This is a genomic window from Fusobacteria bacterium ZRK30 (assembly GCA_024628785.1).
Lineage (GTDB): Bacteria > Fusobacteriota > Fusobacteriia > Fusobacteriales > Fusobacteriaceae > Psychrilyobacter.
The window spans coordinates 1,730,146-1,845,488 of sequence record CP102405.1; the positions used below are offsets into that span (position 1 = coordinate 1,730,146).

Here is a 115,343-nt window from a genome sequence, read left to right on the forward strand (position 1 = left end):
GAGAAGGAGGAAGTGATATTTTCAGAAGAAACACTAAATGAAAAGGGAATAAAATGTATAAAAGTAAATAGAGGCGGGAAAACAACTCTTCACGGACCGGGGCAGTTGATCTGCTACCCTGTTTTAAATTTGGAAAAATTTGGAAAAGATCTACATAAATACTTACGAAATTTAGAAAAGGTAGTAATTAATATTTTAAAAGAGTTAGATATTGACAGTGGCAGAAAGAATAAATACACAGGGGTCTGGATAGGGGAAGAAAAAATTTGTGCCATGGGTATCCATGTAAAAAAATGGATAACAACCCACGGAATTGCCCTAAACAATGATATTGATCTAAATCTATTTGATTCAATAATTCCTTGTGGGATAAAGGAAGCCGGTGTAACTTCTATTAAAAATTTGAATATAGAAGTAGAAATGAGTGTTTTAAAAGAAAAATTTATAGAAAATTTTATAAAAGTTTTCTATCCTTAAGGAAATAGAGTCTTATAAAAGTATAGATTTAAAATGACATTTAAAAAATTTTATGAGCAAAATATAAAGAACAATTTAGTTTTTATTAAATAAACATCTAATAGGAGGGGGAAATGAATAAACCTGAATGGATTAGTAAAAAATTTTATAAAGATAATGAAATTGAAAAACTTTTAGATAAAAATTTATTAAATTCTGTCTGTGAAGCAGCTAACTGCCCCAACAAATGGGAGTGTTTTAGGAAAAAAACAGCAACATTTATGATTTTAGGAAATAAGTGCACCAGAGGCTGCAGATTTTGTGCTGTAGATAAAGATATTGGAGGAGAGAACCTAAATTCAAATGAACCCATAAAAATAGCAGAAGTAGTAAAGAAGATAGGATTAAAACATGTTGTAATAACTTCTGTGACCAGAGATGATTTAAAAGATCAAGGGGCCGCACATTTTAAGAAAACTATAGAGGAGATAAGGAAAATATCAGATGCTACTATCGAGGTTTTAATCCCTGATTTTAATGGAAAAAAAGAACTAATAGATATAGTTATAGATGCTAAACCAGATGTAATCAATCACAACATAGAAACAGTAGAAAATCTCCATAAAAAGATAAAGCCCATAGGAAGCTATGAAACTTCAATAGAACTCCTTAACTATGTTAAGGAAAGGGATAAAAACATAATAACCAAAAGCGGCATAATGTTAGGGTTTGGAGAGACTATAGATGAATTAGCTGATTCTGTAGAGGATTTAAAGGATATAAGTTGTGACATACTGACAATAGGGCAGTATCTGCGCCCCAGTGAGAAACATATAAAAGTTTCTGAGTATATAACAGATGAAAAATTTATTATGTATAAGAGACTGGCTTTAAAAATCGGTATACCAGTTGTTGAAAGCGGAAGATTTATAAGGAGCTCTTATAATGCCATAGATAGTATAAAAAAATTAATGAATAAGATCAAGGGGGAGTTATGATTTTTGAAAACCACAATCCTTTAGAAGGAAAAGTATTCCAAATATTAGATAAAACCGGAAAAGTAGTAAATGAAAAATATTATAAGGATATAGATAAAGATATGCTCTTGAAAATGTACAGGTGTATGGTTTTATCTAGAATCCAGGATGAATGGGCACTGAAGTTCCAGAGACAGGGGAGAATGTTAACTTTTGCTCCTACACTGGGTCAGGAAGGTTTACAGGTGGCATCTATGGCAGCGTGCAGAGAGGACGATTGGTTAGTTCCTGCTTTTAGAAGTAATGCTGCCTGGTTATATAAGGGATTACCTATGAAAAATATCTTCTTATACTGGTGTGGAAATGAAATGGGAAGCAAAATTCCGGACCATATAAATATGCTGCCTATTGTAGTGCCAATCGGGACTCAGTTTAATCATGCAACTGGAGTTGGAATGTCATTTAGATATACTAAAGAGGATAAAGTAGTAGTAACTTATATAGGAGACGGTGGGACTTCCGAAGGGGAATTTTACGAAGGAATAAATTTTGCAGGAGTAATGAATGCTCCGGTAATATTCATTATCCAGAATAACCAGTTTGCCATAAGTACCAGCGTAAAGTCCCAGACAAAAGCAAAAACCTTGGCTCAAAAAGGAATTGCAGCAGGAATTCCATCTATAAAAGTTGACGGAAATGACATCTTTGCAATGTATTTTGCTACAAAAGAAGCTGTAGAGAATGCAAGATCAGGAAATGGACCAAGTCTGATTGAAGCAGTAACCTACAGGCAGGGCCCCCATACAACGGCAGATGATCCCACTATCTATAGAAGTGAGGAAGAGCATCTAGAGGGGATGTCTAAAGATCCTATTATCAGAACTAAAAACTTTTTGATAGAAAAAGGTATTTTGACTGAAAAAGACGAGGAAAAAATCAGAGAGGAATGTAAAAAAACAGTGTTTGAAGAGTTTGAAAAGGCTGATCAGGAAAATATAACTCCACTGGAAGATATTTTTAAATATACCTATAAAGAGATGACAGAAAATTTAAAGGAACAATATGAGGAAGCTAAAAAACTGGAAGGGGGGAAAAATTAATGGGGGCTTTAAATAATATAGAGGCATTGAATCAGGCTTTGGATCAAATGATGGAAAAAGATGAAAAAATAGTTATCTATGGGGAAGATGCAGGTTTTGAAGGAGGAGTATTCAGGGCAACAAAAGGTCTACAGGCCAAGTATGGAAAGGACAGATGTTTCGACTCCCCTCTGACAGAGGCAGCCATAATAGGAACAGGAATAGGAATGGCAATAAACGGGATGAAACCGGTTTTAGAAATACAGTTTCAAGGGTTTCTATTCCCCGGATTAAACCAACTGTTGGTCCATGGAGCCAGATTTAGGAATAGAAGCAGGGGGAGGTTTACAGTACCAATGGTTGTAAGGATGCCATATGGAGGTGGAATAAGAGCTCTGGAACATCATTCTGAAAGTATAGAAGCAATCTTAGCTCATACACCGGGGTTAAAAGTTGTGATACCATCAAATCCCTATGATACAAAGGGATTGATGATCTCGGCAATTAAAGATCCTGATCCGGTTGTTTTTTTGGAACCAAAGAGGATATATAGAGCTTTTAAACAGGAAGTTCCGGAAGAACTCTATGAAGTTCCTATTGGGAAAGCAAGAATTTTAAAAGAGGGAAATGATATTACTGTAGTCGGATGGGGAGCAATGATCCCGGAGATACAATCAGCAGTAAAGGATTTAGAAGAAGAGGGGATAAGTGTAGAGTTGATTGATTTAAGAACTATTTCCCCAATTGATAAAGAAGCAATAGAAAACTCTGTGAAGAAAACAGGACGATTTTTAGTTGTTCATGAAGCGGTAAAATCATTTGGTGTAGGAGCAGAATTAATTTCAATAGTAAATGAAAAAGCTTTTTTACACTTAGAGTGTCCTCCTACCAGATTAACGGGATATGATATTACAATACCATTGGCAAAGGGAGAGGGATACTTTATGATTAATCCGGAAAAAATTAAATCAAAGGTAAAAGAACTTATAAATTATTAAAAAGGAACGTGACGTTCCATCCAGATGAGTATAATCTAGGGAATATAAACTTTATTTTATTTGAATAATTTTATATCTCCTAGATATTAAAAAGGAAAAAGAGGGGGAGACAATGTTTGAGTTTAAATTTGCTGATATTGGAGAAGGAATCCACCAGGGAAAAGTAATAGATTGTTTTTTTAAGATTGGAGATGCGGTAGAAGAGGGAGACAGTTTATTTTTAGTAGAAACAGACAAAGTAAATGCTGAAATACCTTCACCTGCTAATGGTATAATTACGGCTATTAATTTTGAGGTAAATGATATTATCAATGTAGGTGATGTAGTCGTTGTCATCGATGACAATAATTCTGCTAATCTTATTGAAACGGTAATAGAAGAAAAAAAAGAAGAAGCAGAGGAAGAAAAAGGAGCAAGTGTCGTAGGTGAGGTGACTGTTTCTAATGAATTAATTCCAAGTTTTTCTACAAAAGAAAAAAAAGAGAAGATAATCCGGAAAAAATCTTTAGCAACCCCAGTAGCTAGAAGGATGGCTAAAGATTTAAAGATAGATATAAATGAAGTTAGAGGCAGCGGTTTAAATGGAAGAGTAATGAAAGATGATATCCAAAATTTCCATAACTTAAACAATAAGACAGAAGAGGTTAAAGCAGAAATAACAAAATCAATAGCTTCAGAAAGTTGTGATAATATAAGGGAAGAGATGTCAGAAGTAAGAAAAGCGATCTTTAAAGCTACCAGTATTTCAAAGAAAGAAATACCCCATACTACTCTATTTGATGATATAGACTTAGAAAAATTAGTAAAATTAAAGGAAGAATTATCAGAGGAGACAGGGATTAAATTAACCTATATGCCATTTATAATGAAGGCAGTTTATTTAGGGATAAAGAAATATCCTATATTTAATTCCACGATAGATGGAGAAGAAATAGTTTATAAAAAACAAGTAAATTTAGGAGTAGCAGTGGATACTGACTATGGGCTGGTAGTTCCTGTGTTAAAAGATTTATCCACTTTAAGTATTATTGAAATAAGTGAAAAATTAAAAGATTTAGGTGATAGAGCTAAAAATAAAAAATTATCCATGAAAGATATAACAGGGGGGACATTCACTGTGAGTAATTTTGGAAAATTTGCTAGAGCAGGTACTCCTATAATTAAACATCCGGAAGTGGCTATACTAGGGGTAGGAAGAATTAATAAACAGGCTGTAATAGTCGATTCAGAAATTCAGATAAGATCAATCCTACCAATATCTCTGTCGGTAGATCACCGAATAATAGATGGAGCAGATGGGGGAAGATTCTCTGAAGAAATTAGGTCTTATCTGGAAAATCCAAAGTTATTATTACTTAGTTAGGAGGGAAAATATGTATGACTTAATTGTTCTTGGGGGAGGTCCTGGAGGCTATGTGGCCAGTATAAAAGCAAGTCAGCTGGGAATGAAAGTAGCTATAATAGAAAAAAATAGATACGGAGGAGTTTGTTTAAATGTGGGGTGTATTCCTACTAAAACTATGTTAAAATCATCGAGACTATTTAGTGACATGTTAGAAGCTGAAAAATTTGGAATAGATATAGATGGAAGTTTTAATATAAACTGGGAAAATGTTATAAAAAGAAAAGACAGAGTGGTAAATAAGCTTGTTACAGGAGTAGAGTTCCTACTAAAAAAAAATAAAATAGATATGTTTAATGGAGTGGGAGAGGTCATTGATAAAAATACAGTAGAAGTTAATGGTGAAAAACTAAGATGTAAAAATTTACTTATATGTACAGGATCAAATGCCAGGATCCCTGAAATAGAAGGAACAAAAGAAGCGATAGAAAAAGGTTATCTAATGACAAGTACAGAAATTTTAAGCATTGAAGAGATCCCTGAAAGATTAACAATAATAGGAGGAGGTGTAATAGGAATAGAGTTTGCAATACTCTTTGCGACCTTAGGGACAAAGGTTACCATAATTCAAAGAAGTGGAAGAATTCTCGATCCTCTGGACAAAGACGTAATTCAAGAGATTACAGAGGTTTTGAAGGAAAAAAATGTAGAAATAATCTATAATGCAAATACAAATTATATAGGAAGTAATTATATTAAGTATACTGATGGTGAAAAAATGGTGAAATTAGAAGGTGATAAAGTTTTAGTTTGTATAGGAAGATCACCTAATTTAAAGGGAGTAAAAAATTTAAATTTAAAGATAGAAAGAGGTGCTATTAAAACAAATAATAGGATGGAAACTAGCATAGGTGGAGTTTATGCTGCTGGGGATGTCAATGGAACCATGCAGTTAGCACATGTTGCTTCTCATGAAGGAGTTGTAGCAGTGGAAAATATCTTTGGAGAGGATCAAAAAATAGACTATAAAAAAGCCCCTTATTGTATCTATACATTTCCAGAAGTAGCAGGGGTAGGCCTCACTGAAAGGGAGGCTAAAGAACAATATCCAAATGAAATTAAAATTTCTAAATTCCCTCTATCTGTTAATGGAAAAGCATTAGCTGAAGGGGAGGCTAGGGGCTTTGTAAAAATAATAGCTACTAAAAAATATGATGAAGTAATAGGAGTTCATATTGTTGCAAGCCATGCAACTGATATGATTAGTGAGATAGTTACGACTATGGAATTAGAAGGAACTGCCAAGGAGATAACACGGGCTATCCACCCTCATCCAACTATGTCTGAGGCTGTTGTAGAATCTGCCATGGGAATAGTGGATAAAGCAATTCATATTTAGTTTAAAATTATAAAATGTGTATAACTCATGGGTATGTCCCAAAATAAATATTTGAAAGATCATTAAAAATAAGGGCTTTTAAGCCCTTATTTTTTTAATTTATATCGTTTCATCCTTGGTAATATCTATCCAAACTCCCTCAGTTATCTCGGATAAATATTCTACATCTATCTTTACAGCAGAATTAGGAGAACCTCCTGCCGGATATACCGTGGTAAATTCCTTCAAAGATATATCCAAATATATCTCTAATTTTTTAGGAAGACCAAAGGGGCAGACTCCTCCTATAGGATGACCTGTGACCTTCTCGACTTTTTCACACTTAACAAATTTAGGTTTTTGTTTAAAATAATCTTTGAACTTTCTATTGTCAGTTTTGGCACGGCCCTTAGTCAAAATTAAAATTTCCTTTTCTTTCAATTCAAATGCCAGAGTCTTAGCTATCATATCCGGTTCTACTCCCAGTGCTTTTGCTGCTTTTTCTACAGTAGAAGTATTTTCATTGGTTTCAATAATCTTTAAAGGAAAGTTATTATCTTTAAAATACTGTTTTACACTCTGAACACTCATGATTCCCCCCCTAATTTAATATTAGTTTTCTTTATTTCTCTCTTCTGACTCAAAATCATGTTTAAGCCATTTCATAAAATTATTATTATGCAATATATAAGTTTTTTTAGGATTTTCTTTTAAATATTTACTTTCTTCTGCCTTTGGAACATCTTTTTCATATTGAGAATACATTTCTTCTAATTTTTTTAATAATCCTTTAGATACTCTCATTATCTTCCCCTCCAAATATTTTAATCCTAATACTCTTTATACTACAATCTTGAAAGAAAATCAATTTTTCCTTACTGAAGGGTAACAATTACCTATAATTTTATAAAAAATCCCAAAGGAATAAAAGTTTTATGAACATTTATATAAACAAAAAACCAAGGGTATTTCCCTTGGTTTTTTATTCAATATTTTTTAAATCCGAGCTTCCCACTCTTCCCTCAATACACCATAGCTTACAGAATCGTAATATTTGTTATCCAGAATACGGGCATTTCTATAAGTTGCTTCCTTTTTCATCCCTAATTTTTCTGATAATTTCATCATCCGTTCATTTCCTGACCAAGTTGTAAGACCAAGTCTTACAATCTGAGGATTTTCATTAAACAACTCCGTTATCCATATCTTTAATGCATCATAACCTATTCCTTTCCCCCAATAGTTCTCATTAAAGATAAGAATCCCAAATTCCATCCATAGTGTTTCTTTAGATTTCCAATAAGAGTTAAGTGCCCCAATCAGTTCATCGTTATCTGCATCGACAATCATTTTTCCTGATTTTACATCTTCTTCTCCGTTTAAAAATTTCTTCCTGTAATTTTCAACCTCTTCATTTAAATCTTTTAATGTTAACTTCTCAAAATACGGGCCATTATACTTATGGAACTCCCTCTCTGGCCTGTTTAATTCTAAGTAACTTTCTAAATCTTTTATCTCTAATTTTCTCAATTTAATATTTGTTCTCATGGAACCTCCTAAAAAAATTCACTAATTTCTTAACATACATTAACCTCTTCAATAGATTGATTTACTCCTCCAAAATATATGTTCATAATTATCCCCCTAATTTTTTTGATTCCTTTAATACTATACCATAATTTTTTATTTTGTCCATATATAAGTCCAAACTGATATATACTCAGTAATTGACATTCTAAAAATTTTTCCTCTATGGAATATGTATTATAAATATTTTTAAATATTTAGTCGACAGTGTCATCAAACTTGGTACCTACTAGATCTGCACCAGTTAAATTTACACCACTTAAGTTTGCACCACTTAAATCCGCATCTCTTAGATTAACATTCCTTAAATCAGCATTCCTTAAATTTGCATCTCTTAAATCAGCACTCCTTAAATTTGCATTACTTAAGTCAGAATTACTCAAGTTAGCAAGAACTAATTTTGCACAAGTTAAATTAGTCCCGGTTAAATTAGTATTGCTTAAATCAGCATCAGTTAAATTTACACCATATAAATTTGCACCACGTAAAATATTAGCACTTAATTTAGCACAGCATAAATTTGCATTACGTAAATTTGTATAACTCAGATCAGTATTATTAAAATCAACACCACATAAATTTGCATAGCTTAAATCAGCATATATAAAATGAGTATCAGCTAAATCGATATCACGTAGATCAGCACAAGTTAAGTTCACATTAGTTAAATTTGCATTACGTAAATCAGCATTACGTAAATTAGCATAACTTAAATCAAGATCCCTTAAATTCACATAACTTAAATCGGCATTACGTAAATTCGCTTTCCTTAAATCACCACTTAAATCCTCAGATTGTAACATAAAAACCTCCTTTTTAAATTTCTGTAACCATTAAAAATCTACTGATTATATCTAAAAAATTTTTAATGAGTTTTCAAGTCGGGCATATTTTCCTCTATGGAATTCTTTTTAAATCTATTTCTTATATAATTTTTTTCCATAAACTGCTTCCTCTTTATTTTTTTCATAAAATTAAGAATTAGTATACCATTTTTATTGAAACGTTGAAAGTCTAAATTTTAAAACTTAATGAGTTTAATTAATTTAATCAAAAAAATAAAAAAACAGAATTAAAAAACATTCTGTTTTTTTATAAATTAATACTTCTTTAGATTAAATTCTACCCCTTACTCCTCTCGCATAACTTACTCTATTCTTTTTACATAATGGACAAATCTTCTTATATGGAACTCCATTAGAATCTAATTCCATTTTAAATTCTCTTTTACATTATCAAACATAATATTTTTTCCTTTACCATAATTTCACATCTACAAATAAAAACTACAAAGTATCAGGTATTATTTTTTACAATTTGTTTCTTTTCTAAATTGTTTATTTTTTTCTCTAAATTTTCTAAAATATAAATTAATTCATTAACTCCTTCTTGATCTTTATATTTTTTTAAAATTTGATATTTCAAACGATTAATTAAATCAATATCCACCATCCACCACCTTTTTAATTTTTTATAACTTATTTTTTAGTTGATTAATTTCATTTTTGCTTTTTAAACTTAAAATTATGCAAATAAAAAAGAGGCTATATTATTTTTTAAAATAGCACCTCTCTAAAAAAGTTTGGCAACTGGCTGTCATATCTATAGACTTAGACCCTTTAGTTTTGCGTCATAGGATTTCCCCTACTTTGCCTTTTTCAGAATTATTTTTTCTTAATTATAGTTATATTATCATAACAGTTTATTTTTTTCAACTACACTATACTTAAAACAAATTTAAAATCAATTAAAAAGAAGTGTTAAAAGTAAGGAAATAACCCCTCCAAATACAGAATTTGTATGATTGATCTATTTTTTATTTAGTAATATAAGTGCTTTTGCTCTCAAAAATATCAGTTGATTATTTTTCAATTACTTTTCCATCCTTAAAGGTTGTTTTGAATTCAATCTCGCCGTTTTTATCATATATAATTTGAATCCCATTTCGCTTCCCATTTTTAAAATTAACATCTACTAAAACTTTCCCATCTTTATAGTAACCAGTCCACTCTCCTGTATATGGCGTTTTTTTATTTTTTTCATATGCTATACCATCCTTATACTCTAAGACAACCTTATCTTTAATTAATTCCAATTTTTTCCTATAATCGTTAACATTAAAAGTAAAATTTTGGACTTTAGAGTACTTTCCATAGATAATAACTTTGATTTCTCCATTACTTTTTTTTATAAAATTTTTAATTTTTTTTGCATCATAACTTTTATATTGTGGAAAATCAAAAGCATACATAGAATTTAATCTCATATTTAAAATTTCATTATTTGAATTTTTCATTTTAACGGTAATGTCTTTCATATTGGATTTAACCCTTCTAGAATACCCATATTCATAAGTATTAAAAGATACAAAGTTTGTCCCGACTTTTAGAAACCCTTCTAATTTAGAACCCCTTGTTACAGCATTGGAAAAAGTCCCATTTTCTATACTTGTTACTATTGCGACAGCTCCAGTTTTGTCACCAAATTCATCCACTTGATTAACTGATCTCCATTCTGAGCCAAACATGGCACTGTATAATAAAAACATTGTTAATATAATTTTTTTCATTTCCCCACCTCTTTTTTTAATTTTTTTTCTATAGATTTATTCTGATGGTATTTTTCAATGAAGCAAAAGATTAGATATTACATCTATTTGTAAAGGGTAATATAAAATTGACCCTTTTGAGATAAAAAAGGCAGCTAATTATTGACCCACCCTAATATTACTCTGTACAATCTTTTTAAAGAGATGTACAGGAGGTTTGAGGTGGCAATTCATATGGATACATATAAAAAAATTAGACGACTTCATCTAGTTGAAGGGGTTTCTATTAGAAAAATTTCTAGAGATCTTCATATTTCTAGAAACACTGTTAGAAAGTATATTAATGGAGATACAATTCCTGGAGAAAAAAAGTTTTCTTCTCGAGGAAAACAAGTTATGACTAGAGAAGTCTTAGACTTTATTGAAGCTTGTATTTTTGAAGACAACGAGCATACTCATTCAAAACAGAGGCACACTGCTAATAGGGTTTGGGTTAGACTCAAAGAAGAGGTTGGGTTTCTTGGTTCATATTCTTCTGTTAAGGTTGCATTTAGAGAATTAAAAGGTAAAACAAAAGAGGTTTTTCTACCACTTACCTTTAATCCTGCGGAAGCTATGCAAATTGATTTTGGTTCAGCGCATATCTTTCTCAATGATGAAAAGCAGGAAATAAAATATTTTTGTGCTCGGTTAGCATATAGCGCTCATATCTTTACTAAGGCCTACTTCGCAGAAAGAGAAGAATGTTTTTTAGATGGGATCATCTCTGCTTTTGAATATTTTGGTGGTATTCCTAGAGAAGTTCTCTTTGATAATGCCAGAGTTGCTGTATCAGAAGGCTATGGAAAACATGTAACTAAAATAACTAAAGGGTATGAACTCTCGTTGCTCATTATGCTTTTAAACCTAAATTTTGCAATGTTAGAAGTGGAAATGAAAAAGGTTTGGTTGAAAATTTAGTAGGACTTATCAGAAGAAATACTATGGTTCCTATCCCTAGAGTTAAAAGTTTGAATGAGTTAAATATCAAAATAAAAAAGGCTTGTGATAACTACTTAGAAAATCATAAAGTTGGCGGTGAAAGCTTAAGTGTTAAACAAAAATTCCAGATTGAAGCTAATAACCTTTTAGAGCTTCCTAGCCATTCACTAGATATTTCTAAAAGAGACTATAAAAGAGTCACTAAGTTTTCAACTGTAACTTTTGAAACTAATAAATATTCATTACCCTGTGAATTAGTAGGAACTGAGGTGATTTTAAAAACTGGTCATTCAGAAATACAATTTCTTCATAAAGGTAAAGTTGTTGCAATTCACCAGAGAATATTTAAAAAAAATAAGCATAGTTATCAATTAATTCACTATCTTAAAGCTTTAGAAAGAAAACCGCGAGCTGTATTTAATGCTGATCCAGTTATACAAAATATTCCTAAAGCAATTTTTGAAATGTATCACTCTAAAGGAGATTCAAAACTCTTTTTAGAATATCTAAGAGAAGAAGTCGGTCTTCCTAAAATCAACGACCAAATAGAAGTTCAAAGAAATAATTTAGGTAAATATGATAACTTAATTTCCCAAGAGGTGATCCAATGAGTGTAATTAGTGAAAAAATTAAACTTTTTTCCAAAGCTTTAAAACTATCTAGCTTCAAAGACTATCATGAGGTTCAGCGCCAAGCAATAAATTCAAAACAAGGATATGAAGAATTTCTGCTTACACTATTAGAAAAGGAAGTATTAACTAGACAAGACAATAAACTTTTCAGGTTAAAGCGCGGAGCTAAATTTCCCTTTGAAAAAACGCTAGAAGAGTTTGAAGTTAAACGTCTTAGCTATTTAAAACCTTCAGTAGTAGGCGAACTCTCCAGCTGTGAGTTTATCAAAAAAAAAAGAAAATATAATAATGATAGGGAACCCAGGAACTGGAAAGACACATCTTTCTATAGCTCTAGGACTTAAAGCTTGCAACTGTGGACATAAGGTGTACTTTACTACAGCTGCTAACTTATCAAATAAATTAGTTGAAGCGCAAGAAAATAGTAATTTAGGGAGATTCTTAAGGCAATTAGCAAGATTAGATCTACTCATAATAGATGAGCTTTCCTACCTCTCCTTTAACAAACATCAATCAGAACTCCTATTTCAAGTGATTTCAGAAAGAAGTGAGAGGGGAAGTATTATAATTTCTACTAATTTAGCATTTTCAGAGTGGGAAGAATTCTTCCCTGATACAATGTTAACAACAGCTTTAATAGATCGCGTAACATTTAGAGGACATATTTTAAACATGAATGGTGACTCTTACAGGGTCTCTGCGAAATAGGCAGGGTGGGTCACTTTTTAATTACCCTTAGGTGGGTCAAAAATTAACTGCCACATGGGTCAATTCTTGATTGACATTTACATCTATTATCAAATTTTCTTTTATTTCCTTTTTTTTATAAAAAAGTAACGTGACGTTGCATCCATTTAAACATGATCAAAGTTTAAATGTAGTAATTCATCTAACATTTTTATATTTTCTCTATAATAAAAAAAGGGGAGGTTTAATCCTCTTCTCAAAACCTTAAATTCAAATAATTTTGTTTTGTGATAAATAAAAAAATCAGGTATTTATACCTGATTTTTTCTGTCTAAATATTATTACTTTGAAGATACCATAGAACCTAACGCTTTTCCGCCTAGGATATGAAAGTGCAGGTGAAACACTTCCTGCCCTCCATGGGTATTGCAATTTGTGATTACTCTGTATCCATCCTCTGCGATCTTTAAATCTCTGGTAATTTCCTTTATAGCCTTATACATCTCCATTAGATATTCACAGTCTATCGTTTCAATATCATTTAATGTAGGTATCTCTTTTTTAGGAACTACCAAAACATGAACCGGTGCCTGGGGATTGATATCATTAAAAGCAATCACCTTCTCAGTTTCATATACTATGGATGCCGGAATTTCTCTGTTAATTATTTTTGTAAATAATGTACTCATAAACTCTACCTCCTAAAATATAAATTTTATCTATCCCTCTAATTGATCTATTCTTTTTTGGTGTCTTCCACCTTCAAATTCAGTAGTTAAGAAAACATCTACCATTTCTAAAGCTAAGATATCTCCTACCATTCTTGCTCCCATAGATAATACGTTAGCATCATTATGTTCACGAGTCAGTCTAGCCATTGTTGTGTTTGTGCATAGCGCAGCTCTTACACCTTTTACTTTATTTGCAGCAATAGAAATCCCTATTCCAGTTCCGCAGATTACAATTCCTTTATCAGCTTTTTTTTCAACTACTGCTTCTCCTACTAATCTTCCATATTTAGGGTAATCCACAGAATCTGTAGAGTTACATCCTAGATCTAAAACTTCATGTCCTTTTTCCGTTAAAAAATTAATAACTTTTCCCTTTAATTCAAATCCACCGTGATCGCTGCCAATAGCTATTTTCATTTCTAATACCTTCCTCTTATATTTATTTATAATTATAAAAAATTATCGTCTTATTATATTCTATATGCTTTATTTTTTCTAGGTTTGATTTTATTATTTTTAATTTAAAATTTATATCATTTAATTATCGGACTTTTGTTTGCGAACCATAAAACTATCACAATTAATTAATAAACTGGACATATTTAAATACTGCTATATATAGCTTATCTCTTCTACATTTTCTAAATGATCTATATTAGAAAAATTTTCCATCTTAAATTCACCGTCATTATAACTGATAGTTGTCACACTGGTATTTTGAGGTACCGGGTCTATCCAGAACTTATCCAAACCATGGCCTAATACATAGCCGAATATAACCTTCAATATCATCCCATGGCTGACTACCATGATATCTCCTGCTTTATTTTCCTCTACTAATTTTTCCAGACCTTCTATAGCTCTTTTTTCAACCTCTACAAAAGATTCTCCGGAAAAATCACTGGGGTCATATTTTACAGCATCGGTCCACAAATTCATAAAAGCTTCCGGATGTTTCTCTTTAAATTTTTCTTTTTCCAGACCTTCTACATCTCCAAATCCCATCTCCATAATCTCACAAAGCTCCAGGATCTTTATATCTTTTTCTCCCTTTAAGATTCTGGCAGTGTGAAGTGCTCTCCCCTGGGGACTTGTATATATTTTATTAAAATCAACATATCTCAGTTTTTCGTAGAGAAGTTCTGTCTGCTCCACTCCCTCTTCGGTCAATGGCGAATTAAGATGCCCCTGTAATTTTTTTATAACGTTCCACTCGGTCTGTCCATGTCTAACAAAATGTATTTTTAACATACTTACTCCCTTTTCTATAAATTAATTTCTTATATTATATAAGTTTTTTTTTATTTTGTCACTCTATCTAAAAAAAGCAACGTGACGCTGCATCCAGACAAGCACAATTTAGGTTTTATAGTCTTTTATTTATTCCGTAAATTTTATCTGAAAATCCTGTATTTACTATGATAAACTAATGGTCCTATCACCTTTCTGATATAATTTTCTGGATAATAAAAAATCTTATACTTAAGTAAAAATTACTATGCTGATAAAATTAATTTATAATTCCTTGATATAATAATAAAAATAGAATTTTTTTATAACTTCTCCCCACATTTTGGACAATATTTAAAACTTTTATCTATTCCGGTACCACACTTTGGACAACTGATTTTTTCATAGATAATATCCTCTATATCGTCATATTCTACTTTAGAACTCTCAATTATTTTATTGATTTTTTCTTCTTTGACTTTATATAAACTTCCACAAGACAAACAGTTTATAAAAAATACTTTATCCCAATGATATACAGGAATAAAAAACAAATCAAAACTTTTACTCTGTTGAATTAAAACCGCTTTTCCTTCCATACATCCTGTGCATTTAAACTTTACTTCTTTAAGTATTTTTCTTTTTTGTCCAATTCCAAAAACTCCTATAAAAAACATCTTTCCTCCAACTCATCTATAATTTCCTCTATTATAACTTAAATTATAACGACTTACAAAAATTACCACAGATCCTGCTCTCAGGATTCAAATAAAAATTACCACTTGTACATCTTATCCTTGGCAATGAAGCAGTCCCGAACATATTATAGGTTACAGACAAGAGGGCTTCTGCATATACACATCCTTCTCTCACACACTCATAGTGCTTTTCCAGCTCTATCCTCTCCTCTTCCCTGGGTATCCTAAGCTCTGCCATCTATCTCCTCCTCAATCTGTTATTTATTTATAAAAGTTTTGCACTTTAAAAGCAGTTCTAAAAAAAAGACCCAATATATATTGGGTCTTTTCTGACTCTATATCAACTTCTAATTAACCTAATATTTCGTATCCTTCTTCAGTTAATTTTGCTACAATTTTATCAGTATGTCCCTTATCAAAAGTTTCCAGTGTAAGTTTTACTTCCTGCTCACCAATTGCAAGGGAATTTTTATACATTGTTTGATTTAAAGTTAAGATATTAGCCTTTAATTCAGCTATTAATCCTAATAATTTAGTCATCTCTCCGGCTTTATCCACTAATTTTACCTTTAATGTATATCTTCTGTTTTCACCGATTAAGGCTTTGTTAATGATTCTTTCCATAAGGTTAACATCTAAGTTTCCACCAGATATTACAGATACTATATTTTTACCTTTAAGATCTAAGTCACTGTTTAAAAGTGCTGCTACCGATACTGCTCCTGCTCCCTCTGCTACTATCTTACCCTTTTCTAATAATAATAATACAGCTTTAGCTATCTCAGTTTCTGTAACAGTTACGAATTCATCTACATTCTCCTTGATGATCTCATAAGTTAACTCTCCAGCTCTTCTTACAGCAATTCCATCAGCTATTGTAGCTTTTGAATCGATTGTATAAACTTCACCTTTTTCAATTGCACTCTTCATACAAGGTGCATGAGCTGCTTCTACACCAATTACTTTTACACTTGGCTTGATTGCTTTTATAGCAGTAGAGATTCCAGCTAAGATTCCTCCTCCACCAATTGGTACAAGAACTGCATCTACATCTTCTAATTGATCCAAGATCTCCAATCCTATAGTTCCCTGTCCTGCAATTACAAACTTATCGTCGAATGGATGTAAGAATGTAGCTCCAGTTTCTTTTTGGATCTCACAAGCTTTTGCATAGGCATCGTCATATACAGAACCGTGTAACACTACCTCTGCACCAAAGTTTTTAGTTGCTGCTACTTTTGCTAGTGGTGCGATCTCCGGCATCACTATAGTTGATTTTATTCCTAATTTAGTTGCACTAAGTGCTACCCCTTGAGCATGATTTCCAGCTGAAGATGCAATTACACCAGCTGCCTTTTCTGCCTCACTTAGGTTGCTTATCTTATTAAAAGCTCCTCTAATCTTAAATGATCCCGTTAACTGAAGGTTTTCTGTCTTTAAATAAACATTTCCACCTGTTATCTTACTTAACTCTTTACACTCTAATAAACAAGTGTCCTTTATAACCGGTTTTAAAACTTTTTGTGCCATTTGAATATCTTCTAATCTTACTTTATGCATAATTAAATCCCCCGAATAATTTTTTAGTATTAAACTCCTTAAAACTATTATATAACTAAAGGTTAAAAAAATGCAACATTTTTCGTTAAAAAATATCATTTATTTATACTCTTTTATGTCAATACTCTGTTTATTTGTTCTATTTCTATTACAAAATCACCGTTTTCCAATATCTCTTCCTCTAATAATTTATTTTTTATTTTATTATAAATATCCTCTCCCAGGATGTTTTTTAAGGTTTCACCATAGGTAACTATAAAGGGTTTAAAGTCATCTTCAAGGAAACCATTTGGATTTTCCCTTCTGAAAATCGGACTCATAGCAAAGTCTATATTTATACAGGATTTTGTATAAAAATTCTCTATAGTGAAATTATTAGTAAAATCATCAGGCAGTGTAAAGTAGAGAGTATTTGTCTCTTCATCCAGGATTATCTCCAGTGGCCATATACTGCATATGAGTGGTTTATTATCTATAATTTCTTTGGGACTCATATTTTTATCCAGACAAATCGAGTGCAGTGAGCACAGAGTCTGACCATTTTTAGGAGTATATGCACAGGCACACAGGTCTACCTCATTGCCTAAATACTTAGAAGGAACCAGCACATCCTCCTCTAAAATCATATCTTCTATCTCATCACTATCATTCCCCAGCTCCTCCAATATATCCAGAGTCTTGGTAAGTTTATTGTAACTCTCTTTATTCTCCAATATAAAATGTCTAATTTTTTTATTGAATATTGCCGGGGCATCACCGCAGCAGTGTTCAACACAATTAAAACAATCAAAATTAGTTAAATTTGCAAACATTGCATAGTCTATAACGGCATTATATTCCTTTCCCTTCAGTGTAACTTTTGTTTCTATGGTATCTATTCCGCTAAAATACCTTCTGATCCTCTCTTCAATCTCCTCGCTGACTGTATCTAATCCACCCTTTGGATGGTCCGTAAATAAAAAATACTTCATTGTTTTTCTCCTTCTATGGTTCTCGTTTATTATATAAAAAATTTAAATTTTTTATTGCTGATTATACCTTTCCTGTCCACTGGACCAAGTCCCGTGTTTTTTCAAAACTTTCGCCATTCAAAAAATCTTTTGGATTTTTTAAGTTTCCACATATAGCCGGGTGATTGTGCTCTATTATCTGGGATTTCTCAATATACTTTTTATATTTCCCGGCTTTAGCCCCCCAGAGTAAAAATATAATATTATTATTTTTTTTCTCTATAAACCCTATAAGTTTTTCTGTAAAATTACCCCATAATTTAATATGACTCCCGGAATTTCCTATCTCCACAGTCAGTGCAGTATTTAAGAGAAGTACCCCTTGGGATTCCCAGGACTTAAATAATTCATTGGGGGGCAGAATATCAAAAGTTTTATCGCTAATTTCCTTTCTTAGCCTATCTACTGTAGGGATCTCCCCCATATAAGTTTTATAAATTAATTTCACCATATTTTTTAATGAGGTATTTACCCCCTTGTCCATCCATGAGTCCTTCTCCACTTCAAATGCCAGACCTGTAGCGACTCCTTTCTGTGGATATGGATCCATGGCCAAAAGCACTACTTTTACCCTGTTTAGATCATCTCTAAACACTTTAAATATATCTTTTTTGGCAGGAGTATAGTTGCTGATTGTTTCCATTATCTTCTCTATTTCCTGGATTATCTCTAAAGTAAAAAATTCATGATAGCTATCATGAATTTTATTATCCTCTAAAAATTTATTTTTGTCTAAATTCAATTTTCCCTCCTAAATTTTTTTAGCTTTAAATTCAAATTTTTCTCCATTTTTTATCAAATATTTTTTTATAAATTCTCCCTGAATCTCTGGATAGGTAAGATTTGAAGGGATTTCTTCCACCAGAATTTTATCCTCCATCTCAAAATTAGGCAGATCACCAAATTTATTTATTGCAGCCATAAAAACACTTCCATAATTCAAGTCTCCATCTCTTTCTACACTATAATCACATAGATAGGTCAGCTCAAAACTGGTTGCACCGCTTTCTTCATACAACTCCCTCTTAGCTGCCATCTCTGCTGTTTCACCTTTTTCTATGTGTCCCCCAGGCAGCTCCAGGGTGTCTCTCTCTTCATGTTTAACTAAAACTAATTTTCCTTCGTACAGGGGAATAATTACCGAATATTTTTTCTTATCCACAGCATTTTGATTATAAAATTTTATCTCCATAAAAGCCTCCCTTATCTCTAAATTACATTTTTTAAAATATGCTTAGATCCAATTCTTTGGACAGATCTTCCAATATACCGTCTCCACCTATGGAGTTACCTTTTTTATCCAAAGCCGGACCATATATTCCTATCCCCATCTTATTCGGAAGAACAGACATTATTCCTCCTCCTACTCCACTTTTAGATGGTATTCCTACTTTTAAAGCAAACTCTCCTGATCCATCATACATTCCACAGGTCATCATCAACGACTTTACAACCTTAGCCTCATAATCAGATATTATTTTTTCCCCAGTAGACAGCCTTCCGTTTCTAGCCAAAAACATCCCAACCATAGCAAGATCCATTGTAGTTACTTCTATAGAACACTGTTTAAAGTATACATCCAGACTCTCTTCTACAGAAGATTCTATTACACCCTGATCCTTCATAAAGTAAGCCATAGCCCTGTTTTTATTTCCAGTCCTGTTTTCTCCTGAATATATCTCCTCATTGTATGTCAATGTATCGTTTTCAGTTACCAGTTTGAAAAAATCCAACAGTCTCTCAAACTTCTCTTCCTTATTCTCTCCCTTTATCATAGATGAAACTGCTATAGCTCCGGCATTTATCATTGGATTGTAAGGTTTTTTTATAATAGCTGTTTCCAGTCTGATCATAGAATTAAAAGCATCTCCTGTAGGCTCAGTGCCCACTTTTGAAAATACATAATCTACACCATTATCCAACATAGCCAGCATAAGGGCTATGGGTTTAGATACACTTTGAATAGTAAATTTTTTATCATAATCACCATAAAAATACCTATTTCCATCCATATCTAATAAGCATATCCCCAAATCCTCTTTTTCTGCTTTATCCAGTCCAGGTATATAGTTTGCTACATTCCCAAATTTTGTTTTAATTTTATTTTTTTTTACTATTTTATCTAAAAGAATTTCCATCTCTCTCCCCCATATATTATGTTCATTTTAAAAAAAATAAATATCAAAAATGACAATTATTTTTTTATTTTGTTTACCTAAAGTTTACCACATCATCCATTAAAATAAAAGCTAATACAACTTTATTCATAGATGTTTTAGAGGTAATAATCTTTATAAAAATTAAAGTACTTTTTTTGCTCCTAAAAAAAATTAACTTTAATAAGTTGATAAAAGTTTTTAGTGATTTATATAAAATATCAGATTTTATAGGAATAAAAACACTGAACTTGATTTTCATATCAAAATATTGTATAATATTGTGCTTGAGTTTTTTTTTATTTTGTATAAAAAACTATAGTTAAAAAATAAATTACAGATAGTAAAAGGAGAAATAAAATCATGAAAACTTTACCAAATTGTCCAAAATGCAATTCAGAATATACATATGAAGATGGAAACCTTATGGTCTGTCCTGAATGTTCATACGAGTGGAACCCAGAGATCGAAGCTGAAGAAAATGCAGAAAAGGTGTACAAAGATAGCAATGGAAATATCTTAGTAGACGGAGATACAGTTAGCGTAATCAAAGATCTTAAAGTAAAAGGAAGTTCCCTTGTAGTAAAAAAAGGAACTAAAGTTAGAAACATAAGATTAGTAGATGCAGATCATGACATCAAATGTAAAATTGATGGAATTGGGTCTATGGAATTAAAAACTGAATTTGTAAAAAAAATATAGATTCTTAATCTCCCTAATTAATTAGACTTGTTATCTAATTAATTAGGGAGATTTTTTATTTGTATAAAAAAGGAAATACAAATTTAAGGTGTAGATTATAATTAGAGTGAAAATTTAAAAAAATTAACCAGGGGTGATTATTATGTCTAAACATTATCATGAAAAATTTATAGCTTATATAAAACATCTGCTTGAAATTGAAAAACATTCTATGGAGAATATCTCTAAGAAAACAGGGATCCCTATGGATGATCTAAAAAAATTCCATGAAGAGGATGATATTGCCAACAAATTTGAATATGAAAAATTAATTGAAGCATTTGACCCGGATAAAAAAGATGAGAAAAATAAAACTGAGGAAAGTAAATAGAAAGCAATAAAATATTAAAAAAAAAATCTCCCATGTGGAGATTTTTTTTATCTCGAGGAATTATATCTGTCTGGATGCAACGTCACGTTGCTTTTTTATTTTTTTATTGGTATTATTATCTTAAAAGCTGAACTACCGCAATATTCTTAAGCCTTTAAAATCATCATTAAGTATTTTAAGAAAAATTTAAAAGATAATTTAAAGAAGCTTGACATTTATAAGAATTTACCGGGAAACATCAGTTAAACATCGATGTTAGAGGAGGTAAAATGAAAATAATGCACCTGGGTGATCTCCACATAGGAAAAAAAGTCAACGGATATTCTATGATTGAAAATCAAAGGAATATTTTTGAACAAATATATAGTGCAATTTCAAAACATAGAGTAGAAACTGTTTTAATTGCAGGGGATATCTACGACAGATCTGTCCCTTCAGAAGAATCTATCCAACTATTGGACGATTTTTTGTCCCACCTGATCAATACATTAAAGGTCCGTGTAATCGCCATAAGCGGTAATCACGACAGTCCTGCAAGACTAGATTTTTCAAGGGGTATCCTGGCTAAACAGGGTCTTCATATCCTTGGAGAATATAAAAAACTGGTCAATAAAATAAGTGTAGATAATTTTGATTTCTATTTGATGCCCTTTGTTACTCCCGCTGCCATAAGGAAAAAGTTTGAAACAGTTATAAAGGAGAGGGATCTGACAATCTCTACCTATGATGATACTATGAAATTTATTGCAGGTGAAGCCTCTAAAAATTTAGATAGTAGCAGAGTTAACATAGCTCTCTATCACGGATTTGTTATCGGCAGTGGAGATGATGAAAAAGAGATAGAGAGGGAAGATTCTGTAAAGATATTAGCCATAGGAGGGAAAGAATCTGTTGCTGAAAGATATTTCTTAGACTTTGATTATACAGCCCTGGGTCACCTCCACGGCAACCGGAAGGTTAAAAGTGAAAGGGTAAGATATGCCGGCTCTCCTATCAAATACTCTTTTTCTGAAAAAAATCAAAAAAAATCACTGACTGTTATAGAGATCGACAAAAATAAATTTGATCTGGAACAAATTGAGATAAAGGATAGATATCCCATGATCGAATTAAAGGGTACTTTCGATGAAATTATGGAAACTGATATAGATCGAGATGCATATTTGAAGATAACTCTCACTGAAAGTGTCTTGGATGCCATGAATAAGCTGAGGAGCAGATATTCTCAGATAATGGAACTTGGAATAGAGATCTCAACTATTGATCCCATGGATAAAGATCACTCCTCCAAAGAGATCCATAAGATCCCGGCTGACCAGCTTTTTGAAGATTTGGGCCACAGTGTAGGAATCGAAATAGATGATGAGGAGATGAAACAATTAAGAGATGTCATCAATGAAATCAAGGAGGTGGCTCATTAATGAGACCTATAAGACTTAAGATGATGGGGATCGGTCCCTATGCCGGTGAGGTTGATCTTGACTTTTCAAAACTCAATGAGGAGGGGTTATTTCTTATCACCGGAGCTACAGGAGCAGGGAAAACATCTATATTTGACGGGATTACCTATGCCCTGTTCGGAAAAGCTAATTTCGATGATAATGAGAAAAAAAACGGTATAATCTGTGACTATATCGACGACAAGGAAAAATCTAAAGCCTATGTAGAATATACATTTGATCTGGATGGTGTCGAATACCGTGTGAAAAGAACTCCTGCATATGAATATATCAATAGGAACGGGAAATTTTCAAAAAAAAGCGAAAGTGTGGAGATTGAATTTAAAGACGAAATCAAAACCAATAAAACACAGGTAGATAAATTTATCGAGGAAGATATTATAAAGCTTGACTATAAACAATTTAAAAAGATAATCATGCTGGCCCAGGGGTCCTTCAGTGAATTTATCAAATCCAATTCCAACCAAAAATCAGAGATACTGAAACAGATCTTCAATACCGATATCTATGAAAAGATCAGTTACAGACTAAAAGACAGGTCGGATAATATCAGGAAAAATATCTATAAAAGTAAGGGAGATCTCTTTGCTGCCTTGAGAACTTTGGAGATAGAAGATGAAGTATGGAAAATTCTCTTAAAAAATGAAGTTTTGGAATATGAGAAACTTACCAGTATAATAAGCTCAAATAAGTTTTCCTTGGAATCTCTTATAAAAGAAAAGAAAGCTGAAAAATCAAAATTAGATATTGTAGGTCTTACCAAGGAAATTGAGGAGTCTAAAATTATCAATGAGGGAATAAAGAAATTAAATTCAGCTGAGAATTCCCTTTTACTCCTTCAGCAGCAGGATAAAGATATTGAGTTTAAAAAAAATCAAATAAAGAGAAACCAAGATGCTATGAAGATAAAGGGGGAGTGTGAAATACTTTTAGATTCTAAAAGAAATCTGGAATCTAAAAAATCAAAGTATTCAGAAGGCAGAAATACCCTTGAAAAACTGGAGGTAAACTCTAAAATAAATATTGATAATTACGATGGATTAAAAGATGAGTTGGAGGAGAAATCCAAATTTATAAGTAAGATGAGTATTTTAGAGGGAGATCTAAAAGTTTTTATTTCCAATGAGAAAGAGGTAATTAATTTAAATAAAGAGATAAAAAAGTTAACCAGAAGACTCCGGGATACCAAAAGGAGTATTAAACATTTAAATTTTCAAAAACATCACCTTGAACACATTGAGTCCACCCTGAAAAAAGAGCTGGAGAGGAGTAAAGAAATTAATGACAATAAGGGAGTATTAGAAAAAAAACAGCTTATTTTAACTCCTATCCTGTCTAAGGCAAATGATATTTCTTTCCTTGAAGACAGGATAAAATCATTAAAAACAGATGAAAACAGACTGTTAGAGATAACTAAAGCAAAATTGAAAATTTATACTGATCTCCATAATATATGGGTTCAAAATGAAGCTTATAACCTGTCAAAGGAGTTAGAAACAGGAAAGCCTTGTATGGTATGTGGTTCTACGACCCACCCGAACCTTCCTAAAAAACCCGCAGATTGTCCTACCAAAAGAGAATTGGATAAAAATAAAAACGAGTATGAAGTTTCCAAAGAAAGGTTAAATCTTTGTGAAGGTAATCTCCTCACATTGAAAGATCAATTAAAATCTGAAAACGCTAAATTATTAGAATTAATTACTCCTAATAATCTTCCAGGTGATAAAATCAGTCTGTTAAATTTAAAGGTAGAATACCAAGATAAAATATCTGATCTTAACATCCAGTTAGAGACTTTGCCTACACAGGCTGACCTGGATAAAGCTATTCTAGATAAAAATGAAAATAATGATAAAATCATCCAAGCCATTGCAAAGGAAAGTAAAATCACGACCGATTTAGAAGTTTCAACTTCTCAAATAGAAGGTTTTACCCATGGCAATTTGGAGATACAAAAAAAATTCCAAGAAAATAAACTGAATATTGAAAAGTTTGAAAAAGTTTTAGAATCTGCACAGAATAGATGTAGGGAACTTCAAACGACTATTAAAGATCTTGAAACTTTAAAAGAGGAGATTAAAACTCAAGGTATTCAGTTAAAAGCTGTTGAAGACGACATTAACAAGTTAACTAAAACTATTAAAACTCAAGAACATAGATGGAATGAAACTCTGATAAAAAATAATTTTAAAGATTTAGATGAGTATCAGTCTATACTCACTATCCTTGTAGACCCCCTGAATGAGGAGATCAAAACTTATCGTGAGGAGGTCATCAAACAAAAAACTATAATCTCTGAATCTGAAAAATTTAAAAAAGCAGATTCGATAAATTTGGAGAAGTTAAATGAAAAAAGCAAGTTATTAACTCAGGAGATTGAGGAGATAGACAGGTTTATAAATAAAAAACAGACTAAACTGAACAGCTTTACCAATCCTGAAAAAAAACTAGATGAGAGTAGAAAGGTATTGGAAGAGAAAGAGAAACAGTATAAAATTTTTAATAAACTCTATGAGATATCAGTGGGTAAATATGGAGAAAAAAGAAATAATATAACTTTTCAAAACTATGTTTTAGCAGTTTATTTCCAAGATGTCTTAGACAGAGCTAACGACAGGCTCAGCCTAATGACAAACAATCAATACCATATGAGGCTGGATACTGCTAAAAAAGGAAATGCCGGCTCAGGATTAGAGGTAAATGTCTTCGATTCCCATACAGGAAAGGAAAGGAGCATTAAAACTCTCTCCGGAGGTGAAACTTTTAAAGCATCTATGGCTTTAGCTCTGGGATTATCCGATGTAGTACAGGCTCAAAATGGGGGGATAAAGCTCGATTCAGTCTTTATAGATGAAGGTTTTGGTACACTAGATGAGGAGTCCCTCTCTGTAGCTATGGATATTTTAATGGAATTAAAAACGAGTGGTCGAACTGTGGGAATCATATCCCACGTCAATGAATTAAAGCAGACAATAACCAGCCAGATCAAAGTAGAAAAAACTATTAGGGGAAGTAAGGCAGAGGTTATCTACTAAAAAACAAAATTTAAAAGCTTGTTTCCTACGGGTCTCAAGCTTTTTTTATTTTCATTCCCTCAAAAAAATTAAATAAAACATCCATACTTCTGAAACTAAAATATCCTATTTGAAATTTATTTTTTATTCAGAAAAAATTAAGCAGGATAAAACAAGTCTTTTCTCTAAATTATAATAAAGACTTTGTTTTCAGGGGAGGATGATTATGAAAAAAATATATAAGATTATTCTACTATCTCTAGGTACAATTGTATTTCTTTTGATGATAGGTACAAACCTTATTTTAAAAGGAGTAGTCACTTCATATTTAGAAAGTAGTCTAAACAGAAGAGTAACTATTAGCAGTCTCTGGTTAAACCCTTTCACAGGTACTCTTTTTTCCCGTAATGTGACTATATGGAACGGGGAAGAGCAACCACTGCTGTCTCTCAAATCCATAGAGATAAATACCGATCCTCTTAAACTTTTTAGAAGAAAACTCTCTATAAGTGAGGTCCGCCTCATTGAACCTGCTTTAAACCTTATTAGTTTAGAAGATAACTCAAAAGATAATACTGAAACTTCTCCAAAAATAAAAGAGTCGGCTTCTACGGCCTCTTCACAAGGCTTTTTAAGAGAGGTAGAAGTTCACAATATTGCAATAGAAAACCTGACTTTTATCAGGCCAGATGGGATATTAAAATCAATGAATACAATAACCCTTAAGGTTCCTGAATCTACCTATGAAAACAATGACTTGGACCTGTCTGCTAATCTAAATATCTTAGGCAGCGGACTCGTTGATATAAAAATTAAAGTTAATACAAAAACCGGTCTGTTAAACACCTCGTTGGTCTCCCAGGGATTTCACTTAAATAACACCTTTTCTTCCAAGGAAAAAGGTGACCTTAGTTTATCTGGGAATATTAAAGGTAATATCTTTATTCAAGGTAACTACCTGAAAAAAATATTTCAGGCAGGAGGAAATATAATCGGTTCAAATATCCTTGTTGAAGATGAAAAGGGCGAACAGGTTCTAAACTCTGAACATATCTTTGTCGACCTGGAAAGTCTGACCATTCCCGAGATATCCTTAAACCTAAAAAAAGTAGAAATAAAAAACACCCAAAGCAGCTTATCTATTTTTCAAAAAGAAAAAAAGGGGTCTACCCCTGAGAAAAAACAGGAAATCAGTCCAAAATCTGCAGGGATGAAAAGTCCCCTACTAAAAGATATAAGGATAGATGAGTTTATCATTAAAAGATCTTCCCTTTCTTACAGAGATCTTATATTTACAGACATCGATTTAGATCTCAAGGATCTGAGAAATGTTCCTCAGAATAAGTCATCTGCTGCACTTTCCTTTACCCTTAACAACACCATAAATTTTTCATCTCAGTCCCTTGTTGAGGTCTTGGATTATTCCATGGGATTTGATCCCCTTAAATCTCTTATTTTTAAAGGAAACTTTACATTGGATACCCCATCTTTGGCACTTCCTGATTCTATTCAAAAGAATCTCCCATATGAGGCTGAGATCAAAAATGTTAATCTCAAAGGAAATTATTCCTATAACTATCCCAATATCACATTAAAGTCAGATATATTTACCGAAGATCTAAAACTCATAGGAAAGAAGACCCAGCTTCATAATATTCTGCTTAAATCTCTTTCCGGTAAGGTCTCTTCGGCGTATAATTTAGATGATAACTCCTACTCCCTCTCCGGTCCACTAGATCTAAAAATACTTAATATCAAAGATAAAAAAGGTCAGAATTTTTTTAATGGAGATCTCGCAGTTGCAGTGAGTAGTTTGAATAAGAAAAAAATTATTTTAGACTCAGTGAAGTTTAGCAGCTTTTTTTTAGATTTAAATACAAAAATATCTCCTGAAGATTCTAAAAGTTCTCCTGCAGAAGAAGCTACCTCCCAAGGTGATAAGTCACTTTCTAAAGAAGAGGAAATTGAAGTTGTGATAGACAGTCTTAAGTTGAGAAAGGGTCGGATAGTTACAGGGGATCTCTCCTTTGAAAATGTCTATCTCAATGGAAATAATATATCCAATAAAAAAATTAATTCAAATTTTGTAGTTGATATACTTATAAATAGTTCCGCTTCCTTAAAGGGAGACTTGAATATAAAGTTAGACGATATAGATATGTTGTCAGATCTCAAGGCAAAGGGGAATATATCTATTTCAAATTTAGACCTTAAGATATTGACCCCTTATATCGAAATGCTTCCTTATAAGTTGAATGGAATTATCAATTATTCATCTTTTTTAGATTATTCAAAGGATAGTATGAGTTCCAAGGGAAGTTTTTCTGCCTCTGATCTCTACATAAAAAAATCTGATTCTATGGAAATGTTTATAGAAAATATTCGTTCTAAGATGGATTTCAGATTAAAAAAAGAGGAAGTCACTCTTTTAAAAAGCAATTTCTCTTTTTTGAATCTAAATGGAAAAATAAAAGATGAAACTAAGTTTAAAATATCTAAAGGTGATATAGGTGTGAAGGAGCTATCTCCTAAAACAATAAAATTTGGCTCCATCTCCCTGACCTCACCCATGATAGACCTAAGAGAACCTCCTAAAGAGTCCGGTGATATAAAAGTGTCTTCAAAAATTCCCGATGAACAAAAGGAGAAAAAACCTCTTCCTGTAATATCAGCTTCAAAAATTAAAATTAAAAATGGAAAAGTTACCTACAGGGGACTGAAAAAAACATCGGTTTATGACAATATAGGAATCTCAGCTGTAAACTTTACCACTGAAAAAAATAAAAGATTTTCTATAGATGCAGGTTTTTCCATTATAGGAATAGAAAAAATACAGCTCAACGGAAATCTTACCCTGAAGGAAGATTGGGATTTTTCACCTAAGACACTTACCTTTAGCGGAGTTTTCAATGTTACTAAGTTAAAAATACCTGATTTTAACAATTACCTCAGAAAAAGCCTTCCCAACGAGTTTGACGGGGGACTTCTGTCGTCCAAAGGAAAGGTTAATGTGAAAGCCGGTCAATTAGATTCAGAGCATGATATAACCATCTCAAAGGTGGTATTGGGAAAATCTACCGGTTATTCCAAGGAAATTCCTCTAGGATCTATAATAAAAGTTCTTATTGATAAATATGGAAATATCAATCTCACCCTTCCTATAACCGGTGACCTTACAAATCCAAAGTTAGGTATAACCACAATTGTTTCCAGTAGTCTTATGAGTGGTCTGGTAAAAGCAGCCAGATCTCCTCAGACTATAATTTCCAAGATCCTCCCCTTGGAAAATAACGAGATCAAGACCATTTACTTTCAATACCTTTCAAATGAATTGAGTAAATTAGAGAGAGACAAACTGAGTGAAATTGTAAATATACTTACAGAAAATCCAAACTCTAAGGTTACCTTTACCCTCTATACCAATAATAATATAGAAAAGAATCTTATAGCCACCAAATCCATCACCGGTATCCTCTCAGGCCAGAGAATAGGTTCAAAAATGACCTTAGAAGATCTCATGGAGGAGAGAAAACAATATATCCTGAACTTCTTTACAAATAGGGTTTCTTCCAAAAGAATCGAAATAAAAATCTCTAAAGACAGTCGGTCACTTCCCCAGGCTAAGGTGGATTTTAAGGAGTAAAAATTATAATTTTATTTTAAAAGAGCAAGTCGACAGATTAAATCGACTTGCTCTTTTTTATTATCCTATGATATTTTTAATTCTGCTGCTCCCTCTTCAACTATTACTGTGTCTCTTCCTTCTCTTCTTATTTCATCCCAGACAGCAAATTCTCCTTGAATTCCAATCTTATTCGGATTAAAGTCCCACTCATCTTCTCTGTTTTCCTTCATTCTTAATTTATAATCTTTCAGACAGGCAATCGCCGGTTTATGCATGATTAAAATTCCTACTATGTTTATCCATGCCATTATTCCTATTCCGATATCTCCAAAGGTCCAAGCCATTCCTCCTGCTGCTACAGAACCTGAAAATGTAAACCCAAGATATACTAATTTTGAAACAAACCTGATTTTTTTCCCTTTTTCACTGCCCTTAGTTAGATAAACTAATGCTGTATCTCCATTCCAGAAAAACGCTAATAGTGTAGTAAAGGCAAAGAATACAATAGCTATGGCAACTATATATGCACCATACCCAATACCGATATCTAAAGCTGTAGATGTATTAGCTGCTCCTACTGTTCCCATACTCATACTAGAGGTTGCACCCTTTCCTGCATAAATTACCTTACCGGTAACTCCATCAAAAACCTTATATGCTCCTGTAATGATAATCATCAAGGCTGTAGCTGTACATACAAATATCGAATCGATGTAGATAGAAAATGCCTGTATCAATCCCTGCTTTGCAGGATGCGATGTGTCCGCTGCTGCTGCTGAAGCTGGTCCGGTCCCCTGGCCTGCTTCATTTGAATAAATACCTCTTTTTACACCCCAAGATATTGCTGCACCGGCAATCCCTGCAAAAGCCTCTTCTTTTCCAAATGCAGATTTAACTATTAAAGTCAGTGATGGGATGATATCCCCAGCATTGAGTGCCAACACTATCACTGCAATGATGATATATATTACTGCCATAAATGGAACCACTATCCCGGCAAACTTCGCTAACCTCTTAGCTCCACCAAAAACAATGACACTTAAAAATCCTACAATAATTAATCCTGTCACCCACTCTGGAACTCCTACTGCTGTTTTTAAACTTCCTGCGATTACATTTGATTGAGTAGACGGCATACATATAAGCATAGCCAGCACTGTAGATAAGGCAAATAAATTTCCATACCAGGTCTTCCCGCCTAATAATCCTTTTTTAAAGTAATAAGCAGGTCCTCCTCTGTATCCACCTTCAAATTTTTCTTTATATAATTGTCCCAATGTAGATTCCACATATGATGATGCAGCGCCTAATAATGAGATTACCCATAACCAAAATATAGACCCGGGTCCTCCCAATGCTATGGCTGTAGCTACTCCTGCAATGTTTCCAGTTCCTACCCTTCCAGAAACCGACATACACATGGCTTCAAATCCGCTTATTGAATCCTCTGATTTCTCTCCCTCCTTAACATCTTTTCCCAATAATAGCCTTATCATCTCTTTAATCATCATAAATTGAACACCGCTTGTTTTTAGTGTAAAGAATAGTCCTGCACCTAAACAAAGATATACAAGTACCGGTGACCAAACAATACTATTTAACCCATTAATTATAACTTCCATTGAAACCTCCAAAGTAATTTTGTTAAGAAATATAAATTCTTAATTTTTTTATTTACTAATAGAAGTTTAGCTTCACTTTCTACTTAATGTCAAACCTAAAACAGAACAAGCTATCTCGTTTCAGTTCATTCGTAACGAGTTAGATCCCTTTGATTGTGATTTTTTTGTCAAAAAATAATTTTTTTTAACAAAAGAAGGTTAAGACTAATGTTTAAGTACAGAAATACTAAAATTATATAACTGATGAGTGATAAAAATAGAACTACGGGAACTTAAATATTTAAAATCTAAACTATTAATTTTATTTATTTTATTTTGATCTAATCATCAATAGATCTCTAAGTTTATTATAATTCCTGTTGTAGCCACCAATTACTATATTGATCTCTACAGTTATATTTAATTTAGCCTAATATAGGATATTTTTACCACTTTTTTTATTTCTATTAAAATTATACAATAAAATGGTATTAAATTGTGAAATGATCTATTTTATTTTACTTCGGTTTTAGCCTTTTTATAAGTTTTCTTTAATTAAGTGAAAGAGGTAACAATTCATTTAGATTTTAATTTTTTTTATTTTCATACTTTTCTAATCTTTTTCTAATGTGATTATAATAAAGGCTAACCAATTTCTAATTTTAAAAGTGTTTGTTCACTTTTACTGTTACATTTGTGCTTTTTTCAACACAATAAAAAACCTCCAAATTAATGTAATTATAGGTTACACTAATTTAAAGGTTTATATACAATATGAGACAGCCTCTCTTATATATATCTACTATTTACAATAGCAGCCTCCTTAGATATTAGACATTCTCAGCTTTATACCTTGTTTTTTTCAACTTTTTCTAAAATTATTCTCCTTTTAAATGCTCCCCGTTTTCTATCTTTTTCTATCCTGGCTTTTTCAATTTTATCCTCACTAAAACCATAATAATCTCCTAAGGCCCTTAAAACTTCCAATATATCTGCCATCTCTTCTATAGATGGAGTTTCATAAAATTCTTCTACCTCCTCATTAATCTTAGCTCTCAAAGCTTCTAAGTATTCTTTATCACCTGCAATATGGCAATGATATTTTTCACCATTTTCTTCAATTATCTCAGGTATCTTATCCCTAATTAATTTATTATATATTTTCATTTTAAACCTCCTAATGTTTAATACCCTTTTATAGTTCTATCCACTATCTTCTGACCCCGTCTACTATATTTTCAAAAACTACTATATTCTTTTCTATGATCTTTCTTGAAACTGTATTGGCAGTATTACACGTAATCAAAATTCTGTTTGCCCCTTCTTTTCTCAAAAGATTAAAACATAAGTGCAATATATTTTAAGATACAGTATCATATATATAATTTATCTATTTTATAGTTTTATTCAAAAAAAATAAATATTTAATTGACTATCCTTGTTGTATAATATATACTATATATGTTACATACAAGTAAGATAAATTACATAAATAAATTTGTACTTGAATTGTTTTTTTAATTAGTGTATATATTTTTATAATTTATGGAGGTGTAAAATGATTAACAAACAAAAAAGCGAGATGACTACAGAAGAAAAGGATAATAAAATAATTTTTAATATATTATTTCTAACTGGCCTTCTCATAATAGCAGGCTTTATTTATAGTATCGTCAATAAACCACAACCAGCAAAAGCGGGTATAAAAAGTGTATTTGAAAAAAATTATCAGGTAAAAATAACTTAATTTAGATCTATCCAAAATGTCTTTTAAAGAGGAATAATTTCTTTGAAATCACTCCTCTTTATTTTAATAATTTTACACTCTTCAACATACTTTACGCACTATATTCCCCTCTGTTGTAAGGGTTTTATCTATATCAAATACTACTATCTTATACATAAAACACTCCTTTCTTACTCCTAAATATTAATCTAAAGTATATCGTATTTTTTAGTTTTTTTCTTTTCATTAGTGAATGAGATTTAAATTTTCATTATAATTCAACAACTTTTATTTATAAATGAAAAAGCCGTTTCTGATATCCACAGCTTTTTCTATACATTTCCTCTAACCAGAGAAAAAGAGAGTAAATGTATCCCTCCATATTTTTTTAAGCTCCATATTTTTCCAACTAATAAAAATAGTTTTTAGGAGATAAAAAATAAGAGTATTTTTTCCACGCTGGTTAGATTAATATTATATTTCTAAAGACATGCTAAAATCATATTTACATTCCACACTGGTTAAATTTAATATAAGAATTTTTAAAATTATATTCTGTTTCCTATATAAAATTAACAATATAACTCTCTTTTTCGCCATTTTTTACCTCTCTGGTGTCTATATAGATATCTTCACTATCTTCACCAATACCATATTCCGACGTATAAATAACGCTTTTTTTATTGAATACCCTTTTATTACCACATATTTCATAATCTTTATTTAAAAAATATTTTGTTCCATTTCTATTTTTTAATGTTATATCATTTTCTTTTATCTTCTTATAATCTAAATATACAGAATTTTTACCGGTTAAACCTCCTAATTTATCTATAACTTCTCCCGACAAATCTTCAGTCAGTTCTACGATCTTACATTCATTTATATCCACAAAATCTTCACTTCTTCCTATGGATTTTAGACTATAGATGTTTTCCCTTATAACTTTTAGTGTCTCATCATCTGTTTTAACATGAATTATTAAATTTACATCGTGTAAAATTTCATAATATCTGACTGATGTTGTCAAAGAATTATATTTTGAAATTTCCCTTGTATAGTTATTATATTCAAATGTTTTTACCCTTTCATTGATCCTCTTTTCTTTATTTCTAACCTCTTTCTCCCTCAAAACTACATTTTTGTACCTCAATGATTTTTTTCCCAAATTTTTTTTCTTATCTGTCAGAGATTTTTTCCTGACTTTAAATATTCTTTTTAATCTCTCTATTCTGGTCTTTTTAAAATTTAAAATTTTATCGTTTAAATTTTTTAAGTTTCTATACTCCTCCAACAAATCAGAGTTTTTTACCTCTATGGTAATCCCTTTTCTAAAACTATTTCCCATACTTTTTTTAGCTACTGCCACCTTATCAAAGGCAGTGGAGATAAGGTTATTGTTTTTCATCTTTACTAAAATGCCCCGGTCATCCATGACAGAGTTTAAAAAACAATAATCTGTGTATGGCTGTTTTATAAGGGATGAATAAGTACCTTGAATAGATAGATCCATAGGGTGATACTCTTTAAAGTTACAGGCATTATGCAGGGCACCTATCACTGTTGAAAAAGGAGGAAGTGGGTAGGTCATCTTATTGGTTATAGTCTCCTCCTTCTTATAGTGTGCCTTATTTTGAGTTAATACTAATCTCAGAGCTTTCATAATTACACTCCATAGTATTGATCGACTTCATCTTTTAAATTATCAAAGAACTTAGCTACACTTACAGGTTCTAATTCTTTGACTATATCAGTCTCATTATCTATACCATCTCCCTCTAAAAGTCCTACCCTGTATCCTCTGGCTATCCTGTCCTTTAAATCATTCGTTATCTTTAATTTCCCATCTTTTACTCTCACAACATTTTCAAATTGATGGGTCATCCTATCCGATAATCCTCCTACAACAAATATAGGTTCAGCATTATCTAAATTTCCTTTTACAATTAAATTAAGGTTTTCAACAGTTTTTAACATTGAGTTAACTCTCTGTGCTTTCTCCTCTCTGCTGGCTTCTATATCAAAATTTTCATCTTTTCCAATCATGGAAAGATCAAATGTAATAGAATAGATCTTTAAGGATTTATCATATTCATAGTTATACGGCATAAGCCCTGTTTTTTTAGCAGCTTCCTTATCCTGAAGCTTTATATTATTTGCTTTACCATATGTTCTGGCCAGATGAAGGTTATTGTGAAATCTTGCTTCATTTACAAAGGGTTCACAGGCAACAGCATCTGTCAGATAAAATGAACTTTTCCTTACATATGTAAGTTTTTTATCTCCTACAGATGTATTCATATACCCTCCCTCCAACGCCCTGCAGTTACTTACATTTAATTCTTCACTTACTTCTTTTTGAGTAGCTCCGTCTACAGTTACTTGCAAATCATCGTACATTCCACTCTGTACCATCAATGAATTTTTTAAACTTTCCCTGCTTCTGGCAGCATAGGTGTTTCCATTTCTAAAAACTTTTTGTATGGAGGATATATTTCCCATTCCCTCTCCATAGTTTGACGTTATATTAGCAACTACCGTCAACGTTAATGCTTTTTTCATTATTTCTCCTCCCCTTTAAAAGTTTTTTTCTCTCCCAATGTATTTATAAATGTATATGCCAGATTTTTATTGTTTTCAAAATTTTCAAAGAGATCTACAGCAACTCCTATACTGACCTGTGTATAAGCAGAAAGATGTAATAATATTTCGCATACTCTGTTATAATCTTTCAATGTAATAGCACTTATCAGTCTTTGCTCATACGCTCTTATCTTACTTGGATTATTTCTCAATGCTTTCCTTATCTGCATAGCAGATCCATAAGCGATCTTTTGTTTATCGGTCATATTTCCTCCCCTGTAGATCAATTCATTTATCTTTACTAGATGTGATATGAAGTACCCTTTATTTCTCTCCTTCAATAAGATATCTAACAAATCATCCAGTTTTATCTCATTTAAAATACTGTCAGTTACAATTTTTTCTAGTTTTATAAATTCATTTTTTACCTTACAGGGTTTTCTTAGAACATCTAATTGTTTTTTATCTATCTGATTAAATATCTTTCGAGCTTTTTCTCTGACATAGATGGTCTCAAAATAATCTTTCTCCCTCACTTTATAGATGATCTCTACATCATAATCTATAAAGTTAAAGCTATCCCTGTTAAATAAATTATTTCTAATACTTTTTTGTGGCTGGTCATGGCACTCCCAGCTATTGGTTTTTATAAGTTGATCCAGGTTAAAATTATTATTTATAAAGAAGGCTTCCCTTGTTTTAGAAAAAGCAAAGGGGATAAAATCAAATATTCTATCATCTGAATACAAAAAAGTAGATGTATCTCTCATATAAGCTATAGATCTTCCTTTTTTAGGCATATCGATAGAATATCCCCTGATCCTACAGGAATTGAGGTCTTCTTTCAAAAGATTATTTTCATTACAGAAATTATAATATAAACTCCTCCCCCCTCTAAAAGTCTCAGTTATTAACCGCAGTCTGTTCCTGTCTATAATCTTTAGTATCTCCAAACTATTTTTACCATTATATTTAATTTCTTTAAAAGTTTTTAACATTATAGTATTGCTAGATATATTTTTAGATAATTTTTCATTGACTGCCTTTACCCTTTCATCCTCCCTTTCATCATTCCAAGGGGTATCCAATAGATCCTCAACTTTTTTATGATGCATTGATTCTCTAAAATATTTTTCTGCAAAGAGCAGGTATTTTTCATCTGTTATCTCTTTAATATTAAATTCCAAATAATCATCTGTCTGATTATAGTGAATATCATAATTCCTTAAATATTTACTTACTCCTACAATGGCTGCACTCCAACGCCAATCTGACGGGTACACCCGGGTATCAAATTCTCCCTCTGTAATTTCCTTCATGTTCCCCCCTACTCTATAAGTTCCAACATTCCAAAGCCAGCTGATGACCTGCTTCCAAATCCCGATTTGTATAAATAATTTAATATTTTTTTATCTGCCTTCATATAGAAGTTCCCTAGAGTTACAGGAAATTTAGAACTGTAAAAACTCACTACAGTACGTTTTGTTTTTATAGGTACTATCTCGAATTCTTCCAATGATGATTTAGAAAATTTATCCTTTAAATTATACAGAGTATTTTTCTTTAAAATTTCCAGTCCTTTTTTATCAAAATCATGGTACCAGCTATTTTTCCCTTCTCTGACCTCCCTGATTACTATAGGTGATAACGTCCTAAATACAGCCTCATCTCTTACAACTTCCTTTTCCTGTCTCTTATGAATCCTCTCCACTACAAATGAATTTTCATCCATAGAAATTTTTTTCCCCTTACTGCCTATCAAGGCATTTAAAAAATGAAGGGCTTCCATCATATTTTCAACAGATAAAAATATTTTTATATAATTATTTTTTAGATACACCCTGTCTTTTTCTATTTTTTCAACTGGGAGATATACAGAAAAAGTAAAATTTCTCCTCTCTGGATCATCATATATAGCCCTCTTTATATCTCTATTATATTCTTCCAGTGATCCTTTAAAAAATGAGAGTATTTTCCTTCTATAATCTGTAGAAATCACTTTTTTTTCTAGTTTACACCTTATTTCAAACCTCATAGTGCCCCCTCTATAATTGAATAAAAAAACTTAATTTTTAAAATTGATATCTCTTATAAAGTAAAAAAAAGAACCTCAGGTTCTTTACTTTTTAATAGATATTCTTCCCACAAATAACCACGATTAATCAATAATTTAAAGGATCATTATAATCAATAAATTATTTTTTTTGTACACCTTCTTTCCTTTCAAACTTAGTGTACTTCAAAAAAATAGATTAATCAATAGTATCTTTGAAAAAACTTAATTTTTTCACAAGTTTAATTAAAATTTAGCTATTTTAACCTAAAATAATAACTAATTTGTATAGTTGGACTACTTTTTAGATTTACAGGCCTAATCTCAGGATACAATAACAAAAGAAATATTGAGAGGTATTTTTGAAACGTTTCCTGAGAAGAAAAAAAGTCTACTGGAGAAACAAATAATCTCTCAGTAGACATTTAAAGTCCATAAATATAAGCTCAATTACAGCAATTGTTGTTGTTTTAAAGTTTTTACTCCATATTGGTTAGATTAATAATTTGTCTGTATCTGGCTGAATCACTGGTCTTTGATTTAAATTCCATACTGGTTAGATTAAATTTATCATTAAATCTGATTTTAGACTTGATTTTAATATGTTTACATTCCACATTGATTAGATTAATAATTGTCATTTTAATGAAAATAATACATTTACATTCCATTTTGATTAGATTAATACAGATTAGCATAAACAAAACACCCTTTTCAAGGGTCTGTTTACACTTTATTTCTGCTAAGCTGATAATAAATTTATCTGTGGTAATATTCTAAAAGAAAACAATTTAAATTCCACTTTGATTAGATTAATATTTAGACGAATCTGTATTCTATTGAAATAAAAGGGATTTACATTCCACACTGATTAAATTAATATCTAAGTATCCATTCTCTCACGGTATCATTTCCTTTAGATTCCATATTGGTTAGATTACCAGCCGGTAGAGTTATTTACCAATTTAGATTCCACTCTAGTTAGATTAATATGAAATTTGTTTTTTGTCAATAGAGTATACTCTATTGAACCTTATCTGTCGACCCTGAAAAAATAAAATTTTATTGTAATATTTTTTTCTCTTTAAAATTCATTTCATAAAATTTAACTCTGTAGTCTGGAATGTCGTTCTGAATAAATCTTACGTTGTCAAATTAAATGCAACACTTTTCAATTTCACCCCAAAATACTTCTTTTGGGGTTTTCCAATTTAAACACTTCCTTGGTCTATTATTAATTTTGTTTACCGCTTTATAAAATTCACATCTCTTTATCTTACTAAAAATAGTCCCTTTAGGGAAAGTTCTCCTTAATAAATCGTTTGTATTCTCATTTGTTCCTCTCTCCCATGAGTGATAAGGGTTAGCAAAATAAGCTTTAATACCTAATGCTTCCTCTAATTCTTTAAATTTAGAGAATTCTTTCCCGTTATCCGATGTAAATGTTTTTATGTATTCTTTAGGTATATATTTAAAATTCTCTATTGTTGCCTCATTAAAAGTATCTGATTTTCTATTAATCATTAGCTCCGCTACAAGATATCTTGATTTCCTATCAACATAAGTCATCATAGCACCTTTTTTCCTGCGCCAACGATAGTATCGCTTTCAAAATGACCAATCTCACTTCTATCATTCGCTTCTTCAGACCTTTCTTCTATCATCTTTTTATTAGGGATTTTACCCCTTGTTTCTTTCAATCCTCTAGGCTTTTGTTTGCCTTTTCTAGTTAAAAGGTATTTAGCACTCTCCGTAAGAAAATCAAGATATATTGCTCTATAAATTGTTTTAAATGAAATAGAATATTGGTTGTCTAATTTAGCTCTTCCTGATATTTGTTCTGGACTCCAACCTGATTCTAACTTTTCTTGAATATCTACCAAAAGGATCGAATCTCTTAATTTGTGCTTTCTTCCACAAAGTTGTTTTCTTTTTTTGTATAAAAACTGGGCTTTATTAGGAGTGTACTCACCATCAACTGAATTTCTATTAATTTCTCTATAAATACTAACTCTATTTTTCTTTAATTTAGCTGCAATAAAACTAATTGATTTTTTTTGCGCTAAAAATTTAAATATACTTTCTCTTTCTTCAATGGTAAAATGTTTATGATTCATAAATACTCCTTTAATGTTTGGTCGCACTTACATTATACCAAGGAAATATTTATGAATTTTTTTTGTTGCATTTAATTATACAATTCAAGTTCTCCAAAAGCAATATTTATAACAATTTTACCATGTGTTTATATTTTAAATCTTTTATTTTTACATCAATATCATGGTTATACCCCAAACTTTTATAAAGTCTATATGCTTTATCATTTGAGTAACTGCATAGTAAGGACGTCTTATTGCAAAAGTTGTCCAAGGCAAGATTTTCTGCATAGATCATCAAATTTCTTCCTAAACCATATCTCCGATAATTTTCCTCTACAGCAAGGCTGTCTATATAGTATTCTCCTTCAAAAGATTCTGAAAATTCTAATTGAGGTTCAATATATTTTTTATACCCTTGAGTTCCGGGTTTATATTTATTTATAAGGTTATCCATTATAGGAGAGGAGAGTTTTTCACTCCTATCATGGGGCAGAGTAACCATACACCCGACAACATTTCCATCAACTTCAGCAATCGTACAATTTTCATAACTGAGAAAATTGCCCTTTAAAATAAAAAATTTAGCCAGTTCTTCAATAGTTTTTTCTCTGGTATCCTCCCCTACAATTAAAGGTGCCAGGTCTAAATTGGCTTGATATATTAGCTCTGCTGCTTTTAAATGATCTTCCGGCGTTGCTTTTCGTATTTTCATAATTGCCTCCCAACTTTTATGATTTTCTTTGAGTTTGATCTCTACTATTTTTAGATCATCAACCTGTAATTCAAGTATGCTTTAAAAGAATACTAAAATCAATTTTTTAAATCTATCTTTATTTTCTTTTAATTAAAAGTTCTAATTTCTCCCAATTTTATAGAAAATAGTTCTAAATAAAAAACCAGAGATAAATATCTCTGGTTTTTTATTGCACTTCTACTATTTCTTTTGTAAGACATATTTCATACTTTTGATAATAAACATCAAAAGTATGAAATAGAAATATTAAAACTCTATTCGATTTCTTCCGTTATTTTTAGCTCTGTAAAGAAGCTCATCCACACCTTTAACAATATTTTTAATGTCTATATCTTGTGCACTTTCTATTACACCTATACTCAGAGTAATTCGATCTCTGCTTTTTAAATAATCTGCTTCATATTCCATCATAGTCATTCTAAGTCTTTCAGCAGTTTCTAATACCTTTCTCAGCTTTATATTTGGTAGTATAATCAAAAATTCTTCTCCACCCCAGCGGCCAAGATAATCTGAACTTCTTATATTTTTTTCCAATATCTGGGTTACGTCTATAAGTGCTAAATCTCCTATCTGGTGACCATAGGTGTCATTTATTTTTTTAAAATGATCTATATCTGCCAGCAGAACTGAAAAGGGCACCTTAGAATATTGAAATTTTTCTATTTTACTCGTGAGGATTTCTTCTATCTTTCTTCTATTATAGATACCTGTCAATGAATCAGTTACAGCCATCAGCTTAGTTGTTTTAAGAAGACTCTCTCTTTCAGCAGCTGCTTCATCTGCCTGGTCAAACAAATTATTAATAATCATTAATTCCAATAAAAAAGCAAGCAATACTGTCAGCCCTTCACTCAACATCACAAAAAATGTATCCAATATAGGCGTATAAAAATAATTCAATACTGCGCCGCCAGTAATGGCGAAAAATATTCTTAAAATATTAATTATTATAAAAAAAATACAGATATAGCCTACACCTAAAGCATATTTACGTAATTTATAGTATGATTTAAAAAATATCCAATATACAGCATTGCAAAAAAATGGAATAGTAAGTGCTGAAAATAAAATAATTCTAATTGTTACATCTGGACTGATAACTGTATAATAGGCATATATTGTCGTAAATCCTCCTATATAGATATAATATGGTTTTTTATTGACATTTATATCCAGAAAACAAGCCATTCCAAATAAAAAGAAAAATATACCTGAAAACATTAAGAAATTTGGGAGGATTATTGAAATTACAGGATGAAGTGTCTTTGTAAAAACAGCTAATGTTAATCCAATTGATTGAAATATAAAGTCAATTACAAAGAATTTAAGACATTTAAAGGTTCGTCCGTAAGAAATCTACAGCTGAATAATTATTAAGGTACAGATATAGCTGATAAAAATATAATTAGTAATCAGAGTATTCGGGACTATCCAAAAAAGTCTGTAAATAAAATATGAAGAAGTAGTTTCCTGTGGTAATAATATTACTAAAGGAGGCTATTTTTTATGGCAAAAAGAAAACGAAATGATTTATCTGATGGGGAAAAACAAATTATTGCTGGCTTATTGAATGAATATGATATTAAAACTACTGAAGATATTCAGGAAGCTTTGAAAGATCTTTTAGGTGGAACTATTAAAAATATCATGGAAGCTGAAATGGAAGAACATTTAGGTTATGAAAGAGGCCAGAGAAGCGAGTCTTTAAATTCTAGAAGTGGGTATAAAAACAAAAAAGTTCGAGGGCACTATAGTGAGTTGAATTTATCTGTTCCTCAAGATCGTGAAAGCTCTTTTGAACCTAAAATTGTTCCAAAGAGACAAAAAGAAATATCACAAATTGATGAAAAAATCATTGCTATGTATGCGCGTGGCCTTACTACTAATCAAATCTCTGAACAAATTGAAGATATTTATGGGTTTGAAGTTAGTCAAAGTTTTGTTTCTAATGTTACAAACAAAATATTACCTGATATTATGGAATGGCAGAATAGACCCTTGAGTACTCTGTACCCCATTGTTTTTATCGATGCGGTTCACTTCTCTGTTAGAGATGATAAAATTATCAGAAAGTTAGCAGCCTATGTTGTCTTAGGGATAAATCAAGACGGCTATAAAGAGGTTTTAGGGCTATATATTGGACAGAATGAAAGTAGTAAATACTGGTTAGGTATTCTCAATGAGCTTAAAAATCGAGGGGTTAAGGACATCTTGATAATGTGCGCAGATGGACTATCCGGGATAAAAGAAAGCATCTCAGTTGCCTTTCCAGAGACAGAATATCAAAGATGTATTGTGCATCAAGTTAGAAATACTCTTAAATATGTATCGTATAAAGACAGAAAAGAGTACGCGAAAGACCTCAAAGGAATCTATACATCTCCTTCTGAAGAGAGAGGGTATGAATTAATGGTTGAAGTTACAGAGAAGTGGAATAAATCTTATCCTAACTCCATGAAGAGCTGGAACAGCAATTGGGATGTATTAACGCCAATTTTTAAATTTTCTTCAGAAGTAAGAAAGGTAATTTACACTACTAAGCTTAAATAGTACTTACAAGCGCCTGAATCGTCAAAGAAGCGTTTTCCCTTCAGATACTGCTCTACTTAAAGCATTGTATCTAGCAACTCAAATAGCTACTAAAAAATGGGCATTTCCCCTTAGAAATTGGGGCAAGGTCTATGGTGAACTATCAATAATGTATGCTGATAGAGTTCCAGAATAAAGTAAAAAAATATGCCAAGAAGCCTTTTTTTAAAGGCTTGCTTGACATGCTAAAATTTTAAACCTATACTTGAATTAATGAAAACTCATAAATTTTTATCGTATTAAAATTACTAGAGGAACTATTTTTCTATTTGCAGACTTTTCTGGACACCCTCATTTCAACAGAATAGTCTATAACTAGTCTTATACTTTATTTTATTTTATTTCTTCGTCGATTAAATTCTTTAAAGAAAATTTTTTTTTAGGATTTTCTTTATAATATTGAAATTGTAAAGTTATTTAGTCTATCACTAAAATAACCCCTAAACAATGACACTTTTTTAGGTCTAGTCTAGGGGAGCTACTTTTATTAATTTACTAAATTTTTTTAATCCAATAATATCCTTCTTCAGTTATTTCATCTCTAACATATCTTAATCTTTAAAATTTATAATAGATCACTAGCCACTACCAGTATTTTTTTGTCTTCTTGGACAGGTGGATACATCATAAATAATAAAATCATAAATAATACAAACATATATATACCTCCTCTATAATTTTTATAGGATTAGCAACTTATTGATCTTTTTTATTGAGATCACAGCAGTCAAGGTTACCTTCACCAAAAGTATTTTCATTTGAATTTCCTATTTTATCTATTAATTTAGAAAAAAATCCTTTTTTAGCAGAAGTATTTGCAGATTTAGATTTTACACGATTTACTTCCTTTATATCTATTATTTTATATCCTTCACTTTCAACAGCTATTTTTAAAACATCGTCAGAAATATCTCCATCTATAAAAACTTCATTGGTTTCTAATGCTACTTTAACTTCCCCTATCCCCTCTAAATTTTTTAATTTATTTTCAATAATAGCTACACACTGAGTAGACATCATACCTTCAATTAATATTTTTTTCATCTAGGCCCTCCTGTTATTTTAAAAATTATTTAATATCTTTTTTCATTTCATTATATTCTTCCCTGTTCATCTCACCTTTAGAATACCTTCTTTTTAAAATTTTAATTGATTCTTTTTCATGGACCTTAATTTTTTTTAAGATGGTCGATATTATTAGAAGTAGAATTACCCCCATAGCAGCAGCTAACACCATACTGCCAAACATTCCATCCCCAAAAACATTACAACCATATCCATCTCTATACCACAGCATCAAATCATCTCCTAAGTTTTTATCCCGACTCTAAATACCTTCTCCATTGAAAATTTTTAGAATCACCAATATCAGTAAAGTTATTTTAATTATACAAAAACCAATACTCTTTACTGAATCAGTATAAAATAGTTGTGTGAAAACTCTGTGAAGAAATATTAAACGGCTCCACTTAATCCTCGTCCATATTTTTTATTGTGTTGTTTACAGTTTGAACATATTTTTTTATACGGAATCCCTTTTGAATCCACTTCCGTTATAAATTCTTTTTTGCATTTTAAGCATTTTATTTTTTTCTTCTCCAAGAAAATCACCTCTTTTATCATTTTTATTTGAATAATTACAAATTATATCACCGATTCAATAAATTCAAAAGATAACCTAAATTATCTAAATTAATTAAATAAACTAAACTTTTTTTACACTGATTTGGATATCATTAAGCCTGAGATAATTTCTAGTTTTATATTAAAATTTTATTAGAAGTACATTAGAAAATATTTTGATTTTTTAATTTAATATTGTATATATGTAGTATCAAATGGAAATATAAGGGGGGGAGAAGGATTGATGACTAAGACTCCTACTGGTAAATTAGTTAAATCAAAGTGGGTTGATAGTTTAGTTACTACGAAGTCAGATCCATCTAAGAGAAGTGAAGATATCTGGACGTTTAAAATAAAAGATGGAATGAAATTTTCAAATGGAAATCCATTGACTGTTAAAGATGTTAAGTTCACATATGATTTCTATATGGATGAAAAAGCTCTAAATTCTACAGGAGCTACAGATGATCTAAATGAGTTTATGGATAAAGTTGAAGTGAATGAAGCAGCAAATACAATAAAATTCCATCTGAAGAAAGTTATATACATGGTGGATTCCACGTTTGAGTATTTTGTTTTAGATTCAAATACCATCATTAAAAATTCTGAAAAAGAAGGGGTAACTCCCCAGCAATGGGTGAAGGCTAATATGTCTTCTCCAATAGGATATGGTCCTTATAAGATAGACAAATTTGTCCCTTCTCAATATGTAAAGTTATCTATCAACAAAAATTACCAGGGTAACTACGAGGGAGATAAACCTAGCATTAAAGAAATTATATTACAAAATACTCCAACTGAAACTAAGCTTACACAGTTAATTACAGGAGAAATAGATATTGCAACAGGGATATCAAAAGAAGAAGATGTAGACGCTGTTTTAGGTCAAGATACATTACAGACAAACAGATATTATAGACATGGAACCGGTCAGCTTACATTCCATACAGATTTCGGTCCAGTTCAATTAGAGGAAGTCAGAAAGGCTATTGCTTACAGTTTCGACAGAATTAAGTATAAGAACATTATTGTTGGTAAAAATGGGTTAATGGCTAATGCACCGTATTCTAGAAGTATGTGGATGATGTACGATGATGATGAAAAAATAGGAACAGAAAGTAGATTATCAAGAACATATACTGATTATGATATATTAGATACTGACGGTAAGTGGGATGAACAAGCTAATATTAAAGAAGCTCATAAATATTTAGATCAGGCAGCTAATAAAACAAATGGTGAATACGCTAAGTTAACCAAAGTAAGTGGTAAGTATTTATGGGAAGGTAAACCATTAGAGATCAACATGGCTTTAACTGCCGGAGTGGTAGACGCTTATAATCTTATATTCACTAAGGAAGTACAGAAAGAATTTGGAATAAAAATCAATATGGATTCTATGGACTGGTCAGTTCTAGCTAAGTGTCTATATGGCAGCGCTCCATTATCAGAGAGAAGATACCACGTATTTGCTACATCTACAAACTTTGCAACTAAGACAGATTATAATTTTTATAGAAAAAGTTATATAATACCATACGGTAGCGGAGTTACAAGTAATGTAACAAGATTCCCTATAAATGAAGAGATTCTAAATAGGATGAGAATTGCTAATCCATCTACTAAAGAGGGAGACCAGCAGTATAAAAAAGCGTTCAGGGATTATATGAAAGTCATGAATGAAGAAATTCCTTTGTTACCTACATTTTCAAGCTTGTACTTTGATACTTATGCAGATGATATAACTGATTTTGATACTACTCCTATGTGGAGTTTCCCCTATGCTATAGTTAAAGCTAAATTTAAAAGCAATTAATTTTTAAATCGCATAGGACAGATAAAGAGTTTAAACTCTATCTAAATATAACAAAAAAAACACCTTCAAAATTTGAAGGTGTTTTTTACTATCGTCCTAAATCTATTACATTTTGTACAAGAGCTTTGCATCTTTGACAGCCTTTTCCTGCATGAGTCACTTCCTCGATTTTTTCTATTGTATCATCACCGTTTTTAACAGCACTGACAACATCTTCAAGTGATACATTGTTGCATCCGCATACTGACTTTAAGATCTTTTCTATTTCACCTGCACACCCACCGCATTTAGTTGCAGCACCAGTCATTTCTTTTATTTCATCTAAAGTTCGAGCACCTGCAATCATCGCCTTTCTTATTGTTATGTAGTCAACATTTTTGCACTTACAAATAATTATATTTTCAGCCATTTTTCCTCCTCATATCATAATGTTCCTAAGTTAAGGACTTAATTATACCTATATTCACTTTTTTTTACCACGTCATTTGACGTAAAATCTATATCTAAAATAAAAAATAATATTTGAGCTTTATAAAAAAATAAAGGAGCTAAAGGCTCCCTTATCTTTCAATTTTTCTTTTATATTTATCTACTTTATCTTTTTTTCCTATTGATATTTTTTTATTTTCTTTTACTATTACCTCTGCTTTCTGAAGATTTTTAATTATTCTCTGGAAAGTTCTAAGATTTATATTCAGCATCTCTGAAAGTTCTCTTGTTGTTTTATTTATGACCTTATGTTTTTCCATAGTTTTTATAAAAAAACTTTCTTCTGAATATAATGATTTATGAAAAAAATATTCGGAGACTTGAAAATGTTCTTCAGCAAATAAAAATATGAAGTTTTTTAAAGTTTCTTCTTTCCCTTGAAATTTCATATCAAACATTTTTTCAAAAGGAAGGGTAACTATAATCGAATCTTCTCTTGCCACAAGATCAGCTTCAAAACTTCTGTTCATTTTACCTTTAATTTGATGAGAAAGTGTAGCACCAATCCCTGCCAGATCTCCTGGAAAGTAATCTATATAAAATTCTCCTCCTTCTGGACCATATACTACATATTGAACCTTTCCTTTAAGTACATATATGGCTGTCATCTCTTTATCCTGGCTATAATAAATTGTATCTCTTTTTTTCATATTTATAACATCCATAAAAGTTTCAAAGTTAGTATCTATAAGTTTATCCAATCCCAGTTCATGCAATATTTCTGAATTTGTCATCTATCCCACCTCGAAAAAATCATATCATGATCATATCATTTTAATCAAGATCGGTCTTCTAGAAATAAGATTTTCTATATATATTAGAACTTTTAAATTGATAAAATCTGAAGTATAACAGCTACCATTTCTCTTAAATTATTTATATATTATTCTGACATTACATTGAACCTGTAAAAAACATTTATTCATCACCCCTCTTAACCCCTTTATATTCACATTACTCCGTTTTTTAGGAGTATATACTTTTAATTATAGTACTTGTAATTAAAGTAACATAACAATATAATTATTACTATAATCCATGGAATGAGTTAAATAATTTTATACAGGAGGCAATATAATGAGTAAGTTACTTGATTATTTAAATAAAAACAAGGTAGGACAATTAGCAACTTTAAGGGATAGAAAACCAGAACTTAGACCTTTTACATTTGCTTACGAAAAAGAAGGTATATTTTACTTTATTACATCAAATGATAGGAAGGTCTTTAAAGAACTGAAGGAGGAAGGAGTGGCCGGGTTTTCTTCTATGGGAGGAGATTACAAGTATGTTAGGTTAAGTGGAAAGGTTACATTTATAGATGACTTAGAATTGAAGACAGAGGTTCTTAATAATACTCCAACAGGACTTCAACACTATAAGACAGCAGACAATCCTATTATGGAATGTTTCTACATTCATAATGGTGTAGCAACTTTAAACACAGCATTCGGAGAGCTAATTGAAGAAATAAAAATTTAGAAGCACAAACATCTGAATTAATGATAAGAATAGTTATCTTTTATAAGGAGGTCATAAAATGAAAGCAGCAATTGTATATTTTTCAGGTACAGGTAACACATTTAGAGTTGGGGAGGTATTTAAGGCATATTTAGAAACTATCAATTATCAAGTTGATATGATCGATATCGCTAAGTACAAAGAAAAACTTAAGGATTATGATTTATTTATTGCAGGAACACCAAGCTATACTAAAACTTCTTCATATAATATGTATGAATTTATTGAAAAAAATATCAACAAAAATAATAATCCTAAAGCAAATTTCATAACATACGTTACTCAAAGCTGGGGCATAGCATTCGGTCACTTAACTATAAAAGACTTTGTAGAAAAAAAAGGATTTGAGGTTTTAGGAGCAAGAGCATTTTTAGCCCCAAGTAATTTTTATATGTATAATGAAAAAGAACAGCCTAAATCTGACGAAAAAGAAATGCATCAGTTGTATCAGAATATTTATAAAGGTGTTTGGAACTTAATGGACTCTTATGTCAAAGGACATGTTCAAATAGATAAAAGATCAACTTTCCAAAAGATTAAAATGGTTATAGTTTCAAAACTTTTGAAAAAAATATTTATAACCAAATTCTCAAAATCCGCATTAGAAGTGGACAGTGAAAAATGTCGGCGGAAAGAATCATTTTCGTTTTTGAAAATGACAAATATTACTAAAAAATAACTATACCAAAGATACTGTTGAGAATTATTTTTGAGGAATAACAGCATATACATCAATATTTTCTATAAATAAATGCTGAATTACAATGGTAATTTCAAAGTTCCATGGCAAAAAAAAGATCCTAATTTTTTAGGATCTTTTTTTAACTACTGTAGTCTAGACTATTCTGAGTCTCTAAAATTTATAGTTCATATTTAATGATTCCTCATATACTCTTCTATCAGGCTGACCTTCTCCTCCCTACCAGGCAGTAATTTATAGATGTCATACCAGTCGGTCAGTTTAGATAGAGGAACTTTTATATTGTCGATCTCCATAAAATCTCCAATTGAATCTTTGGTGAAATCAAATGAATGGTCTCGGTTATCAAAACAAATACATAGTCCTGCCATAACATCTATCTCTATTCCATCGATAATATATTCATAAAAATATCTGGTTTTATAGATTTTATTGGGAAGCTTTTCCTGTTTTTCGCCTATTTCGGATAAAATATTATCTAATTTATGGATATCTTTTAATTCGACTAAAATATCGATGTCCCCGGGTCCCTGAATTATCCCATAATAATTTAACATTACCGATGCTCCTACAGCCCAGGTAATATTTTGATCATTCAACAGTTCAGCAATTTTTTTCAAAATAAATTTCAATCTATTACTCATTTCCCACCTCTAAATAAAGTTATATAGTAGATTTATTATAACTTTATTCTATTTTAAAATGCAATGAAATAAATAAAAAGTTATAAATTAAAATTTAAAGTGTCCCCGTAAGATAATATGTAAATTGAAACAGTGAGTTGATATTTCACAGTAGTATACCAAATAAAAAGGCTCTCGAAAGAGCCTTAACTTTATTTTTTTATTGCTCTTTAAAATTAAAGTTATAAAAAAATTTAGAACTTAATTGAAATGTATTTATAATTTTTTTATGTAGAATGACTATTCCAGACTATCAACTTATCGTGACTTTTTTTAAACTATAAAAACTTACTATAAGTATTAATAAACTGATCATCCCTAAGGTATGTAATATTTTCTCCAAGGAACCTTCACTAAAACCATCCATTCCAATGATACACCCTGTTAAAAAATTACTATATAAACCTCTCTTTTTTTTCCCAATTTTATTCAATAAATAAAGTATATACGTTCCAAGAGCGATCATTAAAAATGTGACAATATCATAACTTTTAGGAATAATTCCAAATTTTATCCCTTTATATAGTGCAAATATTTTCAATAAAACCAATAATAGTAAAGAACACCAGATCATTTTCTTTTTCATATTTTCTCCTTTTTTAATTAATTTTTAAGTTTTACTCAAGGTTAATATTATCTTTTAATTTTTAAGAAGTCAATTTTTAAATAAAAAAAAATAAGGATCTTACTTTTATCCTTGTAAAAAATAGATTCCTTTATCTCCCTGCCTTTTAAAGATATTAAGATAAAACTTTACTTTTTGTAACGATTATGATACTATTTAATAGTAACAGAGAGTAAGACAAGAGCTTCATTAGTTAAGAAACCCTTGAAATGGGTCAGAGTTATATGAATTTTCAAGAAAAACTTATCTGTATTAAAATTTTACGGAGGAATATATATATGTTAAAAGGAACAGTTAAATGGTTTAACGACGAGAAAGGATTTGGATTTATTTCAGCAGAAGACGGGAACGATTACTTCGCACATTTTTCACAGATCAAAAAAGAAGGATTTAAAACTTTAAACGAGGGAGCGGAAGTAACTTTCGAAATTACTCAAAGTGATAAAGGCCCTCAAGCTTCAAACATAGAAACTGTATAATTATGTAAAATTTTAAATATTAAAAGAGGTTGAAGTTTCAACCTCTTTTTTATTTGCTGTTTTTAGATATTAAATGCTACTCTTCAACCCAATATTCCATTTTGTTCATAGTATTAGCGCAAATTACCCTACCTGGATTTTGCTTGATTTCTTCCATTGACATTAACGGCATATACATCCACGCATCATAGTGTTCTTCCGGGATATCATAAGTTGGTTTATACCCTATCTCTTTTATGGCATTTTTTATAAATCCGTATCTAGGGTAAAAATCTAAATGTCCTAAAACAAAAACAATATCTGTTTTTAGTTCTTTTAATCTTTTTATCCCTTCATCTATAAGTTTTCCGCCAATTCCTAATTTTTGGTATTCCTTAATAATTCCCATAGGTGCCAGAATATAAGTCGATAAGTTATTTTTATCATTCTCTATTTTAGATTTTGAAAAAATTATATGCCCAACAGGTTTCTCATCAACAAATGCAAGCAATGATATTATAGGTTTTGCAGTTTCATCCTCTAAAAGGTCGGTAACTAAAGTTACTATCTCCTCTTCCCCATAATTCTCAAATGCATCTCTATTAACCTTTATTATATCCTCATAATCAAATTTAGTTGTTTCTCTAATTTCTATATTCAATTTAGTTCTCCTTTAATTCTTATTTTTATCTGTTTCTTTCTCCAAAATTACTTCTTAATACAAACATAGTTCCACTCCTTGAATTCACCAAGTCCCTTAAAATATAGTCAGACCCTGTAATTCTTACGATTTATTTAAAGTACTCTATAAAGCTACTTTATAGGGACATAATAACATAGTTATGTCAAAAAATAAATTACTTTTTTCCTGTTAAAACTGCATCTAAATTTTACTCTCTAGAACCCTAAAATATAGAGTATAGATCCCACTATTAAAGCTGGAATCACATTATAAAATGTAGTTATAATGGCAGATTTCCGGTCGATAGCCAATAATGGAAAAAGTGCATCCCCATCATTACATATGGCATTGGCCATAAGAGCAGAAAATGGTATAACTCCGTTTATAAAAAGTGTCGTTAATATAACCTGTGGACCGCATCCTGGAATTATACCTATGAGAACAGCTGCAAGGATAACTATAAAACCTGGCTGGCTCATAAAATTGGTAACAACAGTTTCCCCTCCTACAGATGCAACCAAAACTTCATAGGAAAAAAGGGCTATAAATACCCACATAATAACAAAAGCTGTTTCTTCTGCATTGTGTATAAGTGTTTCTTTGAAAGAATTCATCTTACTCTCTACTTCAGCATGATTTTCATCGGATATGATTTTTTTACTGATAATAGTATAGATCACTGAGAATATAGTCCCTATAAAACCTAAAACACTTAAATCCTTTATAAAAAAAATGGTATCTACATCTTTTTGCAATAGGTTTAAAACTGCCAGGGGAAATGAAAAAATAATTAAAGTCCAAAAGATTTTATATCCCAGAGTATGTCTGAATTTATGAAAGGTTCCTTCCATACTCTTCCCGTGATGAAGAGCTATATCTACAGCATCTCCCTCTTCATGGCCCAGATGTTTGAATGTATAAATTTTATTTTCTGCATTTAATTCAAATTCTGTCGGTTCCTTTCTAAACATCTTATGTTCTTTTTCCAGTTCATATTTTGTCTTGGGTTTTTTAAGTATATTTTTCCCTATCCCAAAATAATCAATAATATAACCTGTTACTATAGCCACTATAAATGAAATTATAGATACAGCAGCAAATATTTTAGGAGACTTTACCAACAATAAAAAAGCTGCATCTCCCATTGTAGCTATAAGGGTCGCCACTATAGTTCCAAAAGTTACCTTTCCTAAGTGGTAGAGAGGCATGACCATTATAGCTCCTCCACACCCTGGTGTCATCCCCAGAAAAGCTCCTAAAAGTACCTGAACTTTTTTATTTTTTTCCATTTTATCGATGAGTCTGCCCTCGGTTTTGAAATTAATATAGCCTAAAATTAACAGAGGTATTGCTACAAATGTCCCAACCTCTATAAATGAACCTACTGCTGTTTCATAAAATATATTTTTTATATTCATAATTTTACTCCTTTTTTTATTTATTAATATCTTTAAAAGATATTGCTCAACATAGATTACCACTTTTGAAAAATATTGTAAATATTTTTCTTTCCAATTATTTGATCCTCAAATTAATTTGTTTTTTTAAAATAAAAATCTACTATTCCTTACATTAAATTTTATTGCTTTTTATTGATATTGTGGTATATATGATACTAACTTAAAATAGGAACTTATTTTATTAAAACCAAAATCAAAATAATACTAGGAGAAATTATGTACTCACTATTAAAAAAATCAAAGCTGAGATGGAGCCAATCTTTATTTTTTACGATCATTGAGGCTTTATCTTATATGATCATCCCATTAGTTCAAAAAAATATATTAGATGACATTGTAAATAAAGATTATTCTAAAATAAACAGGTTAATACTCTATATGTTAGGTCTATATTTTTTACACTATGTATTCCAAATAATAAGGTCTTATTACGATGCTTCACTTTCTACAACTATTAAAACAGAATTTCAAAAAGATGTTTATAATAAAATGTTAAATTCCAACCTGTCAAATATAACAAAAAATAAAGTAGGAAAACTGATGACAATTATGGAGAGTGACATCACCACAGTGTCTACATTTCTAAGTTCTACTTTAAAATTATTCACTTATAATATAATAATAATAATATTTCTATTGATAACAATGTTTAAACTCTCTGTGGAAATAACCGGTATAATAGTTTTTTTATTTTTATTGATCTATTACTTTAATACTTTTCATAACAAAAAATATAAAAAATATAAAGTTCAAATTTTAAAAAATAAAGAAAGATTTATGGAATTATTAAATCAATCGATATTATCATTAAAGTTAATAAAATCTAATAACTTAAAAAAATATTTTTCAAAAAAATTAATAGATATAACAGAAGCAGAAAAAGAAATAAATGTTAAATCAATCGTGTTTTCAAATCTATTAGGAGCATTGACTAAATACACCTTAACAGGTGGAAGAGTAGTCATATTTTTTATAGGTATTTTAGAAATTAAATCTGGAAAATTAACAATTGGAAGTTTATTAGCTCTCCTCAGTTATTATGAATTTATGTATAACCCTGTATTGCAATTTCGAAAATTTTTAGAAGATCGAGTAAAAACAGAAGAATCCTATAAAAGAATAGAGGATATATTCATTAAAGATAAAAATTACTTTAGATCTATTGAAACTTTGGAGATGTTTAGATCTTTAGAATTTAAAAAAATTAATTTTTCATACGGCACTAAAATTGTATATAAAGATTTTTCCTATAAAATAAATCATGGTGACAAGATAGCTATTGTAGGAGGAAATGGAAGAGGCAAAAGTACCCTGATTAATATTATTACAGGAATAGAAAAAATAGACTTAGGAGAGATCCTCTTAAACAACAGGAATTTTTATGACATAAATATAGAAGATTATAGAGATAAAATTTCAATCCTTTTCCAAGAGAATAATTTATTTGATTTTAGTATAGAGGAAAATTTAAGATTAGGAAATGATGATGTAGATATTAATGATATAATAGACATCTGTAAAAAATTAAATATTCATAATTTAATTTCTTCTCTCCCTATGGGTTATCAGACTAGATTAAGCCATCTAGGTTCTAATTTTTCAGGGGGCGAAAAGAGAAAGATGCTTTTAGCCAGAACATTTTTAAAAAATTCTGATGTTTATATCTTTGATGAGCTAACGAGTAATTTAGATGAAGAATCACAAATAAGGATATTAGATTTAGTATTAGATTTATTTAAAGATAAAACTATATTATTTATTACCCATAGTAAATATGAGATCTCAAAATTTGATAAAGTTCTTAACCTAAACAAGTATTCTAATTTAGAATAATAAAAATGAGGTATTTCGTTAAAAATCCCATTTTTTTTATTAAAATATTAATATAATTCTTTAGTGATTTACCAGATACTTCAAAAAAAAACCAGGGTAAAAAAGATATATATATCTTTTTTACCCTGGGGTTTTTCTTTAACATACCCTTAACTTTCTCTATGACGTTTTACTATCTCTTTCACTTTCCGGATTAATTTTATTGAAGTAAATCATAAAAATTAATTTTAGAATATTCTCAATGTTTCCATTAAATTTTAGGTTAGACAATAAAAATTAAAGATGCTACAATCTAAAATATAAATAAAAAAGGAGGCGATAATAATGAAAAATTTAAGAGGTAGTAAAACAATTTAATAAAAAGAGGATGTTTGGTAATATAATTATAGAACTATAAATTACTTATGGTATTTTTAGTATTTAAATTTATTGTTATTTATTCAAAACAACTCTTTCCCAAGAGTTTAGGTTTGTATCAATGGCTATTAGTTTAAGTAAATTAAAGTCTATTTAGGATATTCCTAGATAGGCTTTTTTGATACAATTTATTACCTTGGAGATTATACAAAGGAGGTATAACAGGAAAATTATTATAAATACTTTATTCATTGAGGAGATGAAATATGGAAATAAAAAAAATAAAAAAAGAGACACTAAAAGATTATTTGGGGTTAAAAAAAATTATAGTTGATTATTTTAAATATCTATACCGTGAAGATATCCAAGCAGGAAAAAAATATAATTTAGAGGATCATGGAGAATATGTCATATCTTTAGTTACTGGAGACAATAATACAAATATGATGATTGCTTTAGAAAAAGATGTTATTCTGGGATTTATTATGTATGATAAATACAATTTTAAAAATATAGTTCATGGAAGAATTTGTGAATTATATGTTGATCCAAATGCCAGAAATATTGATATTGGAACAAGGTTGGTTTTCCTGGCAGAAGAGGTATTAGCTACAAAATCCTATTATATTACTGCTGATAAGGATGCTGTAAATTTTTGGAAGAAAAACGGATACCACCATATTAAGGAAACTGCCAATAATGGTTGCGGTATTTTTATTAAAAATTTATGAACTTAATGATAACAAGAACAAGTTTTTAGATGTGCATTAAGAGGGGAATAAGGAGGTCTTTTCAAATTAAGAGGTCTAAAGTTTTGAAGATAAAAATCCAAAATAGGAGCAATCTTTTTGCCTTAAACATAAGTTTTAAAATTAAAAAAATATTGACATAATTAAATGATATCTGATAGTATTGATTCAAATAAAAAAGAGTAGAAAATTAATCTCAGGAGGATTTGTTATGTTAATCAGGAGAATTAGGATGAGGAGAAGAAAACCAATAAACCCTATAATTTTAAAATGGCTTGATTAATCTAATAATTTTTTGTACAAAGATTTGGAAATAATTATTTCCAGTGAATAAAAAAAGTTTATTAGCAGGTCAGCAATAATATTGCTGACTTTTATTTTTAGAGATAACCTGGTAGAAGTCCATTTTAAGTCGCTTATACCAGGTTTTTTTATTATAAAGTTTTAAATAAATATTTTGAGGAGGACACAGATGCTAAGGGAAAGTTTTAGGAAAAGTAAATTATACAATTTAATATTTTTTTATAACCGTTAATATTTTTGTTGATTCCCAGGAGTCTGCCAATTTTCGGTAGGCTCATTTTTTATACAAAAAAATAGGGTGAAACAGAGAGAAATAGAGATTTAAAGTAAAACAATTCATAAATTGGAGGTGCAAACAGATAAACAATGTTGGAATATTAGGAGATTAAAGAACTTATACGGCATTAAAAAAATTCAGGGATTTAAGGAGACAAAAATAAATTGAAAAAGGAGGAAATACAATTAAAACTTTAAAAAACTTTATAAATAAAACAATAGAAAATTCATTTTTAGAGAATGGATATGACTCAAGCTTAGGTGTAGTAGAGTATTCTTCAAACAATAAGTTTGGACAATTCCAATGCAGTGGATCATTAACTTTAGCAAAAAGAATAAAGGAAAACCCTATGTTGATAGCTGAAAAAATTAAAATTTCTCTTGAGAAAACAAAATATTTTAACTCTGTTAATGTTTTAAAACCAGGTTTTATTAACTTAGTAATAAAAGATGAACTTTTAATGAATTATACAAAAAAAACTTATATACAATTAAATGAAGAAAGAGAACAAAATAAAGGTAAAATAATTATTGATTATGGGGGACCGAATATAGCGAAACCGTTACATGTGGGCCATTTACGGTCTGCTATTATAGGAGAAAGCTTAAAAAGAATAGGGAATTATATAGGTTATAATGTTATAGGAGATGTACATCTGGGAGATTGGGGGTTACAAATAGGTTTAATTATGTGTGAAATGAAGGAAAGAAATCCTTCTTGGTGTTATTTTAATGATAATTTTAACGGCTTATATCCTACTAAGTCACCATTTACAATTGAAATTTTAGAAGAAATATATCCTTTTGCTTCCATAAAATCTAAAAAAAATTCTAAGTTTTTAACTGAAGCTAAAAAAGCAACAAAAGATTTTCAACAAGGAAATAAAGGATTGAAAGAGTTGTGGTCACAAATTCTAGATGTTTCTATCAATGATTTGAAAAAAAATTATTCAAATCTAAATGTTAATTTTGAACTTTGGAAAAAAGAAAGCGATGTTCAAAAATATATACCTCAAATTATTAAATATTTAAAAGATAAAAACTATTCTAAAGTTAGTGAGGGTGCTGTTGTTGTTCCTGTTAGTTTCAATGACGATAAAAGAACTATCCCTCCATTTATGTTGGTAAAAACAGATGGAGCAACCTTATATTCAACAACCGACTTAGCTACAATAGTTGAAAGAGAGGAACAATTCACTCCTCAAGAAATTATTTATGTTGTTGATAAAAGACAAGAGTTACATTTTGAACAAGTTTTTAGATGTGCATATAAAACAAAGTTGTTTCCTGAAAATAAAAGGTTATCTTTTATTGGATTTGGAACTATGAATGGAAAAGATGGCAAACCTTTTAAAACAAGGGATGGTGGTACTCTTAAGCTTTCTGATTTTTTGATTACTGTTGAAGAAAGTGTTAGAAGCAAAATGTTACAAAGTAAAAAAGAATATAATGAAGAAACTATGAAAAAAATTTCTTTAGCTGCTATAAAATATGCTGATCTATCTAATCAGCCTCATAAAGATTATATATTTGATATTAGAAAATTTACTTCATTTGAAGGAAATACTGGGCCATATATCTTATATTCATTAACTAGAATCAAATCTATTTTAAACAAATCAACAACAAAGGATTTAACTTTATTAACGTTAGAATCGCCTAATAGTGAAGTAGAAAGACAGTTATATTTAGAATTAACAAAGTTTGAGGAAGTTATAAATCAAAGCTTTGAAATTTATTCTCCACATAAAATTTGTCAATATATTTACACCATATCTAATTTATTTAATAGTTTCTATCATAAAACAAATATCTTAAATGAAAAAGATTTAAAGCAAAAAAAATCTTGGTTACAGCTTTTAAAAATTACAGAAAAAAACTTAGAAATATCCTTAAACTTATTAGGATTAGAATCTGTTGATAAAATGTAAATTAAGTTAAAGTCTATTTAGATTTTTCTAGATAGGCTTTTTTTTGACATAAATTATTAACTTAAAGATTATACAAATGAGGTATGGCAGAAAAAATTATATATAAATAATATTCTATTGACAAAATCATAATAAATTATTATAGTTAAAACGTGCATATGCACAATACTAATAAAAGATATAATTTGAAAAGATTAATCATAAAAGTTTATACGGAGATGATCAACAGATGGAAAAGAAAATATTATTTACTTCGGAGTATGTATCACCGGGACATCCAGATAAAATTTCAGATCAGATATCAGATGCAGTATTAGATGTCTGCTTAAAGGGTGATCCAAATTCCAGAGTAGCCTGCGAAGTTTTCTGCACAACTGGGCAGGTTGTGGTTGGAGGAGAGATTACAACCAGTAGTTATGTGGATGTTCAGAAAATTGTAAGGGAAAAGATAGATGAGATAGGATATGAGGAAGGGATGGGGTTTGATTCAAATTGCGGAGTGATAAACTTAATTTGTTCCCAGTCACCTGATATTGCAATGGGTGTCGATAAAGGTGGAGCAGGAGATCAGGGAATAATGTTTGGAGGAGCTGTCAGAGAAACTCCGGAGCTTATGCCCCTGGCATTAGTTCTCTCTAGGGAGATTATTAAGAGATTGACTCAAATGACTAGGTCAAAGGAAATTATCTGGGCAAGACCTGATGCCAAATCCCAGGTAACCCTGGCCTACGATGAATGCGGGAATATTGATTGTGTTGATACAGTGGTAGTGTCTGTACAGCACCACCCGGAAGTGACACAGGAGGAGATCCATAAAACAATTATAGAGGAGGTAATCAACCCTGTTCTGAAAAAATATAAAATAGATCCGGCAGATGTTAAAAACTACCATATTAATCCTACAGGAAGATTTGTAATAGGGGGACCCCATGGAGATGTAGGACTTACAGGAAGAAAAATTATTGTGGATACCTACGGGGGATACTTCAGACATGGAGGAGGAGCATTCTCCGGAAAAGATCCTTCCAAAGTAGATAGATCAGCAGCATATGCAGCAAGGTGGGTTGCAAAAAACATCGTAGGAGCAGATCTTGCAGAAAAATGTGAGGTACAGCTGTCCTATGCAATCGGTGTAGCAGAGCCAATCTCTATAAAGATCGATTCTTTCGGGACAGGTAAAATCAGTGACATAGAGATGGCTGATATTGTAAAAGATACCTTCGATCTTACCCCTAAGGGAATAGAAAATGACCTTGAATTGAGAAGAGGTAAATTTAATTATCAGGATTTAGCTGCATTTGGTCATATTGGAAGAACAGACATAGATCTTCCCTGGGAAAGATTAAATAAAGTAGACCTGGTAAACTTTCAGCTGAAAAAATAATTTAAAAAGTGGGAGTGATGATAGATGATATCTACAGAAAAAATAATGGCTAATTTGATGTATACAAAAAAATTAATGGATCATTTTATGAATCCTAGAAATGTCGGGGTAATTGAAAACCCTGATGGATATGCAAAAGTTGGAAGCCCATCTTGCGGGGATATGATGGAGATCTTCTTAAAGATAGAAGATGAAATAATCAGAGATGCAAAATTTAGAACATTTGGATGTGCATCAGCTATCGCCTCCTCATCTGTGACAACAGAGATGATTCTAAATAAAACTATAGAAGAAGCATTACAATTGACAAATAAATCTATTGTACAAAATTTAGATGGGTTACCGGCATCAAAATTACATTGTTCCGTCTTGGCTGAAGAAGTTATAAATGCAGCAATAGAAGATTATACTTCTAAAAAACAAAAGACTTAATTGATTTAAATTCATTACAGTCTTAAAAAATCATAGAGCTGAAAAGGGACAGTAAACTTATAAAATATATAAAAAAGCCTCAGATAAATTCATATCTGAGGCAATTCATTATGATATTTTTAATTCTGCTGCACCTTTTTCAACTATTACTGCGTCTCTTCCTTCTCTTCTTATTTCATCCCAGACAGCAAATTCTCCTTCTATTCCAATCTTATTTGGGTTGAAGTCCCACTCATCTTCCCTGTTTTCCTTCATCCTTAATTTATAATCTTTCAGGCAGGCAATTGCCGGTTTATGCATAATTAAAATTCCTACTATGTTTATCCATGCCATTATTCCTATTCCGATATCTCCAAAGGTCCAAGCCATTCCTCCTGCTGCTACAGAACCTGAAAATGTAAATCCAAGATATATTAATTTTAGAATAAACCTGATTTTTTTCCCTTTTTCACTGCCCTTAGTTAGATAAACTAATGCTGTATCTCCATTCCAGAAAAATGCTAATAGTGTAGTAAAGGCGAAGAATACAATAGCTATGGCAACTATATATGCACCATACCCAATACCGATATCTAAAGCTGTAGATGTATTAGCTGCTCCTACTGTTCCCATACTCATACTAGAGGTTGCACCCTTTCCTGCATAAATTGCCTTACCGGTAACTCCATCAAAAACCTTATATGCTCCTGTAATGATGATCATCAAGGCTGTAGCTGTACATACAAATATCGAATCGATGTAGATAGAAAATGCCTGTATCAATCCCTGCTTGGCAGGATGCGATGTGTCTGCTGCTGCTGCTGAAGCTGGTCCCGTTCCCTGCCCTGCTTCATTTGAATAAATACCTCTTTTTACACCCCAAGATATTGCTGCACCAGCAATCCCTGCAAAAGCCTCTTCTTTTCCAAATGCAGATTTAACTATTAAAGTCAGTGATGGGATGATATCCCCAGCATTGAGTGCCAGCACTACCACTGCAATAATTATATATATTACCGCCATAAATGGAACCACTATCCCGGCAAACTTCGCTAACCTCTTAGCTCCACCAAAAACAATAACACTTAAAAATCCTACAATAATTAATCCTGTTACCCACTCTGGAACTCCTACTGCTGTGTTTAAACTTCCTGCAATTACATTTGATTGAGTCGAAGGCATACATATAAGCATAGCCAGCACTGTAGATAAGGCAAATAAATTTCCATACCAGGTCTTCCCGCCTAATAATCCTTTTTTAAAGTAATAAGCCGGTCCTCCTCTGTATCCACCTTCAAATTTTTCTTTATATAATTGTCCCAATGTAGATTCCACATATGATGAGGCAGCGCCTAATAATGAGATTACCCATAACCAAAATATAGACCCGGGTCCTCCCAATGCTATGGCTGTAGCTACTCCTGCAATGTTTCCAGTTCCTACCCTTCCAGAAACCGACATACACATGGCTTCAAATCCGCTTATTGAATCCTCTGATTTCTCTCCCTCTTTAACATCTTTTCCCAATAATAGCCTTATCATCTCCTTAATCATCACAAATTGAACACCGCTTGTTTTTAGTGTAAAGAATAGTCCTGCACCTAAACAAAGATATACAAGTACCGGCGACCAAATAATACCATTTAATCCATTAATTAAAACTTCCATTAAAACCTCCAAAGTAATTTCGAGCAATAAATCTAAACTTTATTTATTTACTAAATAAAAGTTTAGCATCACTTTTCACATATGTCAAAGCTAAAAACGAACACCTATTGCTGTTTTTGTTCGCTTTTTTTCTTTTAAACATTATAGAATGTGATTTTTTTATCATAATAAAACTAAATAAGTATAACAAAGGAAAGGAAAATTTAGAGTCCCAATATTATAACGTTTTAAAATAGTACAAATAAATAAATTAACTATCTCAGCTAAAATATTCTAATTTTAAATTGTAGATTTTTCATATTTATTCAAATCTATATTTTTTAGATTTCAGATAGATCTATCAACAGATATTTTAGTTTATTGGTTATTTCTTATAAAAACTTCTATAACTCACTAGTTATTAGACTTATCTCTATAAGGATATTTAATTTAACTTAGTATAGAAAACTTATAATAATTGAAAAATCCTCTTGAATACTGTATTTAAAAATGATACTAGAGTATCAAAAAGTATGCTTCTCACCCTCAATTTAGTGAAATAAATAACAAAATTTAAATAGTCCCCCTGTTATTATTTTCTAATACTATTCTAATGAAAATATAATTAAATACTAATTTTATGTGTTGATTTTTCAACTTTCATCCAGCTGATGCCAAAATTAATAAAGTCCCTGTCATCTTAATCACTCCAATTTATTTTTTATCTAAGATAATGAAATATACTCAATAAATTTTTTTTATCTTTTGTAAATTCCAAAACTCTTGGACAGATAAAAACCCCGGTAATGAGAGAAGGTGAAAAGTATATTTTAGATAAAAACAGTAGATTTTTTACAGATGATATATTTTATGGAATTGCCATAACAAAATGGCTTGCAGATAAATATGAGATAGAAGTTCCTATGGTTAATAAACTCCTAAATTGGAGCCAAAGTTATTTAAATTTAGATCTTTTAAAAAATGATGTGCTAAATACTGAATATGAGTACAATGGTGTAAAAGTTGGGATACCAACAAAATATAAAACATATCAAGAGATAGACCTAAAAAAATAATATCGAAATAGTATTCAAATATCAAAAAAAGATTTAATGAGTCCCCTTGCAGACTTATTAAACCTTTTTTATACTGATTTTTTACTAAACAAAAAAATTTAATCAACACCTAATCTAAAACTTTTTCTGAATCAAATACTTTATATTCAGGATAAATTTCTTCCAGACGCTTTCTGTATTTGGCCCCCCAAACTTTCACACTCTCTAGAACCGGAATAAATTCTTTCCCCATTTCTGTTAGAGAATATTTGACCCCTTTATACTCACATTACTCTGTTTTTTTATGTCTCTAATTTTACTGAAACTCTATTTTATAAAAAAATGAAAAAATTAAATATCCATATTGTGGTACACTCTAACTAATATTACAGGGTAATCATTTATCCTTTCCTCTTTGCCATTTCAGTTTATTTTTAAGTACTGTGGTGTTTGCCAAATCGTCATCATACCAAAAAAATAGTCAAAACAGTTGATTTAGTGGGACAAATATAGTATAATATTAAAGAATACAATATGAAGTAAATTAAATGATTACTTAATTGGCGAGGTTTATAATGTTTTATATAGTGTAGATGCAAACCAATTGAACAAAAAGAAAAATTTAACTTGAAAAATATTTATAGAACTGGGGTTTATTCAGGGTCTCTTTTGAGGCAATGTATTATGCTACTTATGTGGCATATTGTGAGTCTATTAGACGAAACTTAAACACTCTAACTCTATTACCTTTATGGTAGTAGAATTAGAGTGTTTTTTTGTTATTTAGGAGGAGTAAGATGGAGAAAAAAAAGAAGACAGTACAAAAATCAAAAACAAGGTTAAAAAAACCAAAGTTTGAAACCGATAAACTAAAGGGAAAAACAAAGTTATTACATTCTAGAAATATTAATAAGTGGGGGTTTGATTTTCACCCACAGGTATCTATTATTTCCGGATTGCTGGTTTTATTCTTTATAGGCTCTACTTTAAAAGACCCAATTATGGTAAATAAAGTTTTGAGTGGGGTTAAAGATAATATAACCAATAATTGGAATTGGTTTTTTATTATAAGCGCAAATATATTTTTGGTCTTCCCTATTTACCTTATGTTTAGTAAATTAGGAGAGGTTCGATTAGGAGGACCTAAGGCAAAACCAGAATATACTAATTTTGGATGGTATTCTATGCTTATAAGTGCCGGAATGGGTATCGGACTTATGTTCTGGAGTGTGGGAGAACCTCTTTATCATGCCACCGGTAAAATGCCAATAACCGATGGAAATTCAATTGGAGAAGCTTTAGGAGTAACTTTTTATCATTGGGGATTTCATCCATGGGGGATCTATGCTCTGGTAGCCCTATCCCTGGCATTCTTTGCATATAACAGAGGATTACCTCTTTCTTTGAGATCTGTTTTTTATCCAATATTTAAAGACAGGGTCTTCGGTTGGATAGGAGATATTATCGATATCACAGCTGTAATTTCATGTCTTTTTGGACTGGCCACTTCCCTTGGATTTGGTTCCCAGCAAATAAATGCAGGGTTAAATTTTTTATTTGGGGTTCCTCAATCACCGAAAATTCAAGTGTTGATTATAGTTATCATCACATTTATAGCAACTATATCTGTTGTTTCCGGGATAGGAAAGGGTGTTAGAATCCTTTCGGAATTGAATATGAAAGTTGCTACTGTTTTTCTTATTATGATTATAGTTTTAGGCCCGACCCTTTATATTGTAAGAGCTTTTAATAATGGACTGGGATTTTATCTGAACAACTTAATTTCAATAAGTTTCTTTACTGAAAACGGAAACAAGTGGCAGGGATCATGGACTATTTTCTATTGGGCATGGTGGATTTCATGGTCTCCATTTGTAGGAATGTTTATTGCTAGAATCTCAAAAGGAAGAACAGTCAGAGAATTTATATTAGCTATCCTTATAGTCCCAACATTATTAAGTTTTATCTGGATGTCTGCTTTTGGCGGAACAGCCTTATTTCAAAACAGTGTAGATGGCGGTGCTCTGCTGGATGCAGTTAATAATAATGTGGCTACTTCACTGTTTGCAATGATTCAAAATCTAGATATATCTTCATCTTTTAAAATGATTCTTTCAATAACGGGGACATTCTTAGTTATATCATTCTTCGTCACTTCATCGGATTCAGGATCTCTTGTGGTTGATAATCTAACTTCCGGAGGAAAGACAGACTCTCCAATTTCCCAGAGAATATTCTGGGCTGTGATGCAGGGAACCATAGCAGCAGCACTTTTAATAGCCGGAGGAAGCGAGGCCCTGAGTGCTCTTCAAACAGGTGTAATTATTTCAGGTCTGCCCTTTACAGTTATGCTCCTTGCTATGACTTATAGTTTACATATCGGTCTTCGGGATGACTTGAAAAAACTTAAACAATATAGAAGTGATAAGCTTCTAAATAAAATGTTTAACGAGAAAATATACGGTGAATTTCATAAAGATGAACCAGTAAAAGAAATTTAATGGAAAATTAAATGAAATGAAAAATCAAATAAAAAAGGCCAGGGAATAATTCCCTGGCTTTTAATTAATAGTTATCCAATATCTTTTACTTCTATCTATTATATTTTCAAGAATTCCTCCATTACCTTCTATAATTTTTTGTGAACCTTTATTGTCAATATCACATGTAATTAATACTCTATCCATACCTTCTTTCTTCAAAAGGTCTAAACACAATCCCAGCATTTTTTCACCATAACCTTTTCTCCTACAATCTTTTTTTATATAATACCCAATGTGTCCTCCTCTTTTGAGCAGAGATTCATTAATTTGTCTTCTAACAACAATCATTCCACACAAAATTTGATCTGCATAAAGCCAATAAGTTGTCTGGGGAACTCTTCCATCCTTTAAATTAATTCCTAAATCTTCATTATATTTGTCCACTAAATATTCTTGAAATTCTTCAAGAGTCATTGAATCTAGTAATCCCCATCCTTCTTCAACTGTTTCTTGGAGTAAATTAAAAATTTTAATTGGTTCTTCTAATTCTAATTTTTTTAAATATATATTCATTTTTCTTCCTCCTATTGATCCATTATTAGAGTATACTATATAACTAAAAAAGGACAAATAGATTTACTTTATCTACCTGCCCTCTTAAAAATTTTATATTTATTTTTTCTCACCTTTGTTTTTAGTATTTTTTTAAGACTAATTCTATACTTTGATTCTTAAAAAGTCAACCTTTTAGTTTATCCTTTCAAAATAACTTTTTTATAGAATTAACCTCCCTAAAAATTTAAAATAATAAAGAAAAAATTGTCAAATTAATACAATTGTAGTCTACACTAATTTGGAGGTTTATACAAAATATTCTATAGGACTATTTTTCTTTGCTCATAAAACCAATTGTAGGACAATGTTTATTGACCCTGTCTTTAACAACCAAAGTTGTTACAGGTGATTCTGAATATTTAGAAAATAGAATATCATGACCGATACAGAATCCCAAAGCAATGTTTAATTCTGTTTTTAAATTATTCATAATAGTTGCTTGTCCATATGGGTTACAACTAACTTCAAAAGCATCTTTATTTTTTTTTCTTAAATTTAAATCTTCATTATCTATACTAGCGTGTCCGCAAATAACTGAATGGCATTCTACACCCTTACCAGTAAGGTAATTATGTAATATTTCACCCTCTTTTTGAAGGCCTTTACAAAATCCTATACCTACAACTTTTATTCCCATAAAATCAATATAGGTAGAAACTTCTTCTATTCTTGAAATATTTTTAGGTATTTTAGAACTTGTATTTAATATTCTAGTATCTGAATCAGACCCTAAATAATGTTTTATATTTTCTGTTTTTGAATTTATTCCATAAAATTTATCACACTCTATACCTCTAAGACATATTTTATTTTGACATAATGCACATTCCATATCTATTCCTCCTAAGTTTTATATATAATAATTATATCTAATTTAAGTATTTTTTTTAAATACTACTTTCTAATCGCAATTATAGGTTTTTACTTATGTCAATATGGCAGCGAACCTAGTCCTAACTACTTTTATTACAGATCTAAAATTATCAGATAACCGTTAGATTCTAAATTAAACTCTTTTCAACTTAAATAAAGGATTAATCTGAAATTAGCAGTATATGCTCTATGTAAATTTATAAAATAAAAAAAGGAGGGAAAAATGGCTTATAGAATCAATGAAGGTGAATGTATTGCCTGCGGTGCTTGTGAACCAGTATGCCCAGTAGAGTGTATCTCCGAGGTAGCAGATGGTAAAAGAAAAATTGATGAGGATGCATGTATAGATTGTGGTGCCTGTGCAGGAGTATGTCCTGTGGAATGTATAGCTTCGGTAGAATAATTTTTATATCATAATATATTTAGGAGGAGATGTTATATGTCAATGTTTTGTTATCAGTGCCAGGAAACAGCCATGAATAAAGGATGTACTGTTAGAGGAGTCTGTGGAAAAACTCCGGAAACTGCTAAATTACAAGATTTACTTATCTATACGGCTAAGGGAGTTTCAGCATACTGCAATGTATTAGAAGGTAAAACTAAAGTGTCGGGAGATAAATATAAATGGGTTGTAAACTCTTTATTCATGACTATCACTAACTCAAATTTTAATGATGAAGCTATTATGGCTGAGATAAGAAAAGGTCATGCTTATAAAAAAGAATTAGAAGCAAAAGTTGGTGAATTAGGAGTAACTATTCCTGATAAATATCTTCAATTTTTACAATGTACTTATCATATTACTTCTGAAGACGATAGTGTAGAATTTGGCGAGAAGGGCATTTCTACACCAAATGAGAATAATCCACTCTTAGACAGTGCCTGTAGTATTTCTTCTAAAGAAAGTATGATTGAATTTGGAGAAAAAGTAGGAGTACTTAGAACTGAAAATGAAGATGTTAGATCTTTAAGAGAACTTATTACTTATGGTCTAAAAGGTATGAGTGCTTATGTTGAACATGCGATGAACCTTGGTTCAGAAAATTGCGATATATATAGTTTTATGACTAGAGCGTTGGCTGAATTAGATAATGATGCTCTATCTGTAGATGAGTTAGTAGCTCTTACTTTAGAAACAGGAAAATATGGTGTAGAAGCTATGGCACTTCTTGATGGTGCAAATACTAGTACATATGGGAATCCTGAGGCAACTCAGGTAAACATTGGTGTAAAAAATAATCCAGGTATATTAATATCAGGACACGATTTAAAAGATTTAGAGCAGCTATTAGAACAAACAAAGGGAACAGGAGTAGATGTATATACTCATTCTGAAATGTTACCTGCTAACTCTTATCCTGCATTTAAAAAATATGATAATTTAGCTGGAAACTATGGTGGTTCCTGGTGGCATCAAACTAAAGAATTTATTTCATTTAATGGTCCAGTTTTATTTACAAGTAACTGTATAGTACCTCCTAGAGGGCAAGCTTCAGAATACATTGATAGAATCTATACTACCAATTCAGCTGGATTAACAGGTGCTAAACATATCCTCAAAGATAAAGATGGTAAAAAAGATTTTTCTGCAATTATAGAACATGCTAAAAAATGTGCTCCTCCTATAGAAATAGAAACTGGTACTGTTACTGGCGGTTTTGCTCATAACCAAATACTAGCTGTTGCTGATAAAGTAGTTGAAGCAGTTAAATCTGGTGCAATCAAAAAGTTCTTCGTTATGGGTGGTTGTGACGCCAGGATGCAGGATAGAAAATATTATACTGAATTTGCTGAAAAATTACCAAAGGATACTGTAATTCTAACTGCCGGGTGTGCAAAATACAGATATAATAAATTAGATTTAGGAGATATTGGTGGGATACCAAGAGTCTTAGACGCTGGTCAATGTAATGACTCTTATTCTTTAGCAGTTGTAGCTATGAAATTACAAGAAGTTTTCGGATTGGATGATATAAATGATCTTCCTATTGTGTTTAATATTGGATGGTATGAGCAAAAAGCAGTTCTTGTACTATTAGCATTATTACATCTAGGCATCAAAAATATTCATGTAGGACCAACTCTTCCTGCATTTTTATCACCAAACGTTACTAATGTATTAGTTGAAAATTTTGGCATTGGAACTATCAGTGATGTAGATAGTGATCTAGCTAAATTCTTATAAAAAAGGAGGAATAATATGGACAAGTGGATGTGTATACCTTGCGGTTATATTTATGACCCTGAAATTGGTGATGATACTACTGATATAGGACCAGGTGTGAAGTTTGAGGACCTTCCTGAAAATTGGGTGTGCCCTTTATGTGGAGCACCCAAGGAAGATTTTGAAAAGGTAGAATAATTGTGATTTTTATTTATTTGTTGTAACTTTAAAATATAGCTATGCTAGTCATTAATTTCAATTTTAGTGGCTAGCATAGTTTTTTATTTCTAAATAATATTTAATTGTATAATAAAATATAGGGATGATATTAGGGGCTTACAATAAGAATACAATTTCAGAAGAATTGATTAAAGAAGATTGATTTTATTGATTTCATTTCTAGATATTTTAAATTGAATAATTCATGGTTTCCAAAGAAACCTACTTTTAGTTGAAGTTTACATAATTTAAGTAATAAAAAATACCAGTCTTAAAACTGGCATTTTTTATTACTTTTTCACTATTACCGAAGAGTCCAGATCAAAAGGATTGGTTCTGCAGGCAAGGGAAAATAAATAAGGGTAACTTTCTCTTAAATGATCTATATAGCTTACCCATTGATTTTTTAATTCACCATAAACTCTGTTCATATCTCCTGTTAGATGTTTATAATCTTCTTCAGGAAGACCTATGAGAGTATCTCTATGCTTCAGCTCTTCAGTAAGGTGGAATACAGCCCACAAAAGATCTGTAAAACTTTCATGCTCCAGTAAATTATTATTTTCAAGGAGCCTCAATAAAAAATCTTTTTTATTTTCCAAAAGAAATTTTAATTTTTTCCAGTCAACATCTTTATGATTGAATTGACTTTTATGTTCCTTTAAAACTGTACATATATTTTGAAATTCTTCCTTTGAAGGATGATCTGTTATTTTAAATTTAGATTGTGATCTTACTATCTCCACATCCATATTTGCAATAACACTCAAAAGTTCTGTACCTATCTCACTGTAAAAAGTTCCTATAACCATATTCAATTTTTCCATCCGTTCTTTTTTTTCCCTGTTATCAAGAATTTTATGAATAATCAATGTAACCAATAAAACCTCAATAAACAAAAAAGCAATATCTTCTATTAAAAATACCAAGATATGATGTATATCTCTAAATAAAAAATATTCCAAAAGATAAAAAGAAGCTGACATCATTATCAGTAACAAGCCCATATAGATTTTCCAATTTACTTTTTTCATTTTCGCCACCTTTGTTAAATAATTTTTTAATCAACAGCTTTTAAAAAATTTATTTTCTTCTCTTATAGAAATTACTATTTCAGCAAAAGATAAATCATTTTTTAAGCTTTATCCAAGAGTAATTTTAGCTTTAAATCTTTAAAAAGTCAATTTTTTTAAAGTTTTAATGCTCTCTCAGGATTAATATAGAAAACTTTTGCCATCTTTGTAATTTTTTTTGCTTTTTAAAGATTGAACCAAATAATTTTGATGCATATATTACTCTAATGAAAATAGACTTTTAACATTAAAAATTAAATAGTAAACTTAACTTGAAATCCATTTCTTATTGTAGTATATTTGGTACTATAATTTAATAATTTTAAGAACTAGGGATGTGAAGAAAATGGAAACAATAATTAACTACTATAATAAGTACGATGAAGAACCCAGACTCATGAGAACAAAAGCTAATATATTAGAATTTGAAACGACTAAATACCTCCTAAAAGATTATATTAAAAAAAATGATATAATTTTAGAAACAGGTGCTGCTACTGGGAGATACTCTTTTCATTATGCTAACGAAGTAAAGCATGTTACTGCTACAGATCTGGTTCCTAAACATGTAGAAATCATGAAAAATAAAGCTTTCGAAAAGAAAATAAATAACCTTACAATAGGATTAGCTAACGCTACTAATCTAGAACAATATGCAGATGAATCTTTTGATGTTGTTCTCTGTCTTGGCCCAATGTATCACCTGATGGCAATCGAAGATAGAGAAAACTGTATAAAAGAAAATTTAAGGGTTTTAAAGCCGGGAGGTATTTTAGCAGTTGCTTATATAAATAAACACTATATCCTTTCCAACCTTCTCTTTAAAGATGAAAAATTTTTAAATAATGATTTTATAGATAAGGTTTTAACAAAGGGATGTTTAAGTGAAAATGATGGGTTTAATTTTTGGACAGATTCATGTTACTACACTCCTAAAGAAATTGAAGAATTCTTGATGAAGTTCAACATAAATAAATTAGAGAACGCTGCTACAGACGGCTTAGGAAGACTCCTTCCAGAAAAAGTGAATAATCTTACAAATAAAGAATTTGAGATCTATAAAAACTATCACTTTAAAAGCTGTAGAGAAGAATCACTAGTTGGTTATAGTAATCATGCCCTTTATATAGGTAGAAAAAGCATATAAATATTTTTGTTTTTTTATTAAAAAAAATCATATAGTTTTAAGAAGGTTTTCACAAAGAAAGCCCTCTTAATAATGGGACTGTTGCAAGTTTTGTGTAAACTCTAAAAATTAATGTACTAAAATCTAAACTATTATTAGGTGTTTTACTAAGATATTCTCTAATTAATTCTTTTCGCGCTAATTCATCAGGGGATAAATCATTTCTTCTTTTTCTCATAAAAAAACCTCCAAATTAATGTAATTGTAGCTTACACTAATTTGAAGGTTTTCACAAAATATGGGACAGATCCTTAATAATTAAAAGCAAATGTCTCTCCCTCAATGATTTTCCTTCTTAAGGGTAGATTAATTTCCTTGTTTTAAATTTAGCTAGTTATTAACCCCGGTTGGGATAAAGTCTCCTATATCATTTAACTTAGTGTCCTAATACTGTATCTCTATCCTTCTGTTTTTTCTCCTTCCTTCTAGAGTATCGTTACTCTCTAGAGGCTGGTTATTCCCTTCTCCCTTTGTTGATATTTCTACTTCTGGTAAGGTCTTTAATAATTGTGATTTAGCTGATTCTGCTCTTTTTAAGGATAGTTTTTCATTAAAAGCTTTTGGTCCTGTATTATCTGTGTGACCTGTCACCTTTATTTCTTCTAACTTTTTCCTTTGTATCTCTAAAGCGGCCTTATCCAGTTCTTTTTCCATTTCTCTTGTTAGTTTAGATGAGTTTAGATTAAAGCCGCTTATATTATTTATTATTGCTGTGTTATTAATTTCTTGGGTTTCGGTTTTTACATCAGCAATAGTATCTACTACCGTTGATGTTTTGATCTCTTTTTTTACATTTGATGTATTACTAGTTTTTGCAGGGATGAAATCTTTTAAATTATTAAATTTAAATCCTATTCCTACACTTGCATAGTATTCATCTCTATTTTCACTAGGAAGATATCCTCCTCCTACACTATAGATTACTCCATTATTATGCTCTACATCAAAAGATCCCTTTATCTTTACTGTTCCCTTTTCCCTTTCTGGTACTAAGATATCAAAATCCGATCCTCCCTGAAATCTTCCGGTTACATAATCATTATCACTGCCATCTAAAGCATAAACGTAAGATACTCCTAATTTAACTTTTCCCTCTCCATCTTCAAATAGAATGTTTCTTACTAAATCCATTCCTAACTCTGTATCTACGTAATTAAATGACTCTTTATCTGTTTCTATACTCAGAGCGCCCTCTTCTTCTACTGATTCTTGACTTATTCTGGCATAAGACAAATTAACTTTTGGTTCTAACGACCATTTATCATTTATTGCATAGTCATAAGTTAATCCTGCATATGCTGTAAATCCATTTGTTGATATCTCCTCTTCATATTTGTTACTTTGATAGCTGTTTCCTGCTACCCTGATTGTATCGTAATCTCCATATTGATATCCTAATCCCGCTATTAATCTAAAGTTGTTTTTCTCTGTTTTTGTATACCCTCCTACATAGATACTATCTCCATCTATCTTTGACCCATTAGATATACTTGTATTACTATTTGCTCCTCCTGCAATAAACCCAATAGATGTATCCTTACTTAGTCCGTATTCTGCAAGAGCATATCCTCCGTATATATCACTATCTGTATTAATATCTATACCATAATCATCAAATCCATAATAATTACCCTTTATATGGTTTTTGTACCCTGAATCATAATCGTCTCCTCCAAATGTCAGCCCGCCGTAGATCATCCAGTTTCCTTCATTGGCTCTGAATGGGTTGTTAAGGACCATCTCGTTAAAAAGACCCATACTGTCTTTAGAAGTTCTCGCTGCATAACCATATGGATTTGCCATAAAGATATCGTTTAGGAGCACTAATAAATTTTCCCCTGCTTCATCCTCTGTTTTATCATTTCTATTTACTGTAGGATAAAGAGCATCTATATGAATAGCTGTATCATCACTAGAAAATACACTTTTGTACATTAAATCTAATTTCTCATAGTGGCTGTCAATAGCCCACTGAGGTACTTTCGGTTTATCTGGATTTGTTGGATCTGTTGGATCTGTTGGGTCTGTTGGGTCTGTTGGGTCTGTTGGGTCTGTTGGGTCTGTTGGGTCTGTTGGGTCTGTTGGGTCTGTTGGGTCTGTTGGGTCTGTTGGATCTGTTGGATCTGTTGGATCTGTTGGATCTATTGGATCTACTACCGGTCTTTCTACTGTAGGATTCCCAAATATCCAGTCTAATCCATCTCCTACTACTACTGTTACATCACTTCCATCTACCTGAGCTCTGCTTAGTATTGAATCTGTTCTTACATATAATTCATCGTCTAAAGTAGTGGTTCCCATAGAGATAGTGCCTCCATCTCCCATTCCACTAGTAATTAAATTCAGTACTCCTCCACTTGTGTCTCCCTCTACAGACATTCCAACTCCTGATTCTCCAGTTATTGTCGCTCCACTATCATATAATGCATGTCCTATGACTTTGTTATCATCATCTGTTTTTGTAGGGTCTACCCTTAGATTAAGACTGCTGTTTTTCTCTATATGGATACTTTCTCCCCCTTCTACCTTAGCTGTTTCATACAGAGTGGCTATCCCTTTTATTTTTATCTCTTCAAATCCACCTATTGTATGAAATAGATGGATTCCACTATTTACTTCCTCTGTTTTCGTAGAGACAGCAGTGGTAGTTCCATCACCTAGGTTTAATACATCCTTTCCAGCTCCCCCATAGAGATCACCGTTTATCTGTACTGTGTTTGCTATTGTTAAGTTATCTATTCCATCTCCCAGGTCAACCTTTCCGTTTATTATAGATTCACCTGATAAATTAAGGGTATTATTACCACTATCTCCCTCTATTACACTGGTATATTCTAAAAGATCATCTGTATTATCATCTGGAGTTCCACTGTCGTTCCATTTTCCTATCCCTCCACCATTAAATATAGTGTCTGTAGCTGTTAGTGTAGATTCTCCATTTAGTGTAACTGATTTATCATATCCGTTAATTATAGAGTTTTCCAGTGTTACCTGACTATTATCAAGGGTTAAAGCTCCTGTCCCGACTCCTGCTCCATTTATTATGTAATTCTCATAAACTGTATCTGCAGCTACCAGATGATGGCTGTCTGCCCCGTTCTCTGTAGGAAATATCTCTGCGTTTAATATGGTATAGGTAGTTCCATTGATATCCATTGTTCCTCCAGAACCATTGGTTATTCCTCCTATAGTTCTATTTTCATCGTTATTAAATTTTATCTCTATCCCATAGTTTTTGTACTGATCTTCTGTCAACCCTTCTATTCCTGTAAGACCTCCATATACTTCATAATCAACTATATCATCTATAGGTCTTTCATGAGCAATTATTTCACTACCATCTCCTATGATCTCACGACCTGCAAATATACCATAGTTTGTAATACTTCCTGTAAGATAGTCTGCATCATCCATAGCAACTGCACTCTCACTTCCTGCTACAAGTCCGCTATTTTTAAAGTTACTATAAAATGTTCCTTCAACCAAAATACCGTTTCCTGAAGACTTTATCATTTCAAAGTCTTTAAAGATAGCGCCATCTTTCGAATAAGTTCCAGAATCTCCTCTATACATCCCTCTAATAGTGCCATCATTACTTCCTTCTCCATCTTCATCTCCATATCCAAATACTCCTCTTACTCCATTTCCACTTGAGATTGTGCTTACTTCTCCGTATCTGTTGTCATCATCTCCAATTACATCTGTCATACCGCTTATTACCCCTGCATTATGACTTCCATTTCTTTTTACAGTTAGATATGCTCCATTTCCACTTTTGATTGCCATAGGGGAGTATCCTCCAGTTCTTACCATTCCGCTTGTTACTCCTGTATTACTTCCTAGGCTTCCATTTACCCCATTTCCATTCTCGAGTACGTCGGTGTCTGAAAAATCTCCCATACCGCTTATTACCCCTGTATTACTTCCTACTTCTCCATATACCCCACCTCCATTCCCGCGTGCGGAGAGGTTTGAAAGATCTGCCATTCCGCTTATTATCCCTGTATTACTTCCTACTTCTCCATATACCCCATTTCCACTCCCGAATACGTTGGAGGCTCCTGTATTTCTTACCATTCCGCTTATTACTCCTGTATTATTTCCTACTTCTCCATATACCCCATTTTCTTTCCCCATTATCACCGGAACCGCTACAACTAATGGTGTCACAATAATTCTTCCGCTATTATTTAATGTCACATTAGGAACAGTTATATCTACTCCGTCATAAATTTCATCTGATGAGATATTGTATATCCCATCTTCCGGTCTGTTACTGTCATCTATCACTAATCTTTCTCCATAAGCAACTCCTCCTGTTATGAGAAATATTATTAATAATGCCTCTGTTATCCGTTTTTTTCTCTTTAGAAAACGTTTTAGTGCATTTTCGTTATTCCTTTTCATATTCCTCACTCCCCCCAACCTTTTTGTATAAAGCTTTCGCTCTTAATTGTAAACTATAAATAGGCTCAATAGTTCTACCAGCTTTAATTGTTTTTTTTATTTTTTTTTGGTATAATATTTGTTTGGGCATTGAAAATAACGTCTGAAGAGATATTATAAACATATAAAAGATTGAAGATATTGTACTATTATAATGTATCTAGCAATTAAAATAACTATTAAAAATAGAGATATTACCTGAAAATTGCAGGTGAAATCTAAGGTCGATTCTCAACAATGTATGCTGATGAAATCCCAAAATAAAGCAAAAAAACATGCCAAGCTGCCTCTTAAAGGCTTACTTGACATGCTAAAATTTTAAACCTATACTTGAAATAATAAAGATTCATAATTTTTTATTGTATTAAAATTATCATAAGAACTATTTTTTATTTGCAGATTTTCTGGACATCCTAAAATATTTTTATGAATTCTCCTTTTTAATTAACTAACCGTGGACAAAATTCTAAGAAATTTCCAGACAAAAGAATAAAATTAGTAAACTCTCGATTACTTTGATTGATTCAATTTATTTTTTATCGAAGATAATGAAATATATTTAATAAATTTTTTTTTATTATTTTATTAAAGCTTTTTTTTATTTTATTATTCCCTCTATTTAATTCATCTATAAATTCTAAGACAGCCTTACTTTGGATTTCTTTTAGATATCCATTCTTACAATTTCTCAATATTGTTTCTACCATACCAATAGTCTTATCATAATCATACCTGGTCAATAATCCTCTTGCCAGTGCTATATCTGCTAAAATTTTATGTTCATTAGCTGCCCTTCTAATTTCATTTGCTTCTGTTTTCGCTGCTCCTAGATCTCCTAATAATACTTTTTTTATCATAACTCACTCCTTAATTTATTTTTAATTCTAAAAATCAAAATAATCATACACCTTGGTCCCAGACCATGAGACACAATTATTTTCATCGAAATAAAAAAAGATCTAATTCTTCTACGAAACTCCTATATCTATTCTATTAATTCCTAATATATATATATACGTTTTAAAGCTTTCTCAATTTTTACCATATAATAGTAGTTATATATCAAAAACTATTAAAAAGATGGAATCTAAAGGGTTCATAATTAGAGAGTCTATTTCAAATAAGAAAATTATTAAATTATCTGAAATAGCTTTAAAAACATTAGATTTAAGACCAGGTGGTAGGGAAGAATTTTTAACATTTCTTAATGAAAATGGACTGACAGTTGAGGAATTGAGAGGTTTTTTCTTTACTATGAATAAATTTTCTAAAATTCTTTCTAATACTTGTGAAGATTAGAAGATTTGACTTCAGAGTTTCATGGGACTTGTTATCGATAAAAAAATCTCCAAATTAGTGTAGTTGCTGTTACACTAATTTGAAGATTTGCATAAAACTTAAGATAGATCTCTTCTGCTAAAAAAATTATTCTGATAAATCTTCCCCGCTTATTCCCCTTAACATAAGTTTAAAATATTTTTTTAAGGTAACTATATTTGCTTCTTTAGGTAGTGGTACTGTATTTGGAAAAGGTCTTAGGTATTCTCCAGGGAGAGTATGATGAAAAACATGTTCTTTAGGGTCGTTATGGGTAAGTATTAAGAATAACTTTTCAACAAAACCAAAAGGCGCTATGTTTCGCGTGATCAAGCTTCTTTCTTTATAAGACCCCTCCTTAAGTAAAAATCCATGCTCTGATAATTGAGATTGATGTAAAAAAAATGAATGCATCCAGATACTCAAAAGGTAGCATATAATTAATTGGGTGACCTCAATCTTAAAAAATATTATAGATAATGCAGCTATAGTAGAATAGATACATAATATTAAAAAGATAGAAATCAGATGAGAAAATACAGAAAACTTTTGTTTTGTCTTGGGGTTATTTGGTAATATAAGTGATTGAAGCCCTATAATAAAAGCGGCTCCAATAATGAATTCAAATATTCGATAGAATATTTTAAAGGTGCGGTGCTTAATTTCTCCTATAGGATAAAACTCAATATCATCATAGGTATGAACTTTTGAATGATGAGAGCCGTGTACAATTCTATAAATTTGTGGATCCATAAATATTAATATCCCATAAATATAATAAAGTTTTTTATTATCAATATTAGAAAGATATTCGTGCCAAGTTTCATGAAACAGATAACCCAATAAGCAAAACAAGAAATTCCCTATAAAAAAAATATAAAGAAAAAATATTATCTTGTGAGAGGAATATATTTTAGGAAGAAAAAAGAAATAAACCAACCATAAAGGAATTACTAAATAAAACTTCCAAGCCTCTTTTTCAAGTTTTTCTTTTGATACTAAATTCATGATAACTCCTCCTCGTTAATGAGATATAAGTTGAAATAGAAATTGTTTCTATTTTTCTTATAATTTTAATTGCAATATAATATAAAGTTTTTTATTATCAATATTAGAAAAAATTCCATGAAACAGATAGATATTCCCTATAAAAAAAATATAAAGAAAAAATATTATCTTGTGAGAGGAATATATATAAAGAAATAAACCAACCATAAAGGAATTACTAAATAAAACTTCCAAGCCTCTTTTTCAAGTTTTTCTTTTGATACTAAATTCATGATAACTCCTCCTCGTTAATGAGATATAAGTTGAAATAGAAATTGTTTCTATTTTTCTTATAATTTTAATTCTAATATAAATAAATCATTCGACAAAATTCCAATAGATAATAAAATAAATACTTTAAATATATATCACGGAAATACAAAATATCCTTCTATTTTATAAATTTAAGCAGCTCGTTAGTATGATTGCTTAAAAATTAATTTTAAAGATTTCAAGTACTCTTGCTAATTCAGATTTTTTTTACCTAAAAGAAGAGCTCCTAATTTAGGAGCTCTTCAAATATTTATTAACTTTTAAACTATTAAAATATATTTTTAATTACAATTTTTTATTATTTTAAAAAAAAATCGAATATCTTTCATAAAGAGTTTCCTCTATAGAATCTCTCTGAACTCTTAATCCATTCCCTATAACTTTAGCTCCTAACCCTTCTATTTTTTCTATCCATTTATCCATCCATGACTCATCCCCTGAACCATAACTACCAAATAGCCCTACTGTTTTCCCTTTTAATTTATAGTTGAGATTATCTATAAATGTTTCCATTTCTAGACTCAGTTCTTCATCTCCATAAGCGGCACAACCTAATATAAGAGTGTCCTCCTCTTTGAGAATATCAGAATCAAAATTATTAATGTTTTCTACTACTGCACTATCAAGTTTTTCTTTAAGTTTTAAAGCTACTTTTTCTGTGTTCCCTGTTTCTGTATAATATAAAATATATAACATTTCTATCATCTCCTTATTAAGATATATTTTAATTTTTTATTCAAAAATATTGTAACAAATTTAATTTTAATTTTCGGTAACATCTGTTACTCTTTTAACTAATTTTTTTTATAAAAAAAGTATAATCAACTATCTTTATCTTTGTAGAAGCATAAAAAAAAACATCTCTTTATTTAAAATTAACTCCTGCTTTTACAGCAGCTTCCCTTACAGCTTCTTTGATTCCTTTAGATGTATAGGTAGCTCCTGCAACAGTATCCACTTCTAAACTCTGATTCAAAATAATTTCCGGGATCAAACTATTTATAGCTGTTTTGGCTATTCCAGGAGTGTCCCCGTGTTTTGTTACTATAATGTTTTTAATTTTCTTTCCATCCACAGTAACCCTGACTCTGACCTCCCCTAAAAAACCCTTGCCTTTTCCCTCGTATTCGGGCAGAGCTGTAACCTTATCATAAAGGACTACAAATACTGCAATACAAACAAATGCTATTAGAAACTTCTGCCTAATATTTTCAATTCTTTTCATTCTTAAATCCCCCCTAAACTATCTAAAACTTTCTTCTTTTAAAAACGGCCCTTAATAAGATCTTTTTCATCAAGAACACCGGCTTTTACCAACGCATCCATATAAGATGTATTTTCCCGTGACATACGCACTGTAGATCCAGCTATCCCGTCAAATGAATTTTGAACAGTTTTAGTTGCACCGGCAGTTATATCTATTCCAAAATAATTATTTTTATTGATAGCTCCAGAGTACTTCTTAGGAGACCAGTCTATTAATGACTTTATCTCATTGACATTTTTACCAATAAGATATTCTCCAATGGCATTATAATTCCCCTTCCAGCCTCCGTTAGAATGGAATCCGTATTTAGCATCCATCTTCTCAGGAACTCCGTTGTTAAACCTCACACCTAAAGCAGTAAGAACCTCAATAAGAGTTGAATCTTTATCCGTTCCCTTTAAAATCCCCCGTTCTTTAATTACGTTATTAAAAGGATGTATTGCATACAAACTTTTCCCTTCTAATTTAGACCATTCTTTTGGTTTTAACATTCCACTTTTTGAAGTTCTTACCGTAGGGACTAATTCTTTATTAATAGTCAGATCCTCAAATTTTGAATTGAAATCAAACCCCGGTTTAAACTTGGCTTCCAGCTGGTAACGAATAACAGCATCTACTATTGCAAGAGCCACTGTTCCATCACCATTTACTGCTACAGCATAAAATCCCATTTTGTCGTTAGTTTTTATATCAAACATAGATATTCCTTTCTTATATTCAGGACCTGGAGTAGCTTTTACAGGATCTATTGAAAAATCTACTGACACATCTGCTTCAGGATTATTTCTAGCTATCCACCTGCCACTTTTTAAAACTAAAAAATCTATTTTTACGTCTGAAATTGTTCCATCCTTTTCCAAAGTTAAAGCTGTTTCGATTTTTTGTTTAGCTTCTTTTTCAGTGACACCCTTAGAGTGGCCCTTCCAGTATATCCCCTTATATGTCCCGCTATAATCTTTTTCGCCTCTAAATCCACATGCTGTCAGGGAAAAGATTAATACACCTGCCCCCAATAACATTAATTTTTTTTTCAAAATGATACCCCCTTTTAATTTGATAATAAAACAATTCTAACACAAAATATATTGTAAGTGAATAAAAAATGTTTTTATTATAAAATATTAATTTTCAAATAAAAATTAAATAGCGAAAAACTTAGATTTTTTTCTATTCATTATCAGTATTTATAAAAAGAATTAAAGTAAATGATTTTTAAGATACATAGTAATTATGGTAATAATTACTGCATTTTGAAGAAGGAAATTAATTGCAATTTGTGTATATTCTATAAATTTTTAATTTATTTTTTTATCGATTAAAAGGAGGTTAAAATGCAGAAAGGTGATTATGGTATTTTTATGTTGAGATTAGGGCTGGGTATATTTTTTCTAGTGTTTGGTATTTTAAAATTTGTTAGTCATGAACCCATGTTAAATATGGTATACCCAATGTTCTATAAAGGCATGGCAGTATCTCATTATATCTATTTTTTAGGTGGGGTGCAGATACTGCTCGGAGTAATGATCATAATTGGATGGAAAACTTCTCTGGCTTCAACTATTTTAGCATTGATGCAATTTTCAACTGTTATAGTTACAATACAAAAGATTATTGCACCATTTAAATTCTCAGAAGGAATGCCACCTAACTTTTTATTTTTTAGCGCTATCCCAATTTTAGGAGCTTTAATTGCTCTAATGCTAATTGGACCTGGAAAAATGAGTTTAGATAAAAAATAATTTTTTATTAAAAAAGCTCTTCTAGATATCTTAATCTAGAAGAGCTTTTTCTTGTACCATAAAGTACTATTGAGGTTTATTTTGAATTACATTTTTTGTAAAAACGATATAAACTTTATTTTAATTTTAATGTTCTCCCTCTGTCTAATAAGTAGATATCACCAAAAAACTCTAAAGTTGAGGTTACTTTTATTGCACTGTTATCAGTTATAGCAAAAATTAAATGATCACTTGATAATTCAGTTAATTTCTCATTGAGATCACTCTCGGTTGGTTCAAAATGAGGAATGACAGTAATTGGACTGATTCCAAAGCCATCATACACCTTATTAGAACTGTCTAGATTATCTTTAAATACCATAGATGTTTCTCCCAAATTAATGGCCCCAGCAGACAACCCCATTAAGACACCATTAAATTCATCCAGTACTTTTTCCAATTGATATTCTTTGATAAATTTAAATTGATTTAATGTATCGCCACCACTCAGAAAAACAGTCGTAGCATTTTTTATTATGTTTTTGGCTTCATTAGAAGAATATCTTCTATCCAGTAAAATAGAATTTTTAAAGTCAATTCCAATATTTTTAAATAATTTCTTAGTTAAATCAAAATATTTTTTGCTTATATCTGTGTTTCCAGGAATAGTTGGAATAAAAACAAAGTTATCTATATTTATATCATTTTTCAAGTTTTTTCCTATCTCCTTTGGAAAGTTGTTATTAAAATCGCTGAATAAATAAATTTTCTTCATATTTCACACCTCTTTATTAATCGTTATCCAATATCTTTTAGTTTCTTCTACTATATTCTCAAGAACTCCTCTGTTATCTTCTATTATCTTTTGAGAACCTATATTATCAATACTACATGTAATTAATACTTTCTCCATCCCTTCTTTTCTTAATAGATCCAGACACAATGAGAGCATCTTTTTTCCATAGCCTTTTCTTCTATAATCTTTTTTTATATAATATCCGATGTGCCCTCCTCGTTTAAGTAGAAATTCATTTATTTCTCTTCTTATACGAATAATCCCACAAGGTACTCCATCTGCATAGAGCAAATAAGTTGTCTGGGGTATCCTTCCCTTCTTTAAGTTAATTCCTAAATCCTCATTATATCTGTCCTCTAAATATTTTTGGAATTCATCTAGGGTTATAGAATCTAGTGACTCCCAATCACCATTGGCTGCATCTTGAAGTAAATGAAAAACTTCAATAGGTTCCTTTAATTCTAATTTTTTTAAATATGTGCTCATTTTTCCTCCCTTAATCAATCTTTTCCCCATCTTTATAATTCATTTTTAGTTTAATTTCTCCATTTTCATAATAAGCGATTGATTCTCCGTCTTTTTCCCCGCCTTTATAATTTGCTTTAAGTTTGATTTCTCCACCTTTATAATAGGTGAGCCATTCTCCATCTTTTTTCCCATTTTTATAATTCCCTTTAAACATAACCTTTCCATTTTCACAGTATCCAATAACTTCTGCATTTTTTAATTTATTTTTAAAATGTCTCTCAGGTTTCATATTTCGTTCATATGATTGACTTTGATCAATTGATTTTCTATAACCAATTAAACTTATTTTAATTACTGATATCAATAATAACAGCAGTAACAGTATTTTTTTCATGGTTTACACCTCTTTTTTTATGACTAAATTTAAAGTATTCCTATATACTTTATACTACAAACCCTACATAAAATCAATATTCCCTTAGTAATCGGTAGGTGATTCCCCTGAATTTTTAATGGTATATTTACTTATTTAAGAGGGGTTTTTAATCAATCGAAAGAGTTGATCTGAAAATTTTAGTGGAGTGGAGATCTATTCTAAATTAAAAGGAATTAGTATATTTTTACTCTATTTTCAACCTAAAATAAGTCCACTGGATGGACCTTTAGTATTTTCAGTGGACTAAAGAATTTTTAACCTCTCTATTAACCTCTCTAAGGTAATAGTACCAATAGATAAATGAGCTCTCACTTAAGAAGTTTCAGCAGCTGAGATAAGCACAATGGGAAGTTTTTAGGAGGGATATGAGGAGATATTTTGAATTTCCTTATTTCTAATCCCCATTATTTGAGAAAGAGATAAAGATAGACCTAAGGGTTCCACCCCTAGGTTTAAGTTTTTTATTCTATTCACGAGTATCAAATTTATTTTTATTTAGAAAAATTAAGATAAAAAAAATATTTAATCTACACTAATTCCAGTACCATTACATATGCTTTCTTGACTTTATCTTTTAATGTTACATCTGCTTCTCTTATAGTTTTATAACCCAGGTTCTCCCAAAATTTTAACCCCTTAATATTGTCTTTAACAACCCCTAGTGTAAGCGACTTCCCACTGCCTTTTAAAACCATCTCAATTAAAGCATTGTGAACTATTTTTCCGACCCCTTTATTTCTATTTTTTTCCTTCAAAAGAAATAATCCGATGATCCATTGATCTATTACAGGGTAATCCTTTATAAGGTCTATAATCCCTACCAGCTCCTCCCTATAAAAGACTCCTAACACAAACTTGTCTTTAAATTCTTTCTCCGGCGGCAGAGCTGTCAGTATTTCTTCTGTATCTTCTTCTGTATGAATAGCACCGTTAACCATTAAAAAATAATCCTCGCATTCATTGCACAGTTGATCTATAGATCCCATATCATCTAAATCCAGAGATACAATTTTTATATTTTTATCCACTATTTTTTTCATCTTTTATCCCCTTTTATCTAAACATTTCTATTCTTTCTTACCTTAATTTTAAAGGCTCCCCTTTAAAATATGTTTCATTATATCATAATACAGGTTAATTCTGATAAATCATAGGATTTAGTCTAAATACAGTAATTTTTTAAAAATCGTATCTCAAGCCTAATCCCATAAAATAATTTATTTGACTATTAACAATAGGAGAGTCTCCAATTTCATTTCCTATATATTGTATTTCTGCTATTGTAAACATAGACCATTTTGATGTGAAATTATATTTTGCCGTTAGGCCAACTGATGAAGCAAGCTCAAAATCATCAGGATTATAGACCTGGTTTAATTCTGTATTTTTAGGATTATTAACTTCATCTTCAGTTATACCGAAATAATAATCAACCATGTCGCTATCTAATAATGTGAGGTTGATCTGAGGAATAACCAAGAATTTTTTTGTTATAAAAATAGGTCTGATTATAGATATTTTACCTGAGTTACCTCTTTCTCCTCCTCTTATTTCAGTTAGGAGTTTAATATCTTGATATTTTGTCTCATAACTTAATCTAAGTCCAAATTCTACTTGTGTTTTTCTGTCATTGATTCCTTTATAACCCTTTTCCATATCTGAATTATTGAGTTGCGTTCCCCCAATCACTCCTCCAATACCTTGTAAAGAAAGCCCACCAAATAACTGTGAAAATCCAGTAATAGAAGTTTGAGAATTTAATTCTTTTTTATAACCGACTTCAGTACCTAAAATATAAAAATTTTTGCTGACTAAACCTATAATAGGAACATAACGTGTATTTTTTTCATCGTTCTTATAAAGTTTACTCCCATATCCTCCCATGAATCCTAAAGAAATTTTATAATCTTGCTCATTTCTTCTTTTGTTCATCTCATTTTCTGAAAAACTTAATGCAGACAATAAAATAAAAACTACTAAAATTATTTTTTTCATTTTTTCCTCCCTAAATTACTTAATTTGTATCGATGACTATTTTATCATTTAACTTTTTCTTTTAAGTGACAATTGTCGCTAGAAATCATAAAATTAATAATATATTTTTACTTTAAAAATTGATTTTCTAATTAAATTAATATAAAATTAAATTAGAAACCACAATTAAAAAATACAATCATAAAGAGGTTTAAATCATGATAACGTCAGATATACTTTCAAAACTAAATTTAACAGAGCTTATAGATACAAAATTTGAGGATTTTATAACAATAAAGAAATTTACTGAAGGAGATGTTCTACTAGATATCCTCCATAATAAATTAGGAGCTTGTTATATAGTAAAAGGACAGGTTGAATTGATCTCATATACTATAGATGGGAAGGAGTTCTATAGATATTTTTTCCCAGGAGATATAATTGGTATTGGTGAATGTTTTATCGATAAAAATAAAAATGAACTTGAAACAAAATTTGGAATGGATATGCATATATTAGAAAATTCCGAGATTGCTTATCTTCCATTTTTTGAACTGATAAGTTTAAAAATAGAGAAAAAAGATGAAATTCTAAGAAAACTTATTGTTATGACTACTAAAGAAAAATACAGAGAGAGCAGTCATTATTTAGGGAAGGCCTTATACTCTGATGAAGAGTTTATAGTTAAAGCTTTAGAGCATCTAAAAACCATAAAAACATCAAATACAAAAAAATTAGCTAAAGGGCTCAATATGAACCTTAGAAACCTTCAAAGGCTCTTGAAAAAATTAGAAAAGATGGACATAGTAACAAAGAATAGAGGAATTGTTTCAATAAAGGATTTTAAAAAATTCAATGAATATAAGAAATATTTAGAAAAAAAAATGTAATACTTCGAGAGTGAGCATACCTAGAATAATAAAAAAACATACCAAGAAGCCTTTTTAGGCCTTCTCGGTATGCTGAAATTTTAGGACTACACTTAAATTAATAAAATAACAACTTTATATCCCTCCTCTAACTTAAGAGATAAATATTGTTTTTTTCTTTGAATTCTTTGCCCTATACAGATTTTTATCTAACTGCATAAAATAGTCTCTTAAGTCTTTTTTCGAACCTAACTCCAATATCCCAATACTGATCCCAACCTTCCCGCCAAAATTATTGTAATAAATATTTAAGTTACAGACCTCCTCCACAACTTTTTCCGCTAATTCCAGCGCTTCTTCTTTAGAAACTTTAGTAATTCCACAGAGAAATTCATCTCCTCCATACCTTCCAATCTCTCCCCTATTAGAAAACAATTTTTTCAAAATTTCAGCAACCTTCATAAGAACTTCATCCCCTACAAAATGACCGAAGTTATCATTGACACCCTTAAAATTATTCAGATCCATCAGATAGAGGAAAACTTTTTCATTTTTTAAAATAGATTTTCTATAGACCTTATCAAAGGATTCATAAAAAAATCTCCTATTATAAATCTCAGTAAGATCATCATATTTAGAATACTTCTCTAAAATTCTATTTGCCATTAATATTTTTTTATTTTGAAGGGTATTATTGAGAGCAATACTCATAAAAGGAATTAACTCCCTGCATACCTCTATCTCCTCTATTGAAAAAGTATCCCTTTCATAGATCTGAAAAGTAAATGCTCCAATTGCATCTTTTTCTATTATCAAAGGTGTAAAATAAGTCGCTGTTGGAATTCTACCGATAAAAACTGCAGGACCTTCCCTTGTATTTTTTTCATAGATATATTCTTTTTTATCTAAAACTGCTTTTAATAATTTACTTGCACTCCCTTCACTATAGAGGATCTCCTCAAAGTCTAATCGTTCATTTTTCTCAAAGAAAAAACAGTCAGAAATTCTTTTTTCTTTGGGATAATTAACTGCTATTCCAATAGTACATTCTCCATAGCTATCTCTCAAAAAATTATATACTATTTTTGACATCTGCTCTATGGAGCTGGTAGAGACCAAAGCTTTTGTAATTTCCCTTACAAAATAAAGGATATCTTTTTCCCTCATCAATTTATGACACTCTTCTTTATTTCTCCTGTTATTTAATAAACTAACCCTTCTATAATTACTTTTAATAAATTTATTTATTTTGTTAAAATTCATAATAATTTCTCCTTTTCCACCATAAAACCAACAGAGTACTATTTTAATTTTTGAATTGTAAATTTAAATTATAAAATTTATTTTGATGTAAAATATCCTAGTAATTTCTTTAATATATAATCCCATTTTCACTCCTAATTATTGTTTTGTCAAGTTTTAGTTTTTTTTTGATATTTATAGATTAATATAGCATTTGTATTTATAAAGATAGGCGACAAATGCCACTACTTTTTTAAACTAACTTTGTTAAAATAAATAACTAAACTAAAATATAAGGAGTATTTAAAATAAAAAAAAGGCTACTTTCAACCCCTTTAGGGTGCTCAGTAGCCTTTTCTATTTTTCACCTCTCATCATCAATAATACCATTGGATTGAGCCCTTTTAATTTTAGGTTTTAAGCTGCCCCCTATACTACAGGAACAGTTTCTAGAAGAGCTCAGGAGAAACAAGATAGATTAATTTCTTAAAGTTTCATACATATTATTTCAATTTAGCAGCAGCAATCTCTTTATCCAAGTCTAAGGTGCAGCAAGATTTCTTTTTAGGTTCTTTCTGTTCTTTGACTTTATCTATCTCCTTATCTAAATCTACCAAACAACACCCTGTATCTTTTTTCCCAAGAATCTTCTTTAATAATGACATATTTTCACTCCTTATATTTTAATTTATATTATTGCATTAAACAAATACCCTACACCCATAATACCAATCCCAACAATTGAAATAAATATTCCAATCAGCTGAACCTTGATAACTTTTTTTAATAACAACATCTCCGGTAATGACAGAGCCACTGCTGCCATCATAAATGCCATTGTAGTTCCAACTCCAACTCCTTTTGCTATTAACGCTTCTGCTATAGGAATAATCCCTGCTGCATCTGTATAGAGAGGAATAGCTACTAATGTTGCAAATGGTACAGCGAAAAGATTATCAGCTCCTCCATATTTACCTAAAAATTCAGTAGGTGCCCAGTTATGAACAGCTGCTCCTATCCCAATCCCCACAATAATATATGGCAATAATTTCCCAACCACATCTTTAGTTTCCTTCCACGCATATATTAATCTTGTTTTCCCTCTATATACAGGTTCTTTAGTCTGATCTAGATGCATCTTATACACATATTCTTCAATATATTTTTCAACCCCTAATTTTCCTATGATGAGGCCCCCCACAACACCTATTACTATTCCTGAAACTGCATATATAGTAGCAATTTTCCAACCGAATATACTGAGAAGTATAATAAAAGCAGCTTCATTTACAATAGGAGAAGTTATCAGAAATGAAAAAACTACTCCTGTGGGAATCCCTGATTCAATAAAACCTATAAATAATGGTACGCTGGAACAAGAACAAAAAGGTGTAACTACTCCTAATAAAGAGGCCATCAAGTTTGATTTTACCCCCTTATGAGTCTCCATAAATCTTTTAATTTTAGATGTAGAGATAAAAGTTCTGATGATTGAAATTATAAAAATTCCTAAACCTAAAAGAATTATTATCATGCTGGCTGCATGTAAAAAATAAAAAACTACCTCTCCTAATTTAGACTCCAACGATAACCCAAAGACATTTTCAACTAACTTAACCCACTGTGTATCTAACCAAGTAAACATAATTGCATCTCCTTTAACATTTTTTTCTTAACACTTATATAGACGACAATGAATAAAAAAAGTTGCATATTTTTTATTGGATAATAAAAAAACAGCAAATTAATTTACTGTTTTTAAAGTTTTCATAATGTTAGATCTGCTCCGAGTTACTAGTATTTAGCCGATTCTTTATTGTCAAAAATATTACTCAGTTTTATCTTTTTTTATAGTCTAAAATATTTCCAAACTTGTCTATTTGAAAAACACAGCACTCATCCAGCTGATTTTTTAACTTTTCCTTTGCTCTTTTCAACCTGGATTTAGATGTATTTTCCTTGATCTCTAATCTCTTACTTATCTCTTTGTGACTCATATCTTCGAATTCATACAGTTTAATTAATTTCTTTGAATCCACAGGAAGTTCCTCTATAATTTTTTTCATGCTGACCAATATCTCATCATTTAAATTATCTTCCTCTTCCTCGGTCATCTCTATATGATGTTCTTCAAATTCCACCTTTTTCAGTCTATAACATCTTTTATAGCAGTCATTTATGGTATTCCTGGTTATTTGGTATATCCAAGATACTATTTTTTTTTCATCATTGAGTGAGTCAATATTTTTATGCAGTTTAATATAGATATCTTGAAGAATATCCTCTGCATCCTCTTTATTTTTTATTCTTTTCTTTATAAAAAATAATAATTGGGTATTTAATTCTTCCCAAACCTTCAATAATTTTTTTTCCATGGGTATAATATCTCCTTTATTTATAATAGTATACTTATATAGACTTTATAATTAAAAAAAAGTTGCATTTTTTATTTTTTTATATAAATTTTATAATCAATCAAATAATTGCAGATAAAATAGTTCAAAAAATTTATAATAATCCTGTAAATTTACTTGTTTTATTTACAGCAGATCTGCTTATAAAATAAAATTATTTTTCTAATTCCACTTTTACTTGTTTTACCTCATCTTTCGGCATTACCCTGTTAAATACCAGCGTAAATATTACCGCAAAAAATATCCTCCCCCAGAATATACCTATCATCTTTGCTCCTAAAGGGATCATCAGAAGGGTATCTTCTATAAGGGCATGACAAAGACTCATAAATACGGCCACCAGAAATAGATCTCTCCTATTATAGTTTCCTTCCCTTGTTTCTTTTATGATGAGTCCGCTCCCATAGCTGATTCCCATGGTAAGACCAACTATACATGTCAGTGACAGTCCTGGATCAATTCCCAGAAAAGACATCACCGGAGAGAACTTGTCATTTATCCAGTCTATGACACCTATTTTTTTTAACCCCTCCATGAGGGCTAAAAGAATAAATATAATAAGAAATATTGTTATATATTTTTTTAGCTCCCCCAGTATCCAACTTGTAATTCCTGAATCTGACTCCTTTATTGTAAACCTAAAGACTGCTGTTTCCTGGTAGACGTTAAAAAATTTAAATAATAAATTTAAAGATCCTCCCGCTATTACAGCACACAATACCCTTATGCTCAAAATTTTCCAGGGTTTTGCTCCTGTTTCCGATATGACCTTAAGCTCTACCGGAAGGGAGTGAGCAAATAAAATTATACTGGCCACTATGGTTATCTCTGCTACTGTGAATGCATTATTTTGTGCCATGGTAAATAATACCAATATCCCACCGTATATATTGGTTATCATGGCTGTTGCCCATACAATCCCCATCTCCCCGCTAAGTCCCATTATTTTCATCAATGGGGACAAGGTCTTAGAAAGGATATCTATTATTCCAAAATTACTTCCGACCTTTACTAAAATACTTATAGGCAGCATTATCTTCAAAAGCTTTAAGCTAATCCTTGCACTTTCTTTTAATAATTTCATTTTTTCTTCTCCTCCACAATTAATTTTTTCTATTTCAATACTTTTGCTTTTATAAACTAAATCTTTTACAAAAGATCTATAGTAAAAATTTGAATTTAATATAATTATATGTCATTATAAAACATTAGTAAAATGAATTCTATTATTTCAACATATTAATCTGATTCATATTTTTTTTAGCTGTATTTTATAATGAATATATAGGTGGGTAATTAATTTAATTAGAGGTTAAATCATTAATAAAGGAAGCGTTTATCTAAATTTTATAGAAACTGAAAAATCTCAGACTACTGGTGTCGAAAGAGTAGAACTTTGAAAAAACCTATATGAGGGAGGAATAACTTCTTCTTGCGGAAGGGAAAAAAAGTATTAGAGTAAATGAAGATCCTTGTCCTTGTTCTTGTTCTTGTTCTGATAAGACCCAGAGGAGGATGTTTAAATAGATAAAATTAAGTTGATATAAATAAAAATTTAAGTTATATTACTATTGTTATAGATACTCAAAATTTTATTAAGAAACAACACTTTAGGAGGAGAATCGATGAAGGAGAAAAAAATGGATCTTTCTGTATTAGGTATTATGATTTTTTTTACAGTAATGGACCTATTCATTACAACAATTGAACCCTCAATAAGTTCTTCTACTAACCTTAATATATTAGAATTTTTCAAAGGATTTGGAAGTATTATAGTTATAGTTAAGTTTGCCAAAGATTCTAATTATAAGTTTGGTTATCTTTTAAGTGGCACTTTTACAATAATAGTCTTAGAATTTATGACATTTTCTTTTATTGATTTTTATTTTAAAATGCCAAATTTGTACTGGACAATATTAATTCAAGGAGTCATTAGTGCTTTTCTCTATTCATATATCTTTCAATCCTTTAAAAAATATTCCTATGAATCTATGAAGGAATTGGAAGTTTTTAAGGATTAAAAAAATAGTATTTTTACGACAATTGTCGGTAATATAATTTTATTAAATGTTAAAATAACTATAGTAAAATTATATCCGTTATTTGAATGAGGAGGAGAGAATGAAGACTAAAGTAAAATATAAAACCCCATTAAAAAAAGACCAACAAAATAAAAAAAATTTAAAAATAAAGGATGAAAGAAAACCAAAACAAGTTTGGAACACCCTTTCTGAGATAGAGAAATTAAACATAATCTGCCTGCTTTTTTAAAAATAAAAAATCAGGAGTATTTCTCCTGATTTTTATTTATTCTTATATTTTTTTACTTGTCCATATGAATATCCATTTGTGGATATGGAATTGATATTCCTGCCTTATCAAATTCAGCTTTTGCCATTTTCATAGATTGAAAATATACAGCCCAATAATCTGGAGTATTACACCAAACACGGTATACAATATTTACCGCTGAATCACCATACTCTATTATTTCTACGAAAATATCTGAATTCTTTAGGATTTTTTCCTGAGATTTGGCTATTTCAACTAATACTGCCTTTGCTCTATCCAGATCGTCATTATATCCTACACCAAAGGTAATATCTACCCTTCTTGTTGGGTTTTTAGAGTAGTTCATAAGAGTTTCATTGGATAATTTACCATTTGGAATAACGATTCTCTTGTTATCTACTGTATTTAAAAGAGTGGCAAAAATTTGAATTTCTACTACCGTCCCACTTACTCCATTGGCTTCTATAAAATCACCAATTTTGTAAGGTTTAAATAGGATAATTAATACTCCCCCTGCAAAGTTAGCTAAACTTCCTTGAAGAGCAAAACCAACTGCTAAAGAAGCCGCACCTAATACTGCAACAAAAGAAGCTGTTTGAATCCCTAAAGTTGAAATTATAACAATAAATAAAAAAGTGTATAAGAGTGTATTAACAATAGAATGTAAAAATTTTCTCAGAGTTATCTCTGTTTTCGTAATCTCCATTTTTTTATCCACTAACAACATTAATTTACTGATAACAAACTTCCCTATAATCCATATTATGACTGCGTATAGAAGCTTAAGACCATAATCTACAAAAAGTTTCGATAGATAGTCAAAATCTATATTTTTCATGATGTACCTCCTAAAATAAATTTAATACAGATTATTATAGCAGAGAATTCAGATAAAAATTAACTTTTTTTGAAAAAAATATAGTTCTTAATCACATTTCCTGTATATGAATTTTTTTTATTGATTTCACACTGAATATTACTTTAATTTAATTTTTATTAACATATTTTAATTAGCGTTTTACTCAATAATCAGTTAATATATTATATATAGATAATATATTAACTGATATTTATAATTTCAATGAAAAAAGGGGGAAATTGTGAAAGGATACGCTATTTTAGAAGAAAGAGAAAATTTAAAACTACTTTGCTTGAGAGGCGGATTTTCTATAGAGCAAGTATTAAATTCAAATAATAATTTTTTAGGAGAAAACCTCAGTGATCATATTAAAAAAGAGCTCTGTATATCAAACATTAAGCTTGGCATAGATAATAATAAAAAATATAAATTTTATGAACTGGAACTAAAGACACTGCCTTTATACCTCAATAATTTTTTTAAATTTTTAAGAACTTTTACCGGTGGCATTCTAATTACGTGTGAAAAATAAATTTTTTAAAGTGTAAAAAGAGATATAACATCTCTTTTTTTTATTTCTCATTATTTTAAAAAGAAATCTCTTATATTAACATGAGGAAAATTAAAATAAACTTAACCTTGACTTATTTAATATTAAGATATATTATTTTAATAGAAAAAGACTACAAGGGAAGTGAAAAAGTGAAAAAAAGATTATTAGTTGTATTTGTTTTATGTTTAATTTTAATAAGTTGTGAAAAAAGAGAAGAACTATTTTCTAATACACAAAAAAAAGATGGCCTTATTTATATCACAAATGAAGGGAGACCATATACAGGGGTTTTAGTTACACACTATAAAGATGGACAGATCAAGGAAAAACTTAATTTTAAACAGGGTAAGTACGACGGGAAAAATTTTTCTTATTATAAAAACGGGCAGATCAAAGAAAAATTTAATTTTAAAAATGATATGTTAGATGGAGAAGTGATCTCCTACTATGAAGATGGACAGATTGAAGCTAAATTTAATTTTAAACAGGGCAAGCAGGAAGGAGAAAATTTTTCTTTTTATAAAAATGGACAGATTGAAATGAAACTTGATTTCAAAGAGGGTCAATTAGATGGGAAGATGATCTCATATTATGAAGATGGACAGATCAAAGATGAAATAAATTGGCAGGAATGGTAAGACAGATAAAAAATTATAAGTTTATTAAAGGATTATAAACTCTATTTTCTAATAACCTACAATAGGAGTTATTAGAAATTTAAAAGGAGGAAAATAATGTGGAAAATAAATAAAAACCTCATAATAACAAAGAAAGATCTTGAAGAAGATAATAAATATATATACGAAGTCGACCGTTATGGTCAATTTCTTTTCCCCAGTTGGGTGCTTAAGTTGGATTTAACAGATAATGCATTATATGTATATATTGAAATACTTAACAGACTTTTAAGTTTATCCATAAAAAATAATTGGATAGATAAAGATGATAAAGCCTATATTTATTACGACGGAGAAGAACTTCAAAAAAAATTAATTGGTAATAATATTATTTTTAAACCTGAAGAAGATATCGGTAAAATTTTAGATCTCCTAATTAACAGAGGATTTATTTTGAGAGAAAAGACAAATAAATATTACTTTAGACATATAAAATTTATGTAAAGATTAAATTTATTCAGAGATTTATATAAAGAATTATAATCTAAAATAGAAAAAAGCATTGATTAATTAAAATCACTGCTTTTTTATTTTTATACAGCTTTAAATTTGGGGATCAGTCCTTATATTTTTCATACTCCTTCTCCATGGTTTCTGTAGCTTTTTTTAATTTTTCCTGGGATTCCATATAGATCTTTTGATGTTTAATAATCTCATTATTTTTTTCATTTTGAGATCTTCCTGTATAAAAATTTACCAAGATAAATATCAAAAAAAGCACTATTAAAAGTTCTATAATTTTCATTACTCCCTCCTTTTTATTATTTAAATAATTAATGTACTGTCGATTCGATTTTTCTTGCCATCACTTAAATTTATTATTAAAATCCTCGTCTTTTAATAATTTCACTATAATCCTGAGCTGCTCCCTTATGATCTCCTATTTTTTCCTTTGCTCTGCCTCTGTCGTTATATATGTCTAGATAGTTTGGATCGAGTTCTAGTGCTTTATCATAATCTTTTATTGCTCCTCTGTAATCTCCTAATTCAGCTTTCACTAATCCAATGCCGTAATATCCATCTACATAGTCTGGATCAAGTTCTATTACCTTTTTATAATCTTTCATTGCGCCCCTGTAATCTTCTAACATCTCCTTCACTAACCCTCTAAAGTAATACCCGTCTGCATAGTTTTGATCTAGCTCAACTACTTTGTTGCAATCCACTATCACTCCTTGAAGATCTCCTGACATTAATTTTGCTACCCCTCTATCATAGTATGCCTCTTTATAATTTGGATCGAGCTCTATTGCTTTATCTAAATCTTTTATTCCCCCTCTATAGTCTTCTAATATAATTTTTATATTCCCTCTATTGTGATAGGGATCTCTATAATTTGGATCTATTGCTATTGCCTCACTATAATCTTTCATAGCTCCTCTATAATTCCCTAAATTTGTTTTTGCTATCCCCCTGTGATTATAAGTTTCTTTTATATAAAGATTTAATTTTATTCCTTCATTATAATCCTCTATTGCCCCTTGATAATCTCCTAACTCATATTTTAGTAATCCACTATTGAGGTAGATATCTTCTTTTGGTCTTTCATCACTATCAAACTTAGAGCATCCTGCCAAGACTAAAAGCAATAAAATTATCCCTATAATTTTATTTTTCATCTTCCCACCTCCCTTTATTTAATTTACAATTATTTTCTAGACTATCCTTCATAAGATCTAAATTTATAGGCCTCAAAATAATAAAAAATTATATAACGATCTATTACAATTAGAAATTAAAGTTGACAATTTTCAAAATAAAATATATAGTATATAAAATAAAATAATCGTATAACCCCGATAATTTGGTTTGGGGGTTTCTACGGGAAACCTTAATTTCTCATTACAAAATGAACGCTTTTATAGCAATTCATTTTTGTGATGGGATTTTTTTATTTAACTATAGGTAAAATTTATATAAACGGAGGTAACACAATGAATAACAAAATAAAGCATTTAATTGATGTAGCATCAAAACGAAAAAAAGCGGAACTTCTGCTGAAGAATTGTCGAATTATTAATGTATTTTCAAAGGAAATAATAGAAGGTAATTTGGCAATTGATTCTGGAAAAATAATAGGGATTGGAGATTATCAAGGTATACATGAAATCGATCTAAATGGTAAATATCTATCCCCAGGATTTATTGACAGCCATGTTCATATAGAAAGTTCTATGATCTCTCCTGGTCAGTTTGCACGGGCAGTAGTCCCTAAAGGTACAACCAGTGTAATTGCAGATCCCCATGAAATAGCCAATGTCTGTGGTTTAGAAGGTATAAAATTTATGATTGACTCCAGTGAAGATCTTCCCCTTAACGTCTATTCTATGCTCCCTTCATGTGTACCGGCAACACCATTTGAAAACTCGGGAGCAATACTAGAAGCCCAAGAATTAAAGGAGTTAATTGATAATCCTATGGTACTGGGTCTAGGAGAGATGATGAACTATCCAGGGGTAATACAGGGTGACAGTAAGATCATAGACAAATTAAAATTAGCTCAAGATCATAATAAAATAATAGATGGTCATTCCCCTGAGATCAGCGGTGAAGAGCTAAATGCATATATAATAGGCGGAATAAAAACGGATCATGAATGCTCCACTGTAGATGAGATGCAGGATAGATTGAGAAAGGGGATGTATATTTCCATAAGGGAGGGAAGTGCCGCCAAGAATCTAGAAGCCTTAATAGAGGGAATCACCCCAGAAAATGAAAGCAGATGTCTGTTTTGTACAGATGACAGACATCCAGAGGATATAATAGAAACCGGGCATATTGACAACAATGTGAGAACTGCTATAAAAAATGGGATAGACCCAATAACAGCAATTAAAATGGCAACTATCAATGTATGCGAATGTTATGGTATAAAAAATTTAGGAGCAATTGCTCCCGGATATGACGCAGACTTAATAATTGTAGATTCTTTAGAAAATTTTAATGTATTAGAAGTTATAAAAAATGGAAAGTTTGTCGCAAAAAATGGTAAAGCCCTCTTCCAGGTAAAAAAGGAAGAAATTACAAAGGTTAGTGGTACTGTAAATTTCAAAAAAATTCATGAAAAAGATCTAAAGATCAAGCTGACAAGTAATCGTGTCAATGTCATGAAATTATTGCCTCATAGTCTTTTAACTGAAAAAGTAATCCGTGAAGTAGAAACAGATAATAAAGGCTGCTTTATATTTAACAAAGGTAAAGACATTCTAAAATTAGCAGTAATTGAAAGACATAACGCCACTGGAAATATAGGGTTTAGTCTGGTAGAAAACTTTAATCTTAAGGGTGGGGCCATAGCTTCTACTGTTTCAAATGATTCCCACAATATCTTAGTCATAGGAGATAATGATCACGATATGCATCTTGCAGTAGAAGAGATTGAAAAAATACAGGGAGGAGTGGTTATAGTCTCTAATGGTAAGGTATTGAAGAAACTAGAGTTGCCAATCGCGGGATTGATGTCTGATAAACCTATTGAGATAGTAAAAGAAATTCTCGAAGAGATGCTCCAGATAGCTTATGATAAATTGGGCGTAAATAGAGATTTAGACCCATTTATGACTTTGGCATTTTTAGCCTTGCCTGTCATTCCAGAAATAAAAGTTACAGATAAAGGTTTATTTGATGTTGTTAATTTTAAATTTATAGATATAAGTGTTAATGGTTAAAAAGATTAATTAAAACAAAAATAAAAAAACCAGATTATTTTCTGGTTTTTTTCTTTATCCTCTTCATTCAAATATACTAAAAATATATTTAGCGGCTATACAATCTAAATTATGATAAAAATATTTTATCAATCGGGTAAAATATTCTTAACTATTTTTATCTAATGGCTTATAATTATCAAAAATATTGCTTATCTTTACTGAATCCTCTGTATTCAATTTATCCTGAGAAGTTTCTTGTTCTTGAGATTTCTCCTTTTTATAGTTATCAAATATATTACTTATTTTTACCGTTGACCCTTCCTCACTTGAAAAAGATAACGAACCCATTACCAACATCATACCTAATATTATTTTCTTCATATCTACGCCTCCTACAGCTATTTACTTACCCTCTAAAAATTATTCACTTTCGGATAATTGTTTTAAAAAAATTTTACCACGTTATTTATTATTTACATCTAAACGATTTAACTACCAAAAATATTGCTTATCTTTATTGAATCCCCTGTATTCAATTTATCCTGAGAAGTTTCTTGTTCTTGAGATTTCTCCTTTTTATAGTTATCAAATATATTACTTATTTTTACCGTTGACCCTTCCTCACTTGAAAAAGATAGAGATCCCATTACCAACATCATACCTAATATTATTTTCTTCATATCTACGCCTCCTACAGCTTTACAGTTTAATTTATATTCTTAAAACAAATTCATTCATTTCCGGACAATACATTTAAAAAAATTTTACACTATTAATTATATCTAATGACTTTAATCACCAAAAAAGATGATTTAACATCATTTTTCTTTTTAACTCTTCCCTAGGACAGCTAGCTTTAGCCCTTAATTTTAAATCCTCAAAATCATTTCTATCTATATCTTTATCATTAAAAAGTAATCTCTCATCCCTAAAAACATTGCTCAATATTACTTTTCTGTTTTGCTTTAATTCTTTTTTGACGTGAGTAGCCTCAACCCTTAATTTCAGATCATTAAAATCGTCTCTATCTATACCCCTATCGTTAGAAAAAGTTAAAAAAACCATTACCAACATCGTACTCAATATTAATTTTTTCATATTTACTTCTCCTATAACTATATAGTTTATTTTTTAATTCCTCAATATTAATTATTCATTTTCGGATGATTGATTTAAAAAAATACGGTTTCCAACGTTATTAACAAATTAAATGGGGAAAATTCCCCTAAAATTTTATTATTATTGAATAAATAAAGTTTATCCGATTTCGGATGTTTTGTCAATTCTATTTTATAATATTTTTTTCGACTCTATTTAACTGGTTTTTTAATATTATCTTTCATATCCATAAGTATTATTTTTAAGTCCTTCTTCTGAGTTTCAGACAGTCCAGATGTAATTTTTTCTAAAAATTCAGATGCTATTTCATCAAAGTCCCTTGCATATTTTAATCCTTCTTCAGTAAGTTTTACGTACAGGTGCCTCTTGTCTAGAGTGCAGCTTACTTTTTCGACAAGTCCCTGTTCAGAATATTTACGTAAAATATCACAGAGTGTTGATTTAGATTTTCTCCATCTATGTGCTATCTCCTTAAACTCTAGACTATTATTAGTGAAAAGTACCATAAATAAACCCACATGCTTCCCTTCGATTGGTATCTCTCTTTTTTTTAATTCAACTTTAAGATAGTCAGCATAGCTGTTGCTGATATGATATATCATTCCTATTATAGAACTTGCTAAAACCATATTATTACCTCCATTATTATCTATTTATAACATCGTATACGATTCCGAATGAATTGTCAAATATTTTAGTTTGCTGGAGGGATATCATACTATTCCTTTATTTTTGAGATAAAATCCAGGTTTATTAAAGACATATAATTTTGGACAGTTTTTTTATTGAAAAATTATATAAAATTTAAATTTTCAATAATAGATTATAGTCAATATGCAAAATTATCTATCAATAGTGTTAAAAAGTTATCGTTTTATTTGACAACGTTAAATTTATAGTGAAATATATATTATAAACATATTTCAAAATGAAAATAATAGAGGAGGCTAAATATGAATAATATGGAAGTAATAAGAAGATTTCTTGGCTGGTGCTCTATAATCAATATTGGATTAGGTCTATTTTCACTAATCTTTATAACCTCCCTCCGAGGCCCGATTTTACGCATTCATTCTAAAATATTTAACATAAGTGAAGAAGATTTATCCCGTGGATATTTTCAATTTTTGGGTCATTACAAAATTGCCACAATAATGTTTAATATCGTACCATACCTTGTACTAAGAATAATATATTAATTTTTAATCCCCAAAAATAAGTAATAGAACCATTTTTTAATCAACTTAGAGTAGATTATCTTAGTTACATACAAAAGGGAGATCGATTTAATCCGTCTCCCTTTTAACTTTATCCCTACATATGATATTCAATCTTTCTTTCCTCGATTACTTTTGGTTTTTCATCCTCGATACTGATTTTTTTAATCCAGTTATCATTTTCATCATACTTATATCTGTATATTGTTTTAGACATGATTAAATAATTCTCAAATTTAATCATTGTAGTCAGATCGTCTTTTTCTTTATTCTCATATTTAAAATTTTTAATAACAACATTCCCTTCTGTTATTACCTTTACTTCCAGTTTTCTTCCTTTACCGTCATATTTAATATATGTTTCTTCCTCCACTTCATCACCAGACCCATAATATATAGATTCAAGTACCCTTCCCTTTCTGTCATATTCAAATTTGAATTTAGAGTTCAGGCTGCCCATTAAATCATAACTATTTTTTTCAACGGCATATCCTTTATCATTCCTTATATATATTATTTTACCCATGAACCTACCTTTAGAATCAAAGTCACTGGTTTCAATCAGATTCCCTTTATCATCTATCCTGTATATTGTTTTACCTGTAAATTTATCCTTAGAATTAAAGTCCCTTACTTCCATTAACCTTCCACTATCGTTATATCTATATAACCTTTTCATCTGAATCTGATCGTAGGAGTCGTATTCTCCTTCTTCTATTTTAACTCCTTCCTCATTAAAATAGAAGTACCTATTATCCTGACCGGAACTACTCCGGGCACCCTTTTTTATCTCTCCAAATTTTAACTCTGCATCATATGTGGAGTATTTAACTGATTTAACCTTCCCCTTTAGATCTAAAAATTTAGTATGAGTTTCTCTAGCCTTCTCGCGGCCTCCACAGGCAGATAATAAAATTATTAAAGTCAATGCAGTAATTATTTTTATTTTCATATCAAAACCATCCTTATTTGGTTTTTATCCTTGCAAAACAACTAAAACCTTATATGACCTCTTTAGATTTTTGTTTTTTTACATAATCTTTTAAAAATTTTAAATCTCTGGCCAGATCCCTGGCTACATTTAATATTATCTTTACAAAAAGTTTAGGATCTTTTTCGCTCATCTCTATAAAAAAACTTTTAGCAATTACACCCAGTTTAATATCTGTTTTGGCCATTGCAGATACCAGTTGTTTTTGGATACCTATGGTAGCTGAGGTCCCAAATAAAAGTCCTACCTCTCCATGGGCTATTTTTTCTTCTAAGATAAAAAAATCCATCTCTCCCTCTAAAAGAATATAAATATTTTCTGGAGAATCTCCCTCTCTGTATACATAGTTCCCGGCCTCGACTTTTTCCTCATGGATATACTCCATTATATTATGTATCTCTTCATGTGACGTTCCTCCAAAAAATGAAAGTTGAGGAACAATCTTAAAAATTTCTTTCTCTAATTCATTTTTTTTCATGGTATTTATCTCCTCTCATCTGATTTTTTTATTCTTTCTGTACTCTCCCTGTCTCTTATTGCATATCTCTTTATATCTTATTATATATATACTAAAATTCCTGCAAAATCCTTTTTTTGAAAATATAATAGATAAACTTCTAAAACTCTTTCCAAAGTTGTTAAGCGGCTTTTTTTATTTTTCCCAGAACACACCTTATCTGTTCTGCAAAATCCATTACATCTTCCTCGGTTATATCAAAAGATGTTACCCATCTTACCTCTGAGCGTACTGAATCCCAGACATAAAAAAAATATTTTTCCTGCAGAACCGTGATTATTTCTTCTGGAAGGATAGCATATACAGTATTGGCTTCAACTTTATTTGTCAGCTCAACTCCAGGGATATCCGATACACTCTCAGCCAAGAGTTTTGCCATACTATTGGACTGTCTTGCATTTTTTAATCCCAGTCCATCTTCTAAAAGTGCTGTAAACTGTGCACTTATATAACGCATCTTAGAATTCAACTGTGTACATTGTTTTTTTCGATAAGTAAAGTTTTCAGCCAGCTCTGTATTAAAAAATACCACAGCTTCTCCAAACATCATCCCATTTTTTGTACCCCCAAATGACAATACATCCACTCCAAGATCCTTTGTCATCTCCTTAAATCCAATCCCCAGACTCTCAGCTGCATTAAATATCCTTGCTCCGTCTATGTGAAGAAGCATTCCATTTTCATGGGCAAAATCTGCTATTTTTTCTATCTCTTTTAGGGTATAGACACTCCCTACCTCTGTAGGCTGGGTTATAGAGATAACCCTCGGCTGGGAATGATGGATACTCCCTTTGGAAATTTCCAGGTAGTCCCTTACTCTTTCTACTTTCAATTTACCTCCTACATCGGAAGCTTTTATCCCTATCATTGGACATCCTGTAAATTTTGTAGGAGCTCCTACTTCATATGTATTTATGTGTGCCTGCTCCGGACATATTACAGACTGAAATGATTCGGTCATAGCATCTAAAGCCACCGTGTTGGCTCCGGTACCATTATATAAAAAATCAACATAGATCTCCTGACCAAATATCTGTTCAAATTTATCTATGGCTTTTTTAGTGTGCTTGTCTTCCCCATATGCTTTTGCGTGACCTAGGTTACATTCCATAAGAGCCTCCATTATTTTCGGATGTACTCCGCTGTAATTGTCACTTGCAAAACTTTTTTTCTCCATTACTTTCCTCCTGTGATTCATAATAAATTTTTAAGCAAAAATAAAAGAGGTTATGACTGCAGTCTGCAGCATAACCTCTGAAGTGGAAATAATCCATAAGAATTTTTTAGAAGGCAAATAAAACATATGCATGCATATGTTTTCCTTCCTCTGTCCTTTTTACCTGAGAGTTTTGTCCAGTCTATAGACCAGTTTTGCTCCTTCGGTGCCCATTTTGGGTCTCTCCAGAGGCTCGTCCAGTAAGGGTCCATATCTGCCTTTGCAGAAACCTGAAAGTTTTACTTCTTCGGTGGCTTATATTATAAGCTCTCTCCCCATACCTTCGTCCGATTTTATTTTTAGTTAGGATTATAACAATTTTTTTTAATTATGTCAATTCCCTTACAAATTTAAATTTAGATACAAAATTATAACCACTATATTGACACCGTAATAACTATATGGTTTACTCTATACTGAAGGAGTGATAATTATGAACGTTTTAGAAATAGAAAAAATATCCCTCAAACAGGGAAGAAGATTAAATGTTGTTATGGGTATAATGGGTGTTACCTTTGCTATCCTGTCTCAATCAAGTGCCCTTATGGTAGACGGCTTATATTCTATGGTGAATTTTGTTTCCTCTATGATAGCTGCAGGTGTTTCAGCAAAAGTTGCCATGGATGCCGATGAGGAGATGCCCTTTGGATATGACTTTTATGAAGCCCTCTATATAACTTTTAGAGCTCTCGTACTTTTGGGTATCATGTTATTTTCATTTTTAGGTGCAGTATCTAAGATAATCACCTATATAACAGGGGGCCCTATAGCAGAGATAAAGCCTGGATTTATCCTGATCTACACCGTGATAAATGTAATTCTCTGTTTCACTCTGGCAGGAATTCATAAGAGAAATTACAGTAAAACCGGAAATAAAAGTGAGATATTAAAAGCGGAACAATCTGCAGCAGTGGTTGATGGTATGATAAGTTTAGGAGCCGGTGGAGCTCTTATGGCATTGGCTTTTTTAAAGGGAACTGCCTTAGATTTTTTAGTTCCCATTGCTGATTCCATAGTTGTTTTAGTTTTGGTTACCTGGATGATAAAGGAGCCTTTGGGACTTTTCAAAAGAAGTCTCCAGGAACTTTTAGGTAAATCATTGGGGAAAAAATTAGAAAAAGAGATCATGATTCTTTTAAAATTAGCTGTTAATTTTGAAAAATATCATTTTATCGATCTCAAAATCTTAAAAGTAGGACGACATTACCATGCTCTTACACTGTTAAAACCTTTGGAAGCTGTTACAGCAGCAGAGATGGATGCAATCAGAACTAAGGTTCAGAAAAATCTTGGGAAGATAGATACAGTTAGGAGTGAAGTTATATTTACAGAAAAAAAATGGTATTAAAAGATAAGCGTTAATTTCAAACCAAAAAAGGGACACTGAGTGTCCCTTTTTCAGTTTGACAAATATATGTTTATAACTTTTTCAAAATATCCTTGAGTTTGTCTTTATCAACTACTTTAGTATGCAATATTTTGAGTGATTTCAATTTTTTTATCTTCAATGGAACACCTTCTTTAGATAATTTTTCCAATGCCTCAATATTTTCAAATTCATTATTTTTTTCTAGATCAAATGCTTTTAAAATACTAGAAGAAAATTTATAAATATTGGCAGTGGAAAGAACAACTGTTTTACGTAATTTATTTTTTAAGGCTCCATTCATGGCAACTGAAGTATGGGGATCAATCATATAATTATTCTTATCAAATGTATTATAGATAGTTTCTAAACATTCCTCTTCGCTGCTATAGTCAGGAACTATGGTCTCCTGGATCTTTTTTAGAGATACTGCATCTAACTCTAATACTCCATTTTCTTCAAATTTATTATATATTTCATTTAAAACCTTACCGTCTTCTAAAGTATGATATAGAAGTCTTTCTAAATTTGAAGAGACTAAAATGTCCATGGAGGGACTCATAGTTTTAAAAAACTCCCTCTCCTTATTATAAATTCCAGTTTTTAAAAAATCGTATAATACATTATTTTTATTGGAGGCACAGATCAATTTCCCCACAGGAAGTCCCATTTGTTTGGCATAATATCCGGCCAATATATCCCCAAAATTCCCAGTAGGAACGGAAAAATCTATCGTTTCTCCCAGAGTAATCTCATCATCTCTGAGTAATTGAAGGTAGGCCTTAAAATAATATATTATCTGTGGGAGGAGTCTGCCTAAATTAATTGAGTTAGCTGAAGAAAGTTTAAATTTAGCTAGAGATCTATTTAACTCATCATCTAAAAAAATATTTTTAACAGCAGTCTGACAGTCATCAAAATTCCCATTAACCCCAACTACCTCTACATTTTTACCTGCAGATGTCTGCATCTGAAGTCTCTGTACATCACTGACACCATCAACTGGATAAAATACAACTACTTTTATACCATCTAAATCTTTAAAGCCTTCTAGTGCAGCTTTTCCTGTGTCTCCAGATGTAGCGACTAAGATAAGGCTGTCTTTTTCGGCATTATTTTTCTTTCTTGCATAGGTAAAAAGACGAGGCATAATTTGAAGAGCCATATCTTTAAATGCCAGAGTCGGCCCATACCAAAGTTCCAATACATAGACTCCATCTTTTAGTTTTACTACTGGAGTTTTTTCCGGATGGGAAAACGTTTCATCATAGACTCCTATACACTCCTTCAGCTCTTCCTCACTGTAGTCCATAAGATATCTTTTAAGTATACTTAAAGCTATCTCCTTATAGTCGCTCCCCTTCATTTTTTCGATCTCTTCCAAAGAAACCTTTGGAAATTCTTTAGGAACAAATAGACCACGATCACTACAGATCCCTTTTTCAATGGCCTGGGAAGCTGTAAATTCTTCAGCATTCCCCCGAGTACTAATATATTTCATCCATTTCCTCCTCAAGTAAGATTAAAAGTTCTTTATAAGTCTTTACTTCCATATTTTTCCCTCTGTTATCCTCTACATACGATTTATTTATCCTTAAAAAAATAAAGGTAAGAGCCATCTTTAAGACCATTTTTCTTAGTATTTTTTTCTCTTCAGGTAATAGTTTTCGCTCACATTCATATGAATATAAAAATATTTTTATAAGGTTCTTTTCTTTATCTTTAGGAAATTCTTTAATTTTAATCCAAAAATTTATCACAATAGCTAAATCTATAATAAGCGGAGCATTCATACAGTCATTGAAATCAATCAATGAAAGTTTTTCTCCCATGAATACATTATCCGGGAATATATCATTGTGAACTATTCCCTTTGGAAGTCTTGAAAAATCAACTTCTTTTACCTCTTTATACCTTCCCATGATCAAATCATAGTCACCTTTTAAAACAAATTTTAGATCTATCTTTGAGATCTTCTCATAAAAAAAATCTAAATCTATTTTTCTTTTTCTTTCAATAGATCTGCCCTTAGACAGATTATGCAGTTTTCCAAGGGTAGATCCAATTTTTTCTAAAACATCTTCATCGACCTCTTTTACTTTATTGCCGTGGATAAAATCAAATAGACACCCCATTTTTTCCTGGATAAACATATGATTTTCCCCTGAATTATTTACAAATACCTGGGGACATGAAACGTCATTTTCATTTAAGAAGTTTAAAAAATCCAATTCTTTTAACTCCTCTCCTATATTTCGCTTTCCCTCTAAGAGTCTGAATACATATTTTTTATCCCTGTCTTTAATCAAGTAATTTGTATTTAATATCCCTTCTGAAATTTCGATAAAATCAGCATTTTCTCCCAAGTTGTAAAGAGCTCTTATATCTTTTTTATGTTCATTGGTTAAGTTAGTATATACAGCCATAAGGTCTCCTATTCAAATAATTCACGATGAAAAATAGCATTAGCATTATTTAATTTATTTTGAGATATCACATAGGATACACTCGTTTGATTAGAAGTTATTGAATCGATATTTATCTCGTTTAAATTTAAGATCTTAGCTAATTTTCTAGGGATATTATTAGATGCAATCCCCAATCCAATTACAGAGATCATACCTAGATCATCATTTAGTTCCAGAGAATAGCCACCTTTTTTTAAGACCTTGTAAAATCTCAGAGCATCTTCTTTTTCAGTTAAAATTGAAAATTTAGAATTGCTCAACTGCTGAAATAATTTTACATTGATATTATTTTCTTCCAAACGATCTACAAGTTCATCCATATTTTTTAAATTTATTTTTAGATTTGCCAAATTATTTATATTTGAGATTCCTCTCACAACTGAATTTTCCATAGTTTTCTCCTTTTTAATCCAAGTTCCTTCTTCCCATGTAAAGGCTGAACGCAGATGGATAGGGATCTCATATTTAGAAGCCAATTCCACACTCCTGCAATGTAAAACTTTAGATCCCTTATCCGCCATTTCAATCATTTCATCAAAAGAAATATTTTTAATTTTTTTAGCATCCTTTATAATTCTGGGATCTGAGGTATATACACCATCTACATCTGTGTAGATCTCAACCTTATGAGCATTAATAGCTGCTCCAATGGCTACAGCACTAGTGTCGCTTCCTCCCCTTCCCAGAGTAGTTATATTTCCTTCATCATCTACCCCTTGGAACCCAGTCACAATCACAACATAATCATCGTTTAAATTTTCTAGAATCTTTTCAGAAGAAATGTCTAAAATCTTGGCATTATTGTGTTCGCCGTTTGTTTTTAACTGTAACTGTGAGGCGTTAAATGAAACAGCTTTCTCTCCTAATTCCTCTATTCCCATGGCAAGTAATGCGGCTGAAATTTGTTCTCCCACCGAAAGTAACATATCCAGCTCCCTTCCCCTTGGATTAGTGTTCATCTCCTTAGCTTCATTTATAAGGGAATCGGTCATCCCACCAGGGGCTGATACAATAATTACCATCTTATTCCCTTCATGTTTATTTTTTATTATCCATTTGGCTACCTCACGCAGTCTCTCACTGCCCTTCAGGCTTGTTCCACCAAATTTCTGAACGACTATCATATCTATCCTCCCAATTTGATCTTATAGATATCTGAAATTACTGCTGCAGCTGTGGCATCTCCACCGGCACCTTCACCATAAAAGATCGTTTTCCCAGTATAATTCCCATCTAATTCCACAGCATTATAAACTCCATTTACACTATATAACAGTTCATCTTTTTTTATAGCTACAGGAGCCACATTTATATTTAATTCTTTCCCGTCAAAATTGGCTTCTCCTAGTAATTTATACCTTAATCCCTGGGATTTAGCTACTTCAATATCATCTTTAGTCAGTTCATCTATTCCAACAATAGAAATTTTAGAAAATTCTTTTAACTCTCCCCAGGCCAGATGAGCTAAGATACTGATCTTGTGGGCTGTATCAATTCCTTTTACATCAAATGTCGGATCAGCCTCAGCATATCCTTTGAGCTGGGCATCTTCTAAAGCTTTTGAATAAGACAAACCCTCTTCCATCTTTGTCAAAATATAGTTACATGTACCATTTAGAATCCCACGAATATTTTTAAAATTATTTACAAACAGATTTTCTTTTATCGGTGAAATAACCGGTATTCCTCCTCCTACAGAAGCTTCATATTGGAGTTTCACCTGATTTTTTTCAGCCAGTGAAAATAATTCCTTTCCATGGAGAGCCAGAAGATGTTTATTTGCAGTAACCAAATTTTTTTTTGAATTCAGAGTGCTTTTAGAAATTTCATATGCTGCTCCTACTCCTCCGATTAATTCTACCACTGTGTCTATTCTAGAATCATTGAGAATTTCTTTATAATCATCTGTAAAATCATATCCCATAAGATTACTGATTTGAATATCACAAACTTTTAGGATCTCTATATCCCCAATCTCTTTATTTCTCCTGTTTTTTTCCTCTGATAATATCTTTACAACATTCATTCCAACTGTCCCAAGACCAATAACTCCTATTTTCATAAATTTCTCCCCTTATTTTCAGCAATTAATAATTCCGCAATTTGAACTGTATTGGTCGCCGCTCCCTTCCTTATATTGTCGGCTACTACCCATAAGTTTATACCATTTTCAACACTCTCATCTCTCCGAACCCTTCCTACAAAAACCTCATCTTTTCCCTTTGCATTGATTGCCATAGGGTAGATATTTTTCTCTATATCATCTTCTAAAATTAATCCTTTTACACCAGCCAGATCTCTCTTTATTTGTTTTATGTTAAATTCTTTTTCAAATTCAATATTCATAGATACACTGTGGGAATGCAGCACAGGTACTCTGACACAAGTAGCCGTCACCCTGACATCTTTAGTCAGTATTTTTTTGGTTTCATCTATCATTTTTTGTTCCTCTTTTGTATTGCCGTTTTCTAAAAATACATCTATATGAGGCAGACAGTTGCCGGCTATTGGATAGGGATAATTGTCAGGAGCCTTTCCCTTTAATCCATCTTCTAAATCTTTAATCCCTGCAAATCCAGAACCGGATACTGCCTGATAGGTGGAATATACAATTCTTTTAATCTTATATTTTTCCTCTAAAACTTTTAAAGGTACTACTGACTGTATAGTTGAACAGTTAGGATTTGCTATAATTCCACTATGATTCCATACCTCCTCTGGATTAACTTCAGGAACAATCAGCGGAACCCCGTCTACCATCCTAAAAGCACTACTGTTATCTATCACTACTACACCTTTTGAGGCTGCTATTGGTGAAAACTTTTTTGAGATCTTCCCTCCTGCTGAAAAAAGTGCAACATCAATATCCTTATCGAAAGAATTTTCATTCAATTCCTCAACAACTATATCTTTCCCTCTATATTTTATTATTTTTCCTGCACTTCTAGATGATGCCATTAAGTATAAATTTTTAATGGGAAACTTTCTCTCCTTCAATACCTGTAAAAATGTCTGCCCCACCAATCCAGTAGCTCCTGCAATTGCGATATTATATTTTTTCATGGTCACTCCTCCAAATTTTAACAAAAAGCAACATAACGTTGCACCCAATTAATCATAGTCAAAATTTTTATAAATTTAAATCCATTGATTAATTTCATGATTTCTAGATAAATAAAAAAGTCTATTTAGACAAAAATTCTAAATAGACTTATAAAAACCCTATATTAGAAGCATCTCTTGTTGGAATAACTAAAAGAGGTTTGCTTCTGTTTTTCGAAAGCAAACTTAGGTCAGGGTTATTATGGTTGTTATCATATTTTTAATAAACATAGTTTTTCTCCTCTGTTGTACATTTTTTTAATCTTGTGTCCACCCCTTGTGGATTTAGAATATAATATACAAATTACTAAAAAAAGTCAAATTAATTTTTTTTCATTTTTGTATTACAGTTAATATTTTATGATCTCTAATTTAGATTATCCTTACAAATGCTCTTACTGGAGACCCATCTAAACCTTTTATTTTTAGAGGAGTAATATATAACTCAAAATTTTTATTGATGAGATATTTTAAATTTTTTAGATTTTCTATAATTATCAAATCCTTTTTTAACAGGATATGATGGATATCAAAAGTTTTACTTTCCATCGCATCTATAGATACGGCATCTATGCCTATACCTTTTAAATCAAACCCCACAATATATTTAGCTGCTTCTATAGTAAGAGATGGAAATCCATTAAAATATTCTTTCCTCCCCCAAAATTCATCCCAACCAGAATAAAATAACACAAAAGAAGCTTCTTTTATTTGAGTTTCAAATTTCTTTAGATAATTTAAATCTATTAAATCATCTGACTCCAAAGGAATTACAATTCCCCTTCCTATAAATTTTTCAACAGAAAAATCACTCAATGAATTTCCATCCTCTATCATATGGACAGGAGCATCTATATGAGTTCCAGTATGAGAATACATAGTCAATAATTTCTCGGCAAATCCATCTTTTTTTATTGTATTTTTTTGAATAATTTTAGGTGGTTCTGTCCCTGGAAAAACAGGCATTTTTTCATCTATAATATGTGTTAAATCTATTATTTTCATCCTTTCTCCCCCTTATAAATTTTAATAAGTTTATTTGTTATGCCTATAAAAATTTATTATTTGAATATATCTTTTAAGTATACCTCATCTTCTTCTTTTTTCAAAAAAACTAATAAGAGTTATCTCTGTTTTCTCCCTAAAAGGAGAACAAAAAAAAAATCCCTATTTTATCCGGGATCTCTTTTTGTTCTATTTCTTACGGTATTTAACAGGAAAAGTTATCTGAGTGATCGAACCCTCTCCCTTCCCTAAATGAACTATAACTTCATTGAAAATCTCTATAGAGTCTCCAACAACCTCATACCCATTTTCTTCTACATATTTGAGTAGTTTTTCATAACTTATCTCTATGGTGTCCCATGTATCTTTATGCATTATAGAAGCAAACCAGCCTCCCTCTATTTTTAGGCTATTTTTGTGATTACAGAAAGTGGGAGTAAAAAAACCAATAGTTTTTACTTCCATTGTATTTCCTAAAACAATTTCCTCCTTTGATATTCTCACAAAATAATCATCTCCTTCTATATTCAGCTCCTCCCTTATATCCATTAAATCGGAAAATGTTTTATCATATTTTAAATAATCACAAGGTTTTTCTATTTGGATAGCAATGGCTTCCATCGATTCAAAGTATATCATCTGGGGTTCGATATCATCCTTTTTCATCATATTTTTTATTTCAGATATTTTTCTATCTATTTTGACCTTAGATTCAATCATTCTTTTTATTTTTAGATCCACCAGCCTTTTCTTCTCCTCTAAATAGTCCAGACTTTCCTCAGGAGAGCGACTTTTAGTATATTCTCCTATCTCCTTTAGTGAAAATCCAGCCTCCTTCAGTGTAAGTATAAACCTCAAATTAGAAAATTGTTCCTCTCCATAGTACCTATAAGAGGTTTCACTGTCTACAAATCTAGGTTTAAATAGCCCTATATTATCATAATAGATAAGGGTCTGACGAGAAATCTTAAAAAAACTGGCTATATCATTTATCTTATATTTTTTTTTCATAAAACCTCCTAAATACTCTTGACTATATAGTATAATATATAGTTTATAATGTATAGAGAAACAAGGAGGTTAGTTATGAAAAATTTAAGCCTGGAAAACGGGTGTGTAAAAAAAGTATTTTTTAAGTTCGCAATCCCTAGTATAGCAGGGTTATTGATTGTATCTATACAGATAATGATAGATGGAATGTTTATAGGAAATATCGTCGGACCCAGAGGTCTTGCAGCGGTTAATTTAGCTATGCCCTATATGAACACAATTATGAGTATCGTCATGATGATCTCAGCTGGTGGGGCAGTATTAGCTTCTATCTCTTTAGGGAAAAATCAAAAACAAAGAGCGGGAGAGATTGCTACCTTTACTCTGGTATCATATTTAATAATAGTCGGTGTAATCTCCATAGGAAGTCTGCTTTTTTTAGATAAAATAATATTATTTTTAGGAGCAGACGCAGGGTTATTACCCCTAGTAAAAGCTTATATGAAGCCCTTATTATTATTGTGTATAGCTTTGAATCTTCCTATCTATACAGAAACATTTGCTAGAGTTGGAGAAAAACCAAACTCTGTTTTTTTAAGTGGTTTTGTATGCTGTCTGAGTAATATAATCATGGATTACCTGTTTATTGTAAAATTTGGTTGGGGAATATCTGGAGCAGCTTATGCCACAGCAATAGCAAACCTCTTAGGTGGATTAACACTATTTGGTTATTTTTTCAACGGAAGATCACAAATACAATTTTATAAGGTTAAGCAAGACTTTAAATTATTAAAAAATATACTCTATAACGGAAGTTCTGAGATGTTGACAGTGGTTTCTACATCAATAGCAGCTTTTTTATTTAATAGAATAATTATGAAGGAAATAGGAGAAATAGGGATTTCAGCCCTTACAATAGTATTTTATGTAAATACCATTGTTAACATCTCCCTCTATGGCCTGGCTCAGGCATTACAACCTATAATTTCATATAATTTAGGAGCAAAAAGAATACAGAAGATATATGATGTATTAAAAGTTTCCCTCATAACTGGTGGATCTATAGGGGTCACATTCTTTGTTCTAATGAAGTTTTATAGTGCTCCCCTAGTAAATATGTTTACTGATGGAAATGCTTCATTGACTACTTTAACAAACGAAGCTATTGCTTACTTTGTTTTTGCTTATATATTTTCTTTTATAAATATAATATCCAGTTCATTTCATACAGCTATAGAAAAACCGTTGGAATCTGCAAGTATAGCATGTCTCAGATCCCTTATTTTTGTTGGAATATTCCTTTTTACCCTTCCCTCTATATTTGGAGCCAAGGGGATATGGATGGCTATTCCTATGGCAGAAATTACCTGCCTGATTATAAGCACCTTTATGATGATGAAATCTTTTAGAAAAATCGAAAATAATATGCAACTCGCTGTAATAAATTAACTAAAAAATGCTGCTTGCTCCCTAATGGAAGTAAAAGCAGCATTTTTTTATCTAAATAATTCCAAAAACTTTTGCTATAAATGGAATTAAAAGAGCAGGAAGAAAGTTTAAAATTTTTATTTTAGCCATCCCCAGAATATTTATTCCCGTTCCTAAAATAAAGATCCCTCCCAATATAGTCAGCTGATTTAAGAGCTCTGGAGTTACTATATCCTGCATTGCACTAGCTCCAAGATATATACTTCCCTGCCAGAGAAAAAGTATAATCCCTACCAGGGCTATGGATATTCCATAATTTATTGAAAGAATTATAGAAGTTATTCCATCCAGCACAGCATTGGCATAAAGCATGGTATTATCTCCTCTTATGGCACTCTCTATAGGCCCTACTATAGACAATGCTCCGACACAAAACAATATAACTCCGATAACTATCCCCTGTACCGGGTTCTGAGTCCCTTCATATTTTTTACTTATAAGATCTATTTTTTTATCCAAATTGATCCATTCTCCCAATACAGCTCCTATTCCTATACTGAGTATGAATACCAATGGATTGTCTATAAGGGTCATTCCCTTTGAAATATTAGATATCCCTATGGCCATTGCGACAAAACCCATTCCCTGTATGGTTCTCTCTTTGTATCGTTCTTCAATTCCCTTATTAAGGAAACTTCCTATTGTTGCTCCTGCTACTATAGTAGCCGTATTTACTATTGTTCCCAGCATTTTTCTTCCTCCCATTTAGATACTTTATATAATTTGAAGTATACAGTCTCCACCTGGTAGAGAGTCAATGCTAAATTATTTTTTCTTTATCTCTATCCTCCTGATATATTCCTTTTCAGCAGGAGATATAGAAGTACTTACCAGAGCTATCTCATAGAATAACCCCTCTGTTTCTAGGTTATTATCTTTTATATATCTTTCTAAAATTTTATAATATTTAGGAGAATCATCTCTTTTCCCTTTAAAATATATGGTCAAATATTCCCCTTCCGGCTTTATAGAAACATTTGAAAGGTTTTTAAAATCTTTATTGATTAAATAAACACCTGTATATTTATTATAATCAGAATACTCTTCCATCAAAAGACCTACATTTCCCAAGGTCAATGAATGGGAAAAATCTGTTTTTTCCCCTAACGCCCTCACTAAAAGCTCCAAATCACATTCTTTGTAGAACTCTTTATCTATGGTAAATATTTTCTCCGGCTCCATATGTTGAACCAATACCTTTTCAAAGTCAGGAATATTTTTTACCTCTTCTATATAACAGAGTCTCTCCTCCACACTTTTTTTAGCACACTCTAGCTCCTTTATTGTCCTTTCTAACTCTTCTTTCTGTTCTAAAAAAATTGTTTTTAGGAGGGAAATCTCTCCATTTTCTGTATATTCCCTTATTCTATCCAGGGGAATCTTGCTGTATCTTAAATTTAAAATATTATTTAACAGTTCAAATTGATCTGAAAAATAATATCGATATCCTGTATCTTTATCTATATATCCAGCTTTAAATATCCCTTTATTATGGTAGTGCCTCAATGTGGTTATAGGTATATTAAAAAGTTTACTGACCTCTCCTATACTGTATTTTATTTTCATCTCCTCCTCTGTCTTTTGAATAAACATTATCTTAGTAATTAAATGATACTATAGATCCAATTAATAATTCAATCTTTCCCCAAAAAATATTATATATAAAAAAGAGCCACTTTATTAAACTGACTCTTTCAAATATTTTTATTCCTCATATTAAATTTATAACTTAACTACTAATAGGCATTGGTTCAAACCAGTTTTCTACCGGTTCATTTCTAGAATAAAACATTGCAGGAATTATTCTTGCTGGAAACCTTCCATATATCTGCTCATTTTTATTCCAATAAATATACGATTGTAATTGTATTTTTTCCAAAGATTTTATTACATGGAAGTCACTGGTATCATCTACTACTAAGTAAAAATCTTCATTTTTATCTACCACTATCCCTTCTTCAAAAAAGTTTTCTGTATATCTCATTACAATCACCTCACTATTATTTGATGACGTACTCTGCTGTTAATATAACTATACCTTTTTTTACCTATAAATCCTTTTTGTTTTTTTCCTCTATATTCTTTCTGCTTCTTTGATTTAATATTCTATATACTTCTTAAACAAAATTTTAATAAAAAAAAGAAGAGTTACCTCCCCTGATTTTTCCAAAAATAATTTCTGTTGTCAAAATTTTCCATATAATGTTTCATCAATTCTAAAATTTCTATTATCATTGTATCATCTATAGGACTTTCGAGTAAATTTTCAATTTTATCCTTGTATTTTAATATTTCTTGTGAATTTTCCATCCTTATAGAAACTATAG

The 115,343-nt window shown here is 30.8% G+C and carries 119 protein-coding genes, 2 pseudogenes and 4 riboswitches (2 of these 125 only partly in view); of the genes and pseudogenes, 43 read left to right on the forward strand and 78 right to left on the reverse strand.

Translation table 11 applies throughout. From position 1 onward, the window contains the following. From lipB to lpdA, 6 genes are all read left to right on the forward strand, one after another. Positions 1-477: the 3' portion of a lipoyl(octanoyl) transferase LipB gene (lipB, locus tag NRK67_13445; GenBank protein ID UUV18285.1), read on the forward strand. 150 nt of this gene lie to the left of the window's left edge; only the last 477 of its 627 coding nucleotides appear in the window; its start codon lies beyond the left edge, outside the window; its stop codon occupies positions 475-477. A 113-nt stretch (positions 478-590) separates the two neighbouring features. Further along, positions 591-1,454, forward strand: coding sequence for a lipoyl synthase (lipA, locus tag NRK67_13450; protein ID UUV18286.1), 864 nt, complete (start codon positions 591-593; stop codon positions 1,452-1,454). After that, complete coding sequence (gene pdhA, locus NRK67_13455) at positions 1,451-2,533, forward strand: pyruvate dehydrogenase (acetyl-transferring) E1 component subunit alpha (GenBank protein UUV18287.1); 1,083 nt, start codon at positions 1,451-1,453, stop codon at positions 2,531-2,533. Before lipA ends, pdhA begins: the two co-directional genes overlap by 4 nt. Further along, positions 2,533-3,510, forward strand: coding sequence for an alpha-ketoacid dehydrogenase subunit beta (locus NRK67_13460; GenBank protein ID UUV18288.1), 978 nt, complete (start codon positions 2,533-2,535; stop codon positions 3,508-3,510). The genes pdhA and NRK67_13460 overlap by 1 nt, the downstream gene beginning before the upstream one ends. 112 nt (positions 3,511-3,622) lie before the next feature. Next, on the forward strand, positions 3,623-4,873 hold the full coding sequence (locus tag NRK67_13465) for a 2-oxo acid dehydrogenase subunit E2 (GenBank protein UUV18289.1): 1,251 nt from the start codon (positions 3,623-3,625) through the stop codon (positions 4,871-4,873). A gap of 10 nt (positions 4,874-4,883) precedes the next feature. Then, positions 4,884-6,251 (forward strand): dihydrolipoyl dehydrogenase, encoded by a 1,368-nt coding sequence (gene lpdA / locus NRK67_13470; GenBank protein ID UUV18290.1) that lies wholly within the window; start codon positions 4,884-4,886, stop codon positions 6,249-6,251. Positions 6,252-6,350: 99 nt separating this feature from the next. Here lpdA and NRK67_13475 read toward each other — a convergent pair whose 3' ends face one another. From NRK67_13475 to NRK67_13500, 6 genes are all read right to left on the reverse strand, one after another. Then, positions 6,351-6,821: a YbaK/EbsC family protein gene (locus tag NRK67_13475; protein ID UUV18291.1), complete on the reverse strand. Its 471-nt coding sequence runs from the start codon at positions 6,819-6,821 to the stop codon at positions 6,351-6,353. Positions 6,822-6,842: 21 nt separating this feature from the next. Next, a complete protein-coding gene (locus NRK67_13480) occupies positions 6,843-7,034 on the reverse strand; it encodes a hypothetical protein (protein UUV18292.1) in 192 nt (63 codons plus the stop codon). 192 nt (positions 7,035-7,226) lie between these two features. After that, the gene (locus NRK67_13485) at positions 7,227-7,778 is read right to left on the reverse strand and encodes a GNAT family N-acetyltransferase (GenBank protein ID UUV18293.1); all 552 of its coding nucleotides are present in this window, start codon (positions 7,776-7,778) and stop codon (positions 7,227-7,229) included. 236 nt (positions 7,779-8,014) lie between these two features. After that, on the reverse strand, positions 8,015-8,620 hold the full coding sequence (locus NRK67_13490; GenBank protein ID UUV18294.1) for a pentapeptide repeat-containing protein: 606 nt from the start codon (positions 8,618-8,620) through the stop codon (positions 8,015-8,017). A 493-nt stretch (positions 8,621-9,113) separates the two neighbouring features. Next, entirely contained in the window at positions 9,114-9,266 is a 153-nt protein-coding gene (locus tag NRK67_13495; GenBank protein ID UUV18295.1) for a hypothetical protein, read from the reverse strand. A gap of 132 nt (positions 9,267-9,398) precedes the next feature. Beyond that, positions 9,399-9,481: riboswitch (cyclic di-GMP riboswitch) on the reverse strand. Between the two features lie 197 nt (positions 9,482-9,678). Continuing rightward, complete coding sequence (locus NRK67_13500) at positions 9,679-10,386, reverse strand: hypothetical protein (GenBank protein ID UUV18296.1); 708 nt, start codon at positions 10,384-10,386, stop codon at positions 9,679-9,681. 201 nt (positions 10,387-10,587) lie between these two features. Between NRK67_13500 and istA the strand changes: the two genes are divergently transcribed. The 4 genes from istA to NRK67_13520 are packed head-to-tail and all read left to right on the forward strand — an operon-like array spanning position 10,588 to position 12,686. After that, positions 10,588-11,325 (forward strand): IS21 family transposase, encoded by a 738-nt coding sequence (gene istA / locus NRK67_13505; protein UUV18297.1) that lies wholly within the window; start codon positions 10,588-10,590, stop codon positions 11,323-11,325. Continuing rightward, on the forward strand, positions 11,310-11,957 hold the full coding sequence (locus tag NRK67_13510; protein ID UUV18298.1) for a hypothetical protein: 648 nt from the start codon (positions 11,310-11,312) through the stop codon (positions 11,955-11,957). Before istA ends, NRK67_13510 begins: the two co-directional genes overlap by 16 nt. Next, positions 11,954-12,322 carry an ATP-binding protein gene (locus NRK67_13515; GenBank protein ID UUV18299.1) on the forward strand — a complete coding sequence of 123 codons (369 nt, stop codon included), beginning with the start codon at positions 11,954-11,956 and terminating at the stop codon, positions 12,320-12,322. The genes NRK67_13510 and NRK67_13515 overlap by 4 nt, the downstream gene beginning before the upstream one ends. Next, positions 12,267-12,686: an ATP-binding protein gene (locus tag NRK67_13520; protein UUV18300.1), complete on the forward strand. Its 420-nt coding sequence runs from the start codon at positions 12,267-12,269 to the stop codon at positions 12,684-12,686. Before NRK67_13515 ends, NRK67_13520 begins: the two co-directional genes overlap by 56 nt. Before the next feature lie 320 nt (positions 12,687-13,006). Here the strand turns inward: NRK67_13520 and NRK67_13525 are convergent, their stop codons facing one another. The 10 genes from NRK67_13525 to glsA form a co-directional block, all read right to left on the reverse strand. Continuing rightward, positions 13,007-13,354: a histidine triad nucleotide-binding protein gene (locus tag NRK67_13525; GenBank protein UUV18301.1), complete on the reverse strand. Its 348-nt coding sequence runs from the start codon at positions 13,352-13,354 to the stop codon at positions 13,007-13,009. Positions 13,355-13,384: 30 nt separating this feature from the next. Then, on the reverse strand, positions 13,385-13,813 hold the full coding sequence (rpiB, locus tag NRK67_13530; GenBank protein UUV18302.1) for a ribose 5-phosphate isomerase B: 429 nt from the start codon (positions 13,811-13,813) through the stop codon (positions 13,385-13,387). Between the two features lie 195 nt (positions 13,814-14,008). Continuing rightward, the gene (locus NRK67_13535) at positions 14,009-14,647 is read right to left on the reverse strand and encodes a histidine phosphatase family protein (GenBank protein ID UUV18303.1); all 639 of its coding nucleotides are present in this window, start codon (positions 14,645-14,647) and stop codon (positions 14,009-14,011) included. 302 nt (positions 14,648-14,949) lie between these two features. Continuing rightward, the gene (locus NRK67_13540) at positions 14,950-15,303 is read right to left on the reverse strand and encodes a zinc ribbon domain-containing protein (GenBank protein ID UUV18304.1); all 354 of its coding nucleotides are present in this window, start codon (positions 15,301-15,303) and stop codon (positions 14,950-14,952) included. 43 nt (positions 15,304-15,346) lie between these two features. Continuing rightward, positions 15,347-15,562 (reverse strand): hypothetical protein, encoded by a 216-nt coding sequence (locus NRK67_13545; protein ID UUV18305.1) that lies wholly within the window; start codon positions 15,560-15,562, stop codon positions 15,347-15,349. A 113-nt stretch (positions 15,563-15,675) separates the two neighbouring features. Continuing rightward, the gene (gene ilvA, locus NRK67_13550) at positions 15,676-16,884 is read right to left on the reverse strand and encodes a threonine ammonia-lyase (GenBank protein UUV18306.1); all 1,209 of its coding nucleotides are present in this window, start codon (positions 16,882-16,884) and stop codon (positions 15,676-15,678) included. 113 nt (positions 16,885-16,997) lie between these two features. Then, positions 16,998-17,855: a hypothetical protein gene (locus NRK67_13555; GenBank protein ID UUV18307.1), complete on the reverse strand. Its 858-nt coding sequence runs from the start codon at positions 17,853-17,855 to the stop codon at positions 16,998-17,000. Positions 17,856-17,916: 61 nt separating this feature from the next. Continuing rightward, positions 17,917-18,636, reverse strand: coding sequence for a uracil-DNA glycosylase (locus tag NRK67_13560; protein UUV18308.1), 720 nt, complete (start codon positions 18,634-18,636; stop codon positions 17,917-17,919). Between the two features lie 9 nt (positions 18,637-18,645). Then, the gene (locus tag NRK67_13565; protein UUV18309.1) at positions 18,646-19,086 is read right to left on the reverse strand and encodes an NUDIX domain-containing protein; all 441 of its coding nucleotides are present in this window, start codon (positions 19,084-19,086) and stop codon (positions 18,646-18,648) included. A gap of 31 nt (positions 19,087-19,117) precedes the next feature. Beyond that, positions 19,118-20,032, reverse strand: a complete 915-nt coding sequence (glsA, locus tag NRK67_13570; GenBank protein UUV18310.1) for a glutaminase A — start codon at positions 20,030-20,032, stop codon at positions 19,118-19,120. A 381-nt stretch (positions 20,033-20,413) separates the two neighbouring features. Here glsA and NRK67_13575 point away from each other — a divergent pair, with 381 nt between their 5' ends. From NRK67_13575 to NRK67_13595, 5 genes are all read left to right on the forward strand, one after another. Beyond that, positions 20,414-20,752 (forward strand): zinc ribbon domain-containing protein YjdM, encoded by a 339-nt coding sequence (locus NRK67_13575; GenBank protein UUV18311.1) that lies wholly within the window; start codon positions 20,414-20,416, stop codon positions 20,750-20,752. Between the two features lie 142 nt (positions 20,753-20,894). Then, positions 20,895-21,122, forward strand: coding sequence for a hypothetical protein (locus tag NRK67_13580; protein UUV18312.1), 228 nt, complete (start codon positions 20,895-20,897; stop codon positions 21,120-21,122). 269 nt (positions 21,123-21,391) lie between these two features. Next, positions 21,392-22,543, forward strand: a complete 1,152-nt coding sequence (locus tag NRK67_13585) for an exonuclease SbcCD subunit D (protein UUV18313.1) — start codon at positions 21,392-21,394, stop codon at positions 22,541-22,543. After that, positions 22,543-25,617, forward strand: a complete 3,075-nt coding sequence (locus NRK67_13590) for an SMC family ATPase (protein UUV18314.1) — start codon at positions 22,543-22,545, stop codon at positions 25,615-25,617. The genes NRK67_13585 and NRK67_13590 overlap by 1 nt, the downstream gene beginning before the upstream one ends. Positions 25,618-25,822: 205 nt before the next feature. After that, on the forward strand, positions 25,823-29,239 hold the full coding sequence (locus NRK67_13595; GenBank protein UUV18315.1) for a DUF748 domain-containing protein: 3,417 nt from the start codon (positions 25,823-25,825) through the stop codon (positions 29,237-29,239). Positions 29,240-29,304: 65 nt separating this feature from the next. Here NRK67_13595 and NRK67_13600 read toward each other — a convergent pair whose 3' ends face one another. Then, the gene (locus NRK67_13600) at positions 29,305-30,843 is read right to left on the reverse strand and encodes an alanine:cation symporter family protein (protein ID UUV18316.1); all 1,539 of its coding nucleotides are present in this window, start codon (positions 30,841-30,843) and stop codon (positions 29,305-29,307) included. An 825-nt stretch (positions 30,844-31,668) separates the two neighbouring features. After that, the gene (locus tag NRK67_13605; protein UUV18317.1) at positions 31,669-31,989 is read right to left on the reverse strand and encodes a nucleoside triphosphate pyrophosphohydrolase; all 321 of its coding nucleotides are present in this window, start codon (positions 31,987-31,989) and stop codon (positions 31,669-31,671) included. 391 nt (positions 31,990-32,380) lie between these two features. Between NRK67_13605 and NRK67_13610 the strand changes: the two genes are divergently transcribed. Further along, entirely contained in the window at positions 32,381-32,569 is a 189-nt protein-coding gene (locus NRK67_13610) for a hypothetical protein (protein UUV18318.1), read from the forward strand. Positions 32,570-33,110: 541 nt separating this feature from the next. Here the strand turns inward: NRK67_13610 and cas5 are convergent. The 9 genes from cas5 to NRK67_13655 form a co-directional block, all read right to left on the reverse strand. After that, the gene (cas5, locus tag NRK67_13615; GenBank protein ID UUV18319.1) at positions 33,111-34,211 is read right to left on the reverse strand and encodes a CRISPR-associated protein Cas5; all 1,101 of its coding nucleotides are present in this window, start codon (positions 34,209-34,211) and stop codon (positions 33,111-33,113) included. A 2-nt stretch (positions 34,212-34,213) separates the two neighbouring features. Further along, positions 34,214-35,113, reverse strand: coding sequence for a type I-B CRISPR-associated protein Cas7/Cst2/DevR (gene cas7i, locus NRK67_13620; GenBank protein UUV19941.1), 900 nt, complete (start codon positions 35,111-35,113; stop codon positions 34,214-34,216). Then, positions 35,110-36,450, reverse strand: a complete 1,341-nt coding sequence (cas8a1, locus tag NRK67_13625; GenBank protein UUV18320.1) for a type I CRISPR-associated protein Cas8a1/Csx8 — start codon at positions 36,448-36,450, stop codon at positions 35,110-35,112. The genes cas7i and cas8a1 overlap by 4 nt, the downstream gene beginning before the upstream one ends. 8 nt (positions 36,451-36,458) lie before the next feature. Beyond that, complete coding sequence (gene cas6, locus NRK67_13630) at positions 36,459-37,166, reverse strand: CRISPR-associated endoribonuclease Cas6 (GenBank protein UUV18321.1); 708 nt, start codon at positions 37,164-37,166, stop codon at positions 36,459-36,461. 497 nt (positions 37,167-37,663) lie between these two features. Beyond that, positions 37,664-37,825: a hypothetical protein gene (locus NRK67_13635; GenBank protein UUV18322.1), complete on the reverse strand. Its 162-nt coding sequence runs from the start codon at positions 37,823-37,825 to the stop codon at positions 37,664-37,666. Positions 37,826-38,339: 514 nt separating this feature from the next. Next, positions 38,340-38,756 carry an IS30 family transposase gene (locus NRK67_13640; protein UUV18323.1) on the reverse strand — a complete coding sequence of 139 codons (417 nt, stop codon included), beginning with the start codon at positions 38,754-38,756 and terminating at the stop codon, positions 38,340-38,342. Beyond that, positions 38,753-39,301, reverse strand: a complete 549-nt coding sequence (locus NRK67_13645) for an IS30 family transposase (GenBank protein UUV18324.1) — start codon at positions 39,299-39,301, stop codon at positions 38,753-38,755. Before NRK67_13645 ends, NRK67_13640 begins: the two co-directional genes overlap by 4 nt. A 106-nt stretch (positions 39,302-39,407) precedes the next feature. Then, a complete protein-coding gene (locus NRK67_13650; GenBank protein UUV18325.1) occupies positions 39,408-39,995 on the reverse strand; it encodes a GNAT family N-acetyltransferase in 588 nt (195 codons plus the stop codon). Positions 39,996-40,283: 288 nt separating this feature from the next. Further along, positions 40,284-41,258, reverse strand: coding sequence for a GGDEF domain-containing protein (locus tag NRK67_13655; protein ID UUV18326.1), 975 nt, complete (start codon positions 41,256-41,258; stop codon positions 40,284-40,286). A 285-nt stretch (positions 41,259-41,543) separates the two neighbouring features. Here NRK67_13655 and NRK67_13660 point away from each other — a divergent pair. Continuing rightward, positions 41,544-42,762: pseudogene (locus tag NRK67_13660) on the forward strand (IS256 family transposase). Positions 42,763-43,322: 560 nt separating this feature from the next. On the opposite strand, the gene NRK67_13665 reads toward NRK67_13660, so the two are convergent. Then, complete coding sequence (locus NRK67_13665; protein UUV18327.1) at positions 43,323-43,670, reverse strand: heavy-metal-associated domain-containing protein; 348 nt, start codon at positions 43,668-43,670, stop codon at positions 43,323-43,325. 25 nt (positions 43,671-43,695) lie between these two features. Beyond that, the gene (locus NRK67_13670) at positions 43,696-43,923 is read right to left on the reverse strand and encodes an SHOCT domain-containing protein (protein UUV18328.1); all 228 of its coding nucleotides are present in this window, start codon (positions 43,921-43,923) and stop codon (positions 43,696-43,698) included. Between the two features lie 570 nt (positions 43,924-44,493). Here NRK67_13670 and NRK67_13675 point away from each other — a divergent pair. After that, positions 44,494-46,065, forward strand: a complete 1,572-nt coding sequence (locus NRK67_13675; GenBank protein UUV19942.1) for an ABC transporter substrate-binding protein — start codon at positions 44,494-44,496, stop codon at positions 46,063-46,065. Between the two features lie 88 nt (positions 46,066-46,153). Here NRK67_13675 and NRK67_13680 read toward each other — a convergent pair whose 3' ends face one another. Together NRK67_13680 and NRK67_13685 are read right to left on the reverse strand one after the other, a co-directional pair. Then, positions 46,154-46,474: a (2Fe-2S)-binding protein gene (locus tag NRK67_13680; GenBank protein ID UUV18329.1), complete on the reverse strand. Its 321-nt coding sequence runs from the start codon at positions 46,472-46,474 to the stop codon at positions 46,154-46,156. Between the two features lie 151 nt (positions 46,475-46,625). Further along, complete coding sequence (locus NRK67_13685) at positions 46,626-47,288, reverse strand: Crp/Fnr family transcriptional regulator (GenBank protein UUV18330.1); 663 nt, start codon at positions 47,286-47,288, stop codon at positions 46,626-46,628. Positions 47,289-47,631: 343 nt separating this feature from the next. On the opposite strand from NRK67_13685, the gene NRK67_13690 reads away from it, so the two are divergent. Both NRK67_13690 and NRK67_13695 read left to right on the forward strand, forming a co-directional pair. After that, positions 47,632-48,033: a pyridoxamine 5'-phosphate oxidase family protein gene (locus NRK67_13690; GenBank protein UUV18331.1), complete on the forward strand. Its 402-nt coding sequence runs from the start codon at positions 47,632-47,634 to the stop codon at positions 48,031-48,033. Positions 48,034-48,091: 58 nt separating this feature from the next. Next, positions 48,092-48,751: a hypothetical protein gene (locus NRK67_13695; protein ID UUV18332.1), complete on the forward strand. Its 660-nt coding sequence runs from the start codon at positions 48,092-48,094 to the stop codon at positions 48,749-48,751. 194 nt (positions 48,752-48,945) lie between these two features. On the opposite strand, the gene NRK67_13700 is transcribed toward NRK67_13695, so the two are convergent. Continuing rightward, the gene (locus NRK67_13700) at positions 48,946-49,416 is read right to left on the reverse strand and encodes a nucleotidyltransferase family protein (protein UUV18333.1); all 471 of its coding nucleotides are present in this window, start codon (positions 49,414-49,416) and stop codon (positions 48,946-48,948) included. 292 nt (positions 49,417-49,708) lie between these two features. Continuing rightward, positions 49,709-50,041: a hypothetical protein gene (locus tag NRK67_13705; GenBank protein UUV18334.1), complete on the reverse strand. Its 333-nt coding sequence runs from the start codon at positions 50,039-50,041 to the stop codon at positions 49,709-49,711. 317 nt (positions 50,042-50,358) lie between these two features. Between NRK67_13705 and NRK67_13710 the strand changes: the two genes are divergently transcribed. After that, positions 50,359-50,559, forward strand: a complete 201-nt coding sequence (locus NRK67_13710) for a cold-shock protein (GenBank protein ID UUV18335.1) — start codon at positions 50,359-50,361, stop codon at positions 50,557-50,559. A 76-nt stretch (positions 50,560-50,635) separates the two neighbouring features. Here NRK67_13710 and NRK67_13715 read toward each other — a convergent pair whose 3' ends face one another. Further along, positions 50,636-51,199 carry an N-acetyltransferase gene (locus tag NRK67_13715; GenBank protein ID UUV18336.1) on the reverse strand — a complete coding sequence of 188 codons (564 nt, stop codon included), beginning with the start codon at positions 51,197-51,199 and terminating at the stop codon, positions 50,636-50,638. Positions 51,200-51,435: 236 nt separating this feature from the next. Beyond that, positions 51,436-52,638, reverse strand: coding sequence for a putative manganese transporter (locus tag NRK67_13720; protein ID UUV18337.1), 1,203 nt, complete (start codon positions 52,636-52,638; stop codon positions 51,436-51,438). Between the two features lie 258 nt (positions 52,639-52,896). On the opposite strand from NRK67_13720, the gene NRK67_13725 reads away from it, so the two are divergent. The 5 genes from NRK67_13725 (at position 52,897) to nifU (ending at position 59,945) form a co-directional block, all read left to right on the forward strand. Further along, complete coding sequence (locus tag NRK67_13725; protein UUV18338.1) at positions 52,897-54,513, forward strand: ABC transporter ATP-binding protein/permease; 1,617 nt, start codon at positions 52,897-52,899, stop codon at positions 54,511-54,513. Positions 54,514-55,136: 623 nt separating this feature from the next. Continuing rightward, positions 55,137-55,601, forward strand: coding sequence for a GNAT family N-acetyltransferase (locus tag NRK67_13730; protein ID UUV18339.1), 465 nt, complete (start codon positions 55,137-55,139; stop codon positions 55,599-55,601). A 782-nt stretch (positions 55,602-56,383) separates the two neighbouring features. After that, entirely contained in the window at positions 56,384-58,129 is a 1,746-nt protein-coding gene (gene argS, locus NRK67_13735; GenBank protein ID UUV19943.1) for an arginine--tRNA ligase, read from the forward strand. 229 nt (positions 58,130-58,358) lie between these two features. Then, positions 58,359-59,513, forward strand: coding sequence for a methionine adenosyltransferase (gene metK / locus NRK67_13740; GenBank protein ID UUV18340.1), 1,155 nt, complete (start codon positions 58,359-58,361; stop codon positions 59,511-59,513). A gap of 54 nt (positions 59,514-59,567) precedes the next feature. Beyond that, positions 59,568-59,945 (forward strand): Fe-S cluster assembly scaffold protein NifU, encoded by a 378-nt coding sequence (gene nifU / locus NRK67_13745; GenBank protein ID UUV19944.1) that lies wholly within the window; start codon positions 59,568-59,570, stop codon positions 59,943-59,945. Between the two features lie 108 nt (positions 59,946-60,053). Here the strand turns inward: nifU and NRK67_13750 are convergent, their stop codons facing one another. After that, positions 60,054-61,592, reverse strand: coding sequence for an alanine:cation symporter family protein (locus tag NRK67_13750; GenBank protein ID UUV18341.1), 1,539 nt, complete (start codon positions 61,590-61,592; stop codon positions 60,054-60,056). Positions 61,593-62,311: 719 nt separating this feature from the next. Between NRK67_13750 and NRK67_13755 the strand changes: the two genes are divergently transcribed. Further along, on the forward strand, positions 62,312-62,647 hold the full coding sequence (locus NRK67_13755) for an NAD/NADP octopine/nopaline dehydrogenase family protein (protein ID UUV19945.1): 336 nt from the start codon (positions 62,312-62,314) through the stop codon (positions 62,645-62,647). A 109-nt stretch (positions 62,648-62,756) separates the two neighbouring features. On the opposite strand, the pseudogene NRK67_13760 reads toward NRK67_13755, so the two are convergent. Further along, positions 62,757-62,888, reverse strand: a pseudogene (locus tag NRK67_13760) (hypothetical protein). Between the two features lie 535 nt (positions 62,889-63,423). On the opposite strand from NRK67_13760, the gene NRK67_13765 reads away from it, so the two are divergent. After that, positions 63,424-65,127, forward strand: a complete 1,704-nt coding sequence (locus NRK67_13765) for a BCCT family transporter (protein ID UUV18342.1) — start codon at positions 63,424-63,426, stop codon at positions 65,125-65,127. 60 nt (positions 65,128-65,187) lie between these two features. On the opposite strand, the gene NRK67_13770 is transcribed toward NRK67_13765, so the two are convergent. Further along, positions 65,188-65,682 carry a GNAT family N-acetyltransferase gene (locus tag NRK67_13770; GenBank protein UUV18343.1) on the reverse strand — a complete coding sequence of 165 codons (495 nt, stop codon included), beginning with the start codon at positions 65,680-65,682 and terminating at the stop codon, positions 65,188-65,190. Positions 65,683-65,992: 310 nt separating this feature from the next. Further along, positions 65,993-66,556 carry a DUF1847 domain-containing protein gene (locus tag NRK67_13775; GenBank protein UUV18344.1) on the reverse strand — a complete coding sequence of 188 codons (564 nt, stop codon included), beginning with the start codon at positions 66,554-66,556 and terminating at the stop codon, positions 65,993-65,995. A 264-nt stretch (positions 66,557-66,820) separates the two neighbouring features. On the opposite strand from NRK67_13775, the gene NRK67_13780 reads away from it, so the two are divergent. The 3 genes from NRK67_13780 to NRK67_13790 are packed head-to-tail and all read left to right on the forward strand — an operon-like array spanning position 66,821 to position 68,959. Further along, positions 66,821-67,000: a 4Fe-4S binding protein gene (locus tag NRK67_13780; protein ID UUV18345.1), complete on the forward strand. Its 180-nt coding sequence runs from the start codon at positions 66,821-66,823 to the stop codon at positions 66,998-67,000. A 36-nt stretch (positions 67,001-67,036) separates the two neighbouring features. After that, complete coding sequence (hcp, locus tag NRK67_13785) at positions 67,037-68,782, forward strand: hydroxylamine reductase (GenBank protein UUV18346.1); 1,746 nt, start codon at positions 67,037-67,039, stop codon at positions 68,780-68,782. Positions 68,783-68,797: 15 nt separating this feature from the next. Then, positions 68,798-68,959, forward strand: coding sequence for a rubredoxin (locus tag NRK67_13790; protein ID UUV18347.1), 162 nt, complete (start codon positions 68,798-68,800; stop codon positions 68,957-68,959). A 311-nt stretch (positions 68,960-69,270) separates the two neighbouring features. Here NRK67_13790 and NRK67_13795 read toward each other — a convergent pair whose 3' ends face one another. Beyond that, entirely contained in the window at positions 69,271-70,014 is a 744-nt protein-coding gene (locus NRK67_13795) for a hypothetical protein (GenBank protein ID UUV18348.1), read from the reverse strand. Positions 70,015-70,399: 385 nt separating this feature from the next. On the opposite strand from NRK67_13795, the gene NRK67_13800 reads away from it, so the two are divergent. Beyond that, positions 70,400-71,200: a class I SAM-dependent methyltransferase gene (locus tag NRK67_13800; protein ID UUV18349.1), complete on the forward strand. Its 801-nt coding sequence runs from the start codon at positions 70,400-70,402 to the stop codon at positions 71,198-71,200. Positions 71,201-71,249: 49 nt separating this feature from the next. On the opposite strand, the gene NRK67_13805 is transcribed toward NRK67_13800, so the two are convergent. The 3 genes from NRK67_13805 to NRK67_13815 all read right to left on the reverse strand — a co-directional run bounded on the left by NRK67_13805 (position 71,250) and on the right by NRK67_13815 (position 76,542). Then, positions 71,250-71,417 (reverse strand): hypothetical protein, encoded by a 168-nt coding sequence (locus NRK67_13805; GenBank protein UUV18350.1) that lies wholly within the window; start codon positions 71,415-71,417, stop codon positions 71,250-71,252. A 206-nt stretch (positions 71,418-71,623) separates the two neighbouring features. Beyond that, positions 71,624-75,646 carry an autotransporter domain-containing protein gene (locus NRK67_13810; GenBank protein ID UUV18351.1) on the reverse strand — a complete coding sequence of 1,341 codons (4,023 nt, stop codon included), beginning with the start codon at positions 75,644-75,646 and terminating at the stop codon, positions 71,624-71,626. A gap of 575 nt (positions 75,647-76,221) precedes the next feature. Next, the gene (locus NRK67_13815) at positions 76,222-76,542 is read right to left on the reverse strand and encodes a hypothetical protein (GenBank protein UUV18352.1); all 321 of its coding nucleotides are present in this window, start codon (positions 76,540-76,542) and stop codon (positions 76,222-76,224) included. A gap of 223 nt (positions 76,543-76,765) precedes the next feature. Between NRK67_13815 and NRK67_13820 the strand changes: the two genes are divergently transcribed. Continuing rightward, positions 76,766-76,984: a hypothetical protein gene (locus tag NRK67_13820; protein UUV18353.1), complete on the forward strand. Its 219-nt coding sequence runs from the start codon at positions 76,766-76,768 to the stop codon at positions 76,982-76,984. 126 nt (positions 76,985-77,110) lie between these two features. On the opposite strand, the gene NRK67_13825 is transcribed toward NRK67_13820, so the two are convergent. The 4 genes from NRK67_13825 to NRK67_13840 all read right to left on the reverse strand — a co-directional run bounded on the left by NRK67_13825 (position 77,111) and on the right by NRK67_13840 (position 80,623). Then, positions 77,111-78,010 (reverse strand): fatty acid desaturase, encoded by a 900-nt coding sequence (locus NRK67_13825; GenBank protein UUV18354.1) that lies wholly within the window; start codon positions 78,008-78,010, stop codon positions 77,111-77,113. A 615-nt stretch (positions 78,011-78,625) separates the two neighbouring features. Further along, positions 78,626-79,018: a flavodoxin domain-containing protein gene (locus NRK67_13830; GenBank protein UUV18355.1), complete on the reverse strand. Its 393-nt coding sequence runs from the start codon at positions 79,016-79,018 to the stop codon at positions 78,626-78,628. Positions 79,019-79,187: 169 nt separating this feature from the next. Next, entirely contained in the window at positions 79,188-79,547 is a 360-nt protein-coding gene (locus NRK67_13835; protein UUV18356.1) for an FMN-binding protein, read from the reverse strand. 38 nt (positions 79,548-79,585) lie between these two features. Then, entirely contained in the window at positions 79,586-80,623 is a 1,038-nt protein-coding gene (locus tag NRK67_13840) for a hypothetical protein (GenBank protein UUV18357.1), read from the reverse strand. Positions 80,624-80,920: 297 nt separating this feature from the next. Between NRK67_13840 and NRK67_13845 the strand changes: the two genes are divergently transcribed. After that, positions 80,921-81,328 (forward strand): DoxX family protein, encoded by a 408-nt coding sequence (locus NRK67_13845; GenBank protein ID UUV18358.1) that lies wholly within the window; start codon positions 80,921-80,923, stop codon positions 81,326-81,328. 115 nt (positions 81,329-81,443) lie between these two features. On the opposite strand, the gene NRK67_13850 is transcribed toward NRK67_13845, so the two are convergent. The 5 genes from NRK67_13850 to NRK67_13870 form a co-directional block, all read right to left on the reverse strand. Beyond that, on the reverse strand, positions 81,444-82,082 hold the full coding sequence (locus tag NRK67_13850) for a Type 1 glutamine amidotransferase-like domain-containing protein (protein ID UUV18359.1): 639 nt from the start codon (positions 82,080-82,082) through the stop codon (positions 81,444-81,446). Between the two features lie 3 nt (positions 82,083-82,085). Continuing rightward, entirely contained in the window at positions 82,086-82,589 is a 504-nt protein-coding gene (locus NRK67_13855) for a GNAT family N-acetyltransferase (protein UUV18360.1), read from the reverse strand. Positions 82,590-82,599: 10 nt separating this feature from the next. Continuing rightward, on the reverse strand, positions 82,600-82,965 hold the full coding sequence (locus NRK67_13860) for a hypothetical protein (GenBank protein ID UUV18361.1): 366 nt from the start codon (positions 82,963-82,965) through the stop codon (positions 82,600-82,602). 569 nt (positions 82,966-83,534) lie between these two features. Beyond that, complete coding sequence (locus tag NRK67_13865; protein ID UUV18362.1) at positions 83,535-84,047, reverse strand: GNAT family N-acetyltransferase; 513 nt, start codon at positions 84,045-84,047, stop codon at positions 83,535-83,537. 139 nt (positions 84,048-84,186) lie between these two features. Next, entirely contained in the window at positions 84,187-85,002 is an 816-nt protein-coding gene (locus tag NRK67_13870; GenBank protein UUV18363.1) for a MipA/OmpV family protein, read from the reverse strand. A 197-nt stretch (positions 85,003-85,199) separates the two neighbouring features. Between NRK67_13870 and NRK67_13875 the strand changes: the two genes are divergently transcribed. Next, complete coding sequence (locus NRK67_13875; GenBank protein ID UUV18364.1) at positions 85,200-85,871, forward strand: hypothetical protein; 672 nt, start codon at positions 85,200-85,202, stop codon at positions 85,869-85,871. A gap of 132 nt (positions 85,872-86,003) precedes the next feature. On the opposite strand, the gene NRK67_13880 is transcribed toward NRK67_13875, so the two are convergent. From NRK67_13880 to NRK67_13900, 5 genes are all read right to left on the reverse strand, one after another. Further along, positions 86,004-87,113, reverse strand: coding sequence for a GGDEF domain-containing protein (locus NRK67_13880; protein UUV18365.1), 1,110 nt, complete (start codon positions 87,111-87,113; stop codon positions 86,004-86,006). A gap of 482 nt (positions 87,114-87,595) precedes the next feature. Beyond that, positions 87,596-87,757: a hypothetical protein gene (locus NRK67_13885; GenBank protein UUV18366.1), complete on the reverse strand. Its 162-nt coding sequence runs from the start codon at positions 87,755-87,757 to the stop codon at positions 87,596-87,598. 23 nt (positions 87,758-87,780) lie between these two features. Further along, complete coding sequence (locus tag NRK67_13890) at positions 87,781-88,737, reverse strand: permease (protein ID UUV18367.1); 957 nt, start codon at positions 88,735-88,737, stop codon at positions 87,781-87,783. Positions 88,738-88,930: 193 nt separating this feature from the next. Continuing rightward, the gene (locus NRK67_13895; protein ID UUV18368.1) at positions 88,931-89,467 is read right to left on the reverse strand and encodes a sigma-70 family RNA polymerase sigma factor; all 537 of its coding nucleotides are present in this window, start codon (positions 89,465-89,467) and stop codon (positions 88,931-88,933) included. A 193-nt stretch (positions 89,468-89,660) separates the two neighbouring features. Next, positions 89,661-90,590 carry a hypothetical protein gene (locus NRK67_13900; GenBank protein UUV18369.1) on the reverse strand — a complete coding sequence of 310 codons (930 nt, stop codon included), beginning with the start codon at positions 90,588-90,590 and terminating at the stop codon, positions 89,661-89,663. 541 nt (positions 90,591-91,131) lie between these two features. On the opposite strand from NRK67_13900, the gene NRK67_13905 reads away from it, so the two are divergent. Together NRK67_13905 and NRK67_13910 are read left to right on the forward strand one after the other, a co-directional pair. After that, positions 91,132-91,527 (forward strand): hypothetical protein, encoded by a 396-nt coding sequence (locus tag NRK67_13905; GenBank protein UUV18370.1) that lies wholly within the window; start codon positions 91,132-91,134, stop codon positions 91,525-91,527. Between the two features lie 100 nt (positions 91,528-91,627). Then, the gene (locus NRK67_13910; protein ID UUV18371.1) at positions 91,628-91,777 is read left to right on the forward strand and encodes a hypothetical protein; all 150 of its coding nucleotides are present in this window, start codon (positions 91,628-91,630) and stop codon (positions 91,775-91,777) included. Between the two features lie 52 nt (positions 91,778-91,829). Here the strand turns inward: NRK67_13910 and NRK67_13915 are convergent, their stop codons facing one another. Continuing rightward, positions 91,830-92,636 carry a mechanosensitive ion channel gene (locus NRK67_13915; GenBank protein UUV18372.1) on the reverse strand — a complete coding sequence of 269 codons (807 nt, stop codon included), beginning with the start codon at positions 92,634-92,636 and terminating at the stop codon, positions 91,830-91,832. 262 nt (positions 92,637-92,898) lie between these two features. Here NRK67_13915 and NRK67_13920 point away from each other — a divergent pair, with 262 nt between their 5' ends. From NRK67_13920 to NRK67_13930, 3 genes are all read left to right on the forward strand, one after another. After that, positions 92,899-93,189 carry a hypothetical protein gene (locus tag NRK67_13920; GenBank protein ID UUV18373.1) on the forward strand — a complete coding sequence of 97 codons (291 nt, stop codon included), beginning with the start codon at positions 92,899-92,901 and terminating at the stop codon, positions 93,187-93,189. 170 nt (positions 93,190-93,359) lie between these two features. Further along, entirely contained in the window at positions 93,360-93,848 is a 489-nt protein-coding gene (locus NRK67_13925; GenBank protein ID UUV18374.1) for a toxin-antitoxin system YwqK family antitoxin, read from the forward strand. Between the two features lie 96 nt (positions 93,849-93,944). After that, a complete protein-coding gene (locus NRK67_13930; protein UUV18375.1) occupies positions 93,945-94,331 on the forward strand; it encodes a replication initiator protein A in 387 nt (128 codons plus the stop codon). A 112-nt stretch (positions 94,332-94,443) separates the two neighbouring features. On the opposite strand, the gene NRK67_13935 is transcribed toward NRK67_13930, so the two are convergent. Both NRK67_13935 and NRK67_13940 read right to left on the reverse strand, forming a co-directional pair. Next, the gene (locus NRK67_13935) at positions 94,444-94,632 is read right to left on the reverse strand and encodes a hypothetical protein (GenBank protein UUV18376.1); all 189 of its coding nucleotides are present in this window, start codon (positions 94,630-94,632) and stop codon (positions 94,444-94,446) included. 76 nt (positions 94,633-94,708) lie between these two features. Next, entirely contained in the window at positions 94,709-95,506 is a 798-nt protein-coding gene (locus tag NRK67_13940; GenBank protein UUV18377.1) for a tetratricopeptide repeat protein, read from the reverse strand. Positions 95,507-95,653: 147 nt separating this feature from the next. Further along, positions 95,654-95,752: riboswitch (purine riboswitch) on the forward strand. A gap of 69 nt (positions 95,753-95,821) precedes the next feature. Here NRK67_13940 and ade point away from each other — a divergent pair. Next, entirely contained in the window at positions 95,822-97,555 is a 1,734-nt protein-coding gene (gene ade / locus NRK67_13945; protein UUV18378.1) for an adenine deaminase, read from the forward strand. Positions 97,556-97,702: 147 nt separating this feature from the next. On the opposite strand, the gene NRK67_13950 is transcribed toward ade, so the two are convergent. From NRK67_13950 to NRK67_13980, 7 genes are all read right to left on the reverse strand, one after another. Beyond that, positions 97,703-97,918 carry a hypothetical protein gene (locus tag NRK67_13950; protein UUV18379.1) on the reverse strand — a complete coding sequence of 72 codons (216 nt, stop codon included), beginning with the start codon at positions 97,916-97,918 and terminating at the stop codon, positions 97,703-97,705. Between the two features lie 107 nt (positions 97,919-98,025). Continuing rightward, complete coding sequence (locus NRK67_13955) at positions 98,026-98,217, reverse strand: hypothetical protein (GenBank protein UUV18380.1); 192 nt, start codon at positions 98,215-98,217, stop codon at positions 98,026-98,028. Positions 98,218-98,332: 115 nt separating this feature from the next. Further along, on the reverse strand, positions 98,333-98,635 hold the full coding sequence (locus tag NRK67_13960; GenBank protein ID UUV18381.1) for a hypothetical protein: 303 nt from the start codon (positions 98,633-98,635) through the stop codon (positions 98,333-98,335). A 212-nt stretch (positions 98,636-98,847) separates the two neighbouring features. Then, positions 98,848-99,285 carry a MarR family winged helix-turn-helix transcriptional regulator gene (locus tag NRK67_13965; protein UUV18382.1) on the reverse strand — a complete coding sequence of 146 codons (438 nt, stop codon included), beginning with the start codon at positions 99,283-99,285 and terminating at the stop codon, positions 98,848-98,850. Between the two features lie 685 nt (positions 99,286-99,970). Next, positions 99,971-100,825 carry a hypothetical protein gene (locus NRK67_13970; protein UUV18383.1) on the reverse strand — a complete coding sequence of 285 codons (855 nt, stop codon included), beginning with the start codon at positions 100,823-100,825 and terminating at the stop codon, positions 99,971-99,973. 49 nt (positions 100,826-100,874) lie between these two features. After that, the gene (locus NRK67_13975; GenBank protein ID UUV18384.1) at positions 100,875-101,342 is read right to left on the reverse strand and encodes a cyclic nucleotide-binding domain-containing protein; all 468 of its coding nucleotides are present in this window, start codon (positions 101,340-101,342) and stop codon (positions 100,875-100,877) included. 160 nt (positions 101,343-101,502) lie between these two features. Next, entirely contained in the window at positions 101,503-102,558 is a 1,056-nt protein-coding gene (locus NRK67_13980; GenBank protein ID UUV18385.1) for a low specificity L-threonine aldolase, read from the reverse strand. 140 nt (positions 102,559-102,698) lie between these two features. Then, a riboswitch (glycine riboswitch) is annotated at positions 102,699-102,796 on the reverse strand. A gap of 2 nt (positions 102,797-102,798) precedes the next feature. Next, positions 102,799-102,884, reverse strand: a riboswitch (glycine riboswitch). A gap of 146 nt (positions 102,885-103,030) precedes the next feature. Between NRK67_13980 and NRK67_13985 the strand changes: the two genes are divergently transcribed. Continuing rightward, a complete protein-coding gene (locus NRK67_13985) occupies positions 103,031-103,945 on the forward strand; it encodes a cation transporter (protein ID UUV18386.1) in 915 nt (304 codons plus the stop codon). A gap of 70 nt (positions 103,946-104,015) precedes the next feature. Here the strand turns inward: NRK67_13985 and thrC are convergent, their stop codons facing one another. The 7 genes from thrC to NRK67_14020 all read right to left on the reverse strand — a co-directional run bounded on the left by thrC (position 104,016) and on the right by NRK67_14020 (position 111,549). Further along, positions 104,016-105,464, reverse strand: coding sequence for a threonine synthase (gene thrC, locus NRK67_13990; GenBank protein ID UUV18387.1), 1,449 nt, complete (start codon positions 105,462-105,464; stop codon positions 104,016-104,018). Further along, positions 105,451-106,389 (reverse strand): homoserine kinase, encoded by a 939-nt coding sequence (locus NRK67_13995; protein ID UUV18388.1) that lies wholly within the window; start codon positions 106,387-106,389, stop codon positions 105,451-105,453. Before NRK67_13995 ends, thrC begins: the two co-directional genes overlap by 14 nt. Positions 106,390-106,397: 8 nt before the next feature. Continuing rightward, the gene (locus tag NRK67_14000; GenBank protein ID UUV18389.1) at positions 106,398-107,555 is read right to left on the reverse strand and encodes an aspartate kinase; all 1,158 of its coding nucleotides are present in this window, start codon (positions 107,553-107,555) and stop codon (positions 106,398-106,400) included. 2 nt (positions 107,556-107,557) lie between these two features. After that, entirely contained in the window at positions 107,558-108,493 is a 936-nt protein-coding gene (locus NRK67_14005; protein UUV18390.1) for a homoserine dehydrogenase, read from the reverse strand. Next, positions 108,490-109,494 carry an aspartate-semialdehyde dehydrogenase gene (locus NRK67_14010; protein UUV18391.1) on the reverse strand — a complete coding sequence of 335 codons (1,005 nt, stop codon included), beginning with the start codon at positions 109,492-109,494 and terminating at the stop codon, positions 108,490-108,492. Before NRK67_14010 ends, NRK67_14005 begins: the two co-directional genes overlap by 4 nt. A gap of 411 nt (positions 109,495-109,905) precedes the next feature. Then, positions 109,906-110,538 (reverse strand): cyclase family protein, encoded by a 633-nt coding sequence (locus tag NRK67_14015; protein UUV18392.1) that lies wholly within the window; start codon positions 110,536-110,538, stop codon positions 109,906-109,908. A 189-nt stretch (positions 110,539-110,727) separates the two neighbouring features. Continuing rightward, on the reverse strand, positions 110,728-111,549 hold the full coding sequence (locus NRK67_14020) for a MerR family transcriptional regulator (protein UUV18393.1): 822 nt from the start codon (positions 111,547-111,549) through the stop codon (positions 110,728-110,730). A 75-nt stretch (positions 111,550-111,624) separates the two neighbouring features. Between NRK67_14020 and NRK67_14025 the strand changes: the two genes are divergently transcribed. Beyond that, positions 111,625-112,977 carry an MATE family efflux transporter gene (locus NRK67_14025; GenBank protein UUV18394.1) on the forward strand — a complete coding sequence of 451 codons (1,353 nt, stop codon included), beginning with the start codon at positions 111,625-111,627 and terminating at the stop codon, positions 112,975-112,977. Between the two features lie 51 nt (positions 112,978-113,028). On the opposite strand, the gene NRK67_14030 is transcribed toward NRK67_14025, so the two are convergent. The 4 genes from NRK67_14030 to NRK67_14045 all read right to left on the reverse strand — a co-directional run. Further along, positions 113,029-113,706 carry a DUF554 domain-containing protein gene (locus tag NRK67_14030; protein ID UUV18395.1) on the reverse strand — a complete coding sequence of 226 codons (678 nt, stop codon included), beginning with the start codon at positions 113,704-113,706 and terminating at the stop codon, positions 113,029-113,031. Between the two features lie 75 nt (positions 113,707-113,781). After that, the gene (locus NRK67_14035; GenBank protein UUV18396.1) at positions 113,782-114,582 is read right to left on the reverse strand and encodes a MerR family transcriptional regulator; all 801 of its coding nucleotides are present in this window, start codon (positions 114,580-114,582) and stop codon (positions 113,782-113,784) included. A 163-nt stretch (positions 114,583-114,745) separates the two neighbouring features. Next, positions 114,746-115,000 (reverse strand): hypothetical protein, encoded by a 255-nt coding sequence (locus NRK67_14040; protein UUV18397.1) that lies wholly within the window; start codon positions 114,998-115,000, stop codon positions 114,746-114,748. 164 nt (positions 115,001-115,164) lie between these two features. Next, positions 115,165-115,343, reverse strand: the end of a protein-coding gene (locus NRK67_14045; protein UUV18398.1) for an FUSC family protein. Its footprint extends 1,393 nt past the window's final position; 179 of the gene's 1,572 nt are visible here — the last part of the coding sequence; its start codon lies beyond the right edge, outside the window; the stop codon is at positions 115,165-115,167.

Coding starts and splice junctions, on each gene's coding strand:
- NRK67_13695 (UUV18332.1), top strand. CDS start 48,092: ATGAAAGCAGCAATTGTATATTTTTCAGGTACAGGTAACACATTTAGA.
- NRK67_13970 (UUV18383.1), bottom strand. CDS start 100,825: ATGAAAATAAAAATAATTACTGCATTGACTTTAATAATTTTATTATCT.
- NRK67_13705 (UUV18334.1), bottom strand. CDS start 50,041: ATGAAAAAGAAAATGATCTGGTGTTCTTTACTATTATTGGTTTTATTG.
- NRK67_13830 (UUV18355.1), bottom strand. CDS start 79,018: ATGTTATATATTTTATATTATACAGAAACAGGGAACACAGAAAAAGTA.
- NRK67_13545 (UUV18305.1), bottom strand. CDS start 15,562: ATGGCAGAGCTTAGGATACCCAGGGAAGAGGAGAGGATAGAGCTGGAA.
- NRK67_13855 (UUV18360.1), bottom strand. CDS start 82,589: ATGAGCACATATTTAAAAAAATTAGAATTAAAGGAACCTATTGAAGTT.
- NRK67_13880 (UUV18365.1), bottom strand. CDS start 87,113: ATGAATTTTAACAAAATAAATAAATTTATTAAAAGTAATTATAGAAGG.
- NRK67_13930 (UUV18375.1), top strand. CDS start 93,945: ATGTGGAAAATAAATAAAAACCTCATAATAACAAAGAAAGATCTTGAA.
- NRK67_13975 (UUV18384.1), bottom strand. CDS start 101,342: ATGAAAAAAAATGAATTAGAGAAAGAAATTTTTAAGATTGTTCCTCAA.
- NRK67_13800 (UUV18349.1), top strand. CDS start 70,400: ATGGAAACAATAATTAACTACTATAATAAGTACGATGAAGAACCCAGA.
- NRK67_13980 (UUV18385.1), bottom strand. CDS start 102,558: ATGGAGAAAAAAAGTTTTGCAAGTGACAATTACAGCGGAGTACATCCG.
- NRK67_13870 (UUV18363.1), bottom strand. CDS start 85,002: ATGAAAAAAATAATTTTAGTAGTTTTTATTTTATTGTCTGCATTAAGT.
- NRK67_13535 (UUV18303.1), bottom strand. CDS start 14,647: ATGTTAAAAATACATTTTGTTAGACATGGACAGACCGAGTGGAACGTT.
- NRK67_13580 (UUV18312.1), top strand. CDS start 20,895: ATGTCTAAACATTATCATGAAAAATTTATAGCTTATATAAAACATCTG.
- rpiB (UUV18302.1), bottom strand. CDS start 13,813: ATGAAAATAGCTATTGGCAGCGATCACGGTGGATTTGAATTAAAGGGA.
- NRK67_13895 (UUV18368.1), bottom strand. CDS start 89,467: ATGGAAAAAAAATTATTGAAGGTTTGGGAAGAATTAAATACCCAATTA.
- NRK67_13960 (UUV18381.1), bottom strand. CDS start 98,635: ATGAAAAAATTAATATTGAGTACGATGTTGGTAATGGTTTTTTTAACT.
- NRK67_13765 (UUV18342.1), top strand. CDS start 63,424: ATGGAGAAAAAAAAGAAGACAGTACAAAAATCAAAAACAAGGTTAAAA.
- NRK67_14040 (UUV18397.1), bottom strand. CDS start 115,000: ATGAGATATACAGAAAACTTTTTTGAAGAAGGGATAGTGGTAGATAAA.
- NRK67_13555 (UUV18307.1), bottom strand. CDS start 17,855: ATGAAGTATTTTTTATTTACGGACCATCCAAAGGGTGGATTAGATACA.
- hcp (UUV18346.1), top strand. CDS start 67,037: ATGTCAATGTTTTGTTATCAGTGCCAGGAAACAGCCATGAATAAAGGA.
- NRK67_13475 (UUV18291.1), bottom strand. CDS start 6,821: ATGAGTGTTCAGAGTGTAAAACAGTATTTTAAAGATAATAACTTTCCT.
- NRK67_13805 (UUV18350.1), bottom strand. CDS start 71,417: ATGAGAAAAAGAAGAAATGATTTATCCCCTGATGAATTAGCGCGAAAA.
- NRK67_13610 (UUV18318.1), top strand. CDS start 32,381: ATGATTAACAAACAAAAAAGCGAGATGACTACAGAAGAAAAGGATAAT.
- NRK67_13670 (UUV18328.1), bottom strand. CDS start 43,923: ATGCTGTGGTATAGAGATGGATATGGTTGTAATGTTTTTGGGGATGGA.
- NRK67_13460 (UUV18288.1), top strand. CDS start 2,533: ATGGGGGCTTTAAATAATATAGAGGCATTGAATCAGGCTTTGGATCAA.
- NRK67_13590 (UUV18314.1), top strand. CDS start 22,543: ATGAGACCTATAAGACTTAAGATGATGGGGATCGGTCCCTATGCCGGT.
- NRK67_13820 (UUV18353.1), top strand. CDS start 76,766: ATGGAATCTAAAGGGTTCATAATTAGAGAGTCTATTTCAAATAAGAAA.
- NRK67_13885 (UUV18366.1), bottom strand. CDS start 87,757: ATGTCATTATTAAAGAAGATTCTTGGGAAAAAAGATACAGGGTGTTGT.
- NRK67_13865 (UUV18362.1), bottom strand. CDS start 84,047: ATGAAAAAAATAGTGGATAAAAATATAAAAATTGTATCTCTGGATTTA.
- pdhA (UUV18287.1), top strand. CDS start 1,451: ATGATTTTTGAAAACCACAATCCTTTAGAAGGAAAAGTATTCCAAATA.
- ade (UUV18378.1), top strand. CDS start 95,822: ATGAATAACAAAATAAAGCATTTAATTGATGTAGCATCAAAACGAAAA.
- ilvA (UUV18306.1), bottom strand. CDS start 16,884: ATGCATAAAGTAAGATTAGAAGATATTCAAATGGCACAAAAAGTTTTA.
- metK (UUV18340.1), top strand. CDS start 58,359: ATGGAAAAGAAAATATTATTTACTTCGGAGTATGTATCACCGGGACAT.
- NRK67_13520 (UUV18300.1), top strand. CDS start 12,267: ATGATAGGGAACCCAGGAACTGGAAAGACACATCTTTCTATAGCTCTA.
- NRK67_13730 (UUV18339.1), top strand. CDS start 55,137: ATGGAAATAAAAAAAATAAAAAAAGAGACACTAAAAGATTATTTGGGG.
- NRK67_13780 (UUV18345.1), top strand. CDS start 66,821: ATGGCTTATAGAATCAATGAAGGTGAATGTATTGCCTGCGGTGCTTGT.
- NRK67_13940 (UUV18377.1), bottom strand. CDS start 95,506: ATGAAAAATAAAATTATAGGGATAATTTTATTGCTTTTAGTCTTGGCA.
- NRK67_13910 (UUV18371.1), top strand. CDS start 91,628: ATGAAGACTAAAGTAAAATATAAAACCCCATTAAAAAAAGACCAACAA.
- NRK67_13750 (UUV18341.1), bottom strand. CDS start 61,592: ATGGAAGTTTTAATTAATGGATTAAATGGTATTATTTGGTCGCCGGTA.
- NRK67_13635 (UUV18322.1), bottom strand. CDS start 37,825: ATGACAATTATTAATCTAATCAATGTGGAATGTAAACATATTAAAATC.
- cas5 (UUV18319.1), bottom strand. CDS start 34,211: ATGAAAGCTCTGAGATTAGTATTAACTCAAAATAAGGCACACTATAAG.
- NRK67_13595 (UUV18315.1), top strand. CDS start 25,823: ATGAAAAAAATATATAAGATTATTCTACTATCTCTAGGTACAATTGTA.
- NRK67_13665 (UUV18327.1), bottom strand. CDS start 43,670: ATGAAAAAAATATTAATTGAAGGTATGATGTCTACTCAGTGTGTAGCT.
- NRK67_13790 (UUV18347.1), top strand. CDS start 68,798: ATGGACAAGTGGATGTGTATACCTTGCGGTTATATTTATGACCCTGAA.
- NRK67_13905 (UUV18370.1), top strand. CDS start 91,132: ATGAAGGAGAAAAAAATGGATCTTTCTGTATTAGGTATTATGATTTTT.
- NRK67_14020 (UUV18393.1), bottom strand. CDS start 111,549: ATGAAAAAAAAATATAAGATAAATGATATAGCCAGTTTTTTTAAGATT.
- NRK67_13490 (UUV18294.1), bottom strand. CDS start 8,620: ATGTTACAATCTGAGGATTTAAGTGGTGATTTAAGGAAAGCGAATTTA.
- NRK67_13605 (UUV18317.1), bottom strand. CDS start 31,989: ATGAAAATATATAATAAATTAATTAGGGATAAGATACCTGAGATAATT.
- NRK67_13875 (UUV18364.1), top strand. CDS start 85,200: ATGATAACGTCAGATATACTTTCAAAACTAAATTTAACAGAGCTTATA.
- NRK67_13915 (UUV18372.1), bottom strand. CDS start 92,636: ATGAAAAATATAGATTTTGACTATCTATCGAAACTTTTTGTAGATTAT.
- NRK67_14025 (UUV18394.1), top strand. CDS start 111,625: ATGAAAAATTTAAGCCTGGAAAACGGGTGTGTAAAAAAAGTATTTTTT.
- NRK67_13640 (UUV18323.1), bottom strand. CDS start 38,756: ATGATGACTTATGTTGATAGGAAATCAAGATATCTTGTAGCGGAGCTA.
- cas6 (UUV18321.1), bottom strand. CDS start 37,166: ATGAGGTTTGAAATAAGGTGTAAACTAGAAAAAAAAGTGATTTCTACA.
- NRK67_13900 (UUV18369.1), bottom strand. CDS start 90,590: ATGAAATTATTAAAAGAAAGTGCAAGGATTAGCTTAAAGCTTTTGAAG.
- NRK67_13485 (UUV18293.1), bottom strand. CDS start 7,778: ATGAGAACAAATATTAAATTGAGAAAATTAGAGATAAAAGATTTAGAA.
- NRK67_13720 (UUV18337.1), bottom strand. CDS start 52,638: ATGAATATAAAAAATATATTTTATGAAACAGCAGTAGGTTCATTTATA.
- NRK67_13955 (UUV18380.1), bottom strand. CDS start 98,217: ATGAAGAAAATAATATTAGGTATGATGTTGGTAATGGGATCTCTATCT.
- NRK67_14015 (UUV18392.1), bottom strand. CDS start 110,538: ATGAAAATAATAGATTTAACACATATTATAGATGAAAAAATGCCTGTT.
- NRK67_13775 (UUV18344.1), bottom strand. CDS start 66,556: ATGGAATGTGCATTATGTCAAAATAAAATATGTCTTAGAGGTATAGAG.
- NRK67_14035 (UUV18396.1), bottom strand. CDS start 114,582: ATGAAAATAAAATACAGTATAGGAGAGGTCAGTAAACTTTTTAATATA.
- NRK67_13710 (UUV18335.1), top strand. CDS start 50,359: ATGTTAAAAGGAACAGTTAAATGGTTTAACGACGAGAAAGGATTTGGA.
- NRK67_13950 (UUV18379.1), bottom strand. CDS start 97,918: ATGAAGAAAATAATATTAGGTATGATGTTGGTAATGGGTTCGTTATCT.
- NRK67_13690 (UUV18331.1), top strand. CDS start 47,632: ATGAGTAAGTTACTTGATTATTTAAATAAAAACAAGGTAGGACAATTA.
- NRK67_14005 (UUV18390.1), bottom strand. CDS start 108,493: ATGAAAATAGGAGTTATTGGTCTTGGGACAGTTGGAATGAATGTTGTA.
- NRK67_13965 (UUV18382.1), bottom strand. CDS start 99,285: ATGGTTTTAGCAAGTTCTATAATAGGAATGATATATCATATCAGCAAC.
- NRK67_13680 (UUV18329.1), bottom strand. CDS start 46,474: ATGGCTGAAAATATAATTATTTGTAAGTGCAAAAATGTTGACTACATA.
- NRK67_13700 (UUV18333.1), bottom strand. CDS start 49,416: ATGAGTAATAGATTGAAATTTATTTTGAAAAAAATTGCTGAACTGTTG.
- NRK67_13655 (UUV18326.1), bottom strand. CDS start 41,258: ATGTTTTCAGGTATATTTTTCTTTTTATTTGGAATGGCTTGTTTTCTG.
- NRK67_13985 (UUV18386.1), top strand. CDS start 103,031: ATGAACGTTTTAGAAATAGAAAAAATATCCCTCAAACAGGGAAGAAGA.
- NRK67_13835 (UUV18356.1), bottom strand. CDS start 79,547: ATGAAAAGAATTGAAAATATTAGGCAGAAGTTTCTAATAGCATTTGTT.
- NRK67_14010 (UUV18391.1), bottom strand. CDS start 109,494: ATGAAAAAATATAATATCGCAATTGCAGGAGCTACTGGATTGGTGGGG.
- NRK67_13935 (UUV18376.1), bottom strand. CDS start 94,632: ATGAAAATTATAGAACTTTTAATAGTGCTTTTTTTGATATTTATCTTG.
- cas8a1 (UUV18320.1), bottom strand. CDS start 36,450: ATGAAGGAAATTACAGAGGGAGAATTTGATACCCGGGTGTACCCGTCA.
- NRK67_13465 (UUV18289.1), top strand. CDS start 3,623: ATGTTTGAGTTTAAATTTGCTGATATTGGAGAAGGAATCCACCAGGGA.
- NRK67_13995 (UUV18388.1), bottom strand. CDS start 106,389: ATGGCTGTATATACTAACTTAACCAATGAACATAAAAAAGATATAAGA.
- NRK67_13810 (UUV18351.1), bottom strand. CDS start 75,646: ATGAAAAGGAATAACGAAAATGCACTAAAACGTTTTCTAAAGAGAAAA.
- NRK67_13685 (UUV18330.1), bottom strand. CDS start 47,288: ATGACAAATTCAGAAATATTGCATGAACTGGGATTGGATAAACTTATA.
- NRK67_13480 (UUV18292.1), bottom strand. CDS start 7,034: ATGAGAGTATCTAAAGGATTATTAAAAAAATTAGAAGAAATGTATTCT.
- NRK67_13600 (UUV18316.1), bottom strand. CDS start 30,843: ATGGAAGTTATAATTAATGGGTTAAATAGTATTGTTTGGTCACCGGTA.
- NRK67_13650 (UUV18325.1), bottom strand. CDS start 39,995: ATGAAAATACGAAAAGCAACGCCGGAAGATCATTTAAAAGCAGCAGAG.
- NRK67_13825 (UUV18354.1), bottom strand. CDS start 78,010: ATGAATTTAGTATCAAAAGAAAAACTTGAAAAAGAGGCTTGGAAGTTT.
- NRK67_13725 (UUV18338.1), top strand. CDS start 52,897: ATGTACTCACTATTAAAAAAATCAAAGCTGAGATGGAGCCAATCTTTA.
- NRK67_13850 (UUV18359.1), bottom strand. CDS start 82,082: ATGAAGAAAATTTATTTATTCAGCGATTTTAATAACAACTTTCCAAAG.
- lpdA (UUV18290.1), top strand. CDS start 4,884: ATGTATGACTTAATTGTTCTTGGGGGAGGTCCTGGAGGCTATGTGGCC.
- NRK67_13540 (UUV18304.1), bottom strand. CDS start 15,303: ATGTTTTTTATAGGAGTTTTTGGAATTGGACAAAAAAGAAAAATACTT.
- NRK67_14000 (UUV18389.1), bottom strand. CDS start 107,555: ATGATAGTCGTTCAGAAATTTGGTGGAACAAGCCTGAAGGGCAGTGAG.
- NRK67_13815 (UUV18352.1), bottom strand. CDS start 76,542: ATGATAAAAAAAGTATTATTAGGAGATCTAGGAGCAGCGAAAACAGAA.
- NRK67_13565 (UUV18309.1), bottom strand. CDS start 19,086: ATGGAGATAAAATTTTATAATCAAAATGCTGTGGATAAGAAAAAATAT.
- NRK67_13860 (UUV18361.1), bottom strand. CDS start 82,965: ATGAAAAAAATACTGTTACTGCTGTTATTATTGATATCAGTAATTAAA.
- NRK67_13845 (UUV18358.1), top strand. CDS start 80,921: ATGCAGAAAGGTGATTATGGTATTTTTATGTTGAGATTAGGGCTGGGT.
- NRK67_13575 (UUV18311.1), top strand. CDS start 20,414: ATGAAAACTTTACCAAATTGTCCAAAATGCAATTCAGAATATACATAT.
- NRK67_13645 (UUV18324.1), bottom strand. CDS start 39,301: ATGAATCATAAACATTTTACCATTGAAGAAAGAGAAAGTATATTTAAA.
- lipA (UUV18286.1), top strand. CDS start 591: ATGAATAAACCTGAATGGATTAGTAAAAAATTTTATAAAGATAATGAA.
- NRK67_13795 (UUV18348.1), bottom strand. CDS start 70,014: ATGAAAAAAGTAAATTGGAAAATCTATATGGGCTTGTTACTGATAATG.
- NRK67_13675 (UUV19942.1), top strand. CDS start 44,494: ATGACTAAGACTCCTACTGGTAAATTAGTTAAATCAAAGTGGGTTGAT.
- NRK67_13585 (UUV18313.1), top strand. CDS start 21,392: ATGAAAATAATGCACCTGGGTGATCTCCACATAGGAAAAAAAGTCAAC.
- NRK67_14030 (UUV18395.1), bottom strand. CDS start 113,706: ATGCTGGGAACAATAGTAAATACGGCTACTATAGTAGCAGGAGCAACA.
- thrC (UUV18387.1), bottom strand. CDS start 105,464: ATGAAATATATTAGTACTCGGGGGAATGCTGAAGAATTTACAGCTTCC.
- NRK67_13890 (UUV18367.1), bottom strand. CDS start 88,737: ATGTTTACTTGGTTAGATACACAGTGGGTTAAGTTAGTTGAAAATGTC.
- NRK67_13770 (UUV18343.1), bottom strand. CDS start 65,682: ATGAATATATATTTAAAAAAATTAGAATTAGAAGAACCAATTAAAATT.
- NRK67_13500 (UUV18296.1), bottom strand. CDS start 10,386: ATGAAAAAAATTATATTAACAATGTTTTTATTATACAGTGCCATGTTT.
- NRK67_13525 (UUV18301.1), bottom strand. CDS start 13,354: ATGAGTACATTATTTACAAAAATAATTAACAGAGAAATTCCGGCATCC.
- NRK67_13515 (UUV18299.1), top strand. CDS start 11,954: ATGAGTGTAATTAGTGAAAAAATTAAACTTTTTTCCAAAGCTTTAAAA.
- glsA (UUV18310.1), bottom strand. CDS start 20,032: ATGGAAATTCTTTTAGATAAAATAGTAAAAAAAAATAAAATTAAAACA.